General features: G+C 71.4%; 98 protein-coding genes, 2 tRNA genes and 2 riboswitches (1 of these 102 cut by a window edge). Of the genes, 28 read left to right on the top strand and 72 right to left on the bottom strand.

Translation table 11 applies throughout. The features are described 5' to 3' along the window. Positions 1-621: 621 nt before the first annotated feature. From ACIBK9_RS05775 to ACIBK9_RS05755, 5 genes are all read right to left on the bottom strand, one after another. Positions 622-3,123 carry an ATP-dependent Clp protease ATP-binding subunit gene (locus tag ACIBK9_RS05775; RefSeq protein ID WP_352358595.1) on the bottom strand — a complete coding sequence of 834 codons (2,502 nt, stop codon included), beginning with the start codon at positions 3,121-3,123 and terminating at the stop codon, positions 622-624. Positions 3,124-4,242: 1,119 nt separating this feature from the next. After that, on the bottom strand, positions 4,243-4,575 hold the full coding sequence (locus tag ACIBK9_RS05770) for an Lsr2 family protein (RefSeq protein WP_125641669.1): 333 nt from the start codon (positions 4,573-4,575) through the stop codon (positions 4,243-4,245). 525 nt (positions 4,576-5,100) lie between these two features. Continuing rightward, complete coding sequence (locus ACIBK9_RS05765; RefSeq protein ID WP_397155449.1) at positions 5,101-5,589, bottom strand: RDD family protein; 489 nt, start codon at positions 5,587-5,589, stop codon at positions 5,101-5,103. 106 nt (positions 5,590-5,695) lie between these two features. Further along, complete coding sequence (locus tag ACIBK9_RS05760) at positions 5,696-7,246, bottom strand: RDD family protein (RefSeq protein WP_397155447.1); 1,551 nt, start codon at positions 7,244-7,246, stop codon at positions 5,696-5,698. Positions 7,247-7,331: 85 nt separating this feature from the next. Next, entirely contained in the window at positions 7,332-7,901 is a 570-nt protein-coding gene (locus ACIBK9_RS05755) for an amino-acid N-acetyltransferase (RefSeq protein WP_358291588.1), read from the bottom strand. 287 nt (positions 7,902-8,188) lie between these two features. After that, positions 8,189-8,340: riboswitch (cyclic di-AMP (ydaO/yuaA leader) on the top strand. A 6-nt stretch (positions 8,341-8,346) separates the two neighbouring features. On the opposite strand from ACIBK9_RS05755, the gene ACIBK9_RS05750 reads away from it, so the two are divergent. Next, a complete protein-coding gene (locus ACIBK9_RS05750) occupies positions 8,347-9,390 on the top strand; it encodes an NlpC/P60 family protein (RefSeq protein ID WP_397155444.1) in 1,044 nt (347 codons plus the stop codon). 72 nt (positions 9,391-9,462) lie between these two features. Here ACIBK9_RS05750 and ACIBK9_RS05745 read toward each other — a convergent pair whose 3' ends face one another. Continuing rightward, positions 9,463-9,675 (bottom strand): LuxR C-terminal-related transcriptional regulator, encoded by a 213-nt coding sequence (locus tag ACIBK9_RS05745; RefSeq protein ID WP_132597751.1) that lies wholly within the window; start codon positions 9,673-9,675, stop codon positions 9,463-9,465. Between the two features lie 278 nt (positions 9,676-9,953). Here ACIBK9_RS05745 and ACIBK9_RS05740 point away from each other — a divergent pair, with 278 nt between their 5' ends. Next, positions 9,954-11,057, top strand: a complete 1,104-nt coding sequence (locus ACIBK9_RS05740; RefSeq protein ID WP_397155442.1) for a cytochrome P450 — start codon at positions 9,954-9,956, stop codon at positions 11,055-11,057. Here ACIBK9_RS05740 and ACIBK9_RS05735 read toward each other — a convergent pair. Next, the gene (locus ACIBK9_RS05735; RefSeq protein ID WP_387672192.1) at positions 11,047-11,445 is read right to left on the bottom strand and encodes a winged helix-turn-helix transcriptional regulator; all 399 of its coding nucleotides are present in this window, start codon (positions 11,443-11,445) and stop codon (positions 11,047-11,049) included. The two genes, ACIBK9_RS05740 and ACIBK9_RS05735, sit on opposite strands and share 11 nt — an antisense overlap. A 79-nt stretch (positions 11,446-11,524) precedes the next feature. On the opposite strand from ACIBK9_RS05735, the gene ACIBK9_RS05730 reads away from it, so the two are divergent. Next, positions 11,525-12,454, top strand: a complete 930-nt coding sequence (locus ACIBK9_RS05730) for an NADP-dependent oxidoreductase (protein ID WP_397155440.1) — start codon at positions 11,525-11,527, stop codon at positions 12,452-12,454. A gap of 47 nt (positions 12,455-12,501) precedes the next feature. On the opposite strand, the gene lysX is transcribed toward ACIBK9_RS05730, so the two are convergent. Further along, positions 12,502-13,983, bottom strand: coding sequence for a bifunctional lysylphosphatidylglycerol synthetase/lysine--tRNA ligase LysX (gene lysX / locus ACIBK9_RS05725; protein WP_352358581.1), 1,482 nt, complete (start codon positions 13,981-13,983; stop codon positions 12,502-12,504). A 148-nt stretch (positions 13,984-14,131) separates the two neighbouring features. Here lysX and ACIBK9_RS05720 point away from each other — a divergent pair, with 148 nt between their 5' ends. Continuing rightward, positions 14,132-14,608, top strand: a complete 477-nt coding sequence (locus ACIBK9_RS05720; protein ID WP_397155438.1) for a hypothetical protein — start codon at positions 14,132-14,134, stop codon at positions 14,606-14,608. A gap of 65 nt (positions 14,609-14,673) precedes the next feature. Here ACIBK9_RS05720 and ACIBK9_RS05715 read toward each other — a convergent pair whose 3' ends face one another. The 5 genes from ACIBK9_RS05715 to ACIBK9_RS05695 all read right to left on the bottom strand — a co-directional run bounded on the left by ACIBK9_RS05715 (position 14,674) and on the right by ACIBK9_RS05695 (position 20,375). Continuing rightward, positions 14,674-15,456 (bottom strand): type III pantothenate kinase, encoded by a 783-nt coding sequence (locus tag ACIBK9_RS05715; protein WP_352318636.1) that lies wholly within the window; start codon positions 15,454-15,456, stop codon positions 14,674-14,676. A 3-nt stretch (positions 15,457-15,459) separates the two neighbouring features. After that, on the bottom strand, positions 15,460-17,985 hold the full coding sequence (locus tag ACIBK9_RS05710) for an L-aspartate oxidase (protein ID WP_397155436.1): 2,526 nt from the start codon (positions 17,983-17,985) through the stop codon (positions 15,460-15,462). A gap of 84 nt (positions 17,986-18,069) precedes the next feature. Next, on the bottom strand, positions 18,070-18,903 hold the full coding sequence (gene panC / locus ACIBK9_RS05705; protein WP_397155434.1) for a pantoate--beta-alanine ligase: 834 nt from the start codon (positions 18,901-18,903) through the stop codon (positions 18,070-18,072). 22 nt (positions 18,904-18,925) lie between these two features. Beyond that, the gene (locus ACIBK9_RS05700; RefSeq protein ID WP_352318630.1) at positions 18,926-19,816 is read right to left on the bottom strand and encodes a DUF2520 domain-containing protein; all 891 of its coding nucleotides are present in this window, start codon (positions 19,814-19,816) and stop codon (positions 18,926-18,928) included. Between the two features lie 334 nt (positions 19,817-20,150). After that, positions 20,151-20,375 carry a chaplin family protein gene (locus tag ACIBK9_RS05695; protein WP_352358570.1) on the bottom strand — a complete coding sequence of 75 codons (225 nt, stop codon included), beginning with the start codon at positions 20,373-20,375 and terminating at the stop codon, positions 20,151-20,153. A gap of 194 nt (positions 20,376-20,569) precedes the next feature. Here ACIBK9_RS05695 and ACIBK9_RS05690 point away from each other — a divergent pair, with 194 nt between their 5' ends. After that, entirely contained in the window at positions 20,570-21,532 is a 963-nt protein-coding gene (locus tag ACIBK9_RS05690) for an SAM-dependent methyltransferase (protein WP_387671518.1), read from the top strand. On the opposite strand, the gene ACIBK9_RS05685 is transcribed toward ACIBK9_RS05690, so the two are convergent. Then, positions 21,516-22,715: a cytochrome P450 gene (locus tag ACIBK9_RS05685; protein WP_358291568.1), complete on the bottom strand. Its 1,200-nt coding sequence runs from the start codon at positions 22,713-22,715 to the stop codon at positions 21,516-21,518. The genes ACIBK9_RS05690 and ACIBK9_RS05685 overlap by 17 nt on opposite strands. A gap of 75 nt (positions 22,716-22,790) precedes the next feature. Beyond that, a riboswitch (SAM riboswitch) is annotated at positions 22,791-22,906 on the top strand. A 46-nt stretch (positions 22,907-22,952) separates the two neighbouring features. Here ACIBK9_RS05685 and ACIBK9_RS05680 point away from each other — a divergent pair. Beyond that, entirely contained in the window at positions 22,953-24,248 is a 1,296-nt protein-coding gene (locus ACIBK9_RS05680) for an aminotransferase class V-fold PLP-dependent enzyme (RefSeq protein WP_397155430.1), read from the top strand. Between the two features lie 3 nt (positions 24,249-24,251). On the opposite strand, the gene ACIBK9_RS05675 is transcribed toward ACIBK9_RS05680, so the two are convergent. Further along, entirely contained in the window at positions 24,252-24,935 is a 684-nt protein-coding gene (locus ACIBK9_RS05675; RefSeq protein WP_397155428.1) for a DoxX family protein, read from the bottom strand. A 123-nt stretch (positions 24,936-25,058) separates the two neighbouring features. Here ACIBK9_RS05675 and ACIBK9_RS05670 point away from each other — a divergent pair, with 123 nt between their 5' ends. Together ACIBK9_RS05670 and ACIBK9_RS05665 are read left to right on the top strand one after the other, a co-directional pair. Continuing rightward, positions 25,059-26,204 (top strand): NADH-quinone oxidoreductase subunit D, encoded by a 1,146-nt coding sequence (locus ACIBK9_RS05670; RefSeq protein WP_358291564.1) that lies wholly within the window; start codon positions 25,059-25,061, stop codon positions 26,202-26,204. Continuing rightward, entirely contained in the window at positions 26,201-27,268 is a 1,068-nt protein-coding gene (locus tag ACIBK9_RS05665) for an acyltransferase (protein ID WP_364332656.1), read from the top strand. The genes ACIBK9_RS05670 and ACIBK9_RS05665 overlap by 4 nt, the downstream gene beginning before the upstream one ends. Here the strand turns inward: ACIBK9_RS05665 and ACIBK9_RS05660 are convergent. From ACIBK9_RS05660 to dacB, 11 genes are all read right to left on the bottom strand, one after another. Next, a complete protein-coding gene (locus tag ACIBK9_RS05660) occupies positions 27,265-27,720 on the bottom strand; it encodes a DUF3180 domain-containing protein (RefSeq protein ID WP_352358558.1) in 456 nt (151 codons plus the stop codon). The genes ACIBK9_RS05665 and ACIBK9_RS05660 overlap by 4 nt on opposite strands. Continuing rightward, positions 27,717-28,220, bottom strand: coding sequence for a 2-amino-4-hydroxy-6-hydroxymethyldihydropteridine diphosphokinase (folK, locus tag ACIBK9_RS05655; protein ID WP_352358556.1), 504 nt, complete (start codon positions 28,218-28,220; stop codon positions 27,717-27,719). The genes ACIBK9_RS05660 and folK overlap by 4 nt, the downstream gene beginning before the upstream one ends. After that, entirely contained in the window at positions 28,217-28,582 is a 366-nt protein-coding gene (gene folB, locus ACIBK9_RS05650; RefSeq protein ID WP_352358554.1) for a dihydroneopterin aldolase, read from the bottom strand. Before folB ends, folK begins: the two co-directional genes overlap by 4 nt. Further along, positions 28,572-29,018 carry a nuclear transport factor 2 family protein gene (locus tag ACIBK9_RS05645; protein WP_358291555.1) on the bottom strand — a complete coding sequence of 149 codons (447 nt, stop codon included), beginning with the start codon at positions 29,016-29,018 and terminating at the stop codon, positions 28,572-28,574. Before ACIBK9_RS05645 ends, folB begins: the two co-directional genes overlap by 11 nt. Next, positions 29,015-29,821: a dihydropteroate synthase gene (gene folP, locus ACIBK9_RS05640; protein ID WP_357975464.1), complete on the bottom strand. Its 807-nt coding sequence runs from the start codon at positions 29,819-29,821 to the stop codon at positions 29,015-29,017. Before folP ends, ACIBK9_RS05645 begins: the two co-directional genes overlap by 4 nt. Before the next feature lie 117 nt (positions 29,822-29,938). Further along, complete coding sequence (gene folE / locus ACIBK9_RS05635) at positions 29,939-30,517, bottom strand: GTP cyclohydrolase I FolE (protein ID WP_352318609.1); 579 nt, start codon at positions 30,515-30,517, stop codon at positions 29,939-29,941. Then, the gene (gene ftsH, locus ACIBK9_RS05630) at positions 30,514-32,508 is read right to left on the bottom strand and encodes an ATP-dependent zinc metalloprotease FtsH (RefSeq protein WP_352358549.1); all 1,995 of its coding nucleotides are present in this window, start codon (positions 32,506-32,508) and stop codon (positions 30,514-30,516) included. The genes folE and ftsH overlap by 4 nt, the downstream gene beginning before the upstream one ends. 238 nt (positions 32,509-32,746) lie before the next feature. Continuing rightward, complete coding sequence (hpt, locus tag ACIBK9_RS05625) at positions 32,747-33,298, bottom strand: hypoxanthine phosphoribosyltransferase (RefSeq protein ID WP_352318606.1); 552 nt, start codon at positions 33,296-33,298, stop codon at positions 32,747-32,749. Between the two features lie 10 nt (positions 33,299-33,308). Further along, a complete protein-coding gene (tilS, locus tag ACIBK9_RS05620) occupies positions 33,309-34,313 on the bottom strand; it encodes a tRNA lysidine(34) synthetase TilS (RefSeq protein ID WP_397155422.1) in 1,005 nt (334 codons plus the stop codon). Positions 34,314-34,369: 56 nt separating this feature from the next. Beyond that, the gene (locus tag ACIBK9_RS05615; RefSeq protein WP_352318602.1) at positions 34,370-35,446 is read right to left on the bottom strand and encodes a zinc-dependent metalloprotease; all 1,077 of its coding nucleotides are present in this window, start codon (positions 35,444-35,446) and stop codon (positions 34,370-34,372) included. A gap of 47 nt (positions 35,447-35,493) precedes the next feature. After that, positions 35,494-36,663 carry a D-alanyl-D-alanine carboxypeptidase/D-alanyl-D-alanine-endopeptidase gene (gene dacB, locus ACIBK9_RS05610; RefSeq protein ID WP_397155420.1) on the bottom strand — a complete coding sequence of 390 codons (1,170 nt, stop codon included), beginning with the start codon at positions 36,661-36,663 and terminating at the stop codon, positions 35,494-35,496. Positions 36,664-36,995: 332 nt separating this feature from the next. On the opposite strand from dacB, the gene ACIBK9_RS05605 reads away from it, so the two are divergent. Beyond that, positions 36,996-37,487 carry an inorganic diphosphatase gene (locus ACIBK9_RS05605; RefSeq protein WP_352318598.1) on the top strand — a complete coding sequence of 164 codons (492 nt, stop codon included), beginning with the start codon at positions 36,996-36,998 and terminating at the stop codon, positions 37,485-37,487. Positions 37,488-37,490: 3 nt separating this feature from the next. Here ACIBK9_RS05605 and ACIBK9_RS05600 read toward each other — a convergent pair whose 3' ends face one another. From ACIBK9_RS05600 to ACIBK9_RS05580, 5 genes are all read right to left on the bottom strand, one after another. After that, a complete protein-coding gene (locus ACIBK9_RS05600) occupies positions 37,491-38,612 on the bottom strand; it encodes a C40 family peptidase (RefSeq protein ID WP_397155418.1) in 1,122 nt (373 codons plus the stop codon). A gap of 68 nt (positions 38,613-38,680) precedes the next feature. After that, positions 38,681-39,382: a hypothetical protein gene (locus ACIBK9_RS05595; protein WP_397155416.1), complete on the bottom strand. Its 702-nt coding sequence runs from the start codon at positions 39,380-39,382 to the stop codon at positions 38,681-38,683. A gap of 7 nt (positions 39,383-39,389) precedes the next feature. Next, entirely contained in the window at positions 39,390-40,859 is a 1,470-nt protein-coding gene (locus ACIBK9_RS05590; RefSeq protein WP_397155414.1) for a hypothetical protein, read from the bottom strand. Between the two features lie 102 nt (positions 40,860-40,961). Then, positions 40,962-41,762, bottom strand: coding sequence for a hypothetical protein (locus tag ACIBK9_RS05585; RefSeq protein ID WP_358291543.1), 801 nt, complete (start codon positions 41,760-41,762; stop codon positions 40,962-40,964). A gap of 64 nt (positions 41,763-41,826) precedes the next feature. After that, entirely contained in the window at positions 41,827-43,437 is a 1,611-nt protein-coding gene (locus tag ACIBK9_RS05580) for an ABC-F family ATP-binding cassette domain-containing protein (protein WP_397155412.1), read from the bottom strand. Between the two features lie 128 nt (positions 43,438-43,565). Between ACIBK9_RS05580 and ACIBK9_RS05575 the strand changes: the two genes are divergently transcribed. From ACIBK9_RS05575 to ACIBK9_RS05555, 5 genes are all read left to right on the top strand, one after another. After that, the gene (locus ACIBK9_RS05575; protein ID WP_397155410.1) at positions 43,566-44,735 is read left to right on the top strand and encodes a DUF4185 domain-containing protein; all 1,170 of its coding nucleotides are present in this window, start codon (positions 43,566-43,568) and stop codon (positions 44,733-44,735) included. Next, on the top strand, positions 44,732-45,742 hold the full coding sequence (locus ACIBK9_RS05570) for a DUF4432 family protein (RefSeq protein ID WP_397155408.1): 1,011 nt from the start codon (positions 44,732-44,734) through the stop codon (positions 45,740-45,742). The genes ACIBK9_RS05575 and ACIBK9_RS05570 overlap by 4 nt, the downstream gene beginning before the upstream one ends. Continuing rightward, positions 45,739-46,509: an SDR family NAD(P)-dependent oxidoreductase gene (locus ACIBK9_RS05565; protein WP_397155406.1), complete on the top strand. Its 771-nt coding sequence runs from the start codon at positions 45,739-45,741 to the stop codon at positions 46,507-46,509. The genes ACIBK9_RS05570 and ACIBK9_RS05565 overlap by 4 nt, the downstream gene beginning before the upstream one ends. Before the next feature lie 177 nt (positions 46,510-46,686). Then, on the top strand, positions 46,687-47,106 hold the full coding sequence (locus ACIBK9_RS05560; RefSeq protein WP_358291533.1) for a peptidase inhibitor family I36 protein: 420 nt from the start codon (positions 46,687-46,689) through the stop codon (positions 47,104-47,106). Further along, positions 47,097-48,011, top strand: coding sequence for a hypothetical protein (locus ACIBK9_RS05555; protein ID WP_397155404.1), 915 nt, complete (start codon positions 47,097-47,099; stop codon positions 48,009-48,011). The genes ACIBK9_RS05560 and ACIBK9_RS05555 overlap by 10 nt, the downstream gene beginning before the upstream one ends. On the opposite strand, the gene ACIBK9_RS05550 is transcribed toward ACIBK9_RS05555, so the two are convergent. The 10 genes from ACIBK9_RS05550 to ACIBK9_RS05505 all read right to left on the bottom strand — a co-directional run bounded on the left by ACIBK9_RS05550 (position 47,970) and on the right by ACIBK9_RS05505 (position 60,120). After that, positions 47,970-49,406 (bottom strand): S10 family peptidase, encoded by a 1,437-nt coding sequence (locus ACIBK9_RS05550; protein WP_397155402.1) that lies wholly within the window; start codon positions 49,404-49,406, stop codon positions 47,970-47,972. The genes ACIBK9_RS05555 and ACIBK9_RS05550 overlap by 42 nt on opposite strands. 9 nt (positions 49,407-49,415) lie before the next feature. After that, positions 49,416-50,648: an enolase C-terminal domain-like protein gene (locus tag ACIBK9_RS05545; RefSeq protein WP_397155400.1), complete on the bottom strand. Its 1,233-nt coding sequence runs from the start codon at positions 50,646-50,648 to the stop codon at positions 49,416-49,418. Next, positions 50,645-53,611 (bottom strand): glycoside hydrolase family 38 C-terminal domain-containing protein, encoded by a 2,967-nt coding sequence (locus tag ACIBK9_RS05540; RefSeq protein ID WP_397155398.1) that lies wholly within the window; start codon positions 53,609-53,611, stop codon positions 50,645-50,647. The genes ACIBK9_RS05545 and ACIBK9_RS05540 overlap by 4 nt, the downstream gene beginning before the upstream one ends. Next, positions 53,612-54,421 carry a carbohydrate ABC transporter permease gene (locus ACIBK9_RS05535; RefSeq protein ID WP_397155396.1) on the bottom strand — a complete coding sequence of 270 codons (810 nt, stop codon included), beginning with the start codon at positions 54,419-54,421 and terminating at the stop codon, positions 53,612-53,614. Continuing rightward, positions 54,418-55,263, bottom strand: a complete 846-nt coding sequence (locus ACIBK9_RS05530; protein WP_397155394.1) for a carbohydrate ABC transporter permease — start codon at positions 55,261-55,263, stop codon at positions 54,418-54,420. Before ACIBK9_RS05530 ends, ACIBK9_RS05535 begins: the two co-directional genes overlap by 4 nt. Next, the gene (locus ACIBK9_RS05525; RefSeq protein WP_397155392.1) at positions 55,263-56,513 is read right to left on the bottom strand and encodes an ABC transporter substrate-binding protein; all 1,251 of its coding nucleotides are present in this window, start codon (positions 56,511-56,513) and stop codon (positions 55,263-55,265) included. Before ACIBK9_RS05525 ends, ACIBK9_RS05530 begins: the two co-directional genes overlap by 1 nt. A 34-nt stretch (positions 56,514-56,547) precedes the next feature. Then, entirely contained in the window at positions 56,548-57,243 is a 696-nt protein-coding gene (locus ACIBK9_RS05520) for a FadR/GntR family transcriptional regulator (RefSeq protein ID WP_352318565.1), read from the bottom strand. Between the two features lie 60 nt (positions 57,244-57,303). Beyond that, positions 57,304-57,855, bottom strand: coding sequence for a DUF305 domain-containing protein (locus ACIBK9_RS05515; RefSeq protein ID WP_397155389.1), 552 nt, complete (start codon positions 57,853-57,855; stop codon positions 57,304-57,306). 181 nt (positions 57,856-58,036) lie between these two features. Then, positions 58,037-59,143 carry a serine hydrolase domain-containing protein gene (locus tag ACIBK9_RS05510; RefSeq protein WP_397155387.1) on the bottom strand — a complete coding sequence of 369 codons (1,107 nt, stop codon included), beginning with the start codon at positions 59,141-59,143 and terminating at the stop codon, positions 58,037-58,039. Positions 59,144-59,271: 128 nt separating this feature from the next. Beyond that, positions 59,272-60,120, bottom strand: a complete 849-nt coding sequence (locus ACIBK9_RS05505) for a helix-turn-helix transcriptional regulator (RefSeq protein WP_397155385.1) — start codon at positions 60,118-60,120, stop codon at positions 59,272-59,274. A 103-nt stretch (positions 60,121-60,223) separates the two neighbouring features. Here ACIBK9_RS05505 and ACIBK9_RS05500 point away from each other — a divergent pair, with 103 nt between their 5' ends. Then, positions 60,224-60,997: an alpha/beta fold hydrolase gene (locus ACIBK9_RS05500; protein WP_397155383.1), complete on the top strand. Its 774-nt coding sequence runs from the start codon at positions 60,224-60,226 to the stop codon at positions 60,995-60,997. 107 nt (positions 60,998-61,104) lie between these two features. Here ACIBK9_RS05500 and ACIBK9_RS05495 read toward each other — a convergent pair whose 3' ends face one another. From ACIBK9_RS05495 to ACIBK9_RS05480, 4 genes are all read right to left on the bottom strand, one after another. After that, a complete protein-coding gene (locus tag ACIBK9_RS05495; RefSeq protein ID WP_397155381.1) occupies positions 61,105-61,611 on the bottom strand; it encodes an RICIN domain-containing protein in 507 nt (168 codons plus the stop codon). 138 nt (positions 61,612-61,749) lie between these two features. Then, the gene (locus ACIBK9_RS05490) at positions 61,750-61,986 is read right to left on the bottom strand and encodes a hypothetical protein (protein ID WP_397155379.1); all 237 of its coding nucleotides are present in this window, start codon (positions 61,984-61,986) and stop codon (positions 61,750-61,752) included. Positions 61,987-62,423: 437 nt separating this feature from the next. Continuing rightward, positions 62,424-62,500, bottom strand: a tRNA-Thr gene (locus ACIBK9_RS05485). 57 nt (positions 62,501-62,557) lie between these two features. Further along, positions 62,558-64,105: an alpha/beta hydrolase gene (locus ACIBK9_RS05480; protein WP_397155377.1), complete on the bottom strand. Its 1,548-nt coding sequence runs from the start codon at positions 64,103-64,105 to the stop codon at positions 62,558-62,560. Positions 64,106-64,298: 193 nt separating this feature from the next. Here ACIBK9_RS05480 and ACIBK9_RS05475 point away from each other — a divergent pair, with 193 nt between their 5' ends. Next, a complete protein-coding gene (locus ACIBK9_RS05475) occupies positions 64,299-66,131 on the top strand; it encodes a glycoside hydrolase family 15 protein (protein ID WP_397155375.1) in 1,833 nt (610 codons plus the stop codon). 46 nt (positions 66,132-66,177) lie between these two features. On the opposite strand, the gene ACIBK9_RS05470 is transcribed toward ACIBK9_RS05475, so the two are convergent. From ACIBK9_RS05470 to ACIBK9_RS05460, 3 genes are all read right to left on the bottom strand, one after another. Further along, positions 66,178-67,563: an MFS transporter gene (locus ACIBK9_RS05470; RefSeq protein ID WP_397155373.1), complete on the bottom strand. Its 1,386-nt coding sequence runs from the start codon at positions 67,561-67,563 to the stop codon at positions 66,178-66,180. Between the two features lie 333 nt (positions 67,564-67,896). Next, positions 67,897-68,415: a hypothetical protein gene (locus ACIBK9_RS05465; protein ID WP_364332741.1), complete on the bottom strand. Its 519-nt coding sequence runs from the start codon at positions 68,413-68,415 to the stop codon at positions 67,897-67,899. A gap of 172 nt (positions 68,416-68,587) precedes the next feature. After that, positions 68,588-69,082: a DUF1269 domain-containing protein gene (locus tag ACIBK9_RS05460; RefSeq protein WP_397155370.1), complete on the bottom strand. Its 495-nt coding sequence runs from the start codon at positions 69,080-69,082 to the stop codon at positions 68,588-68,590. Between the two features lie 432 nt (positions 69,083-69,514). Between ACIBK9_RS05460 and ACIBK9_RS05455 the strand changes: the two genes are divergently transcribed. Continuing rightward, the gene (locus ACIBK9_RS05455; protein WP_352358484.1) at positions 69,515-69,808 is read left to right on the top strand and encodes a hypothetical protein; all 294 of its coding nucleotides are present in this window, start codon (positions 69,515-69,517) and stop codon (positions 69,806-69,808) included. A gap of 103 nt (positions 69,809-69,911) precedes the next feature. On the opposite strand, the gene ACIBK9_RS05450 is transcribed toward ACIBK9_RS05455, so the two are convergent. The 9 genes from ACIBK9_RS05450 to topA all read right to left on the bottom strand — a co-directional run bounded on the left by ACIBK9_RS05450 (position 69,912) and on the right by topA (position 82,964). Further along, complete coding sequence (locus ACIBK9_RS05450; protein WP_397155368.1) at positions 69,912-71,084, bottom strand: AI-2E family transporter; 1,173 nt, start codon at positions 71,082-71,084, stop codon at positions 69,912-69,914. A 1,186-nt stretch (positions 71,085-72,270) separates the two neighbouring features. Beyond that, positions 72,271-73,131, bottom strand: coding sequence for a stage 0 sporulation family protein (locus ACIBK9_RS05445; RefSeq protein ID WP_397155366.1), 861 nt, complete (start codon positions 73,129-73,131; stop codon positions 72,271-72,273). Positions 73,132-73,251: 120 nt separating this feature from the next. After that, positions 73,252-74,298, bottom strand: a complete 1,047-nt coding sequence (locus tag ACIBK9_RS05440; protein ID WP_397155364.1) for a permease-like cell division protein FtsX — start codon at positions 74,296-74,298, stop codon at positions 73,252-73,254. Beyond that, positions 74,295-74,822: a SigE family RNA polymerase sigma factor gene (locus ACIBK9_RS05435; protein ID WP_358291493.1), complete on the bottom strand. Its 528-nt coding sequence runs from the start codon at positions 74,820-74,822 to the stop codon at positions 74,295-74,297. Before ACIBK9_RS05435 ends, ACIBK9_RS05440 begins: the two co-directional genes overlap by 4 nt. Positions 74,823-75,001: 179 nt before the next feature. Continuing rightward, entirely contained in the window at positions 75,002-76,180 is a 1,179-nt protein-coding gene (locus ACIBK9_RS05430; protein ID WP_397155361.1) for a DNA polymerase III subunit delta', read from the bottom strand. A gap of 9 nt (positions 76,181-76,189) precedes the next feature. Then, positions 76,190-78,226 (bottom strand): dTMP kinase, encoded by a 2,037-nt coding sequence (gene tmk, locus ACIBK9_RS05425; protein ID WP_397155359.1) that lies wholly within the window; start codon positions 78,224-78,226, stop codon positions 76,190-76,192. 141 nt (positions 78,227-78,367) lie between these two features. After that, entirely contained in the window at positions 78,368-78,940 is a 573-nt protein-coding gene (locus ACIBK9_RS05420) for a helix-turn-helix transcriptional regulator (RefSeq protein WP_397155357.1), read from the bottom strand. 72 nt (positions 78,941-79,012) lie between these two features. Next, entirely contained in the window at positions 79,013-80,266 is a 1,254-nt protein-coding gene (locus ACIBK9_RS05415) for a metallophosphoesterase (protein ID WP_397155355.1), read from the bottom strand. 13 nt (positions 80,267-80,279) lie between these two features. After that, positions 80,280-82,964 (bottom strand): type I DNA topoisomerase, encoded by a 2,685-nt coding sequence (topA, locus tag ACIBK9_RS05410; protein ID WP_397155353.1) that lies wholly within the window; start codon positions 82,962-82,964, stop codon positions 80,280-80,282. A 207-nt stretch (positions 82,965-83,171) separates the two neighbouring features. Here topA and ACIBK9_RS05405 point away from each other — a divergent pair, with 207 nt between their 5' ends. After that, a complete protein-coding gene (locus ACIBK9_RS05405) occupies positions 83,172-83,339 on the top strand; it encodes a DUF5703 family protein (RefSeq protein WP_379478577.1) in 168 nt (55 codons plus the stop codon). A 122-nt stretch (positions 83,340-83,461) separates the two neighbouring features. On the opposite strand, the gene ACIBK9_RS05400 is transcribed toward ACIBK9_RS05405, so the two are convergent. Continuing rightward, a complete protein-coding gene (locus ACIBK9_RS05400) occupies positions 83,462-85,633 on the bottom strand; it encodes a chaplin family protein (protein WP_397155351.1) in 2,172 nt (723 codons plus the stop codon). A 198-nt stretch (positions 85,634-85,831) separates the two neighbouring features. Continuing rightward, a complete protein-coding gene (locus ACIBK9_RS05395) occupies positions 85,832-86,359 on the bottom strand; it encodes a hypothetical protein (RefSeq protein WP_397155349.1) in 528 nt (175 codons plus the stop codon). A gap of 361 nt (positions 86,360-86,720) precedes the next feature. Between ACIBK9_RS05395 and ACIBK9_RS05390 the strand changes: the two genes are divergently transcribed. After that, positions 86,721-86,806: transfer RNA gene (locus ACIBK9_RS05390), tRNA-Leu, on the top strand. Positions 86,807-87,137: 331 nt separating this feature from the next. Further along, positions 87,138-88,580 (top strand): MDR family MFS transporter, encoded by a 1,443-nt coding sequence (locus tag ACIBK9_RS05385; protein WP_387671612.1) that lies wholly within the window; start codon positions 87,138-87,140, stop codon positions 88,578-88,580. A gap of 38 nt (positions 88,581-88,618) precedes the next feature. Here the strand turns inward: ACIBK9_RS05385 and ACIBK9_RS05380 are convergent, their stop codons facing one another. The 3 genes from ACIBK9_RS05380 to ACIBK9_RS05370 all read right to left on the bottom strand — a co-directional run bounded on the left by ACIBK9_RS05380 (position 88,619) and on the right by ACIBK9_RS05370 (position 91,635). Then, on the bottom strand, positions 88,619-89,272 hold the full coding sequence (locus ACIBK9_RS05380) for a LuxR C-terminal-related transcriptional regulator (protein ID WP_387671614.1): 654 nt from the start codon (positions 89,270-89,272) through the stop codon (positions 88,619-88,621). Beyond that, a complete protein-coding gene (locus ACIBK9_RS05375; RefSeq protein ID WP_397155347.1) occupies positions 89,257-90,588 on the bottom strand; it encodes a sensor histidine kinase in 1,332 nt (443 codons plus the stop codon). Before ACIBK9_RS05375 ends, ACIBK9_RS05380 begins: the two co-directional genes overlap by 16 nt. A 159-nt stretch (positions 90,589-90,747) precedes the next feature. After that, positions 90,748-91,635: a LysR family transcriptional regulator gene (locus ACIBK9_RS05370; RefSeq protein ID WP_397155345.1), complete on the bottom strand. Its 888-nt coding sequence runs from the start codon at positions 91,633-91,635 to the stop codon at positions 90,748-90,750. A gap of 111 nt (positions 91,636-91,746) precedes the next feature. Between ACIBK9_RS05370 and ACIBK9_RS05365 the strand changes: the two genes are divergently transcribed. The 6 genes from ACIBK9_RS05365 (at position 91,747) to ACIBK9_RS05340 (ending at position 97,950) form a co-directional block, all read left to right on the top strand. Next, the gene (locus ACIBK9_RS05365) at positions 91,747-92,625 is read left to right on the top strand and encodes an NAD(P)H-binding protein (protein ID WP_397155343.1); all 879 of its coding nucleotides are present in this window, start codon (positions 91,747-91,749) and stop codon (positions 92,623-92,625) included. Between the two features lie 79 nt (positions 92,626-92,704). Then, complete coding sequence (locus tag ACIBK9_RS05360) at positions 92,705-93,364, top strand: TetR/AcrR family transcriptional regulator (protein ID WP_397155341.1); 660 nt, start codon at positions 92,705-92,707, stop codon at positions 93,362-93,364. Between the two features lie 9 nt (positions 93,365-93,373). Further along, on the top strand, positions 93,374-94,576 hold the full coding sequence (locus ACIBK9_RS05355) for a cytochrome P450 (RefSeq protein ID WP_397155339.1): 1,203 nt from the start codon (positions 93,374-93,376) through the stop codon (positions 94,574-94,576). A 152-nt stretch (positions 94,577-94,728) separates the two neighbouring features. Continuing rightward, positions 94,729-95,415, top strand: a complete 687-nt coding sequence (locus tag ACIBK9_RS05350) for a hypothetical protein (protein ID WP_397155337.1) — start codon at positions 94,729-94,731, stop codon at positions 95,413-95,415. 154 nt (positions 95,416-95,569) lie between these two features. Then, positions 95,570-95,812, top strand: a complete 243-nt coding sequence (locus tag ACIBK9_RS05345; protein WP_397155335.1) for a hypothetical protein — start codon at positions 95,570-95,572, stop codon at positions 95,810-95,812. Next, positions 95,812-97,950 carry a peptidase domain-containing ABC transporter gene (locus tag ACIBK9_RS05340; protein ID WP_397155333.1) on the top strand — a complete coding sequence of 713 codons (2,139 nt, stop codon included), beginning with the start codon at positions 95,812-95,814 and terminating at the stop codon, positions 97,948-97,950. Before ACIBK9_RS05345 ends, ACIBK9_RS05340 begins: the two co-directional genes overlap by 1 nt. Positions 97,951-97,954: 4 nt before the next feature. Here the strand turns inward: ACIBK9_RS05340 and ACIBK9_RS05335 are convergent, their stop codons facing one another. The 3 genes from ACIBK9_RS05335 to ACIBK9_RS05325 are packed head-to-tail and all read right to left on the bottom strand — an operon-like array spanning position 97,955 to position 102,241. Beyond that, a complete protein-coding gene (locus ACIBK9_RS05335) occupies positions 97,955-100,186 on the bottom strand; it encodes a polysaccharide lyase 8 family protein (RefSeq protein WP_397155331.1) in 2,232 nt (743 codons plus the stop codon). A gap of 39 nt (positions 100,187-100,225) precedes the next feature. Further along, positions 100,226-101,200: a zinc-binding dehydrogenase gene (locus ACIBK9_RS05330; RefSeq protein ID WP_397155329.1), complete on the bottom strand. Its 975-nt coding sequence runs from the start codon at positions 101,198-101,200 to the stop codon at positions 100,226-100,228. Between the two features lie 60 nt (positions 101,201-101,260). Next, complete coding sequence (locus tag ACIBK9_RS05325; RefSeq protein ID WP_397155327.1) at positions 101,261-102,241, bottom strand: AsnC family transcriptional regulator; 981 nt, start codon at positions 102,239-102,241, stop codon at positions 101,261-101,263. A gap of 85 nt (positions 102,242-102,326) precedes the next feature. Here ACIBK9_RS05325 and ACIBK9_RS05320 point away from each other — a divergent pair, with 85 nt between their 5' ends. Then, positions 102,327-103,706 carry an MFS transporter gene (locus ACIBK9_RS05320; RefSeq protein WP_397155325.1) on the top strand — a complete coding sequence of 460 codons (1,380 nt, stop codon included), beginning with the start codon at positions 102,327-102,329 and terminating at the stop codon, positions 103,704-103,706. Between the two features lie 18 nt (positions 103,707-103,724). On the opposite strand, the gene ACIBK9_RS05315 is transcribed toward ACIBK9_RS05320, so the two are convergent. The 5 genes from ACIBK9_RS05315 to ACIBK9_RS05295 form a co-directional block, all read right to left on the bottom strand. After that, the gene (locus tag ACIBK9_RS05315) at positions 103,725-104,915 is read right to left on the bottom strand and encodes an alpha/beta hydrolase (protein ID WP_397155323.1); all 1,191 of its coding nucleotides are present in this window, start codon (positions 104,913-104,915) and stop codon (positions 103,725-103,727) included. 45 nt (positions 104,916-104,960) lie between these two features. Next, positions 104,961-107,747 (bottom strand): BTAD domain-containing putative transcriptional regulator, encoded by a 2,787-nt coding sequence (locus ACIBK9_RS05310; protein WP_397155321.1) that lies wholly within the window; start codon positions 107,745-107,747, stop codon positions 104,961-104,963. 90 nt (positions 107,748-107,837) lie between these two features. Beyond that, positions 107,838-109,553, bottom strand: coding sequence for an acetolactate synthase large subunit (locus tag ACIBK9_RS05305; RefSeq protein WP_358291448.1), 1,716 nt, complete (start codon positions 109,551-109,553; stop codon positions 107,838-107,840). Positions 109,554-109,620: 67 nt separating this feature from the next. Then, a complete protein-coding gene (locus ACIBK9_RS05300; protein ID WP_397155318.1) occupies positions 109,621-112,911 on the bottom strand; it encodes a BTAD domain-containing putative transcriptional regulator in 3,291 nt (1,096 codons plus the stop codon). Positions 112,912-112,958: 47 nt separating this feature from the next. Beyond that, positions 112,959-113,426 (bottom strand): ATP-binding protein, encoded by a 468-nt coding sequence (locus tag ACIBK9_RS05295; protein ID WP_358291444.1) that lies wholly within the window; start codon positions 113,424-113,426, stop codon positions 112,959-112,961. 195 nt (positions 113,427-113,621) lie between these two features. Between ACIBK9_RS05295 and ACIBK9_RS05290 the strand changes: the two genes are divergently transcribed. Next, a complete protein-coding gene (locus tag ACIBK9_RS05290) occupies positions 113,622-113,855 on the top strand; it encodes a hypothetical protein (protein WP_397155316.1) in 234 nt (77 codons plus the stop codon). Positions 113,856-113,890: 35 nt separating this feature from the next. On the opposite strand, the gene ACIBK9_RS05285 is transcribed toward ACIBK9_RS05290, so the two are convergent. Together ACIBK9_RS05285 and ACIBK9_RS05280 are read right to left on the bottom strand one after the other, a co-directional pair. Continuing rightward, the gene (locus ACIBK9_RS05285) at positions 113,891-114,577 is read right to left on the bottom strand and encodes a 4a-hydroxytetrahydrobiopterin dehydratase (RefSeq protein WP_397155314.1); all 687 of its coding nucleotides are present in this window, start codon (positions 114,575-114,577) and stop codon (positions 113,891-113,893) included. A 61-nt stretch (positions 114,578-114,638) separates the two neighbouring features. Further along, positions 114,639-115,343 carry the 3' end of a xanthine dehydrogenase family protein molybdopterin-binding subunit gene (locus ACIBK9_RS05280; protein ID WP_397155312.1) on the bottom strand. Its footprint extends 1,575 nt past the window's final position, so only the last 705 of its 2,280 coding nucleotides appear in the window; its start codon lies off the right edge, out of view; its stop codon occupies positions 114,639-114,641.

Raw genomic sequence — 115,343 nt, 5'->3', positions numbered from 1 at the left:
ACTTGGCGATGCTCTACGCAGTGTAGTACTACTACCGGTGGCGGCGTACCCACCCATCCAACAATTAAGCAACAACCCACCCAGCCCCCTCATCGACGTCCGAACGTGCCCCGAACCAGGGACACGCGCCGCGCACCGGAACCAGCCACGTACGGCCTCAGTTCCCGCCGTTGCAGGGCCCTCAGCCGCGTACAGCGCCGGGGCCCACCGGGCCCGCCGTAAACCGGAGCCAACAACGGCGCCGCAGAGAACCAGCGCCCAGAGAAGGACGCCGCAGAATGCTGGCGCCCCGAAGACGTGCGGCGCTGCGCCCGGTCGGAGACCGGGGCCGGGCGTCGGCGATCGACGGTCAGTGGTCGGGCGCCGGTGATCGGCGGTCGCTGGTCGGTAGTCGGCGATCGGGCGCCGGGCGTCGGCCATCGGGGGCCGAGGGCCGGGGACCGAGGGCCGGCGATCGGCGGTCAGTGGACGAGGGGCAGTGGTCGGGACCGGCGATCGGCGGTCGCTGGTCGCTAGCCGGCGGCCGGGCGCCGGGCGCCGGGCGTCGGGCGTCGGGCGTCGGGCGTCGGGGGATGGAACGCGAAAACCCCCGCCGGGGCGGGGGTTTTCGGTGGTGGTCGGTCAGTGCTGGATCGGCGCGGCGATCGCCGCCGCCGAGTCCGGGACCGTCGAGGCGGACTCGCCCTTGAAGACGAACGTGGCGTTGTCGCCTTCGCCCTCGATCGTCACCTTCACGACCTGCCCCGGACGGAGCTCGCCGTAGAGGATCTTCTCGGACAGGGAGTCCTCCAGCTCGCGCTGGATCGTACGGCGCAGCGGCCGGGCGCCCATGACCGGGTCGTAACCGCGGTCGGCGAGCAGCTGCTTGGCCTCCGGCGAGACCTCGAGACCCATGTCGCGGTCCTTCAGCCTGGCGTCGACCTGGGCGAGCATCAGATCGACGATCTTGATGATCTCGTTCGGCGTCAGCTGGTGGAAGACCACGATGTCGTCGACACGGTTGAGGAACTCGGGCCGGAAGTGCTGCTTGAGCTCCTCCTGGACCTTCGCCTTCATCCGCTCGTAGTTGGACTCGGTGTCGTTGGACTTCGCGAACCCGACCCCGATGCCCTTGGAGATGTCACGGGTGCCGAGGTTGGTGGTCATGATGATGACCGTGTTCTTGAAGTCGACCACGCGGCCCTGGGCGTCGGTCAGGCGACCGTCTTCCAGGATCTGCAGCAGCGAGTTGAAGATGTCGGGGTGGGCCTTCTCGATCTCGTCGAACAGGACCACGGAGAACGGCTTGCGCCGCACCTTCTCGGTGAGCTGACCGCCCTCCTCGTAGCCAACGTAGCCGGGAGGCGAGCCGAACAGCCTGGAGACGGTGTGCTTCTCCATGAACTCCGACATGTCCAGGCTGATCAGAGCGTCTTCGTCGCCGAAGAGGAACTCCGCCAGAGCCTTGGACAGCTCGGTCTTACCGACACCGGACGGGCCCGCGAAGATGAACGAGCCGCCGGGACGGCGCGGGTCCTTCAGACCGGCGCGGGTACGCCGGATGGACCGCGACAGACCCTTGATGGCGTCGTCCTGGCCGATGATCCGCTTGTGGAGCTCGTCCTCCATGCGGAGCAGGCGCTGGGACTCCTCCTCGGTCAGCTTGAAGACCGGGATGCCGGTGGCGGTCGCCAGGACCTCGGCGATGAGCTCCTGGGTGACCTCGGCCACGACGTCCATGTCGCCGGCCTTCCACTCCTTCTCCCGCCGCTCGCGCTTGAGCTGGAGCTGCTTCTCCTGGTCGCGGAGCGCAGCGGCCTTCTCGAAGTCCTGCGCGTCGATCGCGGACTCCTTGTCGCGACGGACGTTGGCGATCTTCTCGTCGTACTCGCGCAGGTCCGGCGGAGCGGTCATCCGGCGGATGCGCATCCGGGAACCGGCCTCGTCGATGAGGTCGATCGCCTTGTCGGGCAGGTAGCGGTCGCTGATGTAGCGGTCGGCCAGCTGCGCGGCGGCCACCAGGGCGTCGTCGGTGATGGAGACGCGGTGGTGGGCCTCGTAGCGGTCGCGCAGACCCTTGAGGATCTCGATCGTGTGGCTGAGAGAGGGCTCGGCCACCTGGATCGGCTGGAAGCGGCGCTCCAGCGCGGCGTCCTTCTCGAGGTACTTGCGGTACTCGTCGAGGGTGGTGGCGCCGATCGTCTGCAGCTCGCCACGGGCCAGCATCGGCTTGAGGATGCTGGCGGCGTCGATCGCGCCCTCGGCGGCGCCCGCGCCGACGAGCGTGTGCAGCTCGTCGATGAACAGGATGATGTCGCCGCGCGTGCGGATCTCCTTGAGCACCTTCTTCAGGCGCTCTTCGAAGTCACCGCGGTAGCGGGAGCCGGCGACCAGGGCGCCGAGGTCAAGCGTGTAGAGCTGCTTGTCCTTCAGCGTCTCGGGCACCTCGCCCCTGACGATCTTCTGCGACAGGCCCTCGACGACGGCGGTCTTGCCGACGCCGGGCTCGCCGATCAGCACCGGGTTGTTCTTGGTCCTCCGGGAGAGGACCTGCATGACCCGCTCGATCTCCTTCTCACGGCCGATGACCGGGTCGAGCTTGCCCTCACGGGCCGCCTGGGTCAGGTTGCGGCCGAACTGGTCGAGCACCAGGGACGTGGACGGCGCCGACTCCTGGGGACCGCCCGCGGCGGCCGGCTCCTTGCCCTGGTAACCGTGGAGCAACTGGATGACCTGCTGCCGGACACGGTTGAGATCAGCTCCAAGCTTGACCAGCACCTGGGCGGCCACACCCTCACCCTCGCGGATGAGCCCGAGCAGGATGTGCTCGGTGCCGATGTAGTTGTGACCCAGCTGCAAAGCCTCACGGAGCGACAGCTCGAGGACCTTCTTGGCCCGCGGGGTGAACGGAATGTGCCCCGACGGAGCCGACTGGCCCTGGCCGATGATCTCCTCGACCTGCTGGCGCACACCCTCAAGGCTGATGCCGAGGCTCTCCAGAGCCTTGGCGGCTACGCCCTCACCTTCATGGATCAAACCAAGAAGAATGTGCTCAGTGCCGATGTAGTTGTGGTTGAGCATCCTGGCCTCTTCTTGGGCCAAGACGACAACACGCCTCGCTCGGTCGGTGAACCTCTCGAACATCTCGTCGCTCCTCACAGAGCGGTCAGTCAGGCCGGTAAATCCGGTCCCGTCATCCCGCATGCTAGCCCTGGCTCGGCGAACCGTGCCCACTGCCGCTGACACGCTCTATAGCAGAGACGTTCCCCGAGAGCAGGGCGTTCACCCTCTATCCAACTACTGTTCGGGGGTGACGTGTTCCCGATACGCCGCAAGCGAACGATGTTTAGGCGCTTCCCGGAAGCGCCTGGAATTCGACGCCCGCGGCCCAGGGCGGACCAACACGGATCGGCCGTCGGACGCCGGGGCGAAGCCGGCCTTGGGGTGCCCGCCGGCCACGCATCTCCGATGCCCGCGCCCGTATCTGTTACGTAATCATCGTATGTGCTGCTCCAAACCGCGTCCAAGCGCGGGCGCTACGCCCTGAGCACAACTCGGCACGCAACGCACGTCACACGTATTCCCCATCGGGTCAGCCGGGTTACCGGTCGACGGTGCGCACGAGGGTCCCGCGACGGGACAATGCGCGGCACACGGGAGAGGCCGCCGGTTTTCCATCGTGCCCCACCAGCCGCAGGCCGACGTTTTGCCGGTCATCCATGGCCCGCCCCACCGAGAAGCCTGAAGAGAGGCTCGAACAAGCACCGACAAGCCCTGAGAACCCCGCACAAGGCCGCAAGAAGACGGAAGTACCCGGTACCGGAACAGGGCTCGCGACGGCGCTTCCGGAAGCACCGGCTGCCCGATTGTGCGGCGGAGCGTCACCGCTTTGCGCGTACGCCGCGGGAGCCGGGAAGGGGAACATTGCGGCGGGTGACGGCATTGGCCCGTTCCGGCCGCGGGTGACGAACAGTGCGGCGAACACGGCGGCGAACACGGCGGCCAACACGCGGCGAGCCCGGCGGCGCCCGGGAATTGACACGGACGCCGGCCGCAAAGCCCGGCACGTTCCACTCACGCGCGGCCGCCTTGTCCGGCGACACGAGCGAGCAATACGCCCACATTTGGGCGAATTAGAAGATCAACAAGTGGTCCGGGGATTCACGAACTCCCCACAAAAACGATCATGCGCTTATGGCGCTCGCCGGGGTCCTAGGCGAACGGCATAAGCGCATGGTCAGGAGATGGCTCTCTCGACGAGGCTCAGTGAGCCGCTTCGTACTTCTCCACGACGGTGGAGGCGATCCTGCCGCGCTCGCTGACCGGCAGGCCGTGAGCCTTGGCCCACTGCCGGATCTCCGAGCTCTTCTCGCGGCTCATCGCACGGTTGCCGCCGCGACCACGGCGACGGGCGGACACGGCTCCTGCCCTGCGGGCGTGCTGCACGAAAGGCGTGAGTGCGTCCCTCAGCTTCTTGGCGTTAACGTCGCTGAGGTCAATCTCATAGGAGGAGCCGTCAATAGCGAAGCTGACCGTCTCATTGGCCTCGCCCCCATCGAGGTCATCGATGAGAATCTCCTGGATCTGCTTGGCCATCTACGCAATCCTTTCCCGGAGCATTGTTTCATTCGCTCGCCCAAACATATACCCGGAAAGGCGCGGAGACAATTCAGCGCTACGGGGATTCGGCTGACTGGCAGATCAGTTCTGGTTCTCGGCCTGATCCTGGTGGTTTGCCCGTCGTCCGGCGCCCTCCGATCGCAGCAACTTCACCGCGCCAAAGATGAAGGCGCCGCCGACCACGACCGGGGGGATGAGCGCTGACAATACGTCTGTTACGGCTTCCATTCGTCCTCGCCTCCAGGGCTAGCAGGGTTTCGGGGGCGCTAAATACGCATCCCGGCGCGACCTGCGGGACCTGCGGGAGCACGCCGGACGCTCATGACGCCTAGGTGACAACTCACCCGGAACCGACCATAGCCACACACAGTCGCCCTCAGGGAGCAGGGGCACCGACATCCGGCAACCCGGACGTCCCATAGCCTAATGCCAGTCTCTCCAGGCTCCTTACCGGATCAAGGGAAAATTTTGCGAAAAGGCATCTTCCCAGGTGTGGACGCCTCAACGAAGATCTTTTACCACCCGCGTTCCGGCCAGCCTGTCATGCGGCCCGCGCTCCAACGGCTTGTCGATCAGGATGAGCAGCCCGACGCCGAACAGCAGCATTCCGGCCAGCAGATTGACCACCGGAATGCCCATCAGCATGACAGGCCCGGGATAGACCAGGGCCCGTTTCAGCAGGGCGCCACGCGGAAGGTCGTCCGGCGCCAGGCGAATCTTCATGATCGCCTGGCCGAACGTCCGCCGGCGCAGGCAATGGGCCCGCCAGTCATAGGCCGTATAACACAGGCCGCCCAGGAACCAGGCCAAGAGCCCAGGGAGCCGTCCGCCGAACGCCTCGACCATCCCGACAGTCCGGAAGGCGCCCCACAGCGCGATGAACAGAATGTAATAGAAGACCCCGAAGACCAGCGCCTCAATGAAGCGGGCGGCGAGGCGTTCCCACCATTCCGCGGGCACGGCGCCCGGCCACGACGGTGTCCCGGCCATATCCCACCTCACGCGGTCGGCGGTCGTACCCCCCATTTTGGTACGCCCCGCACACACAAAACAGAGGCCGGCGGGAAGCCGGCCCCTGTTTTACGCTGACGCGGGATTACTTGATCTTCACGACCACCGTGCCCGCGAACTTGTCCGCGAACGTCTGCTGCAGCGGCTTGTCCCACAGCTGCGAGGCGCCGTTGACCGCGACGCACGCCCAGGCGAGCAGCGGGCCGAGGAACGGGATCCAGCTCAGGATGTAGCCGCCCCAGGTGACGCCGGCGCGCTTGATCGCCAGGTCGGACGCGAGCCCGCCCGGAGGAAGGGCCTGGCCCACGGGCACGACCTTGATCCCCATGACCATCTTGCCGACCGTCTGGCCGTTCATCTTCGTCAGGAAGAACTCGTAGCACACCCAGACGGCGGTCGTCACGATCGACGACAGGAGGGTGATGACGAAGGCGGACAGGAGGCCGGAGGTCAGGCCGGTCGCCGAGTCGTAACCGACCGCGAGCAGGCCCAGGATGAGGCTGATCACGAAGTTCACGACGCCGAGGATGACGCCGTCGATGATCCTCGCGACCAGACGCTGCCACCACTCCGCCAGGGGGGCCGGAGCGCCCGGAGGCTGCACGCCGACGGGCTGACCGTAGGGCTGGCCGTAGCCGGGCTGGCCGTAGGGCTGCGACTGCTGCTGCTGGCCGTATGCCTGGCCGTACTGCTGCTGGTCGCCGTACTGCTGCTGGGCGTAGCCGCCCTGCTGGCCGTACTGGGCGTCCTGGCCGTAGCTCTGCTGCTGCCCGTAGTCGGACTGCGGCTGCTGGCCGTAGCCCTGCTGGCCGTACTGGGCCTCCTGGCCGTAACCCTGCTGCCCCGCGGCGGCCTGCTGGCCGTAGCCGGGCTGGGCGTACTGCTGGCCCGAGGACTGCGGCTGCTGGCCGTAACCCTGCTGACCCGAGGCGGCCTGCTGGCCGTACTGGGCGTCCTGGCCGTAGCCCTGCTGCTGGCTGTAGTCGGGTAGGGACTGCGGCTGCTGGCCGTAGCCCTGCTGCTGGCCGTAGCCCTGCTGGCCCGAGGCGGCCTGCTGGCCGTACTGGCCCTCCTGACCGTAGCCCTGCTGACCGGAGGCGGCCTGCTGGCCGTAGCCGGGCTGGGCGTACTGCTGGCCGGAGGCGGGCTGCTGGCCGTAGCCCTGCTGGCCGTACTGGGCTTCCTGGCCGTAGCCGGGCTGCGTGTACTGCTGGCCCGAGGACTGCGGCTGCTGGCCGTAACCCTGCTGACCCGAGGCGGCCTGCTGGCCGTACTGGGCCTCCTGGCCGTAGCCGGGCTGCGTGTACTGCTGGCCGGAGGACTGCGGCTGCTGGCCGTAGCCCTGCTGCTGGCCGTAGCCCTGCTGACCCGGGGCGGCCTGCTGGCCGTACTGGGGCTGCTGGCCGTAGCCCTGCTGCTGGCCGTACTGCTGCTGTTGCTGGCCGTACTGCTGTTGCTGGCCATAGCCCTGTTGCTGCTGCTGACCGTATGGGGGCTGGCCGAAGGCATCGTCCGCCCGGTAGCCGACCACAGTCACGTCCGGGTCGGGCTCACCGGGCCGACGGCCGTGGTGCTGACCGTACTCGGGGTTCTCGCCGGAATCGTCCTGTGGGTACGGCGGCTGTCCGGTGCTCACCGTGTCACCTCGCTTCGAGTGCGCATGTGGCACGTGTCAGGACACATGCCTGTGCTGCCCAACGTATCGACATAGGTATCAACAATCACCTTTCCAAGTGGTCAAGGTCCGCGTCACCCGATGTCAGATGCAGCAGCATGCGGGTGTTGCCAAGGGTGTTCGGTTTGACGTGTTCCAGATCAAGGAACTCCGCCACACCCTCGTCGTACGAGGCCAGCAACTCGGCGTAGACCTCGGGTGAGACCGGTGTGCCCTGGATGGGGCGGAAACCGTGCCTCGCGAAGAAGTCGACCTCAAAAGTCAGACAGAATACACGCCGCAGCCCCAGATCCTTCGCCTGCCGGACGAGTGCCGAGACGATCCGCCGCCCCACACCCAGCCCCCGGCACGCGGGATCGACGGCCACCGTACGGACCTCGGCGAGGTCCTCCCAGAGCACGTGGAGCGCGCCGCAGCCGACGACCTCCCCGCCCCGCTCGGCCACCCAGAACTCCTGGACGTCCTCGTACAGCGTGACCGTGGCCTTCTCCAGGAGCCGCGGCCCCGCGCCCGCGTAGGTGTCCACGAGACGCCTGATCGCACGCACGTCGGGCGTGCGCGCACGCCTGACCACGACCGCGGTCTCGGGGACTGCCACTTCGGCCACCTGCTCCATGGCTCTCCAGGGTACAGATCTCATTACGGCTCGGCCCTAAATCCCACGTCTCGGGCATCTCATCACATCCCGTGGTCAGGTGAACACGGGCCGACTTGGAGCTTTCCTCCAGACCTCAGCACCCCGAATGCTGGACAAAAGGTGCAGAAGCCTGCTTCCGTACGGCTACCCACGAGATCACCTTGTGACCCTTCAGTTGTGAAACCTCTACAGACTCGGCAGTTCCGGTTGAGCGTGAACCCGGAGTGCATTAGTGTCCAGCGACGATGTTCTCCGCGTAATGCGCGCGGAAAGACACGCCCAATTCCCGCAAGGGAAGCCGGGGAACCAACGGCGGCGAGCACCTGGCGCCGCCACTTGGGGTGAATCCGACCATCTCGGTAGGGCTGCTCCGGCCCGAACCCGTCAGCTAACCCGGCCGGCGTCGATGAGAGGAGCTCGGTTGGTGAAGCGGACGTTCGACCGCTCGGGGAAGTCCGGGGGCAGGCACGCCCGCCCCCAGGAGCAGGCCAGGCGCGCACGCCGCCTCGGCGTCATCGGCGTCACCGTCGCCGCGATGCTGTTCGCCGTCCCCGTCGGCTCCGCCGCCGCCGACCCGAAGCCGTCGCTCTCGGAGCTCTCCGACCAGGTGGAGAAGCTGCACGAAGAGATCGAGACGCTGGCCGAGCAGTACAACGAGCAGCGCGAACGGCTGAAGGCCGCCCAGAAGGCCAACGACTCCGCCCAGAAGATCCTGGCCACCAGCGAGTCCGATCTGGCCGCCAAGCGCGCCAGGGCCTCGCTGCTCGCCCAGAACGCCTACATCACCGGCGGCCTGGACAAGGCCCTGGCCTTCGCCCAGTCCGGCGACCCCGAGACCTTCCTCGACCGAGCCGCGACCACGTACGCGCTCGAACAGCAGCAGGGCGAGGAGGTCAACCAGCTCGCCAGGGCCATGGAGGCCGCCGAGCGGGCCAGGGCCGGCGCCAAGACCCGCATCGCCGAGGTCCAGAAGCTCGTCACCGACCTGGAGAGCAGGCGCTCGAAGATCACCAAGCTGGTCACCAAGGTCGAGAGCAACCTCTACCGGCGGGCCGTCGGCGAGGCCGGCCGTCCCGGCACCCGGGCCGTGCGCGTCAACCTGCCGGTGATCGGCGACGGCAAGGCCGCCCAGGCCGTCAAGTGGGCCCTCACCCAGCAGCTCAAGCCGTACGTGTGGGGCGCCGAAGGGCCGCGCTCCTACGACTGCTCCGGGCTGGTGATGGCCGCCTACCAGCGCGTGGGCATCTCGCTCCCCCACTACACCGGCGACCAGTGGACGGCCGGCAGGCAGGTCAGCCGCGACCAGCTGCGCCCCGGCGACCTGGTGTTCTTCTACAGCGACCTGCACCACGTCGGCATCTACATCGGCGGCGGCATGATGGTCCACGCTCCGCGGACGGGTGACGTCGTGCGGGTCGCCCCGATCGGCGGGCGGCCGTTCGCCGGCGGCGTGCGCATCGCGGACTGATCCGCGCGCCGCTTCCCCCAGCGCCGGTTCGCCCAGCGTCACTGGATGATGAGCGCCACCAGATGAGCGCCGCTAGATGAGCTGGCGGCGCGCCGCCCATGCCACGGCCTCGATCGCCGTGGCCACGCCGATGCGGTCGCAGATGCCCCTCAGCCTGCGCCGTACGGTCCGTCCGCTGATATCCAGCCGCCTGCCGACCCGATCGACCGTCACTCCCCTGGCCAGCTCGGCCAGTAACGCCAAATCCGCGTGGCTCAGCTCAACGCCTTCTGTGAGCACATCCACCGGGAGCCCTCCCCCAAACAGCAGAACTCGGACCTTTCAGGCGAAGCAAAGCCGCTCGTCTCGGTGAAGGTAAACGCATCGCGGAAAGGTCGTCAAGCGCGACAATCGGCGCCCTTGACCAGTGCTATTGACATGATCACTTATATGTGACGTACTCCGCATATGTTGGCACGCCGTGGTCCGCTATGAACGGTCCAAATGATCAATTCGGCGGCCCGGTTCCACCTCCGATGAGCGCCACCGACGTGCTGGGTTTTGATCCCTCGGATCCGCAATTTGTGCGCGATCCGTACGTCCGATATCGCGAGCTGCGAGCCGCCGGGCCGATCTTCAGAACGCGCGGCGGGCTGCTCGTCGCGACCACGTACGAGTTGTGCGCGGCCGTGCTGCGCGACCCCGGGTTCGGTCACGGAACGTCCCCTCCCGCACAGGAAGAGGCAGGTCAGCCCGGCAGGTCGTTCCTGCTCATGGACCCGCCCGATCACACCCGGTTGCGTGCTCTGGTCAGCCGCGCGTTCACGCCGCGCATGGTGGCCCGCCTCAGGCCGCGGATCGAGGAGATCACCGCCGACCTGATCGGGCGGCTGCCGGAGGAGGCGGAGCTGATTTCCGGCTTCGCGTACCCGCTGCCGGTGATGGTGATCAGCGAGATGCTCGGGGTGCCGCCGGAGGACCACGACCGCTTCCGCGGATGGAGCGAGGCCCTTGCCCGCGGACTTGACCCGATGCTGACAGACGCCCTCATGTCGGAAACGGAGCGTTCCAGGAACGAGTTCCGCGACTACTTCCGCCGCCTGATCGCACGGCGGCGCGAGCGTCCCGGCGAGGACCTCCTGAGCGCCCTCGCACACGTCGAGGAGCTCACCGAGGCCGAGTTGCTGGCGACCTGCGTGCTGCTGCTCGTGGCCGGCCACGAGACCACCGTCAACCTCATCGCGAACGGCGTGCTGAACCTGCTGCAGCACGACCTGCTGCACCTCGCCGCCGAGCGCCCGAGGGAGGTCGTGGAGGAGGTGCTGCGCTTCGATCCGCCGGTCCAGCTCACCTCCAGGATCGCGCTGGAGGACCGGGAACTGGGCGGGACGCCGGTGCCCGCGGGCTCGGCCGTGCTCGTGCCGATCGGCGCGGCCAATCGCGATCCCGCCGCGTTCGCCGATCCCGACCGGTTCGACCCCGGCCGCGAGCCCGGCCGCCACCTGGCCTTCGGGCTCGGCCTGCACTTCTGCCTGGGCGCGACGCTGGCCAGGATGGAGGGCGAGATCGCGCTGTCGGCGCTGGCCGCGGCGGCGCCGAAGATGGAGGCCGCCGATCCGGAGCCGCCGTACAAGGAGAACGTGGTGCTGCGCGGGCTGGCCCGGCTGCCGGTGCGGCTCAGGCGGTAGCGTCGTAGCGTTCCCTGGCGGCCTCGACGTCCTCGATGTGCTCCTCGGCCCACGCCTTGATGGCGGTGACCAGCGGCATCAGGCTCTGGCCCAGCGGGGTGAGCGCGTAGTCGACGCGCACCGGCACCTGCGGCGTGATCCGGCGCGCCACCAGGCCGTCGCGCTCCAGGCCGCGCAGGGTCTGGGTGAGCATCTTCTGGCTGACCCCCGCGATGTGCCGGGCCAGGTCGCTGTAGCGACGCTCGCCGGAGGCCAGCGAGCTGAGCACCAGCGTGACCCATTTGTCGCTGAGCCGGTCGAGCAGCTTGCGGGAAGGGCATTCGGCGAAGTAGGCGTCGAAGGCGAGTCTCGCCTGGTCACGCCGCTGCGCCGCCGTCGTGGTCGCCACCGTCTCACTCCTCGCCGTGGGTTACGCACTTCCAGGTGCCTACTTACTGAAAGAGAGTAACTCTTCCTAGGGTCGCGGCATGACGAACATGCGTGCACTCATCGGCGGCTCCGGCGCTCCCCGGCTGGTGTCCGCGCCGCTGCCGACGGCGGGGCCCGGCCAGGTGCGGATCAAGGTGGCCGCGGCCGGGGTCAACCCCTTCGACCTGGCCGTGGCGTCCGGGGCCCTGGCCTCGTACGGGCTGGCCAGGAAGCTCGACTCGTACGGGATCGGCTTCGACGCCGCGGGGACCGTGGACCAGGTGGGCCCGGGGGCCTCCTTCAGCGTGGGAGAGGAGGTCGTGGGGCTCTGCGCACGGCTGGAGCTGCCGTACAAGGCGCAGGCCGAGTACGTCGTGCTGGACGCCCCGGCGGTGGCCCGCGCCCCGCGCGGCGTAAGCCCCGTCCATGCGGCCACGCTGCCGCTGAACGGGCTCACCGCCTGGCAGGCGCTCGACCGGACCGGCGTAGGGCCGGGCGGCACGCTGCTGGTCACGGGGGCGGCGGGGGCCGTCGGAGGCTACCTGGTGGAGCTGGCCGCCGTGCGCGGCGTCAGGGTGGTGGCCGCCGCCGGCGCCGCGGACGAGGAGCTGGTACGCGGCTTCGGGGCGGAATGGTTCGTCCCGCGCGAGGAGGACCTGGCCGAGGCCGTACGGGCGCAGGTGCCCGGCGGTGTGGACGCCGTGGTGGACGCGGCCGTGCTCGGCCTGCCCGCGCTCGACGCCGTTCGGGACGGCGGAGCGTTCGTGGCGCTCGCGTCGGGGGTCGCGCCGGTGGCGCTGCGCGGCACGGACGTGGCCACCGTGCTGTTCCGCTCGGACGCCCGGCAGCTCGCCGAGCTGGTGCGCCTGGTCGAGGCCGGACGGCTGACGCTACGGGTGGCCGGGACGTACCCGCTGGAGAAGGCCGCCGACGCCCACGCCCGTCTGGCGGAGGGCGGCCTGCGCGGACGGCTGGTGCTGGTGCCCTGACCGTCCGGACCGGCGCCCCGCACCTGCGCGGGGCGCCGGACGGCGGCTCAGTGGGTGGGCTTGACCAGCGGGAACAGGATGGTCTCGCGGATGTTCTTGCCGGTGAAAGCCATGATCATCCGGTCGATGCCGGCGCCCATGCCACCCGTGGGCGGCATCGCGTACTCAAGGGCCTGCAGGAAGTCCTCGTCGAGTTGCATCGCCTCAAGGTCGCCGCCCGCGGCCAGCAGCGACTGCTCCACCAGCCGGTGGCGCTGGTCGATCGGGTCGTTGAGCTCGGAGTAGCCGGTGCCGAGCTCGGTGCCGAACCCGATCAGGTCCCACTTCTCGGTCAGCAGCGGGTTGTCGCGGTGGAGACGGGCCAGCGGCGAGGTCTCCAGCGGGTAGTCCATGACGAACGTCGGCTGCACGAGCGTGTGCTCGACCAGCGCCTCGAACAGCTCCTGGACCAGCTTGCCCGACCCCCACTTGGCGTCCCAGTGGACCTCGCGGCGATCGGCGATCTTCCGCAGCTCCTCAAGGGTGGTCTCGGTGGTGATCTCCTCGCCCACGGCGTCGGACACCAGGTCGTAGAGCCGGACCCGCGGCCACTTCTCCAGGCCGAGGTCGATCTCGACGCCGTCGTGCACGACCACGGTGGTGTCCAGGGCGGCCACGACGGCCTTCTGGTACATGCGCTGCGTCAGGTCGGCGATGTCGTTGTAGTCGAGGTAGGTGCCGTAGGCCTCGAGCATGGTGAACTCGGGGTTGTGCGTGGAGTCGGCGCCCTCGTTGCGGAAGTTGCGGTTGATCTCGAAGACCTTCTCGACGCCGCCGACCACCAGCCGCTTGAGGTAGAGCTCGATCGCGATGCGGAGGTAGAGCTCCATGTCGTAGGCGTTGATGTGGGTCTTGAACGGCCGGGCCGTCGCGCCGCCGTGGATGGGCTGCAACATCGGGGTCTCGACCTCGAGGTAGCCCTCCTCGTGCCAGAAGTCGCGCACCGCGCGCACGGTCGCGCTGCGCACCCGCGCCATCTTCCTGGCCTCGTCGTTGACGATGAGGTCGACGTAGCGCTGGCGCACCCGCGCCTCGGGGTCGGTGAGGCCGACGTGCTTCTCCGGCAGCGGGCGCAGGCACTTGGCGGTGATCTGCCAGCTGTCGGCGAGGATCGACAGCTCGCCGCGGCGCGAGGTGATGACCTCGCCGGTCACGCCGACGTGGTCGCCCAGGTCGACGTCGCGCTTCCAGGCCGCCAGCGACTCCTCGCCGACCTTGTCGAGCGAGATCATGACCTGCAGGTCGGCGCCGCCGTCGCGGAGTGTGGCGAAGCAGAGCTTGCCGCCCACGCGGTTGAGCATGACGCGGCCCGCGACCCCCACCGTCTCACCGGTGGCGGTGTCGGGCTCCAGGCCCTGGTGTTTCTCCTTGACCTCGGCGTTGGTCGCCGTGCGTGGGAAGTTCACCGGGTAAGGGTCGACGCCCTCGCTGCGGAGGCGGTCGAGCTTTTCCCTCCGGATGCGCATCTGCTCTGGAAGTTCCTCGCTCACAACAACAAAGCGTAGGGGATACGGCGAACTGCAAGCGCTCGTGACGGTTCCCTGCAGGGGCGCTGCAAGGACCCTTTTGTACCAATGACTCACGAGCTCCGGGGGGAGCCGGCAAGGAGCCGGCCCGAGGGGAGCTCCGGGAGAGATCATGATGAAGAAGATCGCGACGGGCATCCTCGCCATCGCCGCCACCAGCGCCGTGGCCCTGTCGCTTCCTTCGGCCGCCAGCGCCACCACCGCCGACTTCGACGACTACTCCGACTACTGGGGCCCGGTGTACGCCAAGCAGCACCTGGCCAAGGCCCAGGGTCACGTCAGCGTCGAGTGGGACGAGGAGGACTCCAACGAGGTCCACGTCACCGGCCGGCTGTACGACCTGGACGACCGCGACTACGACGAGGGCGGCAAGTGCGCGTACGTGAAGTTCCAGGCCGAGGACTCCGACGGCGACTGGTCCACGGTCTACGCCAAGAAGTACTGCGGCTTCCCCGGCTACAAGAAGTTCCACTTCGAGGAGAACGACGTCTTCACTCTGCGGGCCAAGGTCTGCCAGGTTCCCGAGCAGGGCGTCTTCGCCACCAAGTGCGGCCCCTGGAGCGAGCTCTACAGCGCCGAGAACGAGTGACCCTCGCCGGCGACACCACGACCGACAGGCGGCCCCCGTCCCGAGCGGGGGCCGCTTGTCACGTTCTAAGCGGTATTGCGGTGATAAATCAGGCGCAAGCCGATGAGGGTCAGCCACGGCTCGTGCACGTCGATCGAGCGCGACTCGCCGACCACCAGCGCCGCGTGACCGCCGGTCGCCACGACGGTCACCTCGTCGGGGTCGTCGGCCAGCTCGGCGGCCATGCGCTCGACGATGCCGTCGACCTGGCCGGCGAAGCCGTAGATGATGCCGGCCTGCAGCGCCTCGACCGTGTTCTTGGCGATCACCGAGCGCGGCCTGACCAGCTCGACCTTGTGCAACTGGGCGCCGGCGGCGGCCAGGGCGTCGACCGAGATCTCGATGCCGGGGGCGGTGACCGCCCCGACGTACTCGCCCTTGGCCGACACCGCGTCGAAGGAGGTGGCGGTGCCGAAGTCGACGATGATGCACGGGCCGCCGTACTGGTCGATGGCGGCCAGGGCGTTCACGATGCGGTCGCTGCCCACCTCTTTGGGGTTGTCCATGCGCACCGGCACGCCCGTGCGCACGCCGGGCTCCACGATCACGGCGGTGACGTCGCCGTAGTAGCGGCGGCACATCTCCCGCATCTCGTTGAGCACGCTCGGCACGGTCGAGCAGATGGCGATGCCGCTGATGTCGGCGCCCTTGAGCAGGGGTGACTGGGCCAGCAGCCCCTGGAGCACGACGGCGATCTCGTCGGCGGTGCGGCGGGCGTCGGTGGCCAGCCTCCAGTGCTCGATGACGTCCTCGCCCTCGAACAGCCCCAGCACCGTGTGCGTGTTGCCGACGTCGATCGTGAGCAGCATCAATTACCCCCGCAAATCCAGTGCGATGTCCAGGGCCGGCGCCGAGTGGGTAAGCGCTCCCACCGCAAGGTAGTCAACGCCAGTTTCAGCCACATCACGAGCCGATTCCAAGGTCAATCCCCCACTCGCTTCAAGCGCAACCCTGTTTTTCGCCCGACTTTTCACGATTTGTACGGCATGTACGGTGTCCTCGACCGTGAAGTTGTCCAGCAGGATCTCCTCGGCGCCCTCGTCCAGCAGGGGCTCCAGCTGGTCGAGCCGGTCGATCTCGACCTCGATCGGCACCTCGGGAAAGCGCTCCCGAACCGCGCGGTACGCCTCGGCCACGCCGCCGGCCGCCACCACGTGGTTGTCCTTGATCAGGGCCGCGTCCGACAGCGACATGCGGTGGTTGACGCCGCCGCCGCAGCGCACGGCGTACTTCTCCAGGGACCGCAGACCCGGCAGGGTCTTGCGGCTGTCGCGCACCCGCGCCCGCGTGCCCTCGATCGCGGCCACCCACCTGGCGGTCAGCGTGGCCACCCCGGACAGGTGCGTGAGCAGGTTGAGCGCGGTGCGCTCGGCGGTCAGCACGGCCCGCGTCGGGCCCTCGACCGTCATCAGCACGTCGCCGGCCGCCACCCGCTCGCCGTCCTTGGCCCGCCGCTCGGCGCGGCCGGCGCCCAGCCGGAGGAAGACCGCCTCGGCCACGGCCAGCCCGGCCACCACGCCGTCCTTGCGGGCCACCACGTCGGCGGCCGAACGCTGCTCGGCCGGGATCGTGGCCAGGCTGGTCACGTCGCCCGCCTCCTGCAGGTCCTCTTCGAGCGCGCGGTCGATCAGCGCGTCGACCTCGGCCGGGTCGAGCCCGGCGGCGGTCAGCTCCTGCGCCAGCCGCGGCGGCATCGCCTCGCCGTGCGGGGTGTACGTCATGCGAAGGCCCTCCTCGGTCAGGGTCACGTCCAGGTGGCCCAGCCACTCATTGTCGTCCCGGCTCTCGTGGTCCTCGCGCCAGTGGGAGCCGCGGGTCTCCAGCCTGGCCGCCGCCACGCCGGTCAGGACGGCGGCGACGGTGAGGAGGTTGCTCGCCTCCCACGACTCGGTGCAGGCGGGCACCTCGACCGGCGTCCAGAGCGCGTCGCGCAGCGCCTTCGACGTGGCCTGCAGCGACGCGCGGCTGCGCAGCACCCCGGCGCCGGCGCTCATGCGCGCCTGGATCCTGGGCCTGGCCCTGGGGTCCACCAGGCCCGTCGCGGCCCGCCCGGCGACCGGCTCGCCCGGCTCGGGACGCGTCCGGTGGATGTCCTCGGCGATGCGCTCGGCGAAGACCAGACCCTCAAGGAGCGAGTTCGAGGCCAGCCGGTTGGCGCCGTGGACGCCGGTGCAGGCCACCTCGCCGCAGGCGTACAGACCCTCGATGGAGGTACGCCCGGACAGGTCGGCGCGGACGCCGCCGCTGGCGTAGTGGGCGGCCGGGGAGACGGGGATCGGCTCGGTGACCGGGTCGATGCCGTGCTCCCGGCAGACGGCGTAGATGGTGGGGAAGCGGCTCTCCCACTTGTCCCTGCCGAAGTGGCGGCCGTCGAGGAAGACGTGGTCGCGGCCGGTCTCGCTCATGACCCTGGTGATCGCCTTGGCCACGACGTCACGCGGGGCCAGGTCGGCCAGCTCGTGCACGCCCTGCATGAACCGGTTGCCCTCGTGGTCGACGAGGAAGGCGCCCTCGCCCCTGACCGCCTCGGAGATCAGCGGCTGCTGGCCGGTCGAGCCCTCCCCCAGCCACAACACGGTCGGGTGGAACTGCACGAACTCGATGTCGCGCACGACCGCCCCCGCCCTGAGCGCGAGCGCCACGCCGTCGCCGGTGGACACGACCGGGTTGGTGGTCGCGGCGTAGACCTGGCCCATGCCGCCGGTGGCCAGCACCACCGCCCGCGCCAGGACCGCCCCGACGCCGTCCCGCGCGCCCTCGCCCATGACGTGCAGGGTCACTCCCCTGGCCCGGCCGCGGGCGTCCTTGAGCAGGTCGAGCACGAGCGCGTGCTCGATCACCTCGATCGATCCGGCGCGCACCGCCTCGACCAGCGCCCGCTGCACCTCGGCGCCGGTGGCGTCGCCGCCGGCGTGCACGATCCGGTGGCGCCGGTGACCGCCTTCCCTGGTGAGCTGGAGCTCGCCGTCGGGGGTGCGGTCGAACCGGGCGCCGCGCTCGATGAGCCGCCGCAGCGCGCCCGGCCCCTCGGTCACCAGGGTTCGCACGGCCTTGGTGTCGCACAGTCCGACCCCGGCGAGCAACGTGTCGCTCAGGTGCTCGTCGGGGGTGTCGCGCGGGTCCAGCACGGCGGCGATGCCCCCCTGGGCCCACTTGGTGGACCCGGCGGACAGCACGTCCTTGGTGACGACCAGGACCTTGGCCGCGGGATCCAGCTCGGCATGGCGCAGCGCCACGGTCAGGCCCGCGACGCCGGAGCCGACGACGACCACGTCCGCCTCGACCGTCCAGCCGGGTTCGGGGGCCGTCAGACGCCGAGGAATCGCCGGTGCACTCATGGGGGTCTCCTCACTGAGGCGATTTCGTCACCATGACGATAACGCCTGCCGCAGCGTGGACATGCCCCGGGGGCACCGTACGGATCAGTGACGAAGGCTCAGGACGACGTTGTCGATCAGCCGGGTGCCGCCCACCCGGGCCGCCACGGCGAGCACGGCCGAGCCCTCGTAGGAGTCGTCGACCTCCTTGAACGTGGCCGGATCGACCAGTGCCAGGTAGTCGAGGTCGAGGTCGGGTCCGGCCTCGTCGAGCACCGCGCGGGCGGTGGACCGGATCGCGCCGGCGGTGAGCTCGGCCGCGCCCGCCCGCAGGGCGCGGGACAGGGCCAGCGCGACCGTGCGGTCGCGCGCCGACAGGTAACGGTTGCGGCTGGACAGGGCCAGGCCGTCGGGCTCGCGCACGGTGGGCGCGCCGACGATCTCGACGGCCAGGTCGAGGTCGGCCACCATGCGGCGGATGACGGCGAGCTGCTGGGCGTCCTTCTGGCCGAAGATCGCCACATCGGGGCGGACCAGGTTGAACAGCTTGAGCACCACCGTCAGCACGCCGTCGAAGTGGCCCGGCCTGGAGGCGCCCTCGACGATCGTGCCCATCTCACCCGCGCAGACGCTCACCTGCCGGTCGGGGCGGTACATGTCCTCGGGCGAGGGCGCGAACACGACGTGCACGCTCTCCTCCCGGCACACGTCGAGATCGGCGTCGAACGTACGGGGATAGCGTGAAAAATCCTCGTTAGGACCGAATTGCAGCGGGTTGACGAAGATGCTGACCACGACCTGGTCGGCGCGTACCCGGGCGGCCCTGATCAGCGACCGGTGGCCCTCGTGCAGCGCGCCCATGGTCGGGACCAGCGCCACGCTGCCCGTGCCACGGGCCTTCGCCAGGTCGTCCCGGTTGCCGGCCACGATCAGATCCATTGCTGCCCTCCACACCCGACGGTCAGGTCCATATATTGCCCCCAAGCGCGTCGAGCAGCCGCTCCGCCTCCTCCGGTTTGAGCAGCCCCGCGGCCAGCGCCCGGTCGGCGGTGAGCCGGGCCAGCGCGATGTAGGCGTCGGCGGCCTCGGGGGCGGCCAGGATCAGCGCGTCGACGTGTTTGCGCACGGTGCCGGCGTCGCCGCGGACGACCGGGCCGGTCAGCCCGGCGATGCCCAGCCGCAGCACGTTGTCGAGGGCCGCGCCGAGCAGCGGGCCCAGCATCCGGCCCGGGTGCTCGACGCCGATGCGCCCGAGCAGCTCCTCGGACTCGGCGATGAGGGTGACCATGTGGTTGGCGGCGTTGGCCAGGGCCGCGTGGTAGAGCGCGCGGTCGCTCTCGGCGATCCAGACCGGCTCGCCGCCCATCTCGATCACCAGCGCCTCGGCGACGGGCCGCAGCAGGTCGGGCGCGGTGACGCCGAAGGAGATGCCGGTGATCTTGTTGAGGTCGTCGTCGCGGCCGGTGAAGGTCATGACCGGGTGGAGCGCGAGCGGCAGCGCGCCCACCCCGGCGGCGGGTTCGAGCACCGACAGGCCGTACGCGCCGCTGGTGTGGACGAGCAGCTTGCCCTGGAGGTCGGCGCCCGTACGGGCCAGGCCGGCCACGAGGTCGGGCAGCGCGTCGTCGGGGACGGTCAGCAGGATGAGCTGGGCGGCGGCCACCACCTCGTCGGGCCGCGTCAGCTCGACCCCGAGCCGGTCGGCGGCCCACCTCCGCGACCTGTCGGAGACCCCGCTCGCGGCGACGATCCGGTGGCCCGCCTGCGCCAGCGCGGCGCCGAGCGCGGAGCCGACCTTGCCCGCCCCGAGCACGCCGACGGTCAGCCGTGCCGGGCGATCACCTGCGTCCATGACGTCTCACCCCTGTCGACCGTGATGGCACTGCCGACCAGCGTAACCGGCGGGCGGCGGCGCACATGTCGCGGGCCGACGAACGCGGCCAGGCATGTCCGCCGCTTTACCGCCTGTTGAGTTAACGACAAATGCGACAGGGGCATACGAATCGTGCACCCCCTGTCGAAAGAGATGAGGAGAGGGGTCCACGCACGACGACGGGCGCCGAGTCCTGACAACCCGACGCCCGCCTGGATGCGACCTCTTGGAGGTGCGCTGACCGGTCATCCGCCGACTGACCGGCCGGGATCAGAGCCCGGACCGCGCGCGAGCGGTCCGGGCTCTCCCTGCCTCAGCGGCTGTAGACCGCGGTGTTGGGGCTCCCCTGGCAGCCGTTGATCGGCACGGCCTGGATGCCGATGTTGTTGCCGCAGACGGGCACGACGGCGGTGATGGGGAGGTGGATCGGGCTGCCGCTCAGGATGCCGTTGTTGCCGTGGGTGACGTCGTCGGCGTACGCGGGGGCCGCCAGCGCCAGCAGGGCAATGGCACCTGCCATGACCAGAGTCTTCTTCACGGGGGGCTCCTCTCAGTATGCGGCCGTGGAGGCCGCAATGCTTTGGTGGAGCGAACCGGCTCGCCGCTTACCGCGGATGGGCGAAACGCAGTCGCTCGGTGACAGTACGTAAACGTTAGCGCAATGTAGCGACCAAGTGTAGTCAATCAATGACTTAGCGTGTTGATGGCCGGAGTCATGAGATAGTCAGCCTCATGTGGCTCACCTGGCGCGCCGCGACCGAGCGCGCGCTCTACGGCGAGGAGGGTTTCTACCTCCGCGAACGCCCCTCGGGCCACTTCCGCACCTCGGTCGGGGCCTCGGCCGTGTTCGCCGAGGCGGTCCTGGCCCTGCTGGCGGAGGTCGACTGCGACCTCGGCTCCCCCGAGTGGCTCGACCTGGTCGACATCGGCTCCGGCGAGGGCGTGCTGGTCCGCCGCGTCCTCGACCTGGCCGAGCCCGCTCTGCGCGACCGGCTCCGGGTCACGTGCGTCGACCTGTCACCCAGGCCGCCGGGCCTGCCCGACGAGATCGAGTGGCGCCGCTGCCTGCCGTCCAGCATCACCGGGCTGGCCGTCGCCAACGAGTGGCTCGACAACATCCCGCTCGACGTGGCCGAGCAGACCTCCGGCGGCCCGCGTCTGGTCATGGTCAACACCCGCACCGGGGAGGAGCGCCTCGGCGGCCCGCTGCGGCCCGCCGACCGCGAATGGCTCGACCGCTGGTGGCCGCTGCCGCACGTGGGCACCCGAGCCGAGATCGGCCGTCCCCGTGACGACGCCTGGGCCTCCGTTCTGGTACGCCTCGCCCGCGGCCGGGCGATAGCCGTGGATTATGCACACCCTGTGGATAACCGACCGCTCTGTGGCACGCTGACCGGTTACCGCGACGGCGCCGTCGTCACGCCCATCCCCGACGGGACCTGCGACATCACCGCCCACGTCGCGCTCGACGCGTGCGCCGAGGCCGGGCGGCGGGCCGGCGCGATATCCACAACCTTGTCCACACAGCGCGACATGTTGCGGGCGCTGGGCCTCACCGGCGCCCGGCCGCCGGTCGACCTCGCCCGCACCGATCCGCGCGGCTACGTGCGCGCCTTGGCGCGGGCGTCGGAGGAGGGCGAGCTGATCGATCCGGCGGGGCTCGGCGGGTTCGGCTGGCTCAGCCAGAGCCGGTGACGTCGAGGTCGAGCGAGCGCAGGCCGCGGATGACGAAGCCCGGCTTGTAGACCGGCTCCGCGCGCAGCTCGATCGTCCCGACCCGGTCCAGCAGCGCGGTGAACGACTCCGTCAGCTCGATCCTGGCCAGCGGCGCGCCCAGGCAGAAGTGGATGCCGGCGCCGAAGGAGATGTGCGGGTTGTCCGGACGGCCCAGGTCGAGCCGGTCCGGGTCCTCGAACACCTCGGGGTCCCTGTTGGCCGAGCCGAACAGGCAGGCGACCTCCGAGCCGCGCGGGATCCGCACGCCGTGCACCTCGATGTCCTCCAGCACCCAGCGCTCGAAGAGCTGGAGCGGGGTGTCGTAGCGCAGCAGCTCCTCGATGGCGGTCGGCAGCAGCGAACGGTCGGCGCGCAGCCGGGCCAGCTCGCCCGGGTTCTTCAGCAGGGCCCGCCAGCCGTTGCCGGTGACGTTGACCGTGGCCTCGTGGCCCGCGTTGAGCAGCAGCACGCAGGTGCCGGCCAGCTCGTCGAGGGTCAGCTCGGGGATCGCTGCCAGGGCGCTGACCAGGTCCTCGCCGGGGTTCGCGAGCCGGTCGCGGGCCAGGTCCTTGAGGTAGGACTCGAACTCCTCGGCCGCGCGCACCGCCTGGTGCTGGGTCTCCAGACTGGGGTTGAGCTCGTACATGCCGCACATGTCGGCCGACCACGGGCGCAGCAGGTGACGGTCCTGCTCGGGGACGCCGAGCATCTCGGCGATGACGGTGACCGGCAGCGGCTCGGCGACCTCGGCGATCAGGTCGCCACCGCCCTTCTCGACGTAGGCGTCGATCAGGCTCTCGGCGATGGCCCGGACGCGCGGGCGCAGCGACTCGACCATGCGCGGCGTGAACGCCTTGGACACCAGCCGGCGCAGCCTCGTGTGGTCCGGCGGCTCGACCTCCAGCATGCCGTTCCTGCTGACCCGCCAGAAGGCTTCCTGGAACTCCGGCGCGGGCTGCCGGCCGAACTCCTCGTGCGTGGCGACGTGGGTGTAGTCGCGGCCCAGCCGCCGGTCCCTGAGCAGCGCGTTCACGTCCGCGTGCCGGGAGATCAGCCACTGGTTGGACGGCTCGAAGTAGCGGACGGGCGCCTCGCGCCTCAGCTCGTCGTACGCCGGATAAGGGTCGACGACGAAATCCGGATTCCAGGGATCAAAGCGCACGATTTCATCTTATGAGACGGGTTGACCTGCTGAGCTTGCGAATCATGCCCGGGTGTCGGTTATAGTGCCGTCGTAGGTCATGAGTGCCAGCGACAAGCCCCGGCTAGCTGGCCGGCAACCCTCGCGTCCGCGGCGGGGTGCCCCGGGTGAAGACCTGGTCCGTCACGAGGTGTGGCGGGCAAGCGCGGGCTCCGTGGCTGCTCCCAGGGGTCCGACCGACCCGTGAGGAGCTGTGCCGTGTCCACGCTGACGATCTTCAACTCCGTTCCCGCCCAGGCCGCCGCCGAGGCCCCTGCCCCTGCCGCCGCCTCCGGTCGGTCGATCCCCGCCGTGCTCGGCGCCGACCTCGAAGTGCCGGTCAAGGGCGGCCGGCTGGTGAGCTACGCCAACCTCGACTACGCGGCCAGCGCCCCCTGTCTTGAGCCGGTCAGCGCCGCCGTCGCCGCCGCGCTCCCGGCCTACTCCAGCGTCCACCGCGGCGCGGGCTACGCCTCCCAGCTCACCACCGCCCGCTACGAGCAGGCCCGCCACACGGTCCGGGCCTTCGTCGGCGCCCGCCCGGACGACGCCGTCATCTTCACCCGCAACACCACCGACGCCACCAACCTGCTGGCCGGCTGCCTGCCCGAGGGCACGACCGTCGTCGTCTTCGACTCCGAGCACCACGCCTCGCTGCTGCCCTGGGAGCGGTCCGTGCGCCTGGCGCCGCCCGCCTTCCCCGGCGAGGCCGTCCGCGCCGCCGACGAGGCGCTGGCCGGGATCGAGGGGCCCAAGCTGCTCGTGGTCACCGCCGCCTCCAACGTCACCGGCGAGCTGTGGCCCATCGCCGCCCTCGCCCACATCGCCCACCGGCACGACGCCCGGATCCTGGTGGACGCCGCCCAGCTCGTCCCGCACCGCAGGCTCAACCTGACCGCGCTCGACCTGGACTACGTGGCCTTCTCCGGCCACAAGCTGTACGCGCCCTTCGGCGCCGGCGTGCTGGTCGGACGCCGTGACTGGCTGGCGGCGGGCGAGCCGTACCTGAAGGGCGGCGGCGCGGTGCGCTCGGTCGGCGAGACCACCGAGTGGCACGACGACCCCGAGCCCCGCCACGAGGCCGGCACCCCCAACGTGCTCGGCGCCATCGCCCTGGCCGCCGCCTGCGACGCGCTCACCGCCACGGGGTGGACGGAGCTGGTGCGCGCGGAGGAGCGCCTGATCGCCCGGCTGCGTACCGGTCTGGCGTCGATCGACGGGGTGCGCGAGCTGTCGCTGTGGGGCGAGGACCACCCGCGGGTGGGGATCGTGTCGTTCGTCGTGGACGGCTACTCGGCCCGCGAGGTGGCCGAGGCGCTGTCCGGCGAGTACGGCATCGGCGTGCGGGACGGCAAGTTCTGCGCGCACCCGTTCGTCCGCCACCTGCTCGGCGCCTCGGACGGCGGCTGCGAGGACGGCACCGCCTCGGCGGTACGCGCCTCCATCGGCATCGGCAGCACGCAGGAGCACGTCGACCGCCTGGTCGAGGCCCTGCGCGACCTGGTCAGCCGCTGACGCTCAGCGGTTGGGCGGCTTCTGCTGATGCGGCTCGTCGGACACCAGGGCGTCGATGTCCCGCATGTCCTCGTCGTTGAGGTGCCCGGGGCGCGGCGCGTTGGGCTGCCGCGGCACGTTGGGCTGCTCGACCTCGCCCTCGGGCCGGGCCGGCGTCGTCGGGCCGCCCTCGGGCCCGACCTGCGTGGCCGGCCCCTCGGTGACGACCGTCGTCGGCTCGGCGCGCCGGGCCGGGCGGTGCGCGGCGAGGTCGTCCTCGGCGATCTGGCGTTCCCTGCGACGGCGGTACGTCGAGTGGAAGATGCCGTCGAGCCCGATGCGGCCGCCACCCAGCGCGGCGAGCATCAAGGACAGCGCACCCAGCGCGCCCGGCAGTTCCCAGCCCCCGCCCTGCGACAACACCCCGTGGCCCGCGTGCACGAAGACGATCGCGCCGATCATGTCGATGAGCAGCAGCAACGCCACCGGCCGGACCAGCAGGCCGAGGATCAGCAGGGCACCGCCGACCAGCTCGACGATGGCAGCGAATCCGGCCGACAACTCGGGCATGGGCACGCCCATCTCCCGGAACTGCCCCGCCGCGGCACCGAGCCCGCCCTGCCACTTCTGCCAGCCGTGCGCCACGAAGATCACCCCGAGTACCACCCGGGAGATCAGGGCCGCCACATCAAACAGGACTCTCTTCACAGTGCTTTCTCCCCCCGTTCCCGGTATTGATCCCCATGTCTGGCTTCGGGATGCGTTGCCATACGATTCCTTGACCATCCCCCACGCTGGATCACCCCGTGGGACGGTGGCAGCATGGGCCCTATGACGGAACGCGTGGTCGGGATCGGCGCCGGCGCGAAGGAGCTGGCGACCGAGGACATGATCCTCAACATCGGCCCCCAGCATCCCTCCACGCACGGCGTGCTCAGGCTCCGGCTCACCCTCGACGGCGAGCGCATCGAGGCGGCCGAGCCGATCATCGGCTACATGCACAGGGGCGCGGAGAAGCTGTTCGAGGTCCGCGACTACCGCCAGATCATCATGCTCGCCAACCGGCACGACTGGCTGTCGGGGTTCGCCAACGAACTGGGCGTCGTGCTGGCCGCCGAACGGCTGCTCGGCATGGAGACGCCGGTCAGGGCCGTATGGGCGCGTACGCTGCTGGCCGAGCTCAACCGGGTGCTCAACCACCTGATGTTCCTCGGCTCCTACCCCCTCGAACTGGGCGCGATCACCCCCGTCTTCTACGCCTTCAACGAGCGCGAACGCATCCAGGCCGTCATGGAGGAGATCTCCGGCGGGCGCATGCACTACATGTTCAACCGGGTCGGCGGCCTCAAGGAGGACCTGCCGCTCGGCTGGCTCGACCGGGTCGCCGCGGCCGTCGCCGAGACCCGCCGCCGGGTGCCCGACATCGAGGGCCTCATCCTGAACAACGAGATCTTCCTCGCCCGCACCAAGGGCGTCGGCGTGCTGACCCGCGAGCAGATCCTCCAGTACGGCGTCAGCGGCCCCATCGCCCGCGCCTCCGGCGTGGACTTCGACCTGCGGCGCGACGACCCGTACCTGGCCTACGGGGAGCTGCCGGTCACGGTCGTCACCCGGCGCGACGGCGACTGCCACGCCCGGTTCGAGGTGCTGTTCGAGCAGCTCAAGGTCTCCCTCGACCTGGCCGACGCGTGCGTCGCCCGGCTGCGCGAGCTGCCGCCCGGGCCCGTCAACCAGCGCCTGCCGAAGGTGCTCAAGGTGCCCGAGGGCCACACGTACGCGTGGACCGAGAACCCGCTCGGCATCAACGGCTACTACCTGGTCTCCAAGGGCGACAAGACGCCGTGGCGGCTCAAGCTGCGCTCGGCGTCGTTCGGCAACGTCCAGGCGCTGCGCGAGCTGCTGCCCGGGAACCTGGTGGCCGACATGATCGCCATTCTGGGCTCGATGTTCTTCGTCGTGGGTGACATCGACAAGTGAGCACTCCCGAACGCGACAAGTACGTCGACTGGCTGCGCGCCCTCAGCCTCATCGTCGTGGTGGTCTGGCACTGGGCGTTCACGATCCTGGAGTGGAAGCCCAGCGGGCCCGAGCCCACCAGCCCGCTCGGCTTCACCTCCGGGTTGTGGATCCTGACCTGGCTGCTCCAGGTGCTGCCGCTGTTCTTCTACGTCGGCGGCCACGTGCACCTGCTGTCCTGGAACCGGGCCCAGGCGCGCGGCGTCGGCATCGGGGCGTTCGTCTGGCGGCGCATCCGCGCGCTGTCCCTGCCCGCGCTGTTCCTGTGCGGCGTGTGGATCTCCGTCGGGGCGATCGTCACCTGGGCGTTCCACGTGGAGTGGATGTGGCGGGTGGTGCTGCTCGTGCTCAGCCCGCTGTGGTTCCTCGGCGTCTACCTGGTGCTGATCGCGCTGCTGCCGGTGGCCCTGTGGCTGCACAGGCGCTACGACGTGCTGGCCCTCATCTGGCTCGGCGGCTCGGCCCTGGTCGTCGACGTCGTGCGCTTCCGCTACGGCTTCGAGTGGGCCGGCTGGCTCAACATGATCATCGTCTGGGGGCTGGCCCACCAGGCGGGCTTCTTCTACGACCGGATCGTCGTCCTGCCCCGCCGGTACGACGTCGGCATCCTGTGGACCGGCCTGTTCGCGCTGATCGGCCTGGTCTACTCGGGCATCTACCCGGGCTCGATGGTGGGCGTGCCGGGCGACAAGTGGTCGAACATGGCGCCGCCCACGTTCGTCATCGTCGCCCTGCTGATCTTCCAGATCGGCCTGGTGGAAGTGCTGCGCCCGGCCATGGAACGCGTGCTCGAACGCCCCCGCTGGGCCCGTGCCAACTCCTTCATCAACCGCTACGCCCTGCCGCTGTTCCTGTTCCACACGACCGGCATGGCGATCGCCTTAGGGCTGTCGTGGTGGTTGTTCGGCAACCTCGGCACGAAGATCCCGCCCGACCTGAAGTGGTGGCTGGAGCGGCCGATCGCCATCGTCGGGCCGCTGATCTGCACGCTGCCGGTCATCTACCTCTTCGGCCGCCGCCGCTAGTCGGGTTTGCGCTCGTCGGAGTCCTTCGGGATCCGGCAGCAGTGTTCCAGGTACAGGGCCGCGCAGACGAGCACCACGCACGCCACGAACGACCCGGCCGCCACGAAGAACTCCGAGCGCGGCGTCTCCCGGTCGAAGATCTGCAGCGTGTACGCGGCGAACCCGGCGAACATCCCCGCAAACACCGCCCCCGCGTACGCCGACGCCTTGGCCAGCGCCGCCAGCCGGGCCACCGCCAGCGGCTCGACCGGCTTGGTGTCGGGTTTCCTGGCGATCCTGGCCTTGGTCACCCATCCGCTGTAACCCTCGCCGAGGGCGAGCAGCAGCACGGTCGGGATGGCCGTCCAGGGCATGATGGGCAGGTCGGAGTAGAAGTGCCGGACCGCCGCCCAGACGACCAGGGCGACGACGAGCAGGAGAGCGGCCAGCCGGCCGGGATGCGTCGGCTTCAATCGGGCCTCTGCAGCTTCAGGTCGTCACGCAGGCGCACGCCGTGGCGGTCGAGCTCGGCCAGCAGGTCGGCCACCCGGCCCCGGCCCGGCACGGTGGCCTCCGGGTCGATCACCGACCAGGGCACCAGCACGAACGCCCGCTCGTGGGCCCGGGGATGCGGCAACGTCAGCTCGGGGTCGTCGGACACGGTCTCGCCCACGACGATCAGGTCGACGTCGAGCGTACGCGGCCCCCACCGCTCCGCACGCACCCGGCCGAACGCGTTCTCCACGCCCAGCGCCCGCTCCAGCAACGTGCGCGGCGGCAGCGCGGTCTCGGCGACGACGACCGCGTTGAGGTACGGCTCCTGGCCGCCCGGCCCCCCGACCGGGTCGGTCTCGTAGACCGGGGACACCTTGACGAACTCCAGGCCAGGGGCGTCGAACAACGTGTCGATGGCTCCCTGCAACGTCTGGAACCGCTCCCCCAGGTTGCTGCCGAGAGCGAGGACGGCCTTCATGCGCGGCTCCGCTCGATCGTCACGATCACATCGTCGAACGGCAGCGGGATCGGCGCCGCCGGTTTGTGCACACTCACCTCGACCTTGTGCACCAGCTCGCTCGCCAGGCAGACGTCGGCCAGCCGCTGGGCCAGCGTCTCGATCAGCTCGACCGGCTCGCCCTCGACCACCTCGACCAGCGCCTGGGCCAGCTCGCCGTAGTGGACGGTCTTGGTGAGGTCGTCGCCGGCCGCCGCCGGGGCGGTGTCGAGGAACAACGTCGCGTCGATCACGAACTCCTGGCCGAGCTCCCGCTCGGCGGGCAGCACGCCGTGCCTGCCCCTGGCCCGCAGGCCCTTGAGAGCGATGCGGTCAGACCTCAAGCTCGCCCTCCTCGTCCTCGTCGTCGTCTCCCTGGAGCACCGGGGAGCCGTGGTGCATCCACAACCGCCAGCCCTGCGCGGTGCGGATGTAGACGTTGCTCGCCACCACCTTTCCCGCGGCGAAGCTGGACTCACCCTCCTCGCCCGCCGTCAGGATGTTCTCCACGCAGGTGAGCACGGCCACGTCGCCCAGCACGGTGGTGTTGACGTCGGTCAGCACGAACTGGATGTAGGTGGTGTTGGCCATGATCAGCGCCCACGACCGCAGCACCTCCGACCGGCCGGTCAGCAACGTCCAGCCCGGATGGACGCAGCTCACCTGGTCGTCGGCGGTGTCCTCGGCCCAGATCTCGGTCATCTTGTCGAGATCGGCGCTCTCGATCGCGGTGTAGAACTCCTCGTTGACCGTCTCGATCGCGGCAGTGTCGACGCTCATGTGCCTGCTCCGGCTCTCTTCCATGCGGCCGCCACGCGCACGGCATCGGCATTGGGACCTACCTCGTGCACGCGCACGCACCAGGCCCCCGCCTGAGCCGCCAGCGCGGTGACCGCCAGCGTTGCGTCGTCGCTCCTGCTGAACGGGCGGGGCGCGCCGTCGGGGCCGGCCAGCAGCCGCCCGAGGAACCGCTTGCGCGAGGCCCCGATCAGCAGCGGGAATCCCAGCTCGGCGAGCTGCGGAATGCCGGCCAGCAACGCCCAGTTGTGCTCGGCGTTCTTGGCGAAGCCGAGGCCGGGGTCGAGCACGATCTGCTCGGGGGACACCCCCTCGGCCAGCACGAGATCGACCCGCTTGCTGAGCTCCTCGCGCACCTCTGTCACGACGTCGGCGTAGACGGCGCGGCTGTCCATGTCATGGCTGTGGCCGCGCCAGTGCATCACCACGTAGGGCGCTCCCGTCGCGGCGACCACGCGCGGCATCTCGGGGTCGGCCAGGCCGCCGCTGACGTCGTTGACGAGCCTGGCGCCCGCCTCGACCGCGGCCCTGGCGACCTCGGCGCGCATCGTGTCGACGCTGACGGCCACGCCCTCGGCGTCGAGCGCCCGGATCACCGGGACGACCCTGGCCAGCTCCTCCTCCAGCGACACCCGCGCGGCGCCGGGACGGGTGGACTCACCGCCCACGTCGACGATGTCGGCGCCCTCCCGCACCAGGTCGAGCCCGTGCCGGACGGCGGCCTCCTCGTCGAACCACAGGCCGCCGTCGGAGAAGGAGTCGGGGGTCACGTTGACCACGCCCATGACGAGGCACCGCTCCGTGCCGCCCGGCACGTTGATGGGCACGCTAGTCATGGGGCAAGCCTAGGCGTTCCCCCACACCTGCCGACATCTCGGGTCCCCAGTTGTGGATAACGATCGTCACCTGCCGAGAATCAGCGCCATGGCCTCGGAGCGGGTCTTGTCGCTGGTACGGAAGTCGCCGCGGACCGCCGACGTGACCGTCTTGGCCCCCGGCTTGCGCACGCCGCGCATGGTCATGCACAGGTGTTCGGCCTCGACCACCACGATGACCCCGCGCGGCTCCAGCACCCGCATGAGGGCGTCGGCGATCTGCGAGGTCATGCGTTCCTGCACCTGCGGACGGCGGGCGAAGACGTCGACCAGCCGGGCCAGCTTGGACAGCCCGGTCACCTGGCCGCGCTCGTTGGGGATGTAGCCCACGTGGGCCACGCCGTGGAACGGGACCAGATGGTGCTCGCAGGTCGAGTAGACCTCGATGTCCCTGACCAGCACCATCTCGTCGTGGTCGACGTCGAAGACCTTGTTGAGCACGTCTTCGGGGGTCTGGCCGAGCCCGGAGAACTGCTCGGCCATCGCGCGGGCGACCCTGGCGGGCGTTTCGAGCAGGCCGTCGCGGTCGGGATCCTCGCCGATGCCGTAGAGGATCTCGCGTACGGCCTTCTCGATCCGCCCCAGGTCAACCTCGTGCTGGGTCACGCACTGTCCCCGGACTGGAAGGCGTCCTGGTGGCCGGAGGTGAGCGAGCCGTTGGCCGACTGCTCCTTCGGGGTCAGGATCGGCGGGCGGTCGGAGGGCAGCCGCTTGCCGTAACCCGCGTACGAGGGCCGGTGCTCCTTGACGACCACCGGGGCGAAGATCTGCAGGACCTGCTCGCGGGAGAGGGTCTCCTTCTCCATGAGCTCCAGCACCAGGTTGTCGAGCACGTCGCGGTATTCGACCAGGATGTCCCAGGCCTGGTCGTGCGCCGTCTCGATCATCCGGCGGACCTCCTCGTCGATGGAGGAGGCGATCTTCTCGGAGTAGTCGCGCTCGTGGCCCATCTCGCGGCCGAGGAAGACCTCGGCCTGGCCGGTGCCGAACTTACGGGCGCCGAGCTGCTCGCTCATGCCGTACTCGGTCACCATGCGGCGGGCGACCGCCGTGGCCTTCTCGATGTCGTTGGAGGCGCCGGTGGTGGGCTCGTGGAAGACGAGCTCCTCCGCCGCGCGGCCGCCGAGCAGCATCGCGAGCTGGTCCATCATCTCGGACCTGGTGGCCAGGAACTTGTCCTCCATCGGCAGCGTCATCGTGTAACCGAGCGCGCGGCCGCGGGACAGGATAGTGATCTTGTGGACCGGGTCGGAGTTGGGCAGCGCGTGCGCCACCAGCGCGTGACCGCCCTCGTGGTAGGCGATCATCTTCTTCTCCTTGTCGGACATGACCCGCGACTTGCGCTCGGGCCCTGCCATGACACGGTCGATCGACTCCTCGAGGACCTCCATCGTGATCAGCTTCTGGTCGGCCCGCGCGGTGAGCAGGGCCGCCTCGTTGATCACGTTGGCCAGGTCGGCGCCGGTGAACCCGGGGGTGCGGCGCGCGATGACGTCGAGGTCGACGTCGGGCGCGAACGGCTTGCCACGACCGTGGACCTTGAGGATGCCCTTGCGGCCCTCCAGGTCGGGACGGTCGACCGTGACCTGCCGGTCGAAACGGCCCGGACGCAGCAGCGCCGGGTCGAGGATGTCGGGCCGGTTGGTCGCGGCGATGAGGATGACGCCGCCCTTGACGTCGAAGCCGTCCATCTCGACGAGCAGCTGGTTGAGGGTCTGCTCGCGCTCGTCGTGACCGCCGCCCAGGCCGGCGCCGCGGTGGCGGCCGACGGCGTCGATCTCGTCGATGAAGATGATCGCGGGGGCGTTGGCCTTGGCCTGCTCGAACAGGTCGCGCACGCGGGAGGCGCCGACGCCGACGAACATCTCGACGAAGTCGGAGCCGGAGATCGAGTAGAAGGGCACGCCCGCCTCGCCCGCGACCGCGCGGGCCAGCAGGGTCTTGCCGGTGCCGGGCGGGCCGTAGAGCAGCACGCCCTTGGGGATCTTCGCGCCGATCGCCTGGAACTTGGCCGGGGCCTGCAGGAACTCCTTGATCTCCTGGAGCTCCTCGATGGCCTCGTCGGCGCCGGCGACGTCGGCGAACGTGGTCTTGGGGGTGTCTTTGGTGATGAGCTTGGCCTTCGACTTGCCGAAGTTCATCACCCGGGAGCCGCCGCCCTGCATCTGGTTCATGATGAACAGGAAGATCAGCACGATGATGACGATCGGCAGGAAGCTCACCAGGATGCTGAGCAGGAAGTTCTCCTGGGGCACCTCGGTGGTGAAGCTCTTCGTCTTGTTGGCGTCGACCTGGGCCTGCAGCTCGTCGGTCAGCTTCGCGCCGTAGCCGCTGACCCAGTTGGACTGGATCAGCTTCGCCGGGGCGTCACCCGGCCGGACGACGATCGGCTTGATGAGGGTGAGCTCGACCCGATTGTCCTTGTCGACGACCTTGGCGCTGGTGAAATTGCCGGCGCGAATCTGCTGGAGGACCGTGGACGTGTCGGCCTGCTTGAAATTGCCCCCGCCGCTCCAGAGCTGGGTGACGAGCAGGAGCAGCACGACGATGCCCAGGATCCACAGCAGTGGCCCACGTGTAAATCGCTTGAGATCCATCCGATGCGGAACCCCTTGCGGGCCCGTCCCTTCCTGACCATGGCCTGGAACCCCGGGCTGGCCCGGGGCCGCGGCATCCGACACCGCGACTTCTGACTACCCGAAGGGGACTTGCGGTCACCCTTCCGGAGTCTGAAGGTACACCGGCACGGCGCACGGAGGGACCCGCCCGCTACACCGGTCTTGCCCTATCAACGTACGTCACGTTGCGCGATGTTCCCGGCCATGGCCGGGATTACTACTTATAAACGTGCGGCGCGAGCGTTCCGATGAACGGCAAATTGCGGTAGCGCTCCGCGTAGTCGAGCCCGTAGCCGATGACGAACTCGTTGGGAATGTCGAAGCCGACGTATTTCACGTCGATCGGCACCTTCACCGCGTCCGGCTTGCGCAGCGCAGCGCAGATCTCCAACGACGCCGGATTGCGCGACTTCAGGTTTTCCAGCAGCCAGTGGAGGGTCAGGCCCGAGTCGATGATGTCCTCGACGATGAGGACGTGGCGGTTCAAGATGTCGGTGTCGAGGTCCTTCAGCACCCGTACGACGCCGGAGGACTTGGTGCCCGCGCCGTAGGACGACACCGCCATCCAGTCCATCTGCACCGGCACGTGCAGGGCTCTGGCCAGGTCGGCCATCACCATGACCGCGCCCTTCAGCACGCCCACGAGCAGGACGTCCTTGCCCGCGTAGTCCTCGTCGATGCGCCCGGCAAGCTCTTTGATCTTGGCCTGGAGGTCGTCCTCGGGGATGAGGACCTTCTCCAGGTCTTTGCCCATGTCGGCAGCGTCCACCTGTGGTTCCTTAAACGATGGGACTGATGGCGAGTATCAGGGTGCCATACCGCCGAACTGCGGACAGACCTCCGGGTAGATCCACCGCCTTCTGCCCGTGCCATTGCGTGACCAGCCGATCGACCGCCAGCACGTGGGTGGCGGAAAGCGCGCCGGAGGGCGTGCCCGCCGCGATGGCCGCGCGCCGCAGCACCCTGCGGCGCACGGCGTCGGGCAGTTTCTCCAACTCGGGTACGGACAGGATGACGGACTCTCCGATATCGCTAAGAGCGCAATTCGGGAACGCCGATTCGGCCCACTGGTCGAGGGCGTCGGCGTCCTCCCGCGCCATTCCGGCGGTCCGCGCGAGCGCCTCGGCCACCCCCGGGCCGAGTTCCTCGTCGAGCATCGGCAGGATCCGCTTCCTGACGCGGACGCGGGTGTAGCGGGGGTCGTCGTTGTGCGGGTCGTCCCAGGGGACGAGGGACATGGCCGCGCAGGCGGCGACCGTCGTGGCCCTGGACAGGCCGAGGAAGGGCCGGCGGTAGCGGCCCGCGCGGGCGGCCATGCCGGAGATCGAGCGCAGCCCGCTCCCCCTGGCCAGCCCCAGCAGGACGGTCTCGGCCTGGTCGTCGCGGGTGTGGCCGAGCAGGACGGCGGCGGCCCCCAGGCGGTCGGCCGCCTCGGCCAGCGCGGCGTACCTGGCCTCGCGGGCGGCGGCCTCTGGGCCGCCGTCGGTGCCGACGGTGACGGTGAGCGCCTCGGCCGGGGCCAGGCCGAGACCGGCGGCGATGCCGGCGACCTGCCGGGCGCGGTCGGCCGAGCCCGGCTGGAGCTGGTGGTCCACCGTGACCAGGCCCGCGCGCAGGCCGGCGCGGGGGGCGACGAAGGCCAGCGCCGCCGCCAGGGCCAGCGAGTCGGCGCCGCCGCTGCACGCGGCCAGGACGAGCGCGCCGGTGCCGGCGAGGTCGGTCAGCGACTCGCGGACGGCCCGGCGCACGTCGGCGACGGCTGGACGGGGACCCACAGGAGCCATTGTCCCGGCTGGGGAACCGGCCGCACGCCACGGCCGGGTCCCCCGGGACGGGAAGGTCAGGCGGGAAGGGCCGGGGTGCCGATGACGCGGTGGATCCAGGCGTCGGGGTCGGCGATCTCGGGGGTCGTGGGCAGGGTCTCCGGGGAGGTCCAGACCTTGTTGAAGCCGTCCATGCCGACCCGGTCGACCACCTTGCGGACGAACGCGGAGCCCTCGGCGTACTGCTTCATCTTGACCTCGATGCCCAGCAGGCGCCGGACCGTGCGGTCGAGCCGGGAGCCGCCCTCGCGGCGCTGGGCGAACTTGGCGCGGATCTCCGAGACCGACGGGACCACCGAGGGGCCCACGGCGTCCATGACGAAGTCGCCATGGCCTTCCACCAGGGTCATCACGGCCGTCAGGCGGTCGAGGATCTCCTTCTGGGCGGGCGACTGGATGGCGTCGATCAGGTTGCCCTCGCCGCCCCTGACCACGTCGGCCACCGTGTCGGCGGCGTTGCGCAGGCGGTCGAGGAGCGTGGGCAGGTCGAGGTCGGAGGCGAGCAGGAACTCGGTCATCTGCGACCTGACGTACTCGCGCAGCCAGGTGACGCCGGTGAACTGCACGCGGTGGGTCTCCTCGTGCAGGCACACCCACAGGCGGAAGTCGCGGGGCACGACGTTCATCTCGCGCTCGGCGTGGACGATGTTGGGCGCCACGAGCGTCAGGCGGCCGGTCGGCTCCTGGCCGGTCGGGTCGGGCGGCAGGAACAGCTCGTACTGGCCGAGCACCCGGGAGGCGAGGAAGGCGAGGACGGCCCCGACCTCGACGCCGGTGATGCGCGAGCCCACCGCGGTGACGATGGCGGGCGGCGGGTTGTCTCCGCCGCCCATGCGCTGGGTCAGCGGTTCGAGGACCACGCGGAAGCCCTCGACGTTGGCCTTGATCCAGCCCGGCCGGTCGACGATGGTCGCGGGCTGCGGCGCGGTCTCGGTGTGGATCTTCGTGAACTCGCGCACGTGGCCCTCGGCCTCACGTGACAGCGTGCGGAGCTCGGCGACGGCCTGCCTGGCCTCCTCCTTGCTCACCTGAGGACCGGGGCGCACCAGGCGCGTGCCGGTCGTGACGGCCAGATCCCAGTCGATCACCTGCATGACGTCCACCGTACGTTGTTCTCGTCACGCCTGCGAAGAAGCGGCGGTCAGGATCGCGCGACGATCGCGGCGAGCCTGTCGAGCACGGGCTCGGCGTTCACCGGCACGTCGTCGGCCAGGAAGGCGAAGGTGACCAGCCGGCCGTCTTTGGTGGTGGCGAGGCCCGCCAGGGTGTTGACGTTGTTGAGGGTGCCGGTCTTGGCGCGGACGAGGCCGACCTGGCCCTTGCTGTCGGCGCGGGTGAAGCGCTTGCCGTTGCCCAGCGTGCCGGAGAAGCCGGCGATCGGCATGCCCGAGTCGACGGCCCGCAGCTCGGGGTGCGCGGGCGAGCCGGCGATGGCGATGATCCTGGCCATGGCGTCGGCGCTGACCCGGTTGCGGATGGACAGGCCGCTGCCGTCGGCGACGCTGACGCCCTTGGTCACGCCGAGCCGCCGCATGACCCCGATCACCGCCTCCGCGGCCCCCGCGTACGACGCCTCCTTGCCCTCCTTGATGGCGACGTGCCTGGCCAGGGCCTCGGCCATGTCGTTGTCGCTGTGGGTCAGGGTGTGCTCGACCAGGGCGTACAGGGGGGCGGAGTCGACCTTGCCCAGCTCGGCGGCGCCCGCCGCTGCCCGCTCCTGGCGGACGTCCTTGGAGACGGCGACGCCGTACCTGGGCAGCAGCCGGGCGAAGGCGGCGGCGGCGTACGCGGCCGGGTCGGGCACGCGAGGCCGGGCACCGGGGCGCTGGCGTCCCTCGTCCATGGCCAGGGCGTGGACGGGGGCCGCCTCGCCGTCGGGCACGTAGTTGGGCTTCCAGCCGGGCGCGACGGCCGGCCCGGTGAACAGGCTGTCGTCGTAGGAGAGCGTGACCTTCCTGACGCCCTTGGCCTTCAGCGCGGCGGCGGTCCGGGCGGCCAGGGTGGCGAGGGAGGCCTGCTTGGGATAGCCGGGCCTGGCCGACGGCCCGGCGAGCAGCGGGTCGCCGCCGCCCACCAGGACGATCGCGCCGGGCGCGCGGCCCTGGACGACGCGGGTGGAGAAGCGGGTGTCGGGGCCCAGCGAGGCGAGCGCCGCCGTGGTCGTGACGACCTTGTTCGTGGAGGCCGGGGTGATGCCCGTGTCGGGGTTGGAGGCGAAGATCCGGGCGCCGGTGGCGGCGTCGAGCACGACCGCGCCCACCCGGCCGCCGAGTGCTTTGTCACCCAGCGCGTCGGTGAGCTGGCGGGTCAAAGTACTCTTAGTCGGGAGAGGTCCGTTCCCTGACGTCGCCGAAAGCTGGGCCAGCACAGGCCCCGAGGTGACCACGGGGGCGGGGGGGATTCCCCGGGGAGACGCCGTCGGCCCGATCGGTGACGGCTGCCTCGTCAGCGCGCTCAGGTTGAAGTCGCTGGTCATGGCGTAGACGCCGATGACGATCGTGACGATCTGAAGCACGGCGAGAGTGGCCAGCATCATCGAACGCTCGTGCCGCGCCACGTCGCCTGACCTCTCTCCTGGTGTTCGCCTACGAGACATTAACGCCCAGCCGGGACTTCCCGGGGGCCTTGAGCGGAGGAACCGCGGTGGAGTTCGACGTTGTCGTTGAGATTCCCAAGGGGCAACGGAACAAGTACGAAGTGGACCACGAGACCGGAAAGATCAGGCTTGACCGGCTCCTGTTCACCTCCACGCAGTACCCCGCCGACTACGGCTTCATCGAGAACACCCTCGGCGAGGACGGTGACCCGCTCGACGCGCTGGTGCTGCTCCAGGAGCCGACGTTCCCGGGGTGCTACATCACCTGCCGCGCGGTCGGCATGTTCCGGATGACCGACGAGAAGGGCGGCGACGACAAGGTCCTGTGCGTGCCCTCGACCGACCCCCGGATGCACCACATCCAGGACATCCACCACGTGTCGGAGTTCGACCGGCTGGAGATCCAGCACTTCTTCGAGGTCTACAAGGACCTTGAGCCCGGCAAGTCCGTCGAGGGCGCCAACTGGGTCGGGCGCATCGAGGCCGAGGCCGAGATCGAGCGCTCGTTCCACCGGGCCAAGGACGCGGGTCACCACTGATCCTCACCGGGGCCTGGTGGCGCCCACCAGGTCCCCTCTCCAGATCGGGGCGACCCGTACCACGTCGCCGGTCTGGGGCGCGTGCACCATCTGGCCCTGGCCGACGTAGATGCCCACGTGGTGGATCGTGCCGGGGTCGTCGGTGATGCGGCCGAAGAACAGCAGGTCGCCGCGGCGGAGCTGGTCCAGCGGCACGTGCGGGCCGGACGTCCACTGGGTTCCGGTCCAGTGGTCCAGGCGCACGCCCACCTGCTCCCAGGCGCGCATGACCAGGCCGGAGCAGTCGTAGGTGTCGGGGCCCGCGGCGGCCCACACGTACGGCTTGCCGAGCTGGGTCAGCGCCCAGTTGGCGGCCAGGTTGCCGCCCGCCGAGCCCGCCGCCAGGCCGGCCGCCGACAGGGCCAGGGCCCGCCGTCTGGCCAGCAGCTCGGCGTGGCTGCGGGCGGCGTTCACCCGGTGCTGGAGCTGCCGCCGCTCCACCCGGAGGGTGCGCGTCTCGCGGCGCTGCCGGGCGACGGCCGCCTCCGCTGCCAGCTTCGCCCGCCGGGCGCGCTCCGAGGCGGCCTGCCGGGCGTCGTAGGCGTTCTGCGCCTGCGTCCGCAGGATGGCGGCGACCTCCTGGGCGTCGCGCATCCTGCGCAGGATCTGGGCCCGCTCGTCGCCGAGCTGGCCGAGCACGCTCGCCCGGTGCAGGAAGCCGTCGACGCCGCCCTCGTCGATGAGCATGCCGACGATCGGGTCCAGCGCCGTCATCCCGCCGTAGCTCTGCGCGGCGAGCAGCGCGACGGCCTGCCGGGCGCGCTCGGCCTCGGCGTCGGCCGCCGCCTGACGCGCCTGGGCCTGCGCGTACGACTGCTCGGCCTGCCGCAGCCGGACCAGCTCGCCGTTGTACGCCTCCACCTGCCGTTCCACGGCCGCGGCCAGCTCGTCGAGCCTGGACTGGGCCACGGCCAGCCCGGCGCTGGCCACCCCCAGCTCCTTCGAGCGCTCGCGGGCGACCGCGCGCGCCTTCTTCACGTCCTTGGCCGACGGCATGGGGTCGGCCAGCACCGGCGAGCCCGGAGTGAGCGGACACAGGGTGGCCAGCAGGACGCACGCCAGGAGCCCAGCCCGAAATGCGCGCATAGGTCCCCCCGGAAACAGATGGTTACTCTATGCACACAGTTCCCAGCGCTTTCATGCGCGTAACGTCATCACCGCAGGCGGAAGAGCCGTTCTATCCACGGACGGATTCCGGTGACCACCGGCCGGGCGGCCCGCGGGTAGGTGAAGACGGGGGTCTGGACGCCGTACGCGGCGTGCAGCTCGGCGGCCTTGCACCAGTCGGCGGTCACGCGGGCCGCGGCCCATGCCGCCGCGATGGCCGGTCTGGCCTCCGGATGGCGGTCGTAGGTCTGGAAGAGGGTCATCGCGGCGTCGGCGGCGGCGTGACCGTCGCCCGGGTAGGCGGTGCCGGCCAGGTAGGGGGCGGTGACCCGGCCGCCGTGGCAGGTGTCGAGCACCCAGGTCCAGTTGGCCGTCACCAGCCCGAGCACGGGCTCGGGGACGTCGGCGGCGGCGCCGTACATGCGGTCCTGACGGGGACCGGTCAGGCGGCGGGCGTCCCACAACCAGTCGAGCTCGTCCGGCTGCGGGCCGCCGGCCAGCCAGGACAGCACCGCCAGGCCGCGCGCGGTGCGCAGGCGGCACAGGTCGAGCACGTGGCGCAGCATGCGGGGGCCGCGGTCGAGCCAGGTCGGCCAGTCGACGCGGTGTCCCCTCGGCACCAGCTCGGCCACCCGCCCCGGGACGGGCGACGGGCAGACCCGGCGCCCCAGATGCGGATCCTGACGCACTTCGAACGCCTCCACGATGCGCCCGACGAGCCGGTCCTGGTGCGTCTCCAGAAGCTCCACGGGGTGCTCAGCCGCTCTCGACGGGGGTGACGGGCTCCTCGGTGGGGGTGTGCGTGGGGCCGGGCGTCGCCGTCTCCGAGGGCGTGGTGGTGGGCGCGGGCGTCTCGGTGGGCGTCGGAGCGGGGGTGGGGGTCGGCACCGGCGGGGTCCGGGTGGGCGGGCGCGTGCCGGGTTCGCCGTGGGGCGGGTGGCCCGGCTCACCGTGCGGCGGATGACCCGGGTGGCCGGTACGGCCGGGCAGACCGGGCTGGCCGTACGTCGGCTCGCCGGGGTCCTCGCCGGGCGGGTCGGTCCGCGGCGGGCCGTCGGGCGTCGGCCGCGGCTCGCCGGGCGCGGATTCGGCGGGCGGCGAGCTCGCGTACGTGGGCACGAGCACGGCCGGCGGCACCGGCGTCGTCGAGCCGAGCATGCCGAACGGCTCGGGCGCGGCGCTGTCGAGGATGGGCGCTACGGTCAACTGGGCGTCCTGCGGGTCGGGTTGCCAGGGCAGTCTGATGCCGGGCGGCTCGCCGGTGGCGGGGAACGCGGCCGTCGCCACCCCGGCGAGACCGCCGTTGTCCTTGCCGAACTGGTTGAAGATCACTGCTATCGCCACCACGGTCGCGACCGCCGCCAGCGCGCCCGCCACCGCCTGAGGCCACCTTCGAGCCGCCGTCTGCGTGGGAACGGGAAATCCGGCGGCGTCCAGGGAGGCCGTGCGCCGGGCGACGTAGCGGCGGTAGGGCAGCAGCTCGGGGTCGGCGAAGCAGCTCATGACCCTGATGCGCAGGGCCTCGGGGAGCGCGGCGGCGGGCAGCAGGCCGAAGACCTTGGCGGCCGAGGCCTGGCGGGCGCGGTGGGGGGCGCAGACCTCGCAGCGGGCGACGTGCCCGACCAGGTGCTCGCGCATCTCCCTGGTGAGGTCGCCGGTGAAGCCGGCCAGGATCCGGGCCCGGCGCGGGCAGTCGTAGGGGCCCTTGCGCGCCAGGATCTCGGCGGTGACGGCATCGGTGAGACGATCGCGCGCCTGCTCCCTGGCCTGCTCGACCTGGCGCGGCGGGATCGCGAGCACCTGCGACAGCGCGGCGGTGTCCAGCGCGTGCCTGGTCGCCAGCTCCAGCACCTCGCGGTCGGCGACGGGCAGGCTCACGACCGCGTTCCAGGCCATGAGCCGCAGGTCGGCGTCGGCGGGGTCGTCCAGCGGCGGAGCCTCGGCCAGGACCTCGTCGGCGCCGGGCGGCGCGGCCATCCGGCGGCGCAGGCATTCCTGCCGGGCCAGGGCGAGCAGCCAGACCCGGAACCTGTCCGGCTGGGACAGCGCGCCCGCGTGCGCCTCGGCGGCGATCAGCGTGTCACGCAGGGCCACCTGGGCGCTGTCGGTGTCGAGGAGGAGGGACCAGCAGTAGCGGTAGACGTTCTCCGCGTGCGTGTCGTAGAGCGCGGCGAGGGCTCCCGGGTCGCGGGTGCGGAGTGCCTCCACCAGGACGCGGTCATTCATGTGACCGAAGGTAATGGATCGGTAACTAGTAGTTCTACCGGTTCCGCCGCTTCTACCGCGACCCCGCCAATTTCCCAAGCAATTTGTTCGGACTAATACCGATTATTGCTTTACCTGCCCCATGGCCTCGCTTCCCCGGTCCACCGCGAACGGCTCGGAGGTGGGCTTGACCGTGTGCACCGGGAGCGCGCCGCCCATCGCCAGGTCCTCGTAGGGACGGCCGGTCGAGCCCCAGGTCCGGGCGGTGACGTCGGTCTTGGCGACCTTGCTGTCCTTGGGCAGTCCGGCCACGGTGAGGATGAACCTGGGCGGGCTGCCGGCCTTCACGTCGTCCACGAACGTGCTGCCGCCGCCGAGCAGTTTGCCGGCCGCGTCGCGCAGCAACGCGTTCACCACCAGGCTGCTCGCCGGCAATTGATACGGATTCCCGACATAGCCGGTAATAAGGTAAGAGCCGTCTTTTTGGCGCATTGTCTGGACGCGCGTGATCGGGAACGACTGGAACGACGACGGGATGCGCGCGGCGGACCGCCACTGCGCCGGACGGTACTGGATGGTCACCTTCACCGGCTTCTCGGTGGCGGACGCCTGGCCGGTGAAGGCCAGGGAGCCGCCCGGCGGCACGGCGTCGAGCGGCTGGTCCATGCGCACCACCTCGGTGCCGGCGGCGTCGCGGCCCACGATGGTGGCCACCACATGCTCGCCGAAGTGCCACGGGTTGGCGTTGCTGAGCACGCCCGCCCAGTTGACGGCGTAACCGTCGGTGGACTTGGCGATGTTCGAGACCTGCTCCTTGAGAACGAGCGGCTTGAGCGATTGGGCGGGCTGGTCCTCACTTGAACAACCGGCGAGGCAGATCGCCCCGAGTGCGAGGAGGCTGACGGTTCGGCTACGCGGGATCACTTTGCCGTGATAACCCGTGCATGGGCGCGGCTGGCAGATGACACGCGCCGGGCGTACCAACTCTTTAACGCCTCCGGACGACCCTCGTCTCGTCCCACACCGGCTCGGACGACTCGTAGACCGTGCCGTCGGAGCCGAAGACCAGGAAACGGTCGAAGTCGGCGGCGAACCAGCGGTCGTGGGTGACCGCCATGACCGTGCCGTCGAACGCGTCGAGGCCCACCTGGAGCGCCTCGGCGCTGGCCAGGTCGAGGTTGTCGGTCGGCTCGTCGAGCAGGAGCAGCGTGGCGCCCGACAGCTCCAGCAGCAGGATCTGCAGCCGCGCCTGCTGGCCTCCGGACAGCGTGTCGAACCGCTGCTCGGCGATCAGCCCGGCCAGCTCGTAGCGGGCCAGCGTCTTCATGGCCTCGTTCTTGAGCTTGGCGTGCTCGTTCATCACGATCTCGACCGGGGTGCGGCCGAGCAGGTCGGGCCGGGAGTGGGTCTGGGCGAAGTGCCCCGGGACGACCCGGGCGCCGAGTCTGGCCACGCCGGTGTGCGCGACGGGCTCGCCGGCCACCAGGCGCAGGAAGTGGGACTTGCCCGAGCCGTTGGAGCCGAGGACGGCGACCCGCTCGCCGTACCAGATCTCCAGGTCGAACGGGCGCATCAGGCCGGTCAGCTCCAGGCCCTCGCAGATGACCGCGCGCTTGCCGGTGCGGCCGCCGCGCAGGCGCATCTTGATGTTCTGGTCGGCGGGCGCCTGCTCGGGCGGGCCCGCCTCGACGAACCTGCGCAGCCGGGTCTGGGCCGCGTGGTAGGGGGCGGCCATGCCGTCGTTGTACCTGGCCTTGTTCTTCAGCATGTTGACCAGGGCCTTGAGCTTGGCGTGCTCTTCGTCCCAGCGCCTGCGCAGCTCGTCGAGCCGCTCGTTGCGGGCCTTGCGGGCCTCGGCGTAACCGGCGAAGCCGCCGCCGTGGATCCAGATGTTGCCCGACTCGACCGTGACGATGCGGTCGGCGGCGTTGGCGAGGAGCTGGCGGTCGTGGCTGACCAGCAGCACGGTCTTGGACGTCTCGCGCAGCTGCTGCTCCAGCCACTCCTTGCCGGGCACGTCGAGGTAGTTGTCGGGCTCGTCGAGCAGCAGGGTCTGGTCGGGGCCGCGCAGCAGCGCCTCCAGGACGAGCCGCTTCTGCTCGCCGCCGGACAGGGTGGCCACGTCGCGGTACTTCACCCGGTCGAACGGGACGCCGAGGGCCGAGACCGTGCAGGTGTCCCAGAGCACCTCGATCTCGTAGCCGCCGGCGTCGGTGTAGTCGCTGATGGCCTGCGCGTAGCGCATCTGCGCCTTCTCGTCGTCGCGCTCCATCATCACCAGCTCGGCCGCGTCGAGCCGCTCGGCCGCCTGCCGCACGGCCGGCGGGGCGACGCCGAGCAGCAGGTCGCGCACGTTGCTCCCGTCGCGCACGTTGCCGATGAACTGGCGCATCACGCCCAGCCCGCCGGAGCTGGTGACGCTGCCCTCGACGGGCTCCAGGTCGCCCGCGACCAGGCGCATGAGGGTGGTCTTGCCCGCGCCGTTGGGCCCGACGAGCGCCGCCTTGACACCGTCGCCGATCCGGAAGGAGACGTCGTTGAGCAGGGGCCTGCCGTCGGGCAGCACGTACGTCAGATGTCCTACTTCAACGTGGCCCATCCGGGCAGGCTACCGGCCGCCCGCGACCACCGGCACCCGGTTTTCGGCCGGTGATCCGGGGGCCCTGGACAGCAAGTGATCTAATGACTAGAACTGTACGGGACTCCCCCAGCCCCTAGGAACCGGTGATGACGCGATTCCGCTCCTCCCTCCTCCCCCTCGCCGTCGCCCTGCTCGGCCTGGTCGCCGTCCCGCAGCAGGCGTGGGCCGCGCCGCCCAAGCCGGTGCCGCCGTCGGCCGGCGTGACGCGGGAACCGTCCGGGCCGGTCTCGGCGTGCGCGCCCACCGTGCGCGGCGCGTCCGTGGACGCCCGGCTGACCAGCCTGTTCACCTCGTACGGCAACGACAACAGCCGCCTGGACGACTGGACGGGAGCCGACGGCACCTACTCGCTCCGGCTGCCGAACGGCCGTGAGCTGTGGGTGTTCTCCGACACCTTCCTCGGCCAGGTCAACGCCGACGGCTCCCGGCCGCCCGTCGTCGAGGAGGGCGGCAGCACCGTCTTCCTGAACAACTCCTTCGCCGTCGAGCGGGACGGGCGGCTGTCCACCGTCCACGACGGCACGGCCGCGAAGCCCGAAGCCGTGATGCCGCCGCGCGACGACAAGCACTGGTTCTGGGCCGGGGACGCCACGCTGGCCGGCGGCCTGGTCGAGGTCACCTACCAGGAGTACGAGCGGTTCGGCCCCGGCGCGTGGGACTGGCGCTGGCACCGCAACGTGGTGGCCAGGTTCGCGCCCGGCCGGCTCGACCAGCCGGTCAGCGTGCACGACCTGCCCTCGGGCCACGGCGTCTCCTGGGCCTCCGGCCTGCTGAAGGACGGCGGCTACACCTACGTGTACGGCGTCGAGGACCTCGGCTCGGCCAAGTACATGCACCTCGCCCGGGTCAGGGGCCAGAGCCTGCTGGGCGCGTGGGAGTTCCGCACGGCCGACGGCTCGTGGTCACCGGACGAGACCGACTCGGCCCGGATCATGGGCGGGGTGGCGAACGAGTACAGCGTCACCCGGGTCGGATCCGGATATGTCCTGATCACGCATGACACCACCGAGGTGCTCAGCCCCAACATCGTGGCCTACTCCTCCTGCTCGCCCACCGGCCCCTTCACCGGCAAGCAGCACGTCTACACCACCCCCGAGACCAGCGGGAACGTCTTCACCTACAACGCCCACGCCCACCCCGACGTCGCCGGGAACGGCCTGGTGGTCTCCTACAACGTCAACAGCTTCGTCAACACCGACCACTACCGGGACGTGTCGATCTACCGGCCCAGGTTCCTGGACGTGACGTTCGGGTGAGGCGCAACTGGGCGGCGCGCCTGCGGCATTTCACCCTCGACGGGCTGCGGGCGGTCACGCTGGAGAACGAACGGCTGCGCGTGACCGTCCTGCCGGACAAGGGCGGCGACGTGGTGGAGTTCCTGCACAAGCCCACCGACACCGACTTCGTCTGGCTCTCCCCGCAGGGCCTGCGCGACCCGCGCGACCACCGTCACGGCGCGGCCGACGACGTCGCCCAGTTCGTCGACCACTACGAGGGCGGCTGGCAGGAGGTCTTCCCCAACGGCGGCGCGCCGAGCGAGTACCGGGGCGCGCGCCTGGCCCAGCACGGCGAGGTCGCCGGGCTGCCGTGGTCGTGCGAGGTGGTGGCCGACTGCGCGGAGGAGGTCGCGGTGCGGCTCGCCGTGCGGACCCGGCGGCTGCCGTACCGGGTGGAGAAGGTGTTCCGGCTCCGGGCGGGCACGGCCGCGCTGGAGGTCGAGGGGCGGGCGACCAACGAGGCGGACCTCGCGCTGCACGCGATGTGGGGCCAGCACATCGTCTTCGGGGCGCCGTTCCTGCGGGCGGGCGCGCGGATCCGGCTGCCCGAAGGCGTGCGGGTGATCCCGCACGCGACGCCGATCGGCCCGGCCGGGCGCCGGGTGCGGGCCGGCGGGCCGTGGCGGTGGCCGGTGGTGCCCGCCGACGGGGGCGGCGAGACGGACCTGAGCGTGGTGCCCGAGCGGGGCGGGCCGAGCGACATCGTGTACCTCACGGGTTTCCCGGAGGGTTGGTACGAAATTTCAGGGGATATCGGTATCCGGGTGGAGTGGGATGCGGCGCTCCTCCCCTACCTGTGGATGTGGCAGGAGCTCGGCGCGTCCACCGGCTACCCCTGGTGGGGACGGGCCTGCACGCTGGGGCTCGAACCGTTCGCCGGCATGCCGACCGACGGCCTGGCCGCAGCCGTGGCCAACGGCAGCGCCCTGCCGCTCGGACCGCAGGAGACCAAGGTGTCGAGATGGCGCGCGGAGGTACTGGCGTGAGTGAGTTTTCCGGCAAGGTGGCGCTGGTCACCGGCGGATCGATGGGCATCGGGCGAGCGGTGGTCGACCGGCTGGCCGACGGCGGCGCGAACGTGGTGTTCTGCGGCGTGGACGAGGACGCGGCGCTCGACAGCGAGCACGTCACCGGCGTCGTCGCCGACGTGCGCCGGGCCGGCGACATGCGCGACCTCGTGGACCTGGCCGTGACCAGGTACAGCGGCCTCGACGTCGTCGTCACCTGCGCCGGCGTCCAGCGGTACGGCACGGTCGAGGACACCCCGGAGGAGGTGTGGGACGAGGTCATGGACGTCAACCTCAAGGGCGTCTACCTCACCTGCAAGGCCGCCGTGCCGAGGCTCAGGGAACGCGGCGGCGGCTCGATCGTGGTCATGTCGTCGGTGCAGGCGTTCTCGTCGCAGGCGCAGGTGGCCGCCTACACCGCGAGCAAGGCCGCCCTGAACGGCCTGACCAGGGCCATGGCGCTCGACCACGCGGCCGACGGCATCCGGGTCAACGTGGTCTGCCCCGGCTCGGTGGACACCCCCATGCTGCGCTGGGCGGCCGACCTGTGGCGGGGCGACCTGTCGCAGGAGGAGCAGGTCGAGCAGTGGGGGAAGGCCCATCCGCTGGGCCGCGTGGGCCGCGCGGAAGAGGTGGCCGAGCTGGTGGCGTTCCTGGCGGGGCCGCGTTCGTCGTTCATCACCGGGGCCGAGCACCGCGTGGACGGCGGCCTGCTGGCCCGGAACCCGGCGGCGCTCCCCGACTAGGTCGAGTAAGTCCCCAGTCGCCTCCCGAACCTGGCAATCGTTGCGTCAATCCGGCGAAGCACCAGGTGGTGAGCCTGGTAACCAAGGTCTCTGCGTGTAGTCGAGGGTGGGTCCCGAGCCCCCTCACAACACGCTTGGTACGGGTTCCGAAACGACTCACCGATCTAGGAGAGACCTGTGAGGCTCACCAAGAAGGCCGCCGGCTTCATCGCCGCGGCCGCGCTGTTCACCGTGGTCGTCCCGGCTGCCGCGGCTGAGGCCAGCCCACGCTCGACGTGCTACGGCGGCCGCGTCTGCCTGTACGCCGGTTTCGACTACAACCGGGGCCAGAGCGACCACTGGCGCGACTTCACGGCCGACGACTCCGACCTGGCCGACAACAACTGGCTGAACTGGGACTTCAGCAACACCTGGCACAGCATGGACAACGAGACCAGCTCCGTCAGGAACCGGGTCGGCTGCAGCGCCACCCTCTGGCAGCACGCCGACTACACCGGTGCGCACAGCACCTTCACCCACAACTCCAACGACGGTTACCTGTCGAACAACGCCATCGGCAACAACCGCACCAGCTCGATCGACATCTGGTGCCGCTGAGAAATAACGGGAGTGCCGGTTTCCGGGCTTGGCCGCCGGAAACCGGCTGTCGCGGCCTCCTCGCGGGCGCGCTGCTGCTGTCCGTCGCGGCCTGCGCCGCCGGCGAGCCCGTACGCGAGCGGCCCCCGGCGGCCGTGACCTCGGTGTCGCAGCTCGTGTTGCCGTTCGACGCCTACAAGCCGACTCCCGAGCAGCGGGCCGTCCTGGGCAATGCCCACAACCACCTGGTCGCGCGGTGCATGAGCCGCCGCGGCCTCACCGTCACCCCACCCGCGGAGGACGCCGCCGAGCTGGCGGCGATCGACCCGGGCAACTCCCGCCGCTACGGCGTCGTGGACACCTCGGCCGCCCAGCGGTACGGCTACCACCTGGCCAGGCCCCCGTCCCCGGACACCACCGGCTCCTGGGTCAACAAGCTGCCCAAGCACACTCGCCACCGCCTGTACGGCACCGCCGCCGACCGCGGCTGCCTCGACCGCGCCTCCGCCGAGCTGGAGGGCGGCACCCGCCAGGCGGACTGGCCCTGGCTGGGCCTGCAGGACTCGCTCACCCTGGAACAGGCCGCCAAGCACGGCGGCGTGGCCGCGGCGACCAGGCGCTGGCAGTCGTGCATGACCCAGGCGGGACACCCCTACCCCGACCCGGAGTCGGCCATCGCCGACTCCCGCTGGAACCTGGAGAAGCCGGACGTGAGCGAGGAGGAGAAGCTGACGGCCGTCGCCGACACGACCTGCAAGTGGGCCTCGGGCCTGGTCGCCGCCTGGTTCTCGGCCGACGCCGAGCTTCAGCGCGCGGTCATCCGGGACAACCGGGAACGCTTCGACGCGCTCGCGGCCAGCCTGCGGCAGCGGCTGGAGCGCGCCTCACGCCTGCTGTCCGAGCACGAAGGCCGCCAGGTCGGCTGACTGGCGCAGCCTGCTGGGCTCGTGCGCGTACATCATGTGGCCGGCCTCGTAGTACTTGAACTCGACGTTGGCGGCCAGCTCGGCGGGCACGGGCAGGTGAGCGAAGGCGTGCTCGGCCGCGTAGTACGGCGTGGCGCCGTCGTGGTAGCCGCAGGCCACGTGCACGCGCAGGTGCGGGTTGGTGCGCATGGCGGCGCCGAGCCGGTCGGTCACGCTGACGTGCGCGCCCTCGAACTCCTTGAACGACCACGGGTACACCCGCTCGGTGAGCACCTCGTAGGGCAGGTCGTTGGCGTAGCCCAGCTCGGTCCGCACGTAGTGGTTGAGCGCGGCGCTGTAGGGGCCCATGATGGCGTTCGAGCTGGGGTCGGCGGCGAAGTGCTCGCGCCCGCCGTCGGGGTCCCAGCCGGTGAAGCGGCCGTCGAGCCTGCCGACGGTCAGCCGGCGGTCGCGCAGCAGTTCGGTGAAGAAGCGGATGTGCTCGATGCGCAGGTTGACGCGGTCGACGTAGTCCTCGGACAGGCCGGACAGCGCGGCGACCCTGGAGACCGCGGCGGCGCGCTCGCCGGCGGTGAGGCGGTTGCCGCGGGCCAGGGCCCACGGGTAGTCCCGGGAGGCGTACTCCTCGGCCTCGCGCAGCACGTCGGCCAGCGGGCGGTCGCCGTGCAGCCCGTGATAGTGCGCGATGGCGGCATAGGTCGGGAGATAGAGGGCGTAGGCCAGGTCGTTGCCCTCGTTGAACTCCCCGGTCGCGTAGTCGAGCACCGAGGAGATCAGCATCACGCCGTTGAGGTACATGCCGTACCGCGACTGCAGGTGGTCGGCCAGCCCGGCCGCCCTGACCGTGCCGTACGACTCGCCGGCCAGGAACTTCGGCGACATCCACCGCGCGTTCCTGGTCGTCCACAGCCGGATCACCTCGCCGACCAGCTCCAGGTCGCCGCGGAACCCGTGGTACGGCTCGGCCTTCTCGCCCTCGGCCGCCCGCGAGTAGCCGGTGGACATCGGGTCGATGACGACCAGGTCGCTCACCTTGAGCAGGGTCTCGTCGTTGTCGGCCAGCGCGTACGGCGGCGGCAGCAGCGCGCCCGCGTCCCCCATCACGACCCGGCGCGGGCCGAGGATGCCGAGGTGCAGCCACACGCTCGACGACCCCGGCCCGCCGTTGAAGGCGAACGTGACCGGCCTGGTCAGCGGGTCGGCGTCGTCGAGGGTGTAGGAGGTGAGGAACACCTCGGCCTTCGGGCGGTGGCCGTCGAACGTGCCGTCCGTGAACACCTCCTCGCGCACCACCATGGTTCCGGTGGTGGCGGTGTACCCCTGACCGGTCGGCAGGGTGTGCCGGGTGGTGACGAGGTTGTCGGCGGGCTTCTTTGTCTGTACTTCGTCGGACATAGCGGCCAATTATGGGGCAACGTCCACCGAGATCGCGGGGTCGGCGAAGCGCTCGTTCGGGACGGTGGCGTACCAGCCGGGACGCCCCGGGTCGCGGTCGTAGGGATAGCCGCCGGTCTCCCGGTAGAACTCGGCGTAGCGGGCCACGCGATCGGGGTCGAGACGCACCCCGAGCCCCGGCCCGGAGGGCACGGCGATGGCGCCGTCCGCGTACGGCAGCCTGCCGCCCTCGATCACGTCGTCGCGCAGCTGGTGGTAGTGGGCGTCGGCGGCGTAGGTGAGGTTCGGCAGCACCGCGCCGAGGTGCAGCATGGTCGCGAGCTGGATGCCGAGCTCGCCCGAGGAGTGCACGGCCACCCCGACCTGGAACGTGTCGCACACCCCCGCCGCCTTCACGCACGGCCGGACCCCGCCCCAGAACGTCGTGTCCAGCAGCACCACGTCGGCGGACCTGCGCAGCACGTTGGAGGCGAGCTGCTCGAAGTTGACGACCACCGTGTTGGTGGCGAGGGGCACCCTGACCTGCTCCCGGACGGCCCTGAGCCCCTCCATCCCCCAGACGGGGTCCTCCAGGTAGTCGTTGTTCAGCCCCTCGATGGCCCGGCCGAACCGCAGCCCCTCGGCCACCGACAGGACGGCGTTGGGGTCGTACCTGAGCCGGTCGTCCGGGAACGCCTCGGCCAGGGCCCGGTAGCACTCCAGCTCGTAGTCCGGCGGGAAGACGCCGCCCTTGAGCTTGTGCACGGTGAACCCGTGCGCCTGCTTGAGCCGGGCGGCGTGCTCGACGAGCTGGCCGGGGGTGCGGATCTCCGGATGGCCGTCGGCGGCGTACCGGAAGAACAGGTAGGAGGCGAACGGGACCGTGTCCCGCAGCCGCCCGCCCAGCAGGTCGTGGACGGGCACGCCCAGGTGCTGCCCGACGAGGTCGAGGCAGGCGAACTCGACGGCGGCCAGGAGCTGGGTGCGGTTGTTGTAGAGCGAGGCGGTCGGATTGGCGATCTTGAAGCGCAGCGCCTCCAGCTCGAACGGGTTGTGCCCCTTCAGGTACGGGACAAGCGCCCGGAAGGCCGACTCCGCGCTCTCCCCACCGCCGCCCATCTCCCCCAGGCCGACCAGCCCGTTGTCGGCCTCGACCTCGACGATCGTGCGCACGAACCGGCCCCAGTGGGCGCCGTTGCTGTGCCGCAGCGGCGCCTCCAGCGGGACGGCGACCGTCGTGGCCCGGATGTCAACGATCTTCACGCGCGCTTCCCTCCGACGACGGCGACCCCGCAGGCGGGCAGCCGGACCTCGACCGGATCCCGTCCAGGGACCGTGACCGTCGCCGTCACCGGCTCGGCGGCCAGCGACTGCAACCGGACCACCTGCTCGCCGTCCACCCGGCCGATCGAGGTGATCAGCACGTCGGGGTGGTCCACCGAGGCGTAGGTCTCGGTCGCCCCGGGACCGCCGGTGATCAGCGCGCCGACGAACGGCTCGGTCAGCCCCGAGGCCGCCGCCGCCCCCAGCCTGCTGCCCTTGACGCCGGCCGCCGAGGTGACGGCGTACCGGAAGGTGGTCTCGCCCTGCTGCTGGGCCGGGAAGTTGGTGTCCCAGATGTTGTTGAGCGCCCAGGAGTAGACCGTGCCGTCCTCCTGGTCGAGCGTGGGCGGGAACGGCGCGTACGGCATGTGGATGGTGCCGAGCTGCACCAGCGGCGCTTCCAGGGTGGCCCAGGCGACGGTCAGCTCGGGGTCCTCGAAGGCGATCCAGTGCCTGATCGGCAACATGTACTCGGCCGAGCCGGGCACGCGCGGCACGCCGGGGCCGCCGACCCCGCCGGTCAGCTCCCAGGCCGTGGCCGGGCCGGTCGCGAACGGGAACGCCAGGAACACCGCCTCCTTGGCCGGGGTGCCCTGCTTGGCGAGCTGGTAGGTCAGGTCGAGCCTGGGGACGCCCCGGTGCAGCTCGATCGTGGTGCGCAGCCAGTCGACGCCCTTGCCGTGGAGCTCGACGACCAGCTTCTCGCCGACCGCCGTGCGCACGGCCCTGACGATCGTCGCGTTGCGGGCGACGGCCCGGTCGCCGAGGAGCGTCCTGTCGTGCGCCCCGACGTGGCCCGACAGGTGGTTGAAGTGCGGGGCGGTGGCGTAGCGGTCGTAGACGTACTGGCCGAAGCCGGCGGCTGCGTCGCCGTTGACCAGCTCGCGGCCGGCGGACTTGTCGAAGATCGAGCTGATGTGGCCCTCGCGGACGTCGTAGGCGACCCGGTAGAACTCGTTCTCGATCACGCCGTCCAGATCCGGCTCGACCGGCTCGGGGGCCTGGCCCGGCCCGCGGACGACGTCCAGCCGCGCGTAGCCGAAGCCGGGGACGTCCGGCACGACCGCGTGCACGTGCCGGCCGATCGGGCGGGTCGGCCAGTCGTCGGGGTCGACGTACTCCTCGTGGTGCGGCACGGTCTCGCCGGTCCGGGCGTCGACCAGCGCGATCGGCACGTCCACGGCCACCACGTCGCGCGGCAGGAACGCGCGCACCACGTCGGTGCGCGCCCTGGTGCCGGGGTTGAACACGGCGAAGGCGGCCAGAGCGCCTTCCGCGTCCGGCAGGGCGGTGTCTTCCCCGTCCGGGGAGGAGAGGGCGGCGGCGAAGCGGCGGGTGGCGGCGTGCAGCAGGTCGGAGGCGTCGTCCTGGGCCTGGTAGGCGCCCGACGACTTGCGGGTCCACTGCAGGCCGCCGGAGTCGCCCGCCTCCTCGGCGTCCTCCCACGGGTTGGCCGCGCCCCAGGTGTGCTCGTTGAACAGGGCGACCTTGTCGTAGGCCGCGTCGATCTCGTCCGTGGCGTCCGTGCCGGCGATCGTGTGCAGGGTCTCGGCGACGCGCAGGGCCGACTGGGCGCGGCGCACGTAGCCGAGCGGGCGGGCGCCCGAGCCGAGCCCGTCGGCCCACCAGTCGGTCCAGTCGCCCTCGTGCACGGCCAGGCGGTCGTGGTAGCGCTCCTCGACGTGCTCGAAGAAGTCGCTGTTGACCGCCGAGCGCAGGCGCGGCCATGCCCACGTCTCGTTCCACCGGCGGGCGATGGAGGCGGGCACGATCGACGGCCCGGCGTTGTCGGCGTGCGCGCCCTGCACCCGCAGGTGCAGCACGTCCAGCTCGTACGGCTCGCGCGGCGCGTCCGGCCCCTGCCACCCGAACGTCCCCGGCCCGTACGGGTAGCCCCGCGTGGCCAGCGCCGACAGGTAGCGCGGCAGCAGGTCGTCGGCCAGCTCGTAGGAGTCGGTCAGCCCGACCGTGTTGCCCTCCATGTACGCCATCCCGTGCGGCGTGTCGGTGAACCACACGAGCAGCTCGTTCCCGCTCGGCGCCCGCCACCGGAACGGCCTGGTCAGCTTGTCGCCGCCGTGCAGGTACGGCACCGACCGCCCGGCCCAGTTGTGCGCGGCGGCCAGGTAGCGCACGCCTGAGGCGTTGAGCGCGTCCACCAGGCCGACGACCGCGCCCGGCACGTCGGTGTGCATGGCGGACCTGGTGGCGAAGCCGTACCGGTCCTGGAGCTGGGTGGTGAAGCGGAGCTGGCGGTAGAGCTCCTCGGTCGAGCACGCCTCGGTGTGCAGCTGGAACGGCAGCGCGGTCACCTCGATCACGCCCGCCCTGGCCAGCGCGGCGAACGACTCGACCTGCCCGGCCGGCCGGGCGTCGAGCCATTTGAGCGCGGGCATCGACGACTCGACCGTCCAGCGGAACTTGGCGTCGTCCGGCCAGGAGGCGGTCTCCTCGGCCAGCCGCACGGCCGCGTCGAGGTAGTCGAGGTGGTGGCGGAGCACCGTGCCCTGGGGGTCGGTGTAGCCGATGTCCAGGTGCGAGTGGTGCACGACGAACACGCTCCACTTGCGCTGCGGGGTGACCGTGACCTGCGCGCTGCCGACCACGCCGGCGTCGTCGCGGCACTCCAGGGTGAGCGTGCGCGGCGCGTCCACCTCGGGCACCAGCAGCGTCACGTCCGTGCCGGAGGCGCTGTCGACGCCCACCAGCACGTGGGTCAGGGGTTGCGTGCTCGACACCCTGACCGCCTGGCGGCCGTCGTGCGTGAACAGCGGCAGCACCGCGACCCGCACCTCCAGCCCACGCGCGCTGATCACCGGGGTCGAGGTGTCGTTGCGCAGCGCCTGCCTGATCCCGTCGTAGTCGGGGCTACCCAGGCTCCGCTGCAGCAACCGGCTCGTCATCTAAACACTCCCTAGGGACAGGCCCCGTGCGAAGAGGCGCTGGGTGGCCAGGAACAGCACGACCGTCGGCAGCGAGACCACCAGGCCCGCCGCCAGGCCGACGGGGACCGGGGTGCCGGCGTAGACGTCGGTCATCAGCCCGGCCAGGGCGGTCATGACCGGCCGTACGCTCTCGGTCTGGGTCAGCGTCAGGCCGAAGATGAGGTCGTTCCAGATGAAGGTGAACTCCAGGATGAACACCGCCGTCAGCGCGCTGAGCGAGATCGGCAGGTAGATGCGCCAGAAGATGCGCCACGTGGACGCGCCGTCCATGCGGGCCGCCTCGAAGATCGAGAACGCGACCCCCGTGTAGAAGTTGCGCAGCACGAACGCGGCCAGCGGCACGTTGATGGCGGTGTAGATCAGGATCATGCCGAGCCTGCTGTCGTACAGGCCGGCGTCGCTGTAGCCGACGAACAGCGGCACGAGCAGCATCTGCGACGGGAACACGGTGCCGCCGAAGATCAGCAGGAACCACCAGAACCCGTGGCGCAGCCGCAGCACCACGATCGTGTAGCCGGCCAGCGCCCCGATCACCACGCCGAGCAGCGGCGAGACGACCGCGTAGAGCGCGGTGCTGGCCAGGCTGCCGGTCAGGTCGGCGCTGTCCAGGGCGCGGCCGAAGTTGTCCAGCAGCGCGAAGTCGCCGGACGGCGCCCACGCGCTGCCCGGGTCGTACGAGGCCGCCGGCCTGGAGGCGTTGACGACGAGCAGGTAGGTCGGGCCGAGCCAGATCAGCCCGAGCACGATGAGCACGATGCGCCGGATCATCGCACCTGCCTCCTCAGGTAGAGGTAGGAGGCCAGCCCGGTGATCACGGTGAGCAGCACCGCGACCGCCGAGCCGTAGCCGTAGTCACTGGCCACGAACGTGTCGCGGTACATGGTCACCGCCAGCGTCTCGGAGTTGCGTCCCGGGCCGCCCTGTGTCAGCACCCACACGATGTCGAACGTCTTCAGGCTCGCCACCAGGGCCAGCCCGACCACGACCGCGGTCAGCGGGCGCATCAGCGGCCAGATCACGTGCCGGAACAGCCGCCAGCCGGAGGCGCCGTCCAGGCGGGCGGCCTCGATGGGCTCCTTGGGGATGGACTGCAGGCCCACGACGAACAGCAGCGTGTTCACGCCGAGCTGCTGCCAGGTCCACACCAGCAGCATGGCCAGCGTGTTGTCCGGCGCGACCTGGAGGAACGCGGTGTCCACGCCGAGCAGCCGGTTGGCGATGCCGTCGTGGGACAACACCGGGCTCCACACCATGGCCAGGCCCGCGCCGCTCAGCGCGTACGGCAACATGAACGGCACCCGGTACCAGGCGCCGCCCTTGATGTCGTAGGACAGCACCGCGACCAGCAGGCCGAGCCCGACCGGCAGCACCATCGTGCCGGCCACCCAGATGAGCGTGTTGCGGGTCGAGGTGAGCAGCGCGGGGTCGTCCAGCAGCTTGACGAAGTTGTGCACGCCGACCCACGCCGGGGGCTCCAGGCCGTCGTAGCGGGTGAGGCTCAGGTAGGCCGTCCACAGGAACGGCGCGTAGAGCAGCCCCGCGACCAGCACGGCCGCGGGCGCCACGTAACCGTGCCTGAACCGGCCCAGCATCGGGGTCCGGGCGCTCATCACTGATGCGTGGCCCAGTACTCGTCGGCGGCCTTCTGGATGCTGTCCAGCACTTCCTTGTACGTGCCGGGCTCGGTGACGAACTTGCCGAAGCCGTCGAGAGCGGCGGTCAGCACCGGTGGCGGCGTGGCCTCGAAGTAGCGGTTGACCAGGCGGTACTTGCCGCCGCCCGCGTCCTTGGTGACCGCGCCGAGCGCTTCGTCGGCGATCTCGACCTTCGGGTTGGCGCTCACGTCGCCCCTGGTGGTGGCCCACTTCTTCTGGGCGTCGGCGGTGGTCCACCACTTGAGGTACTTCATGCTGGAGTCGGGGTCGGCGCCCTTGGCGAGCGAGCACAGCGGCCCGCTCTCGAAGATCATCGAGGTCTTCGGCAGCGCGGGGTTCACGTTGGGGATGACGAAGAATCCGTAGTCGGTGCCGGACTTCAGGTCGCGCTGGGTCATGCTGGTGCTGAACCAGGTGCCGAAGGAGACCATCGCCGCCTTGCCGGTCTTCATGACGTCCCCGGGGTCGGTCTTGTCACCCGGGTTCATGAAATATCCGGCGTCGATGAGCGACTTCCACTTCTCCATCACCTGCACCACACCCGGGTCGGTGTACTTGGCCTGGCCCGTGGACAGCCGGTCGTACAGGTCGGGGTCGGAGCCGGCCAGGAGCTGCTCGAACCAGACGAAGGAGAACAGCACGCTGGTGTGATAGAAGGCCTTGACGCCGTTCTTCTTCAGGGTCTCGGCGGCCTGGACCAGCTCGTCCCACGTCTGCGGGGGCTTCAGGCCGTACTTGTCGAAGATCTTCTTGTTGTAGAACATGCCCCAGTAGGCGACGTTCATCGGCACGCAGTACTGCTTGCCGCCGATGGTGTAGTACGGGGCGAGGTCCTGCGACAGGTCGCCCGCCTTGATCGCCTCCTGCCAGACGGCCGTCGTGTCGGCCACCTGCTTCTGCTTGACGATCTCCGCCAGCATCCCCCCGGTCTGCCAGGTGAACAGGTCGGGCTTCACGTCCGTGCGGAACGACGCCTTGATGAAGGCCTGGTACTGGGCGGAGTCGGTGTATCCCGTCGGCTTCATGCCCAGGCCGATCTGCTGCTTGGACAGCGCGCCCATCTCGTCGAAGTATTTCGTCCAGGCGCCCTTGTCGTTGTAGAGCGTCAGTTCGGTCTTCTTCTTCGGCGCCTCGGCGCTGTTGCCGCCGCAGGCGGTCAGGACCAGCGCCGCCACGCCGAGCGTGGCCACACGTGACCGGAACATGGCCGGCCTCCTTGCTCTTTCGGGGGGACTTGCTCTATCTGGGTGGCAACCTCTGTTCGACGACGGTCCGGACGTCGACCAGATGGGCCCGCATGCGCGCCTGCGCCTCGGCGGCGTCACGCGCTTCGATGGCCTCCAGGATGGCCAGGTGCTCCTCGTAGTCGCGGCGCCGGTCGTCGAAGATCTGCAGGATCTCCCGCTGCTCCGGCCCGTGGACGGTGAGCAGCGAGTCGACGACCTCGTGCAGCACGCTGTTGCCCGCCATCCGCGCGGTCGCCCGGTGGAAGGACATGTTGGCCTCGTGCAGCTCGGCGTCCTCGCCGCGCAGGTGCCGGCCGGCCTGGTCGAGCACCCGCTTGAGCGCGGCCAGCTCCGCGCCCTCGGCGTGCTCGGCGGCCATGGCGGCCAGCGGCGGCTCGATCACGATCCGCGCGCCGAGCAGTTCGAGGAGCTGGGCGGCGTGCATCTCGCGCATGTTGGGGTTGGGCAGCACGAGCCGCTCGATGTCGGCGCCGACGTAGATGCCCGAGCCGTGCCGCAGCTCGATGGCTCCGGTGGCCTCCAGCCTGCGCAGCGCTTCGCGCAGCGTCGGGGTGGTGACGGCGAAACGCTGGGAGAGCTCCCTGGTGGAGGGCAGCCTGTCGCCCGGCCGGTGCCCTCCACTACGGATGAGCTCCAGCATGCGCTCGGTCAGAGCGTCGGAAAGCGTCGGCCGCGCAACCTCGGACATATCAAGTGATCTAATCACTTAATCCGACGCACGTCTACGCCGACCGGGGATCTTCCCCCATTAGCGCTTGAGCAGGTCCTTCATCAGGTCGATCTGCGCCTTGCGGGACGCCTGCACCTGCCCCGCCCACTCCTTGACCGCCGGGTCCGCGCCGGAGGCGACCTCGGCGTCCGCCATCTTGATGGCGTCGCCCTGGTGCGCGATCAGCAGGGTCATCAGGTCGTGCTCGAAGGACTTCGACTTCTTCAGCGCCCTGATCTGCTTGCGGTCGGTCTCCGGCATGCCGCCGTGATGGTCATGGGCGCCGGAGGCGGCGGTGAGCGGCTGCTCCCAGGCGTACAGCCAGCGCAGCATCATCTCGACCTCGTCCTGCTGCGTGCTGGCCACGGCGGCCACCAGGATCCGGAGCTGGTCATTGGTGGCCCGTTGACTGCCGAGCTTGGCGATCTCGATGCCCTGACGGTGGTGCTGCACCATCATCTGCACGAACATCACGTCCTGGGCGTTCACCGGAGGAGCCTGGGCCCCGGCCGCGCCGCAGGCGGTGGCCAGCAGGAGGCACAGAGCCGCCAGGACGAGCTTCAGGGCGCCGGATCGGGGGGTAGCGGCCACTCTGCGCGCCTTCCATTTAAAAAGGAAACCTTCCTAAGAGTTAGACGATTTCCCCCTGGCGCGCAAGGGCCCCTGTCAAGGCGGCGAACCGCCGGCGCGGCGGCCCGGCACGGGGCCGCTCGCCGTCCGGCCCGACCGGCGCGGCGGACCGGCGCCGGGCCGCCCGCCGTCCGCCCGGCCCCTAGGAGGCCGCCTGGCCGAAGACCTCCTTGACCAGCCGCTGCACGACCTCCTGGAACGCCGCCGCCTGGGACATCGCGGCGTCGTCCACGTAGGTCACCGAGGCGGTCAGGGTCCTGCGGCCGTCGGGCGTGCTGTACATCAGCGCCGCCGAGCCCGAGATGCCGCCGTTGTGCGTGATGAGGGTGCCGGTGTCGGGGTCCGCGTCCTGCACGAACACTCCCAGGCCGTAGCCGACCTTGGGATGCGCGGCGCGCATCTCGTCCAGCAGCGAGGACGGCAGGAGCCGGCCGCCCATCAGCCCGGAGATGAACGTGTGCAGGTCGCGGGTGGTCGAGATCATGTCGCCGCCGGTGGAGATCCAGGAGGGGTTCTGACGGGTGACGTCGACCGTCCTTTCCTGGCCGTCCTCCTCGTAGCGGTAGTAGGCGTGGGCGTGCGGCCCGGCGATCTCCGTGTCGGTGTCCGGCACGACGGTGTCCGGCAGCCCGAGCGGGTCCAGGACGCGCAGCCGCATCTCCTCGGCCAGCGGGCGGCCGGTGACCTTCTCGATCAGCAGCCTGGCCAGGACGTAGTTGGTGTTGGAGTAGCTCCAGTCCGCCCCCGGCTCGAAGCGGGCAGGCTTGGACAGCGCGAGCCGTACCAGCTCCTGCGGCTGGTAGGTCTTGAAGCGGTTCTCCACCCACTCCTTGCCCGACCAGACGATCCCCGGCACGACGGTGCCGTCCTCGTAGTACTCGCCGGTGAAGTTGAACACGCCGCTGGTGTGCTGGAGCAACATCCGTACGGTGATCCGCCGGTCCAGCCCGAACTCGGGCAGGTGGTCGTCCACGACATCGTCCAGGCCGAGCACGCCGTCGGCCACCAGGCTCAGGACCAGGGCCGCGGTGAAGGTCTTGGTGACGCTGCCGACCCGGAACCGCCCGTCCGCCGGCGGCTCGGCGAGGCCGCCCAGCTCGCGCACCCCGGCGGTGCCGACCCACTCGCCCCGCTCGTCGTTCACCCGCATCTGCACGCCGACGAAACCGGCGTCCACGATCTCCTGGAGGATCTTCTGCAGCTCCGGGCGCTCGGCCATGTTGTCCACGGAAACGCTGTCGTTCGTCATGATTCGTACGCCTTTCAGAGCCTTCGGGCCGATTCCCCGAACCGGTGATGGTTCAACCATCCCCGGCCGCGCTGACACGGGACCGTCGCCGTCCTGACGCGCCCGCTGACGCGGCGTCTCCCGTACGGCTACCGGTGGCTCCGGTGCACGGTCTCCGGCCCCACCACCCGCAGCAGCTCCAGCGCCTCGAACGTCTTCGACCCGGGCGGCGGCGTGAAGATCAGCAGCCGCTGGTCCTCGGCCGGGGCCAGCAGCACCTCGTAGTCGAACTCCATCGCGCCGATGGCCGGATGCCGGACCCGCATGCGGCTGCCCCGGCGTACCGCGACCTCGTGCCGTTCCCACAACGAGACGAACTCCGGGCTGGCCCGATGCAGGCGCTCGACCAGGGCGCGGGCCGGCTCGTCGTTGCCCCGGCGGACCACCGCCGCGCGCAGGTCGGCCACGTGCACGCGGGAGCGCTCGGCGTGCTCCTCCTCCGGGTATGCCTCGCGCCTGAACGGGTCGGTGAACCAGCGCCACACGATGTTGCGATCGGGCTCCTCGACCGTGCAGCTGCACCCGAACAGGGACTCGGCCATGGCGTTCTGCGCCAGCACGTCACCCAGGTCGCTGAGCACCTGCGCGGGCGTGCCGACGAGGCGGTCGAGCAGGTAGAGCAGGCTCGGCTTGACGTGCTCGCCCGCGCGCGGCCCGGCCGGCGGCCGGTGCCCGGCCAGCAGGTAGAGGTGGTCGCGTTCGTCGCTGGTCAGCCGCAGCGCCCGCGCCAGCGCGCCCAGCAGCTGGGTGGACGGCTGCGGGCTGCGCGCCTGCTCCAACCGCATCAGGTAGTCCGCCGACATGCCCGCGAGCTGCGCCACCTCCTCCCTCCTCAGCCCCGGCGTACGGCGACGCGGCCCCGACGGCAGCCCCACCTCGCCGGGCAGCAGCCGCTCCCGCGAGCGGCGTAGGAAGTCAGCAAGCTCTGCACGATCCATGAGCCCATCCTGCAATACCGCGAAATATCGCAGTCCAGGACTGTCTGTCCTAGGGAATCCGGTCCGCTCCTCATCCGCGACGCCGGCTGGCACGGTGGCGCCCATGACCCGACACCTGACCGTCTCCGGGACCCGCGTCGCCTACCGCACCGTCGGCGACGGCCCCGGCCTGGTGCTCCTGCACGGCACCGGCCCGGGCTCGTCGACCTGGGACGGCGTCGCCGAGCGCTTCGCCGACCGCAACACCGTGATCCTGCCCGACCTCGGCGGCAGCGACCTCGTCGAGGACGACGGCGCCCCCCTGACCGTCGAGGGCCTGACCGAGCAGCTCGCGGCCGTCATCGAGGACTCCGGCAAGGCCCCCGTGGACCTGCTCGGGTTCTCCTTGGGCGCGGTGGTCGCCCTGTCCCTCGCCGCCACCCGCCCCGAACTCGTCCGCCGCCTGATCCCGGTCTCCGGCTGGGCCCACACCGAGGACGCCTACCTGCGCACCGCCCTGCAGACCTGGCTCGGCCTGGCCGGCACCCCGGACGCCTTCGCCCGTTTCTCCATGCTGACCGCCTTCAGCCGCCGCTACCTCAACTCCCTCGGCCCCGAGGACCTGGAGAGCCGGGCGACGTACTTCCGGCCGCACCCCAACCGCCTGCGCCAGATCGACCTCGGCCGCCGCGTCGACCTCCGCCCCCTGCTGCCCGGCATCACGGCCCCCACGCTGGTCGTCGGCGCCGCCCGCGACGGCCTGATCCCGGTGGAGAACTCCCGCGAGCTCCACGCCGCCATCCCCGGCAGCTCCTACCTCGAACTCGACGCCGGCCACGTCTCCAGCGTCGAACGCCCCGACGACTTCGTCACCCTCGTCCGGGACTTCACCACCTGACCTCTGCCCCCGTCACCAGTCCGGCGTCCGGCGTCCTGCGTCCGGCACAAGGACGGCGGGGGCCGGTCCGCTCACCGCGGACCAGCCCCCGCCACCGACCCGCCGGCTCAGACCAGAGTGTCCTTGATCTTGATCTGACCCCCGTCGATCACGAACCTCTGGTTGTTGTTGCCGCTCTGACACTCCCACTGGTAGATCCGGACCCCGTTACCGCGGTCGTTGGTGACGTCCACACACATCGGCCGCGACGTCCCCAGAGTGTCCTTGATCTTGATCTGACCCCCGTCGATCACGAACTTCTGATTGTTGTTGCCGCTCTGACACTCCCACTGGTAGATCCGGACCCCGTTGCCACGGTCGTTGGTGACGTCCACACACATCGGCCGCGACGTCCCCAGAGTGTCCTTGATCTTGATCTGACCCGCGTCGATCACGAACTTCTGATTGTTGTTGCCGCTCTGACACTCCCACTGGTAGATCCGGACCCCGTTGCCACGGTCGTTGGTGACGTCGATGCACATCGGGTTCGGAGCGGAAGCCGCGGCGGGCAGAACGAGACCCGCACTGACGGTGACGACGAGGACGGCTCCAGACAGAAGGCGACGAACCAGCATGAGTGTCCCTCCGGGGGTGCGTTGAACAGGGCTCATGCACCATGTCGCAACTCAGGGTGTTCGATCAATCACCTTCTGTTTACAGTCCCCTTCCCTCCTCCCGGCACACACAGTGACCCCACCCGCGCACACCGGCCACTACGCCCGCTCCCGCCCGGCACTCTCCGTAGCCCGGGAGGACGGCAGTCGCCTGCGTTGCGCCAATTCGGAGATCGAGCCGCGATTCGCCCGCGCCAGGACCGCGAGGGCACGCAGGATCTCAGGCCGCTCATCCGGCCGCGTGCCGCGGAGCGCGACGATCGCCACAACCGTCATCGCCACGGCGGGAATCGCGAGCGCGACAACGGCCGCGATCACGAACACCGACACCTGCATGACCCGCACTCCTCCGCCTGCTCGGGTCGAGCAAGCGGGGGCTCAGCTCGACCAGTGGCACACTGGCAAGCCGAGTTCCCCTCACCTGGCGGGTCTCAGATGGGATTTCGTCATCCCATTCGGTTGTCTCAAGGAACGCCGTTCGATCATGACCGCCCGGACGACGGTGGGCGCGTTCCATCTCCCGAGGTCTCCCCCGCCCGCTCAGGCGGACCGACGGCCCCGGGAGTACAGACAGGGCTTCCAGGGCTTCCCTGTGTGTACTGTGCCGTGATGACGAGGCCGCCGCGAAGGGGTACTCCCCGCGCTCACAGAGTGCATCGGCACCGCGGCCCCGTCAACCGGCCGGCACCCCGTGCGCCGAGGCGGTCAGTTCGGCCGGCCGCTGTACGCCCACGCAAAAGGCCCTCCTGGACGAACCGGGAGGGCCTTCGAACTGGAGCCGCCTTGGGGATTCGAACCCCAGACCCCTTCATTACGAGTGAAGTGCTCTGGCCGACTGAGCTAAGGCGGCGTGCCTGTACGGCTTGGAAGAGTCTACAGGAGATCTAAGGGTTCTTGCTCCTCCCGATCACCGGATGCCCGGACAGATCGCACCGTCCTTCGGCGGCACCCCCTCCACGAGATACCGGTCCACGGCGTCGTCCACACACGAAGAGCCGTTCCCGTACGCGGTGTGCCCGTCGCCGTCGTAGGTCAGCAGCACGCCGGACCGCAGCTCACCCGCCAGCGCCCGAGCCCACCCGTACGGCGTCGCCGGGTCCCGTTTCGTGCCGACGACCAGGATCGGAGGAGCCCCGGCGGCGGTCAGGCGGTGCGGCGAGAAGGTGGGCCGAGCCGGCCAGAACGCACACGGCAGGGACGACCACACGATGTACGCCCCGAACCGGGGCGCCTTCCTGGACGCCTGCGCCGCATCCTCCGCGAACGCCGCGGCCGTCGCCGGATACGGGCCGTCGACGCAGTTCACCGCCAGATTGGCCGCCAGCTGGTTGGAGTAGGTGCCGTCGTCCTGCCTGCCGGCGAGCTGGTCGGCGTTGCGCAGCAGGAGTGAGCCGTCGCCGTTCAGCGCCCGGCGTAGCGCCTCGGTGAGTTCCGGCCAGGAGGCACGGTCGTAGAGCGGCGTCAGCGCGCCGAGGGTGGCCAGCGCCTCGGTGACCCGCCGGCCGCCGCCTTCCAGGGGCCGGGTGTCCGCGCGGCGGATCAGGGCCCCGACCTCGTCCGTCGCCTCTTCGGCCGGCCGGCCGGCGAACGGGCAGTCGCGGTCGCCCAGGCAGTCCTCGACGTACGCGCGCAGCGCCTCCTCGAACCCCACGGCCTGCTCGGTGTTGACCAGCATCCGCGAGTCGGCCGGGTCGAGGGCGCCGTCCAGCGCGAGCGCGCGCACCTTGCCGGGGAACAGGTCGGCATAGACGGCCCCGAGAAAGGTCCCGTACGACTTTCCGAGATAGGTCAGCTTCTGGTCGCCCAGGGATTGGCGCAGCAGGTCCAGGTCGCGGGCCACGTCCATGGTGCCCAGGTGGGGCAGGAGCCGGCCCGAGTGCTTCCGGCAGCCGTCCGCGAACCGCCGCGCCGCAGCCTCCAGCGCACCTCGCTCCTCAAGGGTGTCGGGGGTGGTGTCCATGGCGACGAACGCGTCGAGAGCCTCGTCGTCGAGACACTCGACCGGCGCCGACCGGCCGACCCCGCGCGGATCGAACCCGACGACGTCGAACCGCTCCCGCACCTTCTCGCCCACCACCAGCCGGGCGGCCCTGGCGTACTCGACCCCGGACGCCCCCGGCCCACCCGGGTTCAGCACCAGCGAGCCGATCCGGTCGCCCGTCGCGGGCAGCCGGACGACCGCCAGCTCAAGCCGCTCACCGTCGGGACGGTCGTGGTCGAGCGGCACCCGCAACGTCCCGCACTCGAAGCCGTCCCCACAGTCGGACCAGCCGAGCCCCCGCACCACCCGCTCCTCCGGACGGCCACACCCACCGGCGAGAAGCACCACCGGCACCACGCCCCCCGCCACGACGCGGCGCAGCCACCGCGCGACCCACCAGCGCGCGACCCACCAGCGCGACACGCCCGGCACGGACAGCAGAGCGGGGGCTCCCCACGAGCGGTGTTCACGCACCGCACCAGGAAACCACCCCCTGGATGCCCTCCGGCGAATCGCCGGGCCGAGGCGCGCGCTCGTCACCCTGGATGACTTCCTGCGATACCAGGAGTTAGCCTGAAAAGGCTGCTCCGTCCCCCCGGTGACGGTCGCTAAGTCGACACGTCCGGAGGCAGTCGTCCGGTATGTCCGGCGAACAACGGAGGCATCGATGAACGGCTACCCGCAGATCGCGGACCACGGCATGATCGGAGACCTGCAGACCGCCGCGCTCGTCTCCAGCGACGGCACCATCGACTGGTGGTGCACGCCCCGGTTCGACTCCCCGAGCCTCTTCGCGTCCATCCTCGACAGCGAGCGCGGAGGCCACTGCCGGCTGGCCGCCGACCTGGAGGGCAGCGACGAGGCGGCCGTGCGGCAGCTCTACCTGCCCGACACCGCCGTCCTCGTCACCCGGTTCATGGCCTCCGGCGGCGTCGGCGAGGTCGCCGACTTCATGGAGCCGAACACCTCCAGCACCCCTTCCGGCCGGCACCGCCTGGTGCGGTTCGTCCGGGTGGTCCGCGGGAGCCTGCCCTTCGTCTTCGCCTGCCGTCCCCGCTTCGACTACGGGCGGGCACCGCACACCCTCGCGCTCGGCGACGCCGGATCGGCGGTCTTCCAGGGCCCCGACACGAACCTCCACCTGCAGGCCGCCGGCCCTGTCGCCCTGCGCCCGGACGGTGAGGACATCGTCGCGGACTTCACCCTCCAGGCCGGCCAGACGGCGGCGATCGTCCTGACCAGCTGCAGCGGCGACGACCAGGCCGTGCCGCCCGTGACCGCCGACGGGATCCGCGACAGCTTCGAGGCCTGCCGCGCCTTCTGGCACGGTTGGCTGCGCGCGTCCCGGTACCGGGGTCGCTGGCGTGACATGGTGAACCGGTCGGCGATCACTCTCAAACTCCTCACGTACGCGCCCACCGGCGCCCCGATCGCCGCCGCCACGATGGGGCTGCCGGAGCAGATCGGCGGCGAACGCAACTGGGACTACCGCTACACCTGGGTCCGCGACGCCTCCCTGTCCGTCCGGGCCCTGATCGGCCTCGGCTTCGTCGAGGAGGCCCAGGCGTTCCGTACGTGGCTGCATGAACGGCTCCTCGCCGGCCGCGCCTCCGGTGAGCCGCTGCAGATCATGTACCGGATCGACGGGGATCCCCATCTGACCGAGGAAGTGCTCGACCACCTGGAGGGATACCGGCACTCCCGGCCGGTACGGGCCGGAAACGCCGCCTCCGATCAGCTCCAGCTCGACATCTACGGTGAAGTCGCCGACGCCCTGGCCCAGGCCCAGGAGATCGGCGGCATCCGCGGCTGGCGGTCCTTCGCCGAGCTGCTCGACTGGCTGGCCGACACCTGGGACCGTCCCGACGAGGGCATCTGGGAGACCCGTGGCGGGCGTCAGGAGTTCACCTACAGCCGGCTGATGACCTGGGTCGCCTTCGATCGCGGCATCCGGATGGCCACCACCCACTCGCGTCCGGCTGACCTCGTGCGCTGGATGAGTGTCCGGGACGCCGTCTTCAACCAGATCATGGACCGCGGCTGGAGCCCTGACCGGCAGGCCTTCGTCCAGCACTACAGCACCGACGTGCTGGACGCCTCGCTGCTGCTCATGCCCCGGGTCGGGTTCATCTCCCCCCGCGACCCGGCCTGGCTGAGCACCCTGGACGCCATCGACCAGGAGCTGGTCAGCGACAGCCTCGTCTACCGCTACGACCCCGCCGCCTCCCCCGACGGCCTGCGCGGGTCGGAGGGGACGTTCAACCTGTGCAGCTTCCTCTACGTCGAGGCCCTGGCCCGCGCCGGACGGCTGCAGCAGGCCCGTTACGCCTTCGACAAGATGCTCACCTACGCCAACCACGTCGGCCTGTTCGCCGAGGAGATCGGCCCGTCAGGCGCGCAGCTCGGCAACTTCCCGCAGGCGTTCACCCATCTGGCGCTCATCGCCGCGGCCGTCGCCCTCGACGAACAACTCGACCGTGCCGAACCGGGCGCCTGGTAGACCGCGCACAGCGTCACGGCGTCACGGCGTCACCTTGGGATCGGCGTCACCGGGGGTCGGCGGGGAGCCGGATCGCGGCGGCCAGGCCCACCAGGGCGAAGATCGCAAGAGCGATCATGGCGAGGGCATAGGACCGGTTCCCTTCGGCCAGCCCGGAGATGAGGATCGTGCCGGCGATCGCCGTGCCGAACGACGAGCCGAGATTGGACACGCTGCGCGACAATCCGGAGATCTCGCCCTGCTGTTCCTCGGGAAAACTGGACTGCACGACGTTGACCGACGGCGTGAGCATCACGCCCACGCCCAGCCCGATCAGCAACAGCCCCGGCACGAAGGCAACGACCCGCGACGACGCTTCCACCAGGGCGAGCAGGACGACGATCCCGGCCACGGTCATGGCGAAACCCGCCGAGATCAGGTTCTTCTGGGCGTGCTTCTTGGTGAGCCGCTCCGCCGCCAAGGAGCTCACCAGGATCCCCGCGGTCGCCGCGGTGAAGACGACACCCGTCTGGATGGCGTTGTACCCGCGGACCTTCTGCAGGAAGACCGCGACCACGAAGGACGTCCCCATGAGCACCAGCCACTGCATGTTCTGGGTGACGAGGCCGAGATCGGACGTACGGTTCCGGAACAGGCGCGTCGTGAGCAACGGCTCCTTCCCGGCGCGTTCTCGGGCCCGGATGTGCAGGAAGAACCAGATCAGGAAGCCCACTCCGACGACGAGGAACGCCGTCATCAGCAGGGCGTTCTTGCCGGCCTGGAGGATCCCGAACACCACGAAGAACATGCCGACGGCCGACAGGACCGCGCCGGCGGTGTCGAAGGGCCGGGTCGGATCCGGCGGCACCGGGTCGGCGATCCGGCGGCTGAGAAAGACGATCACCGTGACCACCACCGCCTGGAAGACGAACGCGGCACGCCAGGTGATCGCCGTCGCGATGAAACCGCCGATCAGCGGGCCCGCGGCCGCGCCGACACCGCCCAGTCCGCTGATCAGGCCGAAGGCGCGGGCCCGCGACCGCAGATCGTCGAAGGCCATCGTCGCGAGAATGTAGACGGGCGGGATCAGCAACGCGGTCCCCACCCCTTCGAGAACCGAGTTGCCGAGGATCAGCACCGCGAGGCTGGGCGAGAACGCGCTGGTCAGAGCGCCGATCCCGTACAGGGTGAGGCCCGCCAGGAAACACTTCTTGCGTCCCCAGCGATCAGTCAGCTTGCTGCATGGGATCATCAGCACGGCCATGATCAACAGGAAGAGCGTGATCGTGCTCTGCACGCCCTTCACCGTGGTGTTCAGGTCCCGGCCGATGTCGTTGATCATCACGTTCATGTTCGAGCCGGCGAAGCTGCAGATGAACTGGGCGAGGGCCAGCGGGGTCAGCGGGCTCTTCGCGAAGGCGGCCGAGCTCCCGGGGGCTGCGGGGCCGGTCACGGTCCACCCCGCCGTCGCGCTCGCCGAGCTCGATCGGTGGCGACGGGGGCGGCGCCTTCGCCCCGCCGTCGCGCTCGCTGAGCCTGATCGGTGGCGAGGAGCGCGGCGCCTTCGCCGTACGAACCGGCGCCGGCCCCTTCAAGGACGGGATCGCTGCGGCACATCATCCACCTGCGCATGACCACCTCGATGTGAATCCGGCATGATGCTCGCCACCTCCGTGGTGCCCGCCTCCGTGGCGGCCGATTCCATGGCGGCCGGCTCCATGGCGGCCGTCGCCACGGATGACCGGCCGCCTCTGCGGTCGGAGCGGCCGTCCCGGCGGGCGTCCGGTCAATGGTGGAACGCGGCCTTCAGCACCACGATCACCAGCCCGAGCAGCAGATTGATCACGCTCGTGACCAGCACCATGCGAGAGGAGGCGCCGATCCCCACGGCCGCCGCGGCCGACCAGCCGACCTGCCCGGCCACCGCGACCCCGAGGGCCAGCCAGGCGGTGCCCTGCGGTTCGAGGCCCAGCAACGGCCCGACGGCCACGGCGACGGCCGGCGGAACGGCCGCCGTGACGATCGGCCACTCCTCGGCGCAGGCCCGGCGGATGTCAGCCACGCTCATGCTCTGGAAGACCGCACGGGCGCCGAACAGGCGGGCGTGGACATGAGCGGCCCAGAACACCGCGCTGGTCCCCAGCAGCAGGATGATCATCTCCAGACGCGGGAACCTGCCGAGCGACGCGGCACCCGCCACCACGGAGGCGGCGAGCAGTGATCCGTAGACCGCACCGGTGTAGTCCCTGTGGGCGCCTTCGGCCGGCGACCGATGACCGTCGGCCGGATCGGGCACCTTCCCCATGACGACCTCTCTTGCTGATGACCGACCACCTCTGGACAAAGGGTGCTCAACTCTCACCCTCGCGACGAAGCGAACGCGCCGCGCTCACGCGGCGAGGCGAGGCATGGCATGGCATGGCAGGGCGAGGTGGGGCGAGTGCACCGCGGATCCGTGGCGGCGTGCGGCGCTCCGTTCACCGGGCGCCGATCCCCTCCATCATCTCGCGCAGTTGCGCCTCCTCCTCACGATTGAGCGAGGTCTGGATGACATGCCCGCCGTACGACTGGATCTCCGGGATGACCTTGTCCGGCGTACTCCGCACAACCAGGACGAACAGCGCGGCGGTGCCGGGTTCCAGCTTGCCGGCGATTTCCCTCATGAACTCGTCGTTGACGCCGGCGTCGGTCATCGCTGCGGCGGCCGCTCCGGTGGCGGCGCCCATCGCCATGCCGAAGAGCGGCACGAAGAACAACATCCCGATCAGGCCACCCCACAGCGCTCCGCCGGCCGCACCCATACCCGTCGTACCGCTGGTCTGGTGGAGCTTGATCGTCCCGTCGGCCCGGCGTTCGACGATGGCCACGTCCTCCATCGTGATCAGGTTCTGCCGTTGCAGGTCGGTGAGGCGGTCACGTACGGCGATGGCGGTGGAGAGGTCGGGATAGGAGATCGCGATGAGGTTGCTCATTGGGCTTGTTCCTCCTGATCGGTTGCATCGACGAGCAGCTGCGGACGCCCCGGAAAGCAGTGCGGGCCGCCGCCGGGAACAGGTCCGTGACCGGCTCTCCGGGCGGACAGCCCCACATGACCCGGGACTCCCAGCGGAAGATCCGCAAAGGCCGCATCACGGCATATATGACGGCATCGCCCTGTCAAGCCGCCGTCCATGCTTCTGATCCCCTGTTCCCGATCGGGCGGCCACCGCGAGAAGGCAAAGATTTCCCTCCGGCAAATCTGTGCATTTTTCGGAAATAACCCTCAGTGCGCCCAGACAGCACCCGGGCAGGCAAATCGAAGCAGGGACTTTCCATGCACAACGTCGAGGATGAGCAGCCCCGGCGGCGGGGACCATCCACTTCGCCTACCTTCGGCAAGGCGTGATGGAGGGACGTGGACCGCCATGGGATGTCTGTTCGCGATCTTCGCGGGCCTCTTTCCGCGACTTGCCGTTTTCATCATCTGGGTGGCGCGGCCCGCTCTGGTCAGCGCCGCCTTCCACACGTGGATCTGGCCTCTCCTCGGGCTGATCTTCCTGCCGTTCACCACGTTGATGTACGTGATCCTGTACGTGCCCGGCGTCGGCCTGAGAGGCGCGGACTGGTTCTGGATCGCCGTATCGGTCGCGCTGGACCTCTTCCACTGGATCGGCACCGCGACCCAACGTCGCCAGATCCCCGGCTATCCCCGCGGCTGACCGGCCACCGCCCGTACCGCCGCACGTGACACCGGCCGGAGGGCCCGGGGCGTCTCCGCTCGGCAGCCCTGTCGGAACGATCGTCGATCCGCTCCGGTCCACGTCACTTCGACGGCGGCGAGCCGGGGCCGTCCTTCGAGGGCGTTCCTCCGCCTCCGCCCTTCGGCGGTGCCGATTCGGCGGCCATGGCCTCCCGCAGCTCCTGACGGGTGGCGAACGTGTCGATCAGCGACAGCAGCATGGCCACGATGGGGATGGCCAGCAGCGCGCCCATCGCGCCGAACAGCGACGCCCCCGCGATCACGGCGGCGAAGGACACCCCGGGATGGATGTCCACCGCCCGCGAGCTGATCTTCGGCTCCAGCGTCAGGTTCTCCACCTGCTGGTACAGGACGCCCCACGCCAGCGCGGCCAGACCGACCCAGGGACGTGACGAGACCAGTCCCACCACCACCGGCAGGGCGATGGAGATGTAGGTGCCGATGGTGGGCACGAGCTGGGCGACCAGCCCCGTCCACGCACCGAGCGCCAGCCAGGAGGGCATGTCCAGCAGCCGGAACACCAGGGCCGACGCCGTGCCGTTGATGGCGGCCAGGATGAGCCGGGAGGAGACGTACCCACCGGTCTTGATCGTGGAGACGTCCCAGACGCTGATGAAGACCTGCTGGAGCCGGCCGGGCAGCAACTGCGCGAGCCACCGCCGCAGCCTCGGCCCGTCGGCCGAGAAGTAGAACGTCAGCAGCGCCAGGGTGAACAGGTTGAACAGCGTTCCGGTCACCGTGCCCAGCAGCCCCAGCACCCCGCCGAGCGCACCCTGCGCGTACTCGGCCGCCTGCTGCGGGGTGAGTTTGATGGATTTGAGAATGTCGGAGATCTCATAACGAGTGCCGAGACGGGCGTTGACCCACTCGACGACGCCCGCGATGACGTCGGGCAGAGCCTTCAGCAGCACCGCGACCTGCTGCACGAACATGCTGCCGAACAGGACCATGAAGATCACGAATGCCAGGATGAACAACGTCATCACCAGCAGCGTCGCTCTGCCTCGGCGCATGTGCCGCGACATGCGCCGCACGGCGGGCTCCATGGCCAGAGAGAGGAACCAGGCCATCACCAGCATGGCGATCAGCGCACCCGCGTCTGTGATCACGAACCGGACGAAGAACGCCACCGCGACGACGGCCGCCATGGCAAGCCCGGCGCGCCAGACGTTGGCAGGTGAGAGCATCACCTGCACTGCGGGCACGCCGTCGCTCGACTGCACCGGCTTCTTCATGACTCTCCAGAGATCTAGATCCCACCTCCGATGACCACGGCGAACGACGAGACCGCAGAGGACAACGAGTCCGGCCCCCACCCCGGGCGCACGGCCCTCAGCCTCCTTAGCCTGCGGCCGAATGCGTCATACATGGAAGTGACGCACCCAACGTACGACGACCAGCCGCTCCAGCCCCGCATCTCCCACCCGACCGGCTTGTCCCCCACCCCACCCCAGCCCCCTGCTGAACGGCACCACCCAGGCCGTACCGAGCCAGGCCGAGCCAAGGCAGGGCACCGGGCCGGGCCAGGCCGGGCCAGGCCGGGCCGACGCGAGACGAGGCCAGGCCGACGCGAGACGAGGCAGGGGCGACGCGAGACGAGGCAGGGGCGACGCGAGGCTAGGCCGGGGCGCGGGCGGGACAAGGCCGGAGGCGCGGGCGGGGCGGATGGCTGACTCCGGCACTTCGAACGGACTTCGCAAGCTGCCCTCTCAGACAGGCGCCGGAAGGTGGCGCTTCGGGCGCGCTGCTGTGGCGGGTGCCTGAGGTGGACCTGGGATTCTGCTGGGGTCGATGGGTCGGCGCCTCGCAGGGGGCTGCGGGGCTGCTCAGACGGCGCTGTTGTGAGCTGATGCCCCGCTGAGGCTGTTCGAGCCTGGCCCACCGTTCAGACTGCAGCGAGTTGGTGCTGCTGGCCGGAGCCGCGGCGGACTGGTGTCTCAGGTGGCGGCGTCGAGAGCGGCGCCTCGGTGGGACTCTTACAACCGCGAATCGGCGCTTCCGACGGGGCTACTCCGGCTCCGAGTGGCACTTCCGATGGAGCTGCTGCGGTGGCGGGCTGGCGTCCTGGCTGGGGCTGCTACGGCTGCGAGTCAGCGCTTCCGGTGGGGCTGTCAGGGCTCCGAGCGGCGCGCCGGTGTAGCTACTGCGGTGGCGGGCTGGCGCTTTGGGTGGGTTTGTTGTGAGCTGGCGCTTTGGGTGGGTTTGTTGTGAGCTGGCGCTTTGGGTGGGGTTGTGAGCTGTTGCTTTTTGCCACAGTGAGCCTCATCAATGAGCCCGGGGCCGTACGAGGGGCCGCGCGGAGCCGCCGCAGCCATGCCCCTCGCGCTGTACCCCCTACGGCCTCCCCGTCGCCTTCGGGAAGGCAGTCAGCTTGTTACCGGCCGCCCATGAGCGCCACCTGGGCCAGAGCGGGATGAGCGTTCAGACGTCCTCCCCACCCGCAGAAGCCTTGCGGTCGGGCGATTCCTCCTGGTTGCCGTACATCGTGTCGTGCTGGATGCGGGGCGAACACACCGATGCGGAAGGGCACGCACAGCGCCTCCCGCCATCGTCCAGGCGCACCGTCACCGTGTCGGCGGGGACGTTGTGCCCGGTGACGATCCCATCGCCCTGCGGCGTGCTCACCCGGCTTCCCGCGCGAGGCATCCTGTACCGGCTCTCGACGTACAACGGGTGCTCGTACTTCAGGCAGCACATGAGCCGCCCACAAGCCCCCGCGATGCGCAACGGGTTGACCGGCAGATCCTGGTCTTTGGCCATGCGCACGGACACGGGCTCGAAATCCTTCAGGAACGTGGCACAGCACAGGTCACGGCCGCAGGGACCGATGCCGCCCTGCAGCCGCGCCTCGTCCCTGGGACCGATCTGCCGCAGCTCGACCCTGGCCCGCAGGTTACGGGCCAGGTCGCGGACCAGGGCCCGGAAGTCGACCCGATGAGGGGCCGAGAAGTACACGGTGTAGACGTTGTCCTGGTCGAGATAGTCGATGCCGACGACCTTCATCGGCAGCGTGTGCCGTTTGATCAGCTTCTTCGACACGCTGCGAGCCTCGGCCCTGCGGCGTTTGTTGGACTCGTCACGCGAGAGGTGTTCCTCACCCGCCGGCCCCTCGCACACGGGCAGACCGTCGATGTCCTCGCTCGTGTACTGCGGCGCCCACACACACTCCGCCACCTCGGGGCCCGAATCGGTCGGCACCAGCACCTTGTCGCCGACCTTGAAGGTGTGCCCGCCCGGATCGAGGTAGTAGAGCCTCCCGTAGCGCGTGAAGCTCACGGCCATGATCATTCCCATGGGCTCGAGCTCGCCTCCCTGACGGCCTCGGGGGTTGTTACGGCCTTCCGTTGCCACACTACGTGTGTCCACCCGGTGAACGTGAGGGGCACCGGGCCCGATCTTGAATCAACCGCCCATCCGGCAGTCCTGGCCCTTCGGCAGGGAGACCCGGTAGCGGGCCATGGCCAGAGCCGCGTCGACCGTACAACGGCGGACGACGACGGATGCGACACCCCGCTGCCGTCTCAGGGCCTTCAGCAGCGCGCTCCAGTCGTCGCGCTCCGACCTCATCTGCAACCGGTACGACTCCGGCATGTCCCCGATCTTGGTGGCGGCGAGCAGTGCCTTGTTGTCCTGGTAGCTGCGCTTGAAGTTCTCGTACGCCGTCGACTGGTCCTCGTAGACGATGGACTTGACCTGCTTGGACGCGCGCAGGAGTGCGACGATCTCGGCCTTCTGTCTGGTCGTGGCCCCCTTGCCCTCCTTCACGATCTTGTCACCGTCCGCCGCACGTTCGGCTCCGCAGGCGGGCAGCGCCGAACCGTCGCCGCAGAGGAAGACGCTGACCTGAGTGCCGGATGACGGAAGGGAAGCGGCGGAGGGCACCAAGTCGATGTCCTCGACCCCCGGGAGCGAGCTGAGTGCCTGCTTCACCGGCACCGGATCCGTGCCGGGCTCAAGCCGCAGCCGGAACGAGGCACGCAGGTCGTCGACCGTCACCGCATCGAGCAGCCGCTGGTTGTGTGCGAAGTCGCGCCGGAAGCTCTCGAAGGCTTCGGCTTGGTCCACATACATGAGCGAGGTGACGCCGGGCACCTCCTTCGCCGCCTTGTCGATCGACTTCGTCTGATCAAGCGTGACGCCCTGCCCCTGACAGGACGGCGCCTTCCCGCCGGCCGACCTCGAACAGAGGAAGATCGTCAGCTCTTGGGCATCGGCCTGACCGCCGGGGGGGCCGGCCAGCGTCGCCACGTGCTCGTCGCCTCGCACGCCCAGCCAGACGGCGGTCGTCGCCCCCGCGAGCACCACCGCCACGGCCGCGCTCACCAGCCGGAGGTCCACCCGGCTCCGGCGCCGCTCCGACGTGCGCAGCGGCTTGAGCGCGCCGGTGTCGACGGTCGCGCCGACCTCGACGAGCGCGGCACGAAGCCTGTCTTCCATCGGACTGTTCATGATTCCTCCCCAAGCGCCCGGCCGAGAGCGGCGAGCCCTCGCGCGATCGTGGACCTGGCCGTGCTCGCGTTGACGCCCATGGTCGCGGCGACCTCCTGGTCGGACAGGTCGAAGTAGTAGCGCAGGGTCAGCGCCTCACGCTGCCTGCGCGGCAGCTCCCGCAGAGCGAGCAGCACCTCCCGCCGCTCCTCGCCCAGCAGCGCGGCGCTCTCCGCCGACCAGACCGGCGGCTCGTAGGGCACCGCCCGCCGGAACACCGTCGCCCGTCTGCGCAGGACGGACCGGCACCCGTTGAGCACGGCGGAACGCACATAGGCCAGCGCCTTGTCGGCGTCCCGCAGACGGGCCCGGCCGGCGTGCGTACGCGCGAACGCCTCCTGTACGACGTCTTCGGCGGTGGCCTGATCGCCGACCATGATCAGGGCGAGCCGCACGAGGCCCACATGATGCTCGGCGAAGATCGATGCCACATCGACCTGTTGCCGCGCCAGGGCCTGTTGTTGGGAGAGCAGTTCGACTTCCACGCTACAGAGACGCTTCGCGGGCTCACTTGCTGCTCCGGTCACCCAGCTATCTTTTCGCCCTCCTGACAAGCGAGAAGGCGGAAACCGCAGGCAGCCGCGGCCAGGACCCCAAGGCGAGCCACCCCAGCCGAACCCTCAAGCAGCCCGCGCAGCCACCACAGGCAGTGGCCGGGATCAGCTCAGGCCGCCCCGCGCAGCGACAACATCATCGCCTCCACCGCCATCTGCGGATTGACGTTGGCCCCCAGCCGCTCCCGGCACCGCATGATCGCATCGATCCGCCGCAGCGTCTCCTCCGGCGTGGACGACCTGGCGAGCTGGTCGAGATCGAACCGGATGTCGTCGTTGGCCAGCTCCACCCCCGCCCCGAACTGCATGGCCAGCACGTCGCGGTAGTACGACACCAGCTCCAGCAGCGCGGCGTCGAGCGAATCCCGTTTGATGCGGGTGGCCCGGGACTTCTGCCGGTCCTCCAGCTCCTTGAGTGCGCCCGCCCCGCCGCGCACCAGCCCCCGGTTGAGCCCCTTGCCCGTGGAGCCCTCGCCGTAGATCTTGCGCAGCTCGGCCGTCTCGTTCTCGTTGAGCGCCGCCGTGGCCGCCGCGGCCTCTTCCTCAGCCGTCTTGACCAGGCGTTCGGCGGCGGACACGCACTCGCCCACCCCGGTCAGCGTGCGCGGGATGCCGAGCACGGCCTCCCGCCGGTGACGGGCGCCCTCGTCGAGGGCCAGTGACCGCGCCCTGCTGATGTGCCCCTGCGCGGCCCGCGCGGCGAACGCGGCGGTCTCCCACGGCACGCTGTCGCGGGTGGCCAGCACGTGCGCGACGGCCTCGGTGGACGGCGTGGTCAGCGTGACCTGACGGCAGCGCGACCTGATGGTGATCATGAGGTCGTCGGGGGCGGGCGCGCACAGCAGCCAGACCGTGCGCGGCGGCGGCTCCTCGATGGCCTTGAGCAGGGCGTTGGCCGCCGACTCCGTGGCGCGGTCGGCGTCTTCGAACAGGATGACCCGCCAGCGACCCTGGGTGGGCGCGCCCGCGGCCCGCAGGATGAGCTCGCGGGTCTGCTTGACACTGTAGGACAGGCCCTCAGGACGTACGGATTCCAGGTCGGGGTGGGAGCCGATGAGCACCTGGTGACACTGGTCGCAGTGGCCGCAACCGGCGTCGGGGCACAGCAGCGCGGCGGCGAAGGCACGCGCGGCCTCCTCCCGGCCCGAGCCGGGCGGGCCGGTGAACAGCCAGGCGTGCGTCATGCCAGCGCCGCGACCGCCCTTGACGGCCTCGCCGGCCGCCGCAGCGGCCCGCGACAGCACGGAGATCGCCTGGTCCTGCCCGACGAGGTCATCGAAAACTGTCACGGCGTAAGGCTAGTCGCGGATGGCGGGCATCGTGCCCGTGGCGTCTTCGGACTCCCGGGGCACCGGGTCGGGCAGGATCTCGCGGATGCGGTCCTGGATCTGGCGGGTCAGCACCTCGGGCGGCATCGTGCCGTCGACCACGAGGTAGCGGCCGGGATCGGCGGCGGCCAGCGCGCGAAACTCCTTGCGCACCCGCTGGTGGAACTCCAGCGGCTCGGACTCGATGCGGTCGGCCGCCCCGCCCAGCCGGGTGAGCCCCACCTCGGGCGGCGTGTCGATGAGCACGGTCAGATGCGGCACGAGACCGCCCGTCGCCCATGCGTTGATCTTGGACACGTCTTCGGGGTCGAGCGCCCGGCCGGCGCCCTGGTAGGCCAGGGACGAGTCGACGTAGCGGTCGCTGATCACCAGCGAGCCCCGGTAGAGCGCCGGGCGGATCACCTTCTCGACGTGCTCGGCCCGGTCGGCCGCGTAGAGCAGGGCCTCCGAACGGGCCGACAGACCTCGCTCGGCCGCGTCGAGCAGGATGGCCCGCAACCGCATGCCGATCTTGGTGGAGCCTGGCTCCCGCGTCTGGACCACGTCGTAGCCCTGGTCGCGCAGCCAGATGGCGATCAGCCTCGACTGGGTGGTCTTGCCCGAACCCTCGCCGCCCTCGAACGCCATGAACAGCCCCGGCACGTGCTCGGCCGGCTCGGCGGGGTAACGCTCGCCGCGCACCGCCGCGAGAAGGTCGGCCGACAGCGAGACGCCCTGCCTGTCGTCCATGTGGCGCAGCGCCAGGATCCCGACGGCCATCGCGAGCCCGCCGCCGATGACCAGCACCAGATTGGTGCCGTCGAAGCGGTAGGCGATGGCGCCGAGGCCGAACTCGTGGGCGCCGAAGAGCGCCGCCACCGGGTTGGCCACCGCCACCACGAGCAGCAGGGTGACCCGCGCCGTGGACTGCAGGAACGAGAACGTGCGCCCGCGCAGCGCGTCTTCGACCTCCAGCCCGATCAGGGTGTAGCCGATGATCCACGCGATGCCCGCGCACGCCCCGAGCAGCACGGTGAGCATGACGACGATCGGCAGGTTGTGGATCAGCGCGATGGCCACGAGCACCACCCCGGCCACGGTGATGGCCAGGCCGAACAGCCGCCGCCGCGACAGCCCGCGCAGCAGCCTGAGGCCGACGAACATGCCCAGCGCCATGCCGACGAAGACCGCGCCGAACACGACGCCGTAGGCCGCGTCGCCGCCGCCGAGGGCCACCACGTAGATCTTCGCCACGCCGACCACGGCCCCGCCCGCGGCGAACGCGCCGAGCATGCCGATGATCAGGCCGCGCACGAGCCGGTTGCCGCCCACGAAACGCCAGCCCTCGACGACCTGCTTGAGCACCGAGGGCGTCGAGATCGCGCCGTCGCGCTTGGGGATGCCGCGCAACGTGAAGATCAGGACGGCCGACACCAGGTAGGCCAGGGAGTTGACGATCAGCGCCGGAGCGGTCGGGTCCATGCCGTTGAGCAGCGGCAGGACGCTGCGCCCCATGTCGCCGGCCAGGGACAGCGCGGCGAACAGCAGGGCCGCGATCGGCGCGCTGCCGTAGGTGACCAGCAGGTTGAGCCGGTTGGCGGATTCGAGCTGGTCCTTGGGCACCAGGTTGGGCACCGTGGCGTCCTTGGCCGGGACCCAGAACAGGTTGACGCACTCGACCAGGACGGTCGCGACGATCACCCACTGGTAGGTGCCGATGACCGGGATCGACAACACGACCGCGAACCTGGCCAGGTCTGCGGTGAACATGGTCAGCCGCCGATCGAACCGGTCGGCGAACACCCCGGCCAGCGGCCCGAGCAGCACCGCCGGCAACATCTTGGCGATGAACACGCCGCCCACGGCCAGCGACTGCATGCGGTAGTCGCCCTGGTTGAGGTTTCCGGCGAGGGCGGTCAGGGCCAGGATGTTGAGCCAGTCGCCCAGACTGCACACCGACATGGCCGTCCAGAGACGGCGGAACGGCGCATGGGCCAGCACATGTGCAGCGCGCCTAGGGGCAGTCATGATTTCAGCGTATCCAGGTGTCGGCCGGACATGGGAAGGCAGGAGACAACGCGGAATTACCCGCTTGTCCGTGGCTGAGGGTATTACGTTCGCGGGTCGGCGTGCAGGTTACCCGCATGGAATAGGCCGTCGAAAACGTCGTCATTTCATTACTCCGGCCTCTTGCCTGATCTGCTCCACCAGAGGCATCCAGGCGGCGCGGACGGCGGCCGGCAGCGCCAGCTCGCCCCAGAGCTCGACCAGCAGCGCGCCGTCGACGTGGTCGAGCAGGTCGGCGGGGCCGCCCTCGCTCAGCAGCGCCGAGTAGGCCGCCCGGCGCTGGCCGCGGTCGGCCAGGTCGTAGACCCGGCCGCCGAACCGCAGGACGCCCAGCGCCGCGGCCACCGGCAGCCGCCGCAGGCGGCTCGGGACGTGGAAGCTGCGCCCGCCCGCCGACTGCACGGCGAACTCGACCTTGGGCTCAAGGGCCAGCCGGAACCCGGCCGCGTCGAGGATGCGCCCGGCGGTCTCCAGCGTCGGCGACTTCCTGCCGTGCTCGTAGGCCGACAGCGTGGTGCGCGAGGTGCCGCTCCTGCTGGCCAGCGCCTTCTGGTTCATGCTCGCCGCGTGGCGCGCCTGCCTGAACAGCAGCCCGCCGCGCCTGGCCCAGAAGGCGACGTCGGGCGCGAGCGAAGCCGCCTGACGCAACGCCCCTTCGGCCGGGGAGGACACCATGCTCACCTCCTGCGAGTATCCGGTCGGATACTACGCCAAGATGACACCACGTGGCGACCGCGTCGCGCAAAGTCAGGAGCGCAGCTCCAGCATAGTGATCTCCGGCGGCGCGCCGACCCGTACCGGCGGCCCCCAGAACCCCGCGCCCCTGGTGACGTACACCTGCACGCCGTCGACCGTGGCCAGCCCCGACACGACGGGCTGCTGCAGGCCCACCACCAGGTTGAACGGCGCGATCTGGCCGCCGTGCGTGTGCCCCGACAGCTGCAGGTCGACGCCGAATCCGGCCGCCTGGTCCACCTGTACGGGCTGGTGGGCGAGCAGCACGGTGGAGCGCCCGGGCGTCCGTCCGCCGAGCGCCTTGGCGAAGTCGGGCCCGTCGCCGACGGCCTCGCCGTTGAGGTCGTTCACCCCGGCCAGGTCGAGTACGGCGCCCTGGTGGCTGATCTCCACGCGCTCGTTACGCAACGAGCGAACGCCGAGCTGGTCGAGCTCCTCGATCCATTCCTGGGGGCCGTTCTGGGTGTAGTACTCGTGGTTACCGGTCACGAAATATGCCCCGTAGCGGGACTCAAGGCTTTTGAGGGGCTTGGCGAGGGCGCCCAACTGAGCCACGGACCCGTCCACCAGGTCGCCGACGATGGCCACCACGTCGGGACGCAGGCCGTTGATCATCCTGACGATGCGCTCGGTGTGGCCGACGCCCGTGAGCGGGCCCAGGTGGATGTCGCTCACCACGGCGAAGCGCAGGCCGTTCAGCCTCGGGTCGAGCTTGGGCAGCCGGACCCGCACCGGCTCCAGCACCGGGTCGCCCAGAGCGCTGGTCATGCCGTAACCGACCGTGCCGAGCGCGCCGACCCCGGCCACCACCGCGGTGGTGCGCCCCAGGAAGAGCCGCCTGCTCATGGGCGGCACGGTAGGGGGAACAGGCACAGCGGGGGGCACAGTGGCAGGCTCAGTGGCGGGCCCGGACGGCGGGGCGGCGGACGCCACCGCCGCCACCGGAACCGGCTCCTTGACCGCCACCGTCCCGCGCTCGCCCCTACGGATGATCATCGACGCGACGGCCCGCGGCACTTCCAGCACGATCAGGAACACCACGAGGTAGAACATCAGCGCCACCCACAGGTAGCCCGGCCAGGCCAGCCAGTTGCCCAGCTCCATCCGCGTGCCCGCGAACGCGGCCACCACGAGCAGGACGAGCCCGACCAGGCCCCAGGTCAGCGCCTTGCGGGCGCGCCCGGGGCGGGTCGCGGAGCGCACCATCCGATGCCACAGATAAAGGTGCGCCACCACGACGAGAGCGACGAAGACCAGCACGATCACACGTCGATGCTACTTACGATTTGGCCGCCGGCTTCTTCGCGGTCGTCTTCTTCGCCGGGGCCTTCCGCGTGGTCTTCTTCGGCGCGGGCGCCCGATCGCGGCGCTCGGCCAGCAGCTCGGCGGCCCGTTCGATGGTGATGTCCTCGACCGTGTCGCCCTTGCGCAGCGACGCGTTCGTCTCGCCGTCGGTCACGTAGGGGCCGAAACGCCCCTCCTTGACCACGACCGGCTTCTTCGACGCCGGATCGTCGCCCAGCTCCCGCAGCGGCGCCGCCGCCGCGGCCCGCCGCCCGCGCTGCTTGGGCTGCGCGAACAGCTCCTTGGCCTGCTCGATCGTGACCGTCAGCAGGTCCTCTTCCGAGGTGAGCGAGCGGGAGTCGGTGCCCTTCTTGATGTACGGCCCGAACTTCCCGTTGTGCGCCACGACCTCCTCGCCGTCGAGCTCGCCCACCACCCGGGGGATGGCCAGCAGCTTGAGCGCGTCGTCGAGGGTGATCGTGTCGAGCGACATCGTCTTGAACAGGGAGCTGGTGCGCGGCTTGGGGGCGTCTGCCTTCTTCGTCCGCTTCTTCGGCGTCTCGTCCTCAGCCGGCTCGGGCAGGATCTCCGTCACGTACGGCCCGTAACGGCCGTCCTTGGCCACGATCATGTGGCCGCTCACGGGGTCGCGCCCCAGCTCGCGGTCGCCGGTCGGCCGCGAGAACAGCTCCTCGGCCTTCTCCGCCGTCAGCTCGTCGGGCGTGGTGTCCTCGGGCACGTTGACCCGCGCGCCGTCTCTGTCCAGGTACGGCCCGTAACGCCCGACTCGCAGGACGATGTCCGTCCCCTTGATCGGGAACGAGCTGATCTCCTTGGCGTCGATGTCACCGAGGTCGGTGACCATCTCCTTCAGGCCCTCGTCGCCGTCGCCCGCGCCGTAGTAGAAACGCTGCAGCTCGGGCACCCGCTCGGCGCGGTCGTTGGCGATGTCGTCGAGCACCTTCTCCATCTCGGCCGTGAAGTCGTAGTCGACCAGGTTGCCGAAATGCTGCTCAAGCAGGTTGACCACGGCGAAGGCCAGGAAGGACGGCACCAGCGCGGTGCCCTTCTTGAACACGTAGCCGCGGTCGAGGATCGTGCCGATGATCGACGCGTACGTCGAGGGCCGCCCGATCTCGCGGTCTTCCATCTCCTTGACCAGCGAGGCCTCGGTGTAGCGGGCGGGCGGCTTGGTGGAGTGGGCGGCCACGTCGAGCCGCGACACGGTCAGCGCGTCGCCCTCGGCCAGGTTGGGCAGCCGCTTCTCGGAGTCGTCGCGGTCGGTCGAGGGGTCGTCGGCCCCCTCCACGTACGCCTTGAGGAACCCGTAGAAGGTGATCGTCCGGCCCGAGGCGCTGAACTCGACGTCTTCGCCGGAAGCCGAACGGCCGCCGACCTTGACGCTGATCGACTCGCCGACCGCGTCCTTCATCTGCGAGGAGACGGTGCGCTGCCAGATCAGCTCGTACAGGCGGAACATGTCGCCGGACAGCCCGGTCTCGCCCGGCGTGCGGAACTCCTCGCCGGAGGGCCGGATCGCCTCGTGGGCCTCCTGCGCGCTCTTGACCTTGCTGGTGTAGACGCGCGGCTTGTCAGGCACGTACGCGGCGCCGTAGAGCTTGATGGCCTGCGAGCGGGCGGCGGCGATCGCGGTCTCCGACAGCGTGATGCTGTCGGTACGCATGTAGGTGATGAAACCCTGCTCGTACAGCCGCTGGGCGACCTGCATCGTGTACTTGGCGGAGAAGCCCAGCTTCCGGCTGGCCTCCTGCTGCAATGTGGTCGTCCGGAACGGCGCGTACGGCTTGCGCGTGTACGGCTTGCGCTCGACGGACTTGACCGAGAACGACGTGCCCTGGAGCCGGCCGGCCAGCTCACCGGCGGCGGCCTCGGACAGGTGCAGCACGTCGGCCGTCTTGAGCTGCCCGGTGCTGGCGAAGTCGCGCCCCTGGGCCACCCTCTTGCCGCCTACCGAGGTCAGCGTCGCGGTGAAGTCACGCGGCCGCTCCTCGGGCTTGCCCGAGTCGAACAACGCCTGCAGGTCCCAGTAGTGGGCGGAGGTGAACGCCATGCGCTCCCGCTCGCGCTCCACCACCAGCCGCGTCGCCACCGACTGCACCCGGCCGGCCGACAGCCGCGGCTTGACCTTCTTCCACAGGACCGGGCTGACCTCGTAACCGTAGAGCCGGTCGAGGATGCGGCGGGTCTCCTGGGCGTCGACCAGGCGGAGGTTGAGGTCGCGCGGGTTCGCGACGGCGTCGCGGATCGCCTGCGGCGTGATCTCGTGGAACACCATGCGGTGGACGGGCACGGTCGGCTTGAGCACCTCGCGCAGGTGCCAGGCGATCGCCTCGCCCTCCCGGTCCTCGTCAGTGGCCAGGTAGAGTTCGTCAGCACCCTTCAACAGCTGCCGCAGCTTGCTGACCTGCGCCTTTTTGTCGGGGTTGACGACGTACAGCGGCTCGAACTCGTGCTCGACGTTCACGCCAAGGCGCGCCCAGGACTCCTTCTTGAAGGCCTCGGGGATGTCGTCGGCCCGCTCCGGCAGGTCACGGATGTGGCCGATGCTGGACTCGACCGTGTAGCCGGCGCCGAGGTATTTCTCGATCGTCTTCGCCTTGGCGGGCGACTCGACGATCACCAGGCGTGTTCCGCCGGAGCTGCCGTTCTTGGCTGGCACGCTGCTTCCTACCTCACTGTTCGCTTGCAATCCCCCTGCCGGGAGTCGGCATAGATCTGAAAGGTAACCCGACTCGCGGAAATTTCCTTCCCCCGGGCTACCCACTAGCTTCCGGGTCCACCCACAAGCACGCAGAATAAGCCCCATCGAGCGGCATGGCGCCCTGACTCACCCTGGAGACTAATCGTTGTGCTCGACTACTCCTACATGGATATCTTCATTCCGCGCGACCTCACTCGCGAAGCCGCACGTCAACTGCTGACCGAACACGCAGAGTACGGCCAGTGGGAGCTCGCGCGGGTGCGGGTGCACCCCGACGGGAGCCGGCACGTACGGCTGCGACGCAAGGTCATCCGTGTCCGCAGCACGCTCTGAGCCTGGACATGGCTTTGCCCGCTCCGGGCCGCGCCCCCGGAACGGGCAAAGCATCTATCGCCTACCGCTCCCAGGCGGTGGAGCGGTAGCGGTATCTGTGGTTACCGACCTATGCCGTATATCTACTTACGGCCGAACCGGAACCGGCGGGCGGTCGCGAACAGCGTGGCCGACGCGGCGAACATCGAGCCGAGCAGCAGCGCGAGCAGCGAGCTGGAGTTCATCCCGGTGAGACCGGCGGGCTGGGCGGCGCTCATCAGGCCCAGGTTGCCGACCGGCAGGCCGCCGGTGGCCGAGGTCACGGCGCCGCCGACCGGGGTGGAGGAGAGCAGGTCGGTGGCCGGGGAGAGCGGCGAAGAGGGGCGGGCCGGCGCCCTGCGCACGTGGTCGGTCCTGTCGGCCATGTGACGCTTGCCGGGCCGGACGGGCACCCGCTTCTCCCAGGACTTGGCCGGCATGTCCACCTCGCCGGGCCTGGCCTGCGCCGGACCCTGCACCGGAGCCTGCGCCTGGCCGGGAAGGCCGGGCAGCTCGGGCAGGGCGGGCAGGCCCAGGGTCTTGGACGCGTCGTCCACGAGCGGCAGCGAGGACAGGCCGCCGCCGACCGGCAGGCCCGAGCCCTCCAGCTGCTGCGTCACGTTGCCGGGGAGCGGCAGGCCCGAGCTCTGGAGCTGCTGCGTCACGTTGCCGGGAACCGGCAGGCCGCCCGCCTTCGGCAGGCCGCCGACGTCGGGCAGACCGGGCACGGCGCCGGTGCCGTTGACACCGTTGAGCGCCGGGACGGCGGGCACCGCGGGCAGCAGCCCGCTCTTGGCCGCGGCCTGGTGGCCGGTGGACCGCAGGAACTGGTTGTAGCCGCCGCCCGGGTAGCCCGGCTTGCCGACGTGCGCGCCGCCCAGGCAGCCCGCCGCGGCGTCGCCCAGCACGGCCACGGCGTTGCCGCAGACGTTGACCGGAGCCGTGATCGGCGCGATCACCTGGTTGCCGCTCAGCACGCCCGAACGCCCGGAGGTCGAGTTGCCGCCGCCGCCCACACCGTTGTGCGGCCAGACGGCCGCGCCGCCCTTGCAGTGGGCGTTGGAGGCGCCGAGCACCGCGGCCGCGTTGCCGCAGACGTTGAGCGGAGCCGTGATGGGCGCGATCACCTGGTTGCCCGCCCCGACGCCCGACTGCCCGGAGGTGTGGTTGCCGCCGGCGCCCCGGCCGCCGTTCTTGACCGAGACGACGCCCCGGCACCCGGCGAACGCCTTGCCGAAGGCGGCCACCGCGTTGCCGCACACGTTGAGCGGAGCCGTGATCGGCGCGATCACCTGGTTGCCGCTCAGCACGCCCGAACGCCCGGACGTCGTGTTGCCGCCCGCCCCGGAACCGGCGCGGGTGTTCAGCACCGTCGCGCCGCCCCGGCAGTTGGCCACCGCGTTGCCGACGGCGTTGCCGCAGGCCGTGATGGGCAGGTTGACGGGGGCGATCACCTGGTTGCCGCTGCCGGCGCCGTAACGCCCGTCGGTGTCGTTGCCCGTGGAGCCCGGCGCGGCCATGTGGTGCAGCCAGCCGCCGCCGCCGCCCGAGTTGGTGACGCTGGCGCCGCCCTGGCAGCCCGCGAACGCCCGCCCGAACACCGCCACCGCGTTCCCGCAGATGTTGATCGGCCCGTTGACCGGCGCGATCACCTGGTTGCCGCCCAGCGCGGACGAGCGCCCGGACGTGCGGTTGCCGCCCGCGTTGCCGACGCCGCTGTTGTGCACGGAGGCGCCGCCCTTGCAGCCCGCGGTCGCGTCGCCGAAGATGGCCAGCGCGTTGCCGCAGGCGTTGATCGGAGCCGTGATCGGCGCCGTGAGCTGGTTCCCGCCGATGAGGCTGGAGTCGCCCGAGGTCTGGTTGCCCCCGGCGCCGCCCTTGCCCTTGTTGTGGACGGTCGCGCCGCCCCGGCAGCCCGCGTCCGACTTGCCGAACAGGGAGACCGCGTTGCCGCAGGCGTTCAGCGGCGCGGTGATCGGCGCGTTGACCTGGTTGCCGCCCAGCACGCTGGAGTTTCCCGAGGTGCGGCTGGGGATGTCGCTCGGGCCGGCGTTCTCGACCGAGGCGCCGCCGTGGGACCCGGCGGACGACTGGCCGGCCGCCCCGACGGCGTTGCCGCTGATGTCGATGGGCAGGTTGATCGGCAGGTTGACCTGGTTGCCGCCGCCGACGGAGGAGTTGCCCGAGGTGTCGGCGAAGGCCGCACCGCTGCCGAACGACATGACCGCGACCGCCAGAAGGGCCGCAGGAGTAGATGCTCTAGCCCACGTACGCATGGTGAATGCTCCTAGTGGTTCTTGGGGGGATACCTGAAACGGTTCGCGGGCAGCCGAGGCCGTGCGAGGTCGCACACAACGGTGACCTCGGATTCGCGAACAGGTTGACTGACGTCTCACCCGCCGGCGGAGGGGATCTGACCACGCTCCGCCGTCGCTCTCCGGACGGGACGTCCGGGGCGTGTGGAAATGGCGGGATCAGTCAGGTGAGAAGGAAGGGTCGTCCGCCGCTGTGCGGACGACGGGGGGCAGCACACGCGCCATGACGGCGGACTGGTACTGCAGCCGCGGGTCGACACCGGACCTCGCGACATCCCCCATACCGGGCCCGAACGGGCCGCTGCCACCACCGTTGGGCACCAGTCCATCGGTGTCCAAGATCTTTCCGGCGGAGGATGGTGGTGGCAGACCAGGATCCTGCTGGCTGTTGAGACCGTCCACGGTGCGGCCGGCCATCGCCTCGGCGTTGTCCGACGCCGAGAGGTAGCCGGGGACCGAAAGGGGAGCGGGGGCCGCGTCGGCGGCTCCTGCGGTGGCCGCGGTGGCATCCGCGGCCGCCGGAGCGGCGGACATGGCTCCGAACACGACGGCGAGCAGCCATCCGGCCGCCACGAGGGCGCCCATCGTGACTGCCCGCACGACAACCCTGCGGGCACCGGCCGCGAACCGCGCCATCCGGTCGGCCCGCTCGGCGGTCGTGTCCTGCTCCGGGAGCGTCGTGGGCACGCGGCGCACAGCGAGGGACGACGCCCTCGACTGCCCGACCTTCGTGCGTGCCACGTGACCTCCCAGCTTCCGGAACCGGCCTCACGTCGTGAGGCCGGTCCGTGGACTCACCCCTCAACGATCCGTAACCGTAGCAGCACCCAAAGTTGCCGCAAGGGCTTTTCAGCAGAGACCCCGAAAAAGGCCAACGACACGCTGGTCCGCTTCACGTAAGACACTCGGGAGGGTCATCAGGACAGTCCGGCGGGCCGCCCGAGAGGCGGTGCCTCTCCCCTGTGCCGATACTTGGTATGACTCACCCCCCAGAGTTTGCTAACCTTACGGAGCCGACGCGAGATGACGTCCCGCGTGCAGGCACCAAGTCCGGGTGGCGGAATAGGCAGACGCGCTAGCTTGAGGTGCTAGTGCCCAGTGATGGGCATGGGGGTTCAAGTCCCCCCTCGGACACACCGCACACATGTGGAGGCACCGGTAAACCGGGCCTCCACATTCTGCTTTCCGGGGCAGTACGTGAATCAGCCGGGGACCCCGAGCCCGCAGACTCCCCTTCTCCATGACGGTGCTGCGCTGCGCCACCGTGAGCACGTTCAACTTCTCGTGAGCCAGGTCGTGGGGCGGTGAGGGCCTGGGGAGCGGATGAGGAGGGGGCGGTTCCCGGGGGCGGCGATGAGTTTCGTCGGTGGGGGTGGTCAGTATGGGGGTGACGAGGACTGCTGACGAAACCCATGACCGCCAGGCCGGCCGTGACGAGGTCGGGCCCGAGACCGATAGAGGTACCGTGTCCAGCCCACAACTCGAATCATCCGCCAAGGGCGTGTCCGCCGGGTCGGGCCGTACGCCCGCCGTGATCCGGTTGCTGGTGCTGGCGACGTTCGTGGTCGTGCTCAACGAGACGATCATGATCAACGCGATCCCCCGGCTGATGGACGCCATGCACATCACCGAGCAGACCGCCCAGTGGCTCTCCACGGCCTTCATGCTGACCATGGCCGGGGTCATCCCGATCACCGGCTGGTTCCTGCAGCGGGTCACCACCCGCACGGCGTACACCACCGCCATGGGGCTGTTCCTGCTGGGCACGGCGCTGGCCGCGGTCGCGCCGGTGTTCGGGGTGCTGCTGGGGGCCCGGATCGTCCAGGCGTCCGGCACGGCCGTGATGATGCCGCTGCTGATGACCACGCTGATGCAGGTCGTGCCGGAGAAGGACCGGGGGCGGGTGATGGGCAACGTGACGCTGGCGATCTCCGTCGCCCCGGCCATGGGTCCGGCGATCTCCGGGGTGATCCTGCACTTCGGGTCGTGGCGGCTGCTGTTCGCGGTGGTGCTGCCGATCGCAGGGCTGATCACGTGGAGCGGCCTGCGGCAGCTCAGGAACACCGGTGAGCCCGAGGTCAGCACGATCGACTGGTTCAGCGTGGTGACGGCGGCGGCCGGGTTCGGCGGGCTGGTCTACGGGCTCAGCCGGTTCGAGGGCGGGGACGTGCGCGTCGCCGCCGCGATCACGGCGGCCGGGCTGGTCACCATCGCCGTCTTCGTGGTGCGCCAGCTCGTGCTGCAGAGGCGCGGGGCGCCGCTGATGGACCTGCGCACGTTGCGCCACCGCACGTACACGGTGGCGCTGGTGCTGATGTCGGTGGCCTTCATGGCGATGCTCGGGTCGATGATCCTGCTGCCTCTCTACCTGCAGAACGTCCGGGCGCTCAGCCCGCTGGAGACCGGGCTCCTGGTGATGCCGGGCGGGCTGGCGATGGGTCTGCTCGGCCCGGCCGTCGGCCGCGTGTTCGACAACCACGGCGGCCGGGTGCTGGTCATCCCCGGCGCGATCGGGATCATGCTCGCGCTGGCCGGGTTCACCCAGGTCACGATGACGATGCCGTACTGGCAGCTGCTGGGCCTGCACGCGCTGCTCATGGTGAGCCTGGCCGCGACCTTCACCCCGGTCTTCACGCTCGGGCTCGGAGCGGTCCCGCCGCACCTGTACCCGCACGGCAGCTCGATCCTGAGCACGCTCCAGCAGGTCGCCGCGGCGATCGGCACCGCGCTGGTGGTCACCGTGATGAGCGCGCGGGCCGACACCCTGCGGGCCGAGGGGCTCACGCAGGCGCTGGCGACCCTCGGCGGCATGCGGCTGGCGTTCGTGGTGGGCGCGGTCCTGTCGGTGGCGGTGGTGGTGACCGCGCTGCTGCTGCCGTCCCGGGCGGAGCGCGCCGTCGAGCACTAGGAGCGCGCCGTCGAGCACTAGGAGCGCGCCGTCGAGCGCTAGGGGGCGGTGGCGCCCAGGTAGGTGAGGACGGCGCGCACCCTGCGGTTGGTGTCGTCGTCGGCGGCGAGGCCGAGCTTGGCGAAGATCGTGGTCGTGTACTTGCTGATGGCGCCCTCGCTGAGGAACAGCCGGGCCGCGATCGCCGCGTTCGACAGGCCCTCGGCCATCAGTTCGAGCACCGAGCGTTCGCGTTCGGTGAGGGTGGCGAGGGGGTCGGCGTGGGCGGGGCGGCCGAGCAGCTTGGCGACCACCGTCGGGTCGAGCGCCGTGCCGCCGTCGGCGACGCGGGCGAGCGCGTCCATGAACTGGCCGGCGTCGAGTACGCGGTCCTTGAGCTGGTAGCCGACGCCGCCCTGGCCGTCGGCCAGCAGTTCGCGGGCGTAGAGCTGCTCCACGTGCTGGGAGAGGATCAGCACGGGCAGGCCCGGCACCTCGCGGCGAGCGGCGAGCGCGGCCTGGAGCCCCTCGTCGGAGAAGGTCGGCGGCAGCCGCACGTCCACGACGGCCACGTCGGGACGGTGGCCGACCAGCGCTTCGAGCGCCGCGGGCCCGGAGTCGACGGCCGCGACGACGGTGTGCCCGTACGCCTGGACGAGACGGACGAGCCCGTCGCGGAGCAGGAAGAGATCCTCGGCTATGACAATTCGCACGGCACCGCCACTGAGACGCGGGTGGGACCCCCGAGGGGGCTGTCGATGTCCAGACGGCCGCCGAAAGCGGCCATCCGGCGTCTGACGCCGTCCAGCCCGGAGCCGGCGGACGCGCTCGCCCCGCCGGCGCCGTCGTCGGTGACGGTCGCGGTGAGGGTCCGCGCCTGCGGCTGGTAGCCGAGCTCGACGGTCGCCCGGGTGGCGCGGGCGTGTTTGGCCACGTTCGCCAGCAGCTCGGCGACGGCGAAGTAGACCGCGGACTCGACCGGACGCTCGGGCCGCGCGGGCACGGAACTGCGTACGGCCACCTCGACGGGCGCGTCGAGCGCCAGGGCCCGGACGGCGTCGACCAGGCCGCGCTCGGTGAGCACCGGCGGGTTGATGCCGCGCACCAGCGAGCGCAGCTCGGCCAGCGCCGCGATCGACGAGGCGCGGGCGTCGGCCAGGATGGCGCGGGCGGCGGCGGGGTCGGTCTCCAGGAGGTGTTCCGCGGCCTGCATCGACATGCCCATGCCGACCAGCCGCGCCTGGGCCCCGTCGTGCAGGCCGCGCTCGATGCGTTCGAGCTCGTCGGCCTGGGTCTGGGTGAGATCGGCGCGGACGGCCTCCAGCTCCGCCACCCGCCGGCCGAGCCGCGAGTCCGGGATCGGGCCGAGGAAGCGGCCGGCCAGGGGGCCGAGGACGCGCCAGGCGAACGGCGCGGCGGCCAGCCCGGCGACGATCAGTGCCAGGCCGAGGCCGCGGAAGTCCGGGACGAGCGTCAGGTAGGCGCCGCCGGCCAGGCCGACCAGCGGCAGGGCCGCGACCGGCAGCACGGTCAGGCCGGCGAGCACGCACCACAGCCCGTCCCAGTGCAGCTGGGGGTCGTGGAAGCGGGCGTTCATCCGGGCGCGGCGGCGGGCCTCCCGTTCGGACTTGTGGTACTCCTCGCCGTCCCACCAGTGGCCGGTGGCCATGCGGGTGACCGGCGAGGGGGTGCGGTAGGCGACCTCGATGCGCAGGCCGAGCCAGCGCGCGGCGAGCCGGCGGGCGGCCTGGCTGAAGGTGCGGCTGGTCAGCGGGTGCACGACCCACAGGGCGACGGCGATCCACAGGATCACCACCAGCGTCTCGCCCAGCAGCGCCAGGGCCACGACGAACGGCGGCGCGGTCAGGTTCGCCGACCAGGAGTAGGCCAGCTCGGCGCCGAAGTGGCCGACGACGACGCCGACGGCCGGCATCAGGCAGGTCAGCAGGACCAGGACGGCCGAGCGGCAGAGCCCGAGCACGATCTCGGCGCCCCAGCGCAGGGGCCCGCCCCTCGCGGGCGACCTCACCTGACAGCGTCCTTCGGCACGGCGCAATTGTGCCAGCCTGCCCTTTTTGGTGATGTTCGGGCACCCCATCGGGCTGTCACGTCTGTCTTCTCCGGTTCCCGGGCGGTTCCGCCCGACCTGGGAGAACGTACGGCTGCAGGCCCCTCCCCCGGTATCCCGCTACGCCCCCGTACGAAGTGGGCCCAGACCCACCGCGACGGCGACGGCGGCGCGGACGAACGCGGCCACCGCCGGCGAGCGGGACCCCTGCGGCCACCCCACGGCCAGCTCGGACGGCGACAGGTCGGCGACCTCCCGGTAGGCGATGCCCGGCCGGGGGTGCCGCCGCGCCACCGAGACGGGGACGAACCAGACGGCGCTCCCCAGTTCCACCAGGTTGCAGACCTGGGCCAGGTCCAGGCCGGTGCGCCGCGGCGGGTGGCCGGGGAGGGGTTCGGCGCCGTCCCGCTCGGCGGGGGTGCCGTCGGGCAGCGGCCGGCCGGCCAGGTCGGCCATGGCGAGGACGGGCCGGGCGGCCAGCGGGTCGGCGGCCGGCAGCGCGACCAGCCGGGGCTCGCTCAGCAGCGGCTCGGTGTCGAGGTCGCGGTCGTCGAAGGGGGTGGTCAGCAGCGCGACGTCGGCCCGGCCGTCGCGCAGGGCGGGGGCCTGCTCGTTGCGCCCGCCCAGCAGCAGCTCGACCGGGAGCGCGCCCTCCTCGTCGCGGTAGGCCGCGAGGATCCGCGGCAGCAGCCCGGCGTCGTAGTCGGCCTTGAGCGCCACCCGGAGCCCCGGCTCGGGACGGGCCGCGTGCCGGACCCGGCGGGCCGCCGCGGCGACCGCGTCGAGGGCGGTCCGGGCGTCGCGCAGGAAGACCTCGCCCGGCGGGGTGAGCGCGACCTGCCGCGTGGTGCGCTCCAGCAGGCGCACGCCCAGCCGGCGTTCCAGCTCGCGGATCGCCCGGGACAGCGGGGGCTGCGCCATGCCCAGCCGCTCGGCGGCCCGCCCGAAGTGCAGCTCCTCGGCCACGGCCACGAAGTAGCGGAGCTCGCGGACCTCCAGGTCATTCATATCCGCAGGGTATCAATGGTGATCGGATCGGTCCTTCAGGTTCGCCGCCGCGCTCGGTTGACTGGCCGTGCCCCCCAGCACGACTGTCCCCGATTCCCCCTGGAGTTCTCCTTGATCGTCATCACCACGCCCACCGGCCGGATCGGCCGGCAGGTTCTCGACCTCGTCCTGGCCGCGGACGAGCCGGTCCGCGTCGTCGTGCGGGACCCGGCCCGGCTGCCGGCGGCCGTGCGGGAGCGGGTGGAGGTCGTGCCGGGTTCGCACGGCGACGCCCACGTCGTCGAGGAGGCGTTCGCGGGCGCCGACGCCGTGTTCTGGGTCGTCCCGCCGAATCCGCGGGCCGCCGGACTCGACGCCGCCTACCTGGACTTCAGCCGTCCGGCCTGCGAGGCGTTCGTGCGCCGCGGGGTGGGCCGGGTGGTCGGGGTCTCGGCCCTGGGCCGCGGCCTGCCGCTGAACGCCGGTCTCGTGACGGCCTCGCTGGCCATGGACGACCTGATCGCCGCCACGGGCGTGCCCTACCGGGCCCTGACAATGCCCTCGTTCATGGACAACCTGCTCGACCAGGCGGCGGTGATCAGGGACCAGGGCGTGTTCTTCTCGCCGGTCCGCGGTGACCTGAAGGCCCCCGTCTGCGCCACCCGCGACATCGCGGCGATGGCCGCCGGGCTGCTGCTCGACCGCGACTGGACCGGGCGGGCCGACGTCCCGGTGCTCGGTCCGGAGGACCTGTCGGGCGAGGACATGGCGCGGATCATGTCCGAGGTGCTGGGACGGCCGGTCGGCCTGCGGCACGTGCCGATGGCGGCGTTCACGGCCATGCTGGCCGAGCGGGGCTGGTCGGAGGCGATGGCCCAGGGGATGGCCGACATGATGGAGGCCAAGAACCAGGGGCTGGACAACGCCGAGCCGCGTACCCCGCAGGCCACCACGCCCACCGGTTTCCGCCAGTGGTGCGCGGACGAGCTGCGGCCGGCCGTCCTGGGCTGAGCGGTCCCTTGTGCGGGGCTCGGGTGCGGCGTAGCGTGACTGATGACCAGATTTCACATCCAGTCACGAGGTGTGGCGCATGGCGGACAGGGCGGACCGGATCCTCGACGCCGCGGGCGAGCTGCTCCTGCGTCACGGCTACCGCAGGGTCACCGTCGACGACATCGCGGGCCGCGCCGGGGTGGGCAAGGGCACCATCTACCTGCACTGGCGGACCAAGAACGAGCTGTTCGAGGCGCTGCTGCTGCGGGAGTCCATCGAGGTCGTGGAGGAGTTCGCGGCGCTGCTGCGGCACGACCCCGCCCAGGTGCTGCCGCATCGTTTCTCGCGGGCGGCCTTCGTCTCCATGAGCCGCAGGCCGCTGCTGCGGGCGCTGTTCACCACCGACATCGAGCTGCTGGGCAAGCTGGCCAAGCACCCGCTGCGCAGCCACGACGTCCTCGCGGCCGAGCGGTTCCAGCGGGTGGCCGACCGGTACGGCCTGCTCAGGCCCGACATGCCGCACCCCCGGTACACGCTGAGCGCCGCGTCCACGGGTTTCTACCTGCTCGGCGGCATCGACACCGTCGGGACGGAGCTGAGCGTCGAGGAGCAGGCGGACGCGCTCGCCTTCACCGTGCGCCATGCCTTCGAGCCCGCCGTGCAGCCGTCCGCCGAGGTTCTGGAGGCGGCGGCGGCGGAGTACGTCGCAATTCTTGAGGAACTGATCCCGCCCTACCGAAAGTGGATCTACGACTAAGGAGAGGCGATGTCCGACATCGTCGAACGGTACAACATCTCCAAACAGCACTTCTGGCTGCACGGGCCGCGATCGGGCCCGTCCGTCGAGTACGACGCCGCCGCCGGGATGTACAACGTCCACGGCTACCAGGAAGTGCACGACGTGCTCGCCGACCCCGTCACGTTCTCCTCCGACACCATGCGGCTGATCCCCAAGGGCCTGCTGCCGGAGGGCGAGGACTTCTCGCTGAAGGGGTTCATCACCCAGATCGACCCGCCGGAGCACGGCAAGCTGCGCAAGCTGGTCAGCAGCGCGTTCACCCGCAAGGTCGTCGCGGACCTCGAACCGCGGATCGCCCAGCTCACCCACGAGCTGCTCGACGCGGCCGACGGCCGCGACCGCCTGGAGCTGGTGGCCGACCTGGCCTACCCGCTCCCCGTCATCGTCATCGCCGAGCTGCTGGGGGTGCCGAGCAGCGACCGCGCCCTGTTCAGGCAGTGGGCCGACGGGCTGTTCCAGCGCGACGCCAAGGTCTCGCTCGCCGAGCCGGTGGAGAGCCAGAGTGCGAACGTGGCGAACACCCTCAAACCATGGCGGGAGATGACGCAGTACCTCGCCGGGCACGCCGCGGAGCGCCGCGCACGGCCCCGCGCCGACCTGCTCACCAAGCTGGTCGAGGCCGAGGTGGACGGCGAGCGCCTGCCCGACGACCAGGTCGTCAACTTCGCGATACTGCTGCTGCTCGCCGGGCACATCACCACGACGATGCTGCTCGGCAACACGGTGGTGTGCCTGGACGCCTTCCCCGACCAGCAGGACAAGGTACGGGCCGACCGCTCCACCGTGCCGGCCGTGATCGAGGAGTCGCTGCGGCTGTTCACCCCGTTCGCCGGGCTGGCCCGGTCGACCACCCGCGAGGTCGAGCTGGGCGGGGTGACGATCCCGGCCGACAAGATGGTCATGCTCTGGCTCGGCTCGGCCAACCGGGACCCCGAGCAGTTCCCCGACCCCGACGTCTTCGACGCCGGCCGCGATCCCAACCCGCATCTCGCCTTCGGCCGGGGCATCCACTTCTGCCTGGGCGCTCCGCTGGCCCGGCTGGAAGGGCGGGTGGCGCTGAACATCCTGCTCGACCGGGTCGGCGTCCTGCGCACCGATCCCGGCGACCCGGTGGTCTTCATGCCCACGCCGACCATGACGGGGGTGAACCGGCTTCCGCTCGTGCGGTGACCCGCCGCCGCGCGGGGGGCCGGTTCCCGCCCTCGTCAAGCGCGGGTCCAGGACGCGGCAAAGTGCCGCGCGTCGCCGTGGGCGTCCCGTCCTGTGGGGGCCAAGGTGGCTTGTTCACCTTCGTCGCACCACAAGAGGGGACGATCCTGGCTATGAGCGGCAAGCAGCGGAAGCTGGAGCTGAGCGTGCCGCAGATCGTGGGAAGCGCCCTGGCCGCGGTCACCGCCGCGGTCGCGGCCTCCTACCTCGGGACGGCGGGGACGGTGATCGGCGCCGCGATGATGAGCGTGGCCAGCACCGTCATCGCCGACGTCTACACGCATTACCTCAAACGCACGGGCGACAGGGTGAAGCGGCGCACGGCGGTCGCCCTGCGCCGGAAGAGGCCGCGGTGGGCCAGGGTGGGCGGCGCCGCGGCCCTGGTGTTCACCGTCAGCATGGGCAGCATCGTGATCTACGAGGTCATCGCGGACCGCACGGTGGCCGACCAGGTCGCCGGACGGACCCCGGGCCAGGTTGGCAAGGCCCCCGGCCGCAAGGACCGCCGGGACGGGCGGGCGGCCGGGGAGCCGCGGCACGAACGTCCCGCGACCCGGCCGCCGAGCCCGACGCCGTCACCCGGGCCGTCCACCGGCCCGTCCGCGACGCCCACGCCGTCCGTGCCGGTCACGGTCACGCCGACGCCCACGCCGGGCGGGACGGGCTCGGCCGGCCCGTCCCCCACGGCCACGCCGGACGCCACCCCCTCGGACCCCGCCCCTACCACCCTGCCCTCACCGACCGACAGGGACCCGGGCGAGCCGGCCGACCCGAACTTCGGCGACCTCCTCTTCCGCTGACCCGGCTGTCACGCGGTCGCCGGCGGGCGGTGCGCCGAGCAGTGGATCCCAAGTGGCTTCCAAGTAGGCGTTCCTAGGCTTGCCGGGAGTTGAGTGGAGAGGCGGGTGAGCCATGGGGGTGGCGGGTGACGGTTCCAGGCGGGGGGCGCCGGCCTTGAACGATCCGTACGGCAAGACGCGCCCCGCCCCGCGCCACGCGGCACCCCCCGCGCGGGACCCGCGGGAAGGGCAGGGCATCTACCGGGAGGAGGCGTTGCGGCACCGGGCGATGTCGCGGGTCACCCGGATGCCGCCGGTGATCAGCACCCCGTCGTTCCTCGCGCTGTGGCTGCTGGTGGCCGCGCTCCTCGCCATCGGCCTCCTGCTGACCATGGCCGCGGTGGAGGCGGTCGCCTGATGTTGCGCCGCCTGCCCGTGCTGCTCCAGAACACCGACACCGAGTGCGGCGCGGCCTGCCTGGCCATGGTGCTGTGCCACCACGGGCACCGCACCACGCTCCACCAGGTCGCCGAGCGCCTCCAGGTCGGCAGGGACGGCCTGAGCGCCAAGGCCGTCGTGGACGGCGCCCGCGACCACGGCCTCAAGGCCCGCGCCTTCTCCCTGGCCCCCGAGGACCTGGCCCGCGTGCCGCTCCCCGCCGTCGCGCACTGGGAGTTCAACCATTTCATCGTGGTCGAACGCTGGTCCCCCGACCGCGTGGACGTCGTCGACCCCGGACACGGCCGCCGCAGGCTGACGCCGGAGGAGTTCGGGGCCGGGTTCACCGGCGTGCTGCTGGTGTTCGAGCCGGGCGAGGGGTTCCGGCGCGGCACGACCTCGGCGGCGAGCGCCTGGCGCAGGGAGTTCGTCCGGACGTTGTTCCGGCGGCGCAGGGGGCTGCTCGCGCAGCTCATCGCGGCCTCGTTGCTGCTGCAGGTGCTCGGGCTGGCGCTGCCGATGTTCTCGCAGCTCCTCCTGGACTCCATCGTGCCCAGGCGGGCGGTGGACGTGCTGTCCCTGCTGGGCGTCTCCGTGCTGCTCGCGGGGGCGGCCCAGCTGGTGATCGGGTACCTGCGGGCGGCGCTGCTGGTCGCCGTACGGGCCCGTGCCGACCAGGAGCTCACCGAGAGCCTGGTCAGCCATCTGGTGACGCTGCCGTACCGGTACTTCCAGCAGCGCGGCAAGGGCGACCTGGTGACCAGGGCGGGTAGCGTCTCGACGCTCGGCGACATCCTCACCGGGCAGGTCGTGGCGGCGCTGCTGGACGGCCCGCTGGCCGTGGGCTACCTGGTGCTGGTCTACCTCTGGGACCCGGTGTTCGGGCTGGCGCTGACCGGGCTGGCCGTGCTGCAGACGGTCCTGCTGCTGGCCACGACCAGCCGGATCGCCACACTCACCCGGCAGGAGCTGACGGCGCTGTCGGCGTCCCAGACCAGCCTGATCCAGACGATCACCGGCATCGAGACGCTGAAGGCGTCGGGCGCCGAGAAGCGGGCCGTGGACCAGTGGTCGTCGCACTTCGCCAGGCAGCTCAACGCGGACGTGCGGGCCGGGCTGACCAGAGGGCTGCTGGAGTCGGCGCTGGCCGCGATCCGGGTGACGGCGCCGCTCGGGCTGCTGTGGCTGGGCGCCTGGCGGGTGCTCGACGGGCAGCTCACGGTGGGCGCGCTGGTGGCGCTGAACGCCATCGCGCTCGGCGCGCTGACCCCGCTCGGCTCGCTGATGACCGGGCTGCAGAGCCTCCAGCAGGCCGGCGCGCACTTCGACCGGCTGTCCGACATCCTGGCCTCGGAGCCGGAGCCGAGCAACGGCATCGAGGTGCTGCGGCTGCGGGGCGCGGTCGAGCTGCGCGGGGTGAGCTTCCGCCACGACCCGCGCGCCCCCTGGACCGTGCGCGACGTCTCGGTCTCCATCCGCCCTGGTCAGAAGGTCGCCCTGGTGGGCGCGTCCGGCTCGGGCAAGAGCACGCTGGCCCGGCTGCTGCTCGCGCTGCACACGCCCGTGCTCGGTGAGATCCGTTACGACGGCGTCCCGGCCGCCGAGCTGAACCTGCGCACGCTGCGCCGCCAGTTCGGCGTGGTCACCCAGGATCCGTCCCTGTTCAGCGGCTCGATCAGGGAGAACATCGCGCTGAACGAGCCGGGCGCGTCCCTGGAGCGGGTGGTCGCCGCGGCCCGCCTGGCGGCGCTGCACGACGAGATCATGGACATGCCCATGGGGTACGAGACGATGCTCACCGACGGCGGCGGCCTGTCGGGCGGGCAGCGGCAGCGGCTCGCCCTGGCCCGCGCCGTCCTGTCGCGCCCGAAGGTGCTGCTGCTCGACGAGGCCACCAGCAACCTCGACAGCGCCACGGAGGCGGCCATCGAGGCGAACCTGAGCGGGCTCGTCCAGACCAGGATCGTGATCGCCCACCGGCTCAGCACGGTCAGGGACGCCGACCTGATCCTCGTGATCGACGCGGGCCGGGTGGTGCAACGCGGCACCCACGACGAGCTGACGGCCATCGGCGGCAAGTACGCCGAGCTGGTCGCCGCCCAGGCCGTGCTCTCCTGACCCGTCACGACAGCCGGACGGTCACCGTCACAGAGGCGCCCTCCAGGTCGGCCGTCGGCCCGAGGACGAGCCTCAGCCGGTCGCCCGTCGCCGCCCCCGTGAGCAGCGGGTGGCCGCGCAGCACGCCGGCGACCGGCCGGTCCCAGGTCACGGTGAGCCCGTCCAGGTCGCGCCGGGGATCGGCCACGGTGACGGTGGCCGTGCCCGTGGCGTCCTCCCTGACCAGCACGGCGCAGGGCGCGGAGGCGGCGAGCGGGCCGGCGGCGCCCTCGTTCCAGAAGGCGGCCGCGGTGACGCCCAGCGCGTCCACCCGGACGGCCTGCCGCCGCGCGGTGTTGGCGAGCACGCGGGCCCACCCGCGATCGGCGGCCCTGGCGGCCGTGCGCGCGCGGCTCGCGCCCGGCAGCAGCAGGTAGACGTAGTCCGCCTGGTCCGGGTCGACGCCGTGGTCGAGCCAGAGCGTGACGTAGTCGCGGTCGCCGCGCCGTTCGCGCAGGGTGCGCAGGCCGTCCGGCACCACGTAGCCGCCGTGGCCGTCGAGGTGCGCCCACCCCGCCCGGAGATCGGCGGTCAGGGGGGCGGCGGTCCTGCGGTTGTCCACGATCGTCTCGACCGGCACGCCGTCCGCGGCGCTGATCCCCGCTCCGAGGCAGACCACGGCGTCGTCGAGGAAGAACCACGACTTGAACGCCTCCATCGTGCTGTCGAGGCCGTTCAGGTGCTGGCCGACGACGGCGTACGTGCCGTCCGTGGCGCCGCCGACCCAGCGGCCGGGCGGGCAGGTGTCCCCCCAGGCCGAGCCCGCGCCGTCGGGCAGCCGCCGGGTGGAGACGGTCGTGCCGGGCAGCCGGTAGGGGTCGACGGTCGTCCAGAACGAGTCGGAGTACTGGTCGGCGTGGCCGTCGGCCCACCAGTAGAGCAGGCCGGAGCCGGTGTGCCAGCCGCGCGGGTTCTCGCCGTTGCCGTGCTCGTAGTGGCCGATCGTGGCGGAGGCCATGCTGAGCGCGGCGCACCAGCCCGGCCGGCGGTGCACGGCCCGCGCGCTCATCGGGAACAGCCGGTGGCCGACGGGCTCCGGCGCGGCGGGCACGGCGTCGTCGGCCAGGACGGCGGTCAGGCGGGCGTGGAAGGCCGGGCCGGCCTCGTCCTGCATGGGACGGCACGTCTGGCGCACCGCCCAGCCCTTGACCATCGCCTGCCAGCGGGCCCGGTCGGCGGCCGGGGCCACCTCGCCGAGCAGCAGGATCGCGGCGGCCAGCGCGCGGCCCCTGTCGTGGTCGCCGAACGGCTTCCTGCCGATCCCCCTGCCGCGCACCAGGTCCATGCAGAACCCGTCGTGCACGAACGGCGCGAACGACCGCTCCACCATGGCGAACACGGTCGAATCCACGACCTCCCACGGCGTGCCGCGCAGCACCGCGAACAACGTCGCGAGCCCGGTGAGCAGCGTCACCCCGTAGCCGCCCTGGTACGGCACGGTCGAATGCTGGACGAACGACCCGTCCCGGTAGAAGCCGTCGCCCTCGGCGACCACGCGGAACACCGGGGCGAGCGCCGAGGCCGCCAGCGCCGCCTTGCCGGGGTCGGCCCTGAGCATGGCGCGCAGCACCATCACCATGCACAGGTCCACCCGGTTGGCGGCGGTGCTGGTGCCGCTGTAGTCGCCGAGGCGGCTCTCGGGCACGAAGTGGTCGACCGCGTCCCGCAGCGCGGCGCCGCGCCGCTCGCCCAGGTGCGGCCCGACCAGCACGGCCGCGTCGAGCAGCGCCCTCGGCACGCCGATCTCCCAGTGCCACCAGTTGCCCGCCGGGTCGGCGCCGGCGGCGTACACGTGGCGGCGGTAGTGGTCGATCCCGGCGGCGACGGCGGCGGCCAGGGTGGCGTCGCCGGTCAGCCCCGTCCCCGGCAGCGCGTACGCGCGGGCCATGGCCAGCAGCCGCCCCGGCGTCGCGGCGAACGACGGGAACGGCTGGTCCGCCCAGAGCGACGTGCCCGTGTACGCCATGGCCGCGCGGTACCGGGCCGCCCGCCGCCCGGTCTCGGCCAGCCGCGTCCGGTACGGCTCCGCGCCCGCGTCGAACCCCGACCCCAGCGTCACCTCGCGCCACTGGCGGCGCAGCCTGACGAAGGAGTCGTCCGGCGTGTGGGCGGGCTCGGACCGGGCGAGCGCCCCCGCCACGGCGGCCACGGCGACCGCGCCCGCCTGGAGGAGGAGTCGCCTGGACGGCCGGTGCACGCCTCGATTATGACCCCGGAGCCCTAGGCCCGCGGGCGGTCAGACCTCCAGCAGGGTCTTGCCGTTCACCGCGCGGGCCTCGATCGCCGCGTGCGCCTCGGCCGCCCGCTCCAGCGGGAACGTGCGCCCGACGACCGCCTTGAGCCGCCCGGCCGCCGCCTCGGCGAGCGCGCGCACGGCCCGCTCGTTCCCGTCCTGGCCCAGGGCGGCCAGCTGCTCCAGACCGATCACCGTGACGCCCCGGCGGTCGGCCTCCGCCGGATCGACGGTCGTGGCGCTGCCACTGGACGCGCCGTGCACGGAGAACCGCCCGCCGCGCGCGGTCACCTCGAACGCCTGGCGGCCGAGCTCGCCGCCCACGCCGTCGAAGACCACGTCGGGGCCGCGCCCGCCGGTCGCGTCGAGGACCTCCTGGGTCCAGCCGGGACGTGAGTAGTCGACGGCCGCCTCGGCGCCGAGCCCGGCGACCACCGTCAGCTTGGCCGGGCTGCCCGCCGTCCCGATGACCCGGGCACCGGCCGCGCGCGCGAGCTGCACGAGCAGGCTGCCGAGCCCGCCGGCCGCGGCCTGGACGAGCACCCGTTCGCCGGGCCGGATCGCGGCGTTCTCGAACAGGCCCACGGCCGTGTTGCCGTCGATGAGCAGCGCCGTGGCGTCGGCCAGCGCGAGCCCGTCCGGCACCTCGATCAGGTCCGCGGCCCTGGCCACGACCAGTTCGGCGTTCCCGCCGCCGAAGCCCGGCGTACGGGTCACCACCCGCCGCCCCACCAGCCCGGCATCGACGTCATCGCCCACCGACAACACGAGCCCGCCGACGCCCGCACCCGGCACGTACGGCGGCTCCGGCAGCGGCGGCCCCGGCGTGATCCCCCGCCTGAGCTGCGTCTCGATGAAATTGATCTCGGCGAAGCCGACCTTCACCACGACCTCGCCCGGTCCGGCCACCGGGTCCGGGACGGTCCGCGTCTCCAGCACCTCGGGCCCGCCGAACCGCGTCACCTGCACCACTCTCATGACCACTCCTCATCCCGGAAAACGTCCACGGCCAGCGTGCAACCTCAAGACGACTTGAGGTCAACTCGTCAGCCCGGCGCCCGCCCGCTTGATGGTCCTGATGATCGGCGCGGTCTCGATGTGCCGGATGGCGGGCAGCGCGCCCAGACTGTCGGTGAGGTAGCGGTAGAAGGCGGTGTCGTCGCGGCACACCACGCTGGCCGCGAGGTTCGTCGGGCCCGTGGTCGCCCCGGCGAAGGCGACCTCCGGGTGCTCGGCCAGCGCCCGGCCGGTGGCGTCGAGGTCGGCGGGCGGCACCGACATCCACAGCTGGGCCTCGACCCGGTAGTCCAGGAGCCGGGGCAGCACGTCCATGTCGAAGAACAGGGCGCCGGCCGCGCAGAGCTGTTCCATCCGCCGCCGGACCGTGGACTCCGACCAGCCGGTCGCCGCCGCCAGGTCGGCGTGGCCGGTGCGGCCGTCGCGGGACAGCTCGGCCAGCAGCGCGTCGTCGCCGGGGCCGAGCGTCACGTCCTCGCCGGTGTCGCGGGGGGCGTACACGCGGCCGGCCCGCAGGTGGGCGACCTGGTCGGCGGAGAGCGCGGCGAGCCCGGCCCAGCCGATGCGGCCGCCGACGAACATGTGCAGGGTCCGGTGCGCCGACACCGCGAGCACCCGGTTGGTCCTGGCCAGCTTGGTCAGCAGCAGCGGCTCGCGTTCCCGGTCGAGGCGCTGGATGGCGCCGCAGGAGATCTCGGTGCCGCCGGACAGCAGATGCACCCAGAACGTGTCGGGCCGCCGTCCGAGTGCCTCGGCGATCGAGGCGCCGGCGTCGGGCGTGCAGCGCAGCCGGATGGCCCACGACTGGTGGCCGAGCCGCTGCCGGTCCACCACGCCGACGACCCGGATCCCGCCGCCGGAGCGCAGCCGCCGGTAGCGGCGGGCCACCCGCTGGTCGGACACCCCCAGCACCTCGGCGATCCGACTGAACGAGGCCCGCCCGTCCACCTGCAACGCGTGCAGCAGCCCGCGGTCGACCTCGTCGAGCCTGACGTTTTCCACCAGAGCAGGCTACAGAGCGCGGAAAACCGGCAGAAGAGCCTCGACGGCTAGGGGCATCCCCCGTCCGGGCCGGACCCTTGCCGCCATGAACACGACACTGACCCGTACGAGCTGGTGGCCGCTGGCCGCCGCCTGCCTGGGCGCCTTCATGCTCCTGGTGGACGTGACCATCGTCATGGTGGCCCTGCCCGGCATCACCGCCGACCTGAAGATGTCCTTCACCGACGCCCAATGGCTCCTGGACGGCTACGCCCTGGCCCTGGCCGCGCTGCTGCTGGCGGCCGGCTCGGTCGCCGACCACGCGGGGCGGCGCAAGGTGTACCTGATCGCCCTCTGCGTGTTCGCGCTCGCCTCCCTGGCCTGCGGCCTCGCGCCCACCGGGGGCCTGCTGCTGGCGGCCCGCGTGCTGCAGGGGGCGGGCGGCGCCGCCATGATGGCCACGACGCTGGCCCTGATCAGCGCCACCTACCACGGCCGGGAGCGCGGCATCGCGTTCGGCGTGTGGGGCGGCGTGAACGGGGCCGCCGCGGCGCTCGCCCCCGTGCTGGGCGGGCTGCTCACCGAGCACCTGCACTGGCGGGCCGTCTTCCTGGTGAACCTGCCCATCAGCCTGGCCGCCGCCTGGATGACCTGGCGCACGGTCGGCGAGTCCCGCCTGCCGGGCGGGGGGCGGCTGGACCTGGCCGGGATGGGCACGTTCACCCTGGCGGCGGGCGCGCTCACGTACGGGCTGATCGAGGCCGGGCCGAACGGCTGGACGTCGGCGCGCGCGCTGGCGCCGCTCGCCGTGGCGGTGCTCGCGTTCGCCGCGTTCGTGCTGGTGGAGTCGCGCGGCGCGCATCCCATGGTGGATCTGCGGCTGTTCGCGAACAAGGCGTTCAGCGGGATCATGGCGGGGGCCGGGCTGCTCATGCCGGCCGCGTTCGCCTGCCTGGCCTTCACCTCGCTGTGGTTGCAGCAAGCCGGCGGGCTGGGGCTCGGGCCGGTGCAGGCGGGGCTGGCGCTGACGCCCATGGCCGGCACCTCGCTGGTCGTCTCGGTCGCCGCCGCCCGCCTGCTCCCCCGGCTGACGGCGCGCGCCGCGGTCGGCGGCGGGCTGCTGCTGATCGCCGCGGGCGCGCTGCTGCAGGGCATGCTCGACGAGCACTCCACGTGGACGGCGCTCGCGCCGGGCCTGGTGGTGACGGGGATCGGCGTCGGCCTGGCCATCCCGGCCCTCAGCTCGGCCGCCATGGCGCACGTCCCGCCGCACCGGGCCGGGATGGCGGCGGGCGCGGTCAACACCGTCAGGCAGCTCGGGTACGCCCTCGGCGTCGCCGCCTTCGGCATCCTGTTCCAGGACGGCATGACCGGGCCGGGCTCGTTCCCCTCGGCGCTGAACGCCGTCTACCTGGCCGCCGCGGTCACCGGGCTGTTCGCCGGGCTGCTGGTGCTGGCCGCCGTCCGGCCGGCGCGGTCGGCATGAGCGGGGGAGCCGGCGCGGTCAGCGTGCGCGGGGCAGCGGCTCGCGGGCCAGCCAGGTGAGGGCGGCCAGCAGGTGCACCCGCCACCAGTAGCCGTCGTGGCCGCCGATCCACGCCGCGCACCGGTGGGCCACGCCCGCCCCGGCCAGGCGCGCGGCCAGCGAGCGCGCGCAGTCGAGCGAGGCCGGTTCGAGCGTGCCCGCCGCGAGGTAGCGGGGCGCCCGTACGGAGGTGTCGAGGAGCTGCGGCAGCAGGTCGGGGCTGAGGGCGACGGCCGCGGCGATCCGGCCGGGGCACCGGTCGGCGGCGGTCAGCGCGAAGGCCGCGCCTTCGGAGAAGCCGGCGCTGATGACGTGGCTCGCCTCGGGGAAGCCGGGCAGGACCTCGCCGACGACGAACGCCAGGTGCGCCGCGAAGCGCCGCGGGTCGGCGTAGGGCAGGTACTCCCTGGCCCGCCCGTCCGGGTACGGCCCCGGCGCGCCGGCGGCGTGCGGACCGGCCAGGATCAGCGGCGGCAGCGCGCCGGCCAGGATCGCCGGCTCCAGCACCCGGGCGTGCGACTCGGCGGCCTGCCCGTCGGCCAGCAGGCACAGGGGCATCGGCCGGATCGGGCCGGGCGGCCGGTAGACGGTGATCGCGCGGCGCTCGCCCAGGTGGACGCTGCTGATCTCGCGGGTGACCAGCGTGCCGGCGAGCCGGGCGGCCGTCGCGGGGGCGGGGGCGGCGCGGGAGCCGTGCCAGATCCGCTCCACCGGACGGCCGCCGGGAGGCACCGCGGTGACGCCGATCACGGCCCGGTCCAGGTGCCGTACGCGCAGGGACAGCTCCCACAGGTCGGCCGCCCCCTTGACCGGCCACATCGGGAACCGCACGCCCGCGACGAGCTGGGCGTTCGGCCCCTGCCAGAGCACGTGCAGCACGTCGTCGTCCTCGCCCCAGACGGCCAGCGGCCCGCCGGTCAGCAGGGGCCGCAGCTCGGCCAGGGCGCGTCGCCGCCACACGCGCGCGAAGTGCACGCCGTCGGGCAGCTCGTGGGCGTAGCGGCGCCTGGCCCGGCGGCGGTTGCCCCGCAGCAGCGCCTGGTTGCGCTGGGCGAGCGTCTCACGGCCGGCGGCGGCGCGTTCCTCGTCCGTCACGCCGGCCTCGCCGAAGGCGACCTTGTCACCGTGGAACTCGATGGTCTGCACGGCGAGCCGATCACCTGGGGGCATACCTGTACCAAAGCCTGCCGGCCCGCCCGGCGCAAGAATCCCAGGTCAGTGGACGCGGCTCCGGATCAGCCGGTCGAGCAGGCCGTGCACCTGGGCGGGTGACAGGGCGGCGCCCTCGCGCAGGCACTCGGCCAGCTCGGCGGCGGGCAGCGCGCGCCGGATCAGCTCCTCCCGCTCGGCGCCGTCGGCCGGGTCCAGCTCCGGCGGCGAGAAGCCGACCCGGGCCCCGACCGCCTCGACCGCGCCGAGCAGGCGGGCGCCGTCCCGCGGCAGCCCGCCCGCGGTGAGCACCCCGGCCAGCGTGTGCGCCATGACCAGCCAGGACGTGACGTCCTTGTCCTCGTCGAGCATGCGCAGGATCGGCAGCCCGGACGCCAGCGGCCGGTCGGTACGGCCGCCCAGCAGGTCGATCTTCATCAGCAGCCAGGTCGAGGAGGCGGTGACGAAGCGGTGTCCCGTCCTGGTGGCCACCTCGATCGACCGGGTCAGCCAGCCGGCCGCCTCGCCCGTCTCCCGGGCGAACACCAGCAGCATGCCGAGCACCATCAGCGCCTCGGCGTGCAGCCACGCCATGCCGGCCACCTCGGCCAGGTCGAGCGCGGCACGGGCGTCGGCCAGGGCGTTCGGCGCCCCGCACAGGCCGCCGAACAGCGCGCGGTAGGTCAGGGCGCGCCCCTCGGCGACCAGGTCGTCGGCCAGGCGGGCCATCTCGGCCGCCTCCCTGGCCCGCCGGCTCGCGGCGGCGAAGTCGCCGGCCAGGTAGTGCAGGCCGGCCATGCCGATCAGCGCCTGGGAGCGCACGCCGGGCTCGGCGTCGGGGTAGAGCTCCATGGCCGCCGACAGGCTGGCCAGCCCCTCGGCGACGTGGCCCCTGCGGTACCAGAACCACGACAGCAGGCCGGTGAGCCGCAGCGCGTACCCGCCGTCGCCGGCCAGCATCGCCGAGGTGAACGCGGCCCGGTGCTCGGCCTGGTCGGCGAGGAGCACCTCCATCGCGGCGGTCGCCCCCTCGCCGCGGATCCTGGCGTCGGCGGCCTCGGCGCGGGTCAGCACCCAGGCGCGATGCGCGGCCTGGGCCTCGGCCAGCTCGGCCGGGTCCTGCCGGGCGCGGGCGAACTCCTTGATCGTCTCCAGCAGCCGGTAGCGGCGCGGCGAGGTGCCGGGCTCGACGGCGACCAGCGACTTGCGCACCAGCGCGCCCAGGCCGCCCAGGACCGGCCGCCCGCACACCGCGGCCGCGGCGTCCAGGTCGAAGCCGGAGGCGAACGCGCCGAGCCGGTGGAACAGCTCGCGCTCGGCGGGTTCGAGCAGGTCGTAGCTCCACTCCACGGTACGGGCCAGCGTGCGGTGCCGCTGCGGGCCGGCGCCGTCGGTGAGCACGCTGAACCTGTCGTCCATCGAGGTGAGGATCTGCTCGACCGACAACATGCGGCACTGCCCGGCGGCCAGCTCGACCGCCAGGGGCAGCCCGTCGAGCCCCAGGCAGAGGCGTTCGGCGTTGGCCAGTTCGGCGGGCGTCGGCTCCCAGCCGGGCGCGGCGGCCCTGGCCCGGCTCAGGAACAGGTCGCGGGCGTCCGCCGTGGACAGCGGCGGCACGTCGTACAGGGCCTCGCCCGGCACGCCGAGCGTCTCGCGGCTGGTGGCCAGCACGCGTACGCCGCCCGCCCCGGCCAGCAGCTCGGACACCGTGTCCCGGACGGCCGTCACGAGGTGCTCGCAGTTGTCGATCACCAGCAGCGGGCTGCGGGCGCGCAGCGCGTACGCCAGGCGTTGCCCGGTGACCGGCCCGGTGAGCCCGAGCACCTGGGCGATGGCCCCGGCCACCAGCGAGGGGTCGGCCAGCCCGGCGAGCTCCACCAGCCACGGCCCGTCGGCGTCGTCCCTGGCCCGCGCGGTCTCCAGCGCCAGCCGGGTCTTGCCGATGCCGCCCGGCCCGCTGAGCGTGACCAGCCGGTGCTCGGCGAGCAGCGCGGCCACCTGCTCGACCTCGGCCGCCCGGCCGACCAGCGCGGTGACGGGGAAGGGCAGGTTGCCGCCGCGTTCCGGCAGCGGCGCGGCGCCGCCGGGACGCAGCGCGTCGTCCTGGGCCAGCACCGCCGCCTCCAGCTCGCGCAGCCCCGGCCCCGGATCGATGCCCAGCTCCTCGGCCAGCACGCGGCGGGCGGAGCGCAGCGCGGCCAGCGCGTCGCCCTGGCGGCCCGACCGGTACAGGGCCAGCACCAGCAGCTCCCAGCCGCGCTCGCTCATGGGCTGCTCGGCGATGAGCTTCTCCAGCTCCGGCACCACGGCCGCGTGCCGTCCGAGGGCGAGCTGCGCGGCGAACAGGCTCTCCCGCGCCGACAGGAACAGCCCCTGGAGCCGCGCGATCTCCGGGACGGCGAAGGCCGCGCCCGCGAACTCCCCGTACGGCTGCCCGCCCCACAGCTCCACGGCCTCGCTCAGCACCGCCAGCGCCGAGCTGTGGTCGCCCGACTCCAGCAGGAGCTGCCCTTCCGCGACCTTGCGGGCGAACCGCTCGGCGTCCACGGCGTCGGGCTCGACGCGCAGCGTGTAGCCGTTGCCGACGCGGGCCAGCACGCTCTGCGGCGCCCGGCTGGTCCGGCCGGGTTCGAGGGCCTTGCGCAGCCTGGTGATGTAGGAGTGCAGGGTGGGCATCGAGGCGGGCTCGCCCTCGTCCCAGGCGGCGTCGAGCACGCGTTCGGCCGAGACCACCTGCCCGCGCGCGGCGACCAGCACGGCGAGCACCGCGCGCTGTCTCGGGCCGCCGAGCGCGACCTCCACCCCGTCGATCTCGGCCACGATGGGCCCCAGCACCTTGACGCGCAGCGCCACTTTCCACCTCGGTTCCGCGGCCCGGGCCGCCCCGGGTCAAGGAAGCTTAAATGAGGTTCGGCACCTTTGGCTGCTTTGTTACGACTTGACTCATTCGTCATCTCCCCAGTTCGGAGCCAGGTTCCTGGCGATCCGGATGTCGTCGTTGCTCGTGCCGGCGGGCACCATGGGCCACACCATCGCGTCCCGGTGCACGACGAAGTCCACCACCACCGGCCGGTCGTCGATCGCCATGGCCTGCTCGACGGCCGCGTCCACGTCCTCGGGGCGTTCGCAGCGCAGGCCGTGGCAGCCGTACGCCTCGGCCAGCGCGACGAAGTCGGGGATGCGGCGGGCGGCGCGCAGGTCGGTGTTGGAGTGGCGGCCGTCGTACATGAGGGTCTGCCACTGGCGGACCATGCCGAGGCTGCCGTTGTTGATGACGGCCACCTTGATCGGCACGCCCTCCAGCGCGCACACGGCCAGCTCCTGGTTGGTCATCTGGAAGCAGCCGTCGCCGTCGATCGCCCACACCGTGCGGTCCGGGCAGCCGATCTTGGCCCCCATCGCGGCGGGGATCGCGAAGCCCATCGTGCCCGCGCCGCCGGAGTTGACGAACGAGCCCGGCCGCTCGTGGGCGATGAACTGGGCGGCCCACATCTGGTGCTGGCCCACGCCGGAGGTGTAAACGGCCTCAGGACCGGCCAGGGCGCTCAGCCGCTGCATGACGTACTGCGGGGCGAGCGCGCCCTCGACCGTCTCGTAGCCCAGCGGGTACGTGCGCCGGTACCCCTCCAGCGTGCGCAACCAGTCCGCGCGGTCGCCCGGCCGGCCGTCCAGGGCGGCGGTCAGCTCGGCCAGCACCTCCTTGCAGTCGCCCACGACGGGCACGTCGGCGTGCCGGTTCTTGGAGATCTCGGCCGGGTCCACGTCGGCGTGCACGACCTTGGCGTGCGGCGCGAACGTGCCCAGGTCGCCGGTGACGCGCTCGTCGAACCGGGCGCCGAGCGCGACGATCAGGTCGGCCCGCTGGAGGGCTCCGACGGCCGCGACCGAGCCGTGCATGCCGGGCATGCCCATGTGCAGCGGGTGGCTGTCGGGGAACGTGCCGCGGGCCATGAGCGTGGTGACGACCGGGATGCCGGTCAGCTCGGCCAGGCGCAGCAGCTCGGCGGACGCGCCCGCCTTGTGCACGCCGCCGCCGACGTACAGGACCGGCCGCCGGGCCGTGGCCATGAGCTCGGCGGCGGCCCTGATCTGCCGGGCGTTCGGCCGGGTGACCGGGCGGTAGCCGGGCAGCCGCATGACCGGCGGCCAGACGAAGGCGGTCTCGGCCTGGAGCGCGTCCTTGGTGATGTCCACCAGCACCGGACCCGGACGGCCGGTGGAGGCGAGGTGGAACGCCTCCATGATCGTGCGGGGGATGTCGGCCGCGTCGGTGACCAGGAAGCTGTGCTTGGTGATCGACAGGGTGATGCCCGTGATGTCGGCCTCCTGGAAGGCGTCCGTGCCGATCTGCGAGCTGGGCACCTGGCCGGTGATCGCGACGATCGGCACCGAGTCCATGTAGGCGTCGGCGAGCGGCGTCACCAGGTTCGTGGCCCCCGGGCCGCTGGTCGCCATGCAGACCCCGACCTTGCCGGTGGCCTGCGCGTAGCCCTCGGCCGCGTGCCCGGCGCCCTGCTCGTGCCGGACCAGCACGTGCCTGATCGAGGTCGAGCGGTACAGCGGGTCGTAGGCGGGCAGGACGGCGCCGCCGGGGATGCCGAACACGGTGTCCACGCCGACCCGCTCAAGCGCCCGCACCAAAGCCTGCGCACCCGTCATCCCGCACTCCCCTCCCGGCGATCGACTCCCCTGGCGATCGTCAGGAGAGTCGATCAGGGGGCCCTTGTCATCCGCTGGTGGCCAGTTGCAGGTGCTTGCGGCCGGGCCCCCGGCGGGCCTCGGCCGCCCGGTCGCGCCACCAGGTCAGGCCGTTGCGGGCGGCCAGCCGTTCGAGCTCGGTCAGGTGCCGGACCGCGCTCTCGTGCCGGCCGGTCGCCTCGGCCAGCAGCGCGAGGTGCCAGTCCACCGGCCCCACCCAGGCGCAGGCCGACAGGACGGTGATCCGGCCGCCGAAGGGCAGCAGCGCCTCGTAGAGCAGGCGGCACTCGTGCACCCGGCCGAGCGCCGCCGCGGCGGCGGCCCGCAGGCACAGGGTGGACGGGCGCGACCGGTCGAGCAGCGGTTGGCCGTCCAGCTTGCGGGCCTCGTCCAGGCGGCCCTGGGCGTGCCGGTGGAGGGTGCGGGCGGCCTGGTCGAGGGCGTGGTTCGCGCCGCTCAGGACGTCGATGAGCGGGCCCGCGGCGGCCATCGTGCCCCGGTGGTAGTCCAGGGCCAGGCGGCCGGCGGTCACCGCGCGGGTGGCGTGCCAGATGCCGAGGCCGGACGCCTGGTCGGCGGCGTCGGCGTACAGGTCGTCCGCCTGGTCGAAGTGGCCGCCGAGCACCAGCCGGCCCGCCCGCCACAGCGTGTGCTGGAAGCGCGGCCAGGGCAGCGGGAGCCGGTCGAGCAGGTCGTCGCAGCGGGCCGCGGCCAGGTCGGCGCCGGTGACGTCGAACAGCTCCAGCCGGTTGTGGGTGTCCATCATGTTCGCCAGCAGCTGGTAGGCCGGCTCGCCGTCCGCCAGTTCGTGCAGCTCGGCGGCGAGGTCCGCCAGCTCGTGCACGTGCAGCGGACGCGGCAGCGACAGGTGCCTGGCATTGAGCGCGCGCATCAGCAGCCGCCGGTCGCCCAGCCGCCGGGCCATGGCCACGGCCTGCGCGGACAGCCCCTCGGCCCGCGGGTCGCCGGAGGCGTCGTAGAGCTCCTGGGCCAGCCCGGCCAGCAGCATCGCGCGCTCGGGGCCGTCCCGTTCCGGCAGCTCGCGCAGCGCGTCCTCGAAGCGGCGGACGAGCAGCGGGTCGGCCGCGCCGTACGGGTCCCGCAGCGTCCAGATCGTCGGCGTGTCGAACGAGGTCAGCGCCCGGACCCGGAGCGCCGTTCCCCCGTCCGTGATGCGGTCGGCCGCCCGCACGGCCCGGTCCCTGACCCGGCGGGCGGCGGCCGGCTCGCCCGCCGCGAGCAGCGCGCGCACCTGCCGCAGCAGCAGCTCCACGTGCTCGGCCGGGTCGCCGCCGCACGCGTCGTGCGCGGTCACCGCGTGCCCCAGCCAGGACGCGGACTCGGCGTAGCCCAGGCGCAGCTCGGCCTGCTCGGCCGCGGCCCGCGCCCACCGCACCGCCTCCCCGTACGCCACCGGCCCGGCCTGCACGGCGTGGTGGGCGATCACCTCGACGTCGGTCGCCGGACGGGCGGACAGCGCGGCGGCCAGGTCCCGGTGCAGCGCCGCCCTGCGCAGCGGCGGCAGGTCCCTGACGAGCGCCTCGCGCACCAGGTCGTGCACGAACGCCAGCCGCCCGCCGGCCCGCGCCGCCAGCAGGCCCCCGCGCACGGCCCGGTCGAGCGGCCCGTACGCCTCCTCCCCCGCGACCCGGGCCACCACGGCCGGGTCGAACTCCCGTCCGGCCAGCGCCGCGACCGCCAGCACGTCCGTGACCCCGGCGAGCGCGTCCAGCCGCAGGCGGACCAGCTCGGTCACCGCCTCGGGCACCTCGTCCACGTCCGGGTTGTGAGCGAGCAGCCTGATGCTCTCGCGCAGGAAGAACGGGTTGCCGCCGGTGCGGTCGGCCATCCTGGCGCACGACTCGTCGTCCAGCTCGATGCCGAGGTCGGCCGCGATGGCCCGGACCGCCTCGGGGCCGACGCCGGTCAGGCGCAGCCGCGACAGGTCGTAGCGGACCAGCCGCCCGAGCACGTCGCCGGTCCCGGTGCGGAAGGCCGCGACCAGCGTGACCGCGCCGCCGCGCAGCAGCATGACGAGGTGCCTGAGCAGGTCGAGCGAGGCCGGGTCGGCCCATTGGAGATCGTCCAGGACGATGACGAGCGGCTGGGCGCGCGAGGCCGTGACCAGCCATCGGGCGACGGCCTGGTTCCGGCGCGACAACAACGCCTCGGCCGGGCCACCGGCGTCCGGGGGCGCTTCGGGGCGGGCGTCGAGGAGACCGGACAGGGGCTCGCGGTCCGGCGGCGGGCAGTGCGGCTCCAGCGCCTGGAAGACCTGCGTCCACGGCCACAGCGCGGGCGTGCCCTCGGCGTCGTGGCAGCGTCCGCGGAGCACGAGCCGGCCGAGCCGCGCGCAGTGCTCGCCGAACGCCTCCAGCAGCCGCGTCTTCCCGATCCCCGGCTCACCGCTGACCTCGGCGACCGCGAGCCCGGCGGGCGCGGCCCGCTCGGCCACCGCCACCAGCTCGGCCAGCTCGGCCTCCCGCCCGTGCGGGACGTCCAGGGGGCGTGGCGCGGCCACCAGCGCCGGGGTGTCGTCCACCGGCGCGAGCGAGCCGGCCTGGCGCAGGATGTCCGACTCCAGCGACCGCAGCTCGGGCCCGGGATCGAGGCCGAGCTCCTCGGACAGCCGCCTGGCCGCCGTGCGCAGCACGGCCAGCGCCTCGGCCTGGCGGCCGGTGCGGTACAGGGACAGCGCGAGCAGGCACCACAGGCGCTCGCGCAGCGGATTGGCGACGGTCTCGGCCTCCAGCTCGGTGATCAGCGCCTGCGGACGGCCCAGGTCGAGCAGCGCGCGGGCCCGCCGCTCGACCGCGACCAGGCGCAGCTCGCGCAGGCGGCTCACCTCGACGATCGCCCACGGCTCGTCCTGGAACTCCTCGTACGGCGAGCCGCGCCACAGCCCGAGCGCCTCCTCCAGGCAGGCCAGCGCCTCCTCGGCCGACCGGAACTCGGCCCGGTTCACCAGCTCGGCGAAGCGGAGCGCGTCCACGTCGGCGGCGGCCAGCAGGTAGCCGGGCGGGCGGGCGATCAGCGTCCTGGGCCGGGCGCGCGGCCCCCGGTCCGGCTCGATCGCGCGGCGCAGGTTGGAGACGTAGGAGTGCAGGGTGGGCAGGGCGCTGGGCGGGGCGGCGTCGCCGTACAGGTCGTCGATCAGCGTCTCGGCGGGGACCACGGCCCCCTGCGCGACCAGCAGCCGGGCCAGCACGGCTCGCGGACGGGGGCCGCCGAGACCGACCGCGCCCCCGTCGGCGTCGCGGACCTCCAGCGGCCCCAGAACTCGGAATTCCACGTTGTCCCACTCATCGGCTTCGTCCAAATCGATCACAGTATGGTCGGGCCGACTTGCAGGAGACTGGAAACCCTCTACGTGCCCGCCCTGATCGGCACGACGTTGCCGGGCCCGCCGCGGCGTGGCAGCGCGAACCAGGTGGCCTTGCCGACCAGGTCGGGATGGGTCAGGTAACGCTGGGGATGGCAGCCGTAGAAGCCGTCGGAGAGCCGGGCGACGATGCGCAGCCCGCGTCCGTGCTCGGCGGACGGGTCGGGGACCGAGGGGGCGGGCAGGGGCGGGCCGGCGTCCACGACGACGCACATGACCTCCTTGGCGTCCACGTGCAGGAGCAGCTCGTAGGGGCCCTCGCCGTACATGAACGCGTTGGTGACCAGCTCGCTCACCATGAGGACGGCGTCGTCCACGACGTCGTCGTGCAGGTCGAGCCCGGACAGCTCCTCGCGGACGATCGACCGGGCGTGGCCGACGGTCCGGGCGTCCGGGCGCAACGGCCATACGTACTGCATCCGGCTCCGCCGGGCCGACCGCAGCCTGGACATGGCCTCTCCATCCTGGGAAGGGCGGCGACGAATGCTCGTTTCAGTCAACACGAGACCTGCCTCCGATTTGTCGGACATGCGGCTGTCCAAACCTGTACGCACGCAGGAGCCGTTCGGGTCGAACGTTTTCCGAGAAATCCTGACTTTCTTCGCGGTCCGACATGTCTTCCCAGGTCAGCGGGTACGGACAGGGCCATGAGCAGTCCTGACGAGAACACCCCCGAGACCGACACCACGCCGCTCCTCGACGCGGCCAGGCGTCCGGCCGAGCGCCCGGGTGAGCGCCCGGCCGGACATCCGGGCGTGGCGGGGAGGATCCCGGCGGAGCGCAAGACCGCCGGGCAGGCGGCGCTGGAACAGGCCCTGTCGCAGTCGGGCAAGCACCTGGAGGACCTGACCGGCGAGACGCCCGACCGGCCGCGCGGCTAGCCAGGCCCGCGCCCCAGGACCGGCCGGGCCCGCGGCTACGGGCGGCCGATGCCGGCGCCCACCTCCTCGATGAGGTCGTCGACCCGCCTGGCCAGCTGCACGTCGAGGGCCGTCACCGCGCCCACGGAGACGGTCCTGACCACGATGGCCAGGCCGTCGGCGGTGTCGTGGAGCTGGGGCTGCCGGCCGTAGGTGGCCTTGAGCCGGTCGAGCGCGCGGCGGACGGCACGCAGGTTCTCCCGCGGCAGGGAGATCTCCCGGCGCAGCGCCGAGCGGTCGCCGGTCCACAGCGGCAGGGTGGCGAGGGCCGCGGCGATCTCGTCGGCGGTGAGCGGGGCGGCGTGCCCCTTGGGGCCAGTGATGCCGCCGCCGCTGTCCGGCGGGTCGAACAGGGGGCGTACCTGCTCGGGGATGTGCAACCGGGCGATCAGCTCGGGGTCCTGCTCGGCGACGGCGGCCAGCACGGCCTGGGCCCTGATCCTGGCCTGCTCGGGCGGACGACGGCCGAGCAGCGCCGCCTGCCGGACGAAGCCCTCCTCGGTGCCGTCGTTGCGCGGATGGTCCATGGGGAAGTCGTTGGTCAGCTCGGGCGGCAGGGCGTCGATGAGCTCGCGCCGGTCGTCGTCGTCGTCGAGTGTGCGGGCGAGCGTGGTCAGCGTGGCCTCCGCCGCCGCTCTGGCCGGGCCGGCGCCCAGGCCCGTCATGCGGCCGATGGACGCCAAGAGTGCACGATATTCCATGATTCGTCCCCCGATCCGAACCTTCAGGCTCCTCGTGCCCAGGTCAGAGGTGCCGACACCTCCACACGGCCTGAGGGGTGAGGGGCACGTCGGTGAGGCGTCCGGCCAGCTCGGGCATGGCGGCGGCGACCGCGTTGCCGATGGCGGCGGGCGGGCCGATCGTGCCCGCCTCGCCCGCCCCCTTCATGCCGCCCGGGGTGAGCGGCGAGGGCGTCTCCAGCAGCACGACCTCGATGTCGGGCACCTCGCGGGTGGTCGGCAGCAGGTACTCGGCGAGCGGCTGCCCGTCCTCGGTGTGGACGATCTCCTCGGTCAGCGCCATGCCGATGCTCTGCGCGACCCCGCCGCGGATCTGGCCCTCGACCACGGACGGGTTGACCAGCGTCCCGGCGTCGTTGACCACCCAGTAGCGCTCCACCTCGACCGCGCCGGTCTCGGGGTCCACCGCGACGGCGGCGGCGTGCGCGCCGTAGGCGAAGGTGTAGGCGGCCGGGTCGTAGCTGACCCGCTCCTCCAGCCCCGGCGTGACGCCTTCCGGCAGGTCCCAGGCCCGCCAGGCGGACGTGGCCAGCTCCCGCAGCGACACCGACGCCCGCGGGTCGCCCTTGACGCGCACGCACTCCTCGGCGATCTCCAGGTCGCCGGGCGCCGCCTCCAGCCGGTGGGCGGCGATGGCCAGCAGCTTGTCCCGCAGCCGGGCGGCGGCCTGGACGAGCGCCCCGCCGCCGACCGCCAGCGACCGGCTGGC

The sequence above is a fragment of the Nonomuraea sp. NPDC050227 genome, from assembly GCF_044459705.1.
In the GTDB taxonomy this organism is placed as follows: domain Bacteria; phylum Actinomycetota; class Actinomycetes; order Streptosporangiales; family Streptosporangiaceae; genus Nonomuraea.
The sequence above is the reverse complement of the archived record's forward strand: the minus strand, read 5'-3'. Positions and strand labels throughout refer to the sequence as shown.

Excerpts from the sequence above, each read along its gene's own strand:
- ACIBK9_RS05700 (WP_352318630.1), bottom strand. The coding sequence starts at position 19,816 with ATGGACGCAGGTGATCGCCCGGCACGGCTGACCGTCGGCGTGCTCGGG.
- ACIBK9_RS05690 (WP_387671518.1), top strand. The coding sequence starts at position 20,570 with ATGTGGCTCACCTGGCGCGCCGCGACCGAGCGCGCGCTCTACGGCGAG.
- ACIBK9_RS05400 (WP_397155351.1), bottom strand. The coding sequence starts at position 85,633 with ATGCGTACGTGGGCTAGAGCATCTACTCCTGCGGCCCTTCTGGCGGTC.
- ACIBK9_RS05405 (WP_379478577.1), top strand. The coding sequence starts at position 83,172 with ATGGATATCTTCATTCCGCGCGACCTCACTCGCGAAGCCGCACGTCAA.
- ACIBK9_RS05615 (WP_352318602.1), bottom strand. The coding sequence starts at position 35,446 with ATGCAGGTGATCGACTGGGATCTGGCCGTCACGACCGGCACGCGCCTG.
- ftsH (WP_352358549.1), bottom strand. The coding sequence starts at position 32,508 with ATGGATCTCAAGCGATTTACACGTGGGCCACTGCTGTGGATCCTGGGC.
- ACIBK9_RS05520 (WP_352318565.1), bottom strand. The coding sequence starts at position 57,243 with ATGTCCGAGGTTGCGCGGCCGACGCTTTCCGACGCTCTGACCGAGCGC.
- ACIBK9_RS05315 (WP_397155323.1), bottom strand. The coding sequence starts at position 104,915 with ATGCCCCCAGGTGATCGGCTCGCCGTGCAGACCATCGAGTTCCACGGT.
- tilS (WP_397155422.1), bottom strand. The coding sequence starts at position 34,313 with ATGGCTCCTGTGGGTCCCCGTCCAGCCGTCGCCGACGTGCGCCGGGCC.
- ACIBK9_RS05550 (WP_397155402.1), bottom strand. The coding sequence starts at position 49,406 with ATGTCCGACGAAGTACAGACAAAGAAGCCCGCCGACAACCTCGTCACC.
- folP (WP_357975464.1), bottom strand. The coding sequence starts at position 29,821 with ATGGGCGTGGTCAACGTGACCCCCGACTCCTTCTCCGACGGCGGCCTG.
- ACIBK9_RS05575 (WP_397155410.1), top strand. The coding sequence starts at position 43,566 with ATGACGCGATTCCGCTCCTCCCTCCTCCCCCTCGCCGTCGCCCTGCTC.
- ACIBK9_RS05590 (WP_397155414.1), bottom strand. The coding sequence starts at position 40,859 with ATGAATGACCGCGTCCTGGTGGAGGCACTCCGCACCCGCGACCCGGGA.
- ACIBK9_RS05720 (WP_397155438.1), top strand. The coding sequence starts at position 14,132 with ATGATGAAGAAGATCGCGACGGGCATCCTCGCCATCGCCGCCACCAGC.
- ACIBK9_RS05510 (WP_397155387.1), bottom strand. The coding sequence starts at position 59,143 with ATGACGAACGACAGCGTTTCCGTGGACAACATGGCCGAGCGCCCGGAG.
- ACIBK9_RS05475 (WP_397155375.1), top strand. The coding sequence starts at position 64,299 with ATGAACGGCTACCCGCAGATCGCGGACCACGGCATGATCGGAGACCTG.
- ACIBK9_RS05460 (WP_397155370.1), bottom strand. The coding sequence starts at position 69,082 with ATGAGCAACCTCATCGCGATCTCCTATCCCGACCTCTCCACCGCCATC.
- ACIBK9_RS05645 (WP_358291555.1), bottom strand. The coding sequence starts at position 29,018 with ATGAGCGTCGACACTGCCGCGATCGAGACGGTCAACGAGGAGTTCTAC.
- ACIBK9_RS05525 (WP_397155392.1), bottom strand. The coding sequence starts at position 56,513 with ATGTTCCGGTCACGTGTGGCCACGCTCGGCGTGGCGGCGCTGGTCCTG.
- ACIBK9_RS05465 (WP_364332741.1), bottom strand. The coding sequence starts at position 68,415 with ATGGGGAAGGTGCCCGATCCGGCCGACGGTCATCGGTCGCCGGCCGAA.
- ACIBK9_RS05505 (WP_397155385.1), bottom strand. The coding sequence starts at position 60,120 with ATGGATCGTGCAGAGCTTGCTGACTTCCTACGCCGCTCGCGGGAGCGG.
- ACIBK9_RS05580 (WP_397155412.1), bottom strand. The coding sequence starts at position 43,437 with ATGGGCCACGTTGAAGTAGGACATCTGACGTACGTGCTGCCCGACGGC.
- ACIBK9_RS05295 (WP_358291444.1), bottom strand. The coding sequence starts at position 113,426 with ATGTCCAGGCTGCGGTCGGCCCGGCGGAGCCGGATGCAGTACGTATGG.
- ACIBK9_RS05340 (WP_397155333.1), top strand. The coding sequence starts at position 95,812 with ATGTTGCGCCGCCTGCCCGTGCTGCTCCAGAACACCGACACCGAGTGC.
- ACIBK9_RS05370 (WP_397155345.1), bottom strand. The coding sequence starts at position 91,635 with ATGAATGACCTGGAGGTCCGCGAGCTCCGCTACTTCGTGGCCGTGGCC.
- ACIBK9_RS05455 (WP_352358484.1), top strand. The coding sequence starts at position 69,515 with ATGGGATGTCTGTTCGCGATCTTCGCGGGCCTCTTTCCGCGACTTGCC.
- ACIBK9_RS05305 (WP_358291448.1), bottom strand. The coding sequence starts at position 109,553 with ATGACGGGTGCGCAGGCTTTGGTGCGGGCGCTTGAGCGGGTCGGCGTG.
- ACIBK9_RS05600 (WP_397155418.1), bottom strand. The coding sequence starts at position 38,612 with ATGCGCGCATTTCGGGCTGGGCTCCTGGCGTGCGTCCTGCTGGCCACC.
- ACIBK9_RS05670 (WP_358291564.1), top strand. The coding sequence starts at position 25,059 with ATGACGGAACGCGTGGTCGGGATCGGCGCCGGCGCGAAGGAGCTGGCG.
- ACIBK9_RS05360 (WP_397155341.1), top strand. The coding sequence starts at position 92,705 with ATGGCGGACAGGGCGGACCGGATCCTCGACGCCGCGGGCGAGCTGCTC.
- ACIBK9_RS05540 (WP_397155398.1), bottom strand. The coding sequence starts at position 53,611 with ATGACGAGCCGGTTGCTGCAGCGGAGCCTGGGTAGCCCCGACTACGAC.
- ACIBK9_RS05490 (WP_397155379.1), bottom strand. The coding sequence starts at position 61,986 with ATGCAGGTGTCGGTGTTCGTGATCGCGGCCGTTGTCGCGCTCGCGATT.
- ACIBK9_RS05355 (WP_397155339.1), top strand. The coding sequence starts at position 93,374 with ATGTCCGACATCGTCGAACGGTACAACATCTCCAAACAGCACTTCTGG.
- ACIBK9_RS05420 (WP_397155357.1), bottom strand. The coding sequence starts at position 78,940 with ATGGTGTCCTCCCCGGCCGAAGGGGCGTTGCGTCAGGCGGCTTCGCTC.
- ACIBK9_RS05530 (WP_397155394.1), bottom strand. The coding sequence starts at position 55,263 with ATGAGCGCCCGGACCCCGATGCTGGGCCGGTTCAGGCACGGTTACGTG.
- ACIBK9_RS05775 (WP_352358595.1), bottom strand. The coding sequence starts at position 3,123 with ATGTTCGAGAGGTTCACCGACCGAGCGAGGCGTGTTGTCGTCTTGGCC.
- ACIBK9_RS05715 (WP_352318636.1), bottom strand. The coding sequence starts at position 15,456 with ATGCTGCTCACGATCGACGTCGGCAACACGCACACGGTGCTGGGGCTG.
- panC (WP_397155434.1), bottom strand. The coding sequence starts at position 18,903 with ATGGATCTGATCGTGGCCGGCAACCGGGACGACCTGGCGAAGGCCCGT.
- ACIBK9_RS05450 (WP_397155368.1), bottom strand. The coding sequence starts at position 71,084 with ATGAAGAAGCCGGTGCAGTCGAGCGACGGCGTGCCCGCAGTGCAGGTG.
- ACIBK9_RS05765 (WP_397155449.1), bottom strand. The coding sequence starts at position 5,589 with ATGGCCGGGACACCGTCGTGGCCGGGCGCCGTGCCCGCGGAATGGTGG.
- ACIBK9_RS05500 (WP_397155383.1), top strand. The coding sequence starts at position 60,224 with ATGACCCGACACCTGACCGTCTCCGGGACCCGCGTCGCCTACCGCACC.
- ACIBK9_RS05755 (WP_358291588.1), bottom strand. The coding sequence starts at position 7,901 with ATGGAGCAGGTGGCCGAAGTGGCAGTCCCCGAGACCGCGGTCGTGGTC.
- tmk (WP_397155359.1), bottom strand. The coding sequence starts at position 78,226 with ATGACTGCCCCTAGGCGCGCTGCACATGTGCTGGCCCATGCGCCGTTC.
- ACIBK9_RS05710 (WP_397155436.1), bottom strand. The coding sequence starts at position 17,985 with ATGAGTGCACCGGCGATTCCTCGGCGTCTGACGGCCCCCGAACCCGGC.
- ACIBK9_RS05535 (WP_397155396.1), bottom strand. The coding sequence starts at position 54,421 with ATGATCCGGCGCATCGTGCTCATCGTGCTCGGGCTGATCTGGCTCGGC.
- ACIBK9_RS05290 (WP_397155316.1), top strand. The coding sequence starts at position 113,622 with ATGAGCAGTCCTGACGAGAACACCCCCGAGACCGACACCACGCCGCTC.
- ACIBK9_RS05440 (WP_397155364.1), bottom strand. The coding sequence starts at position 74,298 with ATGAACAGTCCGATGGAAGACAGGCTTCGTGCCGCGCTCGTCGAGGTC.
- ACIBK9_RS05445 (WP_397155366.1), bottom strand. The coding sequence starts at position 73,131 with ATGGCCGTGAGCTTCACGCGCTACGGGAGGCTCTACTACCTCGATCCG.
- ACIBK9_RS05320 (WP_397155325.1), top strand. The coding sequence starts at position 102,327 with ATGAACACGACACTGACCCGTACGAGCTGGTGGCCGCTGGCCGCCGCC.
- ACIBK9_RS05730 (WP_397155440.1), top strand. The coding sequence starts at position 11,525 with ATGACGAACATGCGTGCACTCATCGGCGGCTCCGGCGCTCCCCGGCTG.
- ACIBK9_RS05770 (WP_125641669.1), bottom strand. The coding sequence starts at position 4,575 with ATGGCCAAGCAGATCCAGGAGATTCTCATCGATGACCTCGATGGGGGC.
- ACIBK9_RS05350 (WP_397155337.1), top strand. The coding sequence starts at position 94,729 with ATGAGCGGCAAGCAGCGGAAGCTGGAGCTGAGCGTGCCGCAGATCGTG.
- ACIBK9_RS05330 (WP_397155329.1), bottom strand. The coding sequence starts at position 101,200 with ATGAGAGTGGTGCAGGTGACGCGGTTCGGCGGGCCCGAGGTGCTGGAG.
- ACIBK9_RS05495 (WP_397155381.1), bottom strand. The coding sequence starts at position 61,611 with ATGCTGGTTCGTCGCCTTCTGTCTGGAGCCGTCCTCGTCGTCACCGTC.
- folK (WP_352358556.1), bottom strand. The coding sequence starts at position 28,220 with ATGAAGGCCGTCCTCGCTCTCGGCAGCAACCTGGGGGAGCGGTTCCAG.